113 protein-coding genes (1 of these 113 running past the window's edge) are annotated in these 115343 nt (G+C 52.0%); 51 read left to right on the forward strand and 62 right to left on the reverse strand.

Annotation, left to right across the window (positions count from 1 at the left end; genetic code table 11):
- Positions 1–286 (forward strand): T9SS type A sorting domain-containing protein (locus tag DX909_RS20635; protein WP_164851354.1); only part of this gene is annotated, 286 nt, incomplete at its 5' end.
- A 74-nt stretch (positions 287–360) separates the two neighbouring features.
- On the opposite strand, the gene lhgD is transcribed toward DX909_RS20635, so the two are convergent.
- On the reverse strand, positions 361–1557 hold the full coding sequence (gene lhgD, locus DX909_RS20640; RefSeq protein WP_128547117.1) for an L-2-hydroxyglutarate dehydrogenase: 1197 nt from the start codon (positions 1555–1557) through the stop codon (positions 361–363).
- Between the two features lie 25 nt (positions 1558–1582).
- Positions 1583–2779, reverse strand: a complete 1197-nt coding sequence (locus tag DX909_RS20645; protein WP_128547118.1) for an anhydro-N-acetylmuramic acid kinase — start codon at positions 2777–2779, stop codon at positions 1583–1585.
- Positions 2780–2889: 110 nt separating this feature from the next.
- Between DX909_RS20645 and DX909_RS20650 the strand changes: the two genes are divergently transcribed.
- The 4 genes from DX909_RS20650 (at position 2890) to DX909_RS20665 (ending at position 7116) form a co-directional block, all read left to right on the forward strand.
- Positions 2890–3768, forward strand: a complete 879-nt coding sequence (locus DX909_RS20650; protein ID WP_128547119.1) for a fructosamine kinase family protein — start codon at positions 2890–2892, stop codon at positions 3766–3768.
- 90 nt (positions 3769–3858) lie between these two features.
- Positions 3859–4854 (forward strand): class 1 fructose-bisphosphatase, encoded by a 996-nt coding sequence (gene fbp / locus DX909_RS20655; protein ID WP_128547120.1) that lies wholly within the window; start codon positions 3859–3861, stop codon positions 4852–4854.
- A 34-nt stretch (positions 4855–4888) separates the two neighbouring features.
- Entirely contained in the window at positions 4889–6259 is a 1371-nt protein-coding gene (locus tag DX909_RS20660; protein ID WP_128547121.1) for a DEAD/DEAH box helicase, read from the forward strand.
- A gap of 71 nt (positions 6260–6330) precedes the next feature.
- A complete protein-coding gene (locus tag DX909_RS20665) occupies positions 6331–7116 on the forward strand; it encodes a tetratricopeptide repeat protein (RefSeq protein ID WP_128547122.1) in 786 nt (261 codons plus the stop codon).
- A gap of 96 nt (positions 7117–7212) precedes the next feature.
- On the opposite strand, the gene DX909_RS20670 is transcribed toward DX909_RS20665, so the two are convergent.
- The 6 genes from DX909_RS20670 to DX909_RS20695 form a co-directional block, all read right to left on the reverse strand.
- On the reverse strand, positions 7213–7935 hold the full coding sequence (locus tag DX909_RS20670) for a DUF2306 domain-containing protein (RefSeq protein ID WP_128547123.1): 723 nt from the start codon (positions 7933–7935) through the stop codon (positions 7213–7215).
- 151 nt (positions 7936–8086) lie between these two features.
- Positions 8087–8959, reverse strand: coding sequence for a LytR/AlgR family response regulator transcription factor (locus tag DX909_RS20675; RefSeq protein ID WP_128547124.1), 873 nt, complete (start codon positions 8957–8959; stop codon positions 8087–8089).
- Between the two features lie 6 nt (positions 8960–8965).
- Complete coding sequence (locus DX909_RS20680) at positions 8966–9586, reverse strand: rhomboid family intramembrane serine protease (protein WP_128547125.1); 621 nt, start codon at positions 9584–9586, stop codon at positions 8966–8968.
- Positions 9587–9602: 16 nt separating this feature from the next.
- The gene (locus DX909_RS20685; protein WP_374755869.1) at positions 9603–10586 is read right to left on the reverse strand and encodes a polyprenyl synthetase family protein; all 984 of its coding nucleotides are present in this window, start codon (positions 10584–10586) and stop codon (positions 9603–9605) included.
- A 73-nt stretch (positions 10587–10659) separates the two neighbouring features.
- Positions 10660–11577, reverse strand: coding sequence for a tRNA (adenosine(37)-N6)-dimethylallyltransferase MiaA (gene miaA / locus DX909_RS20690; protein ID WP_128547126.1), 918 nt, complete (start codon positions 11575–11577; stop codon positions 10660–10662).
- 4 nt (positions 11578–11581) lie between these two features.
- Positions 11582–12475, reverse strand: coding sequence for a hypothetical protein (locus DX909_RS20695; RefSeq protein WP_128547127.1), 894 nt, complete (start codon positions 12473–12475; stop codon positions 11582–11584).
- A 120-nt stretch (positions 12476–12595) separates the two neighbouring features.
- On the opposite strand from DX909_RS20695, the gene DX909_RS20700 reads away from it, so the two are divergent.
- From DX909_RS20700 to DX909_RS20715, 4 genes are read left to right on the forward strand one after another with little or no spacing between them, the layout of a single operon-like run.
- The gene (locus DX909_RS20700) at positions 12596–13345 is read left to right on the forward strand and encodes a hypothetical protein (protein WP_128547128.1); all 750 of its coding nucleotides are present in this window, start codon (positions 12596–12598) and stop codon (positions 13343–13345) included.
- A 2-nt stretch (positions 13346–13347) separates the two neighbouring features.
- On the forward strand, positions 13348–16119 hold the full coding sequence (locus tag DX909_RS20705; protein WP_128547129.1) for a TonB-dependent receptor: 2772 nt from the start codon (positions 13348–13350) through the stop codon (positions 16117–16119).
- Positions 16120–16122: 3 nt separating this feature from the next.
- Positions 16123–17298, forward strand: coding sequence for a DUF4249 domain-containing protein (locus DX909_RS20710; protein ID WP_229311131.1), 1176 nt, complete (start codon positions 16123–16125; stop codon positions 17296–17298).
- 17 nt (positions 17299–17315) lie between these two features.
- Positions 17316–19718, forward strand: coding sequence for a hypothetical protein (locus DX909_RS20715; RefSeq protein WP_128547130.1), 2403 nt, complete (start codon positions 17316–17318; stop codon positions 19716–19718).
- Positions 19719–19723: 5 nt separating this feature from the next.
- Here the strand turns inward: DX909_RS20715 and DX909_RS20720 are convergent, their stop codons facing one another.
- The gene (locus DX909_RS20720; protein WP_128547131.1) at positions 19724–20539 is read right to left on the reverse strand and encodes a hypothetical protein; all 816 of its coding nucleotides are present in this window, start codon (positions 20537–20539) and stop codon (positions 19724–19726) included.
- Positions 20539–21099 (reverse strand): hypothetical protein, encoded by a 561-nt coding sequence (locus tag DX909_RS20725; RefSeq protein WP_128547132.1) that lies wholly within the window; start codon positions 21097–21099, stop codon positions 20539–20541. Before DX909_RS20725 ends, DX909_RS20720 begins: the two co-directional genes overlap by 1 nt.
- A gap of 162 nt (positions 21100–21261) precedes the next feature.
- Here DX909_RS20725 and DX909_RS20730 point away from each other — a divergent pair, with 162 nt between their 5' ends.
- Positions 21262–22878: a CehA/McbA family metallohydrolase gene (locus DX909_RS20730; RefSeq protein WP_229311132.1), complete on the forward strand. Its 1617-nt coding sequence runs from the start codon at positions 21262–21264 to the stop codon at positions 22876–22878.
- Between the two features lie 6 nt (positions 22879–22884).
- Here DX909_RS20730 and DX909_RS20735 read toward each other — a convergent pair whose 3' ends face one another.
- From DX909_RS20735 to lipB, 5 genes are all read right to left on the reverse strand, one after another.
- Entirely contained in the window at positions 22885–23319 is a 435-nt protein-coding gene (locus DX909_RS20735; protein ID WP_128547304.1) for a nucleoside deaminase, read from the reverse strand.
- Positions 23320–23419: 100 nt separating this feature from the next.
- Positions 23420–25768 carry a ribonuclease R gene (gene rnr, locus DX909_RS20740; protein WP_128547133.1) on the reverse strand — a complete coding sequence of 783 codons (2349 nt, stop codon included), beginning with the start codon at positions 25766–25768 and terminating at the stop codon, positions 23420–23422.
- A gap of 82 nt (positions 25769–25850) precedes the next feature.
- On the reverse strand, positions 25851–26579 hold the full coding sequence (locus DX909_RS20745) for a ribonuclease H-like domain-containing protein (protein ID WP_128547134.1): 729 nt from the start codon (positions 26577–26579) through the stop codon (positions 25851–25853).
- 2 nt (positions 26580–26581) lie between these two features.
- Positions 26582–26986, reverse strand: coding sequence for a hypothetical protein (locus DX909_RS20750; protein WP_128547135.1), 405 nt, complete (start codon positions 26984–26986; stop codon positions 26582–26584).
- Between the two features lies 1 nt (position 26987).
- Positions 26988–27710 (reverse strand): lipoyl(octanoyl) transferase LipB, encoded by a 723-nt coding sequence (gene lipB / locus DX909_RS20755; protein ID WP_128547136.1) that lies wholly within the window; start codon positions 27708–27710, stop codon positions 26988–26990.
- A 100-nt stretch (positions 27711–27810) separates the two neighbouring features.
- Here lipB and DX909_RS20760 point away from each other — a divergent pair, with 100 nt between their 5' ends.
- Positions 27811–28164 carry a YraN family protein gene (locus tag DX909_RS20760; RefSeq protein WP_128547137.1) on the forward strand — a complete coding sequence of 118 codons (354 nt, stop codon included), beginning with the start codon at positions 27811–27813 and terminating at the stop codon, positions 28162–28164.
- A gap of 22 nt (positions 28165–28186) precedes the next feature.
- On the opposite strand, the gene DX909_RS20765 is transcribed toward DX909_RS20760, so the two are convergent.
- Positions 28187–28663, reverse strand: coding sequence for a hypothetical protein (locus tag DX909_RS20765; protein ID WP_128547138.1), 477 nt, complete (start codon positions 28661–28663; stop codon positions 28187–28189).
- A 112-nt stretch (positions 28664–28775) separates the two neighbouring features.
- Here DX909_RS20765 and DX909_RS20770 point away from each other — a divergent pair, with 112 nt between their 5' ends.
- A complete protein-coding gene (locus tag DX909_RS20770) occupies positions 28776–30305 on the forward strand; it encodes a S41 family peptidase (protein ID WP_128547139.1) in 1530 nt (509 codons plus the stop codon).
- A 79-nt stretch (positions 30306–30384) separates the two neighbouring features.
- Here the strand turns inward: DX909_RS20770 and atpC are convergent, their stop codons facing one another.
- Together atpC and atpD are read right to left on the reverse strand one after the other, a co-directional pair.
- A complete protein-coding gene (gene atpC / locus DX909_RS20775; protein WP_128547140.1) occupies positions 30385–30633 on the reverse strand; it encodes an ATP synthase F1 subunit epsilon in 249 nt (82 codons plus the stop codon).
- 61 nt (positions 30634–30694) lie between these two features.
- Positions 30695–32218: a F0F1 ATP synthase subunit beta gene (atpD, locus tag DX909_RS20780; protein WP_128547141.1), complete on the reverse strand. Its 1524-nt coding sequence runs from the start codon at positions 32216–32218 to the stop codon at positions 30695–30697.
- A gap of 276 nt (positions 32219–32494) precedes the next feature.
- Here atpD and DX909_RS20785 point away from each other — a divergent pair, with 276 nt between their 5' ends.
- The 4 genes from DX909_RS20785 (at position 32495) to DX909_RS20800 (ending at position 37530) form a co-directional block, all read left to right on the forward strand.
- Complete coding sequence (locus DX909_RS20785) at positions 32495–35524, forward strand: tetratricopeptide repeat protein (RefSeq protein WP_128547142.1); 3030 nt, start codon at positions 32495–32497, stop codon at positions 35522–35524.
- 34 nt (positions 35525–35558) lie between these two features.
- Positions 35559–36062 carry a hypothetical protein gene (locus tag DX909_RS20790; protein ID WP_128547143.1) on the forward strand — a complete coding sequence of 168 codons (504 nt, stop codon included), beginning with the start codon at positions 35559–35561 and terminating at the stop codon, positions 36060–36062.
- Positions 36063–36127: 65 nt separating this feature from the next.
- Positions 36128–36856: an ABC transporter ATP-binding protein gene (locus DX909_RS20795; protein WP_128547144.1), complete on the forward strand. Its 729-nt coding sequence runs from the start codon at positions 36128–36130 to the stop codon at positions 36854–36856.
- A 56-nt stretch (positions 36857–36912) separates the two neighbouring features.
- Entirely contained in the window at positions 36913–37530 is a 618-nt protein-coding gene (locus tag DX909_RS20800; RefSeq protein WP_128547145.1) for an SGNH/GDSL hydrolase family protein, read from the forward strand.
- Positions 37531–37536: 6 nt separating this feature from the next.
- Here the strand turns inward: DX909_RS20800 and DX909_RS20805 are convergent, their stop codons facing one another.
- Positions 37537–38469, reverse strand: a complete 933-nt coding sequence (locus DX909_RS20805) for a toxin-antitoxin system YwqK family antitoxin (protein ID WP_229311133.1) — start codon at positions 38467–38469, stop codon at positions 37537–37539.
- Positions 38470–38614: 145 nt separating this feature from the next.
- Positions 38615–39220, reverse strand: coding sequence for a helix-turn-helix domain-containing protein (locus DX909_RS20810; protein WP_164851356.1), 606 nt, complete (start codon positions 39218–39220; stop codon positions 38615–38617).
- 103 nt (positions 39221–39323) lie between these two features.
- On the opposite strand from DX909_RS20810, the gene DX909_RS20815 reads away from it, so the two are divergent.
- The 14 genes from DX909_RS20815 (at position 39324) to DX909_RS20875 (ending at position 49417) form a co-directional block, all read left to right on the forward strand.
- Complete coding sequence (locus tag DX909_RS20815; RefSeq protein WP_128547147.1) at positions 39324–39629, forward strand: hypothetical protein; 306 nt, start codon at positions 39324–39326, stop codon at positions 39627–39629.
- A gap of 150 nt (positions 39630–39779) precedes the next feature.
- Complete coding sequence (locus DX909_RS20820) at positions 39780–40067, forward strand: hypothetical protein (protein WP_128547148.1); 288 nt, start codon at positions 39780–39782, stop codon at positions 40065–40067.
- 42 nt (positions 40068–40109) lie between these two features.
- Entirely contained in the window at positions 40110–40556 is a 447-nt protein-coding gene (locus DX909_RS20825; protein ID WP_128547149.1) for a hypothetical protein, read from the forward strand.
- Positions 40553–40813: a hypothetical protein gene (locus DX909_RS20830; protein WP_128547150.1), complete on the forward strand. Its 261-nt coding sequence runs from the start codon at positions 40553–40555 to the stop codon at positions 40811–40813. Before DX909_RS20825 ends, DX909_RS20830 begins: the two co-directional genes overlap by 4 nt.
- The gene (locus tag DX909_RS20835; protein WP_128547151.1) at positions 40810–41208 is read left to right on the forward strand and encodes a hypothetical protein; all 399 of its coding nucleotides are present in this window, start codon (positions 40810–40812) and stop codon (positions 41206–41208) included. Before DX909_RS20830 ends, DX909_RS20835 begins: the two co-directional genes overlap by 4 nt.
- A gap of 2 nt (positions 41209–41210) precedes the next feature.
- A complete protein-coding gene (locus tag DX909_RS29610; RefSeq protein WP_164851357.1) occupies positions 41211–41357 on the forward strand; it encodes a hypothetical protein in 147 nt (48 codons plus the stop codon).
- Positions 41358–41379: 22 nt separating this feature from the next.
- Positions 41380–41607, forward strand: a complete 228-nt coding sequence (locus DX909_RS20840) for a hypothetical protein (RefSeq protein ID WP_128547152.1) — start codon at positions 41380–41382, stop codon at positions 41605–41607.
- 24 nt (positions 41608–41631) lie between these two features.
- Positions 41632–42528, forward strand: a complete 897-nt coding sequence (locus tag DX909_RS20845; protein ID WP_164851358.1) for a DUF4373 domain-containing protein — start codon at positions 41632–41634, stop codon at positions 42526–42528.
- The gene (locus DX909_RS20850) at positions 42503–43192 is read left to right on the forward strand and encodes a hypothetical protein (RefSeq protein WP_128547154.1); all 690 of its coding nucleotides are present in this window, start codon (positions 42503–42505) and stop codon (positions 43190–43192) included. Before DX909_RS20845 ends, DX909_RS20850 begins: the two co-directional genes overlap by 26 nt.
- Positions 43179–43727: a hypothetical protein gene (locus DX909_RS20855; protein WP_128547155.1), complete on the forward strand. Its 549-nt coding sequence runs from the start codon at positions 43179–43181 to the stop codon at positions 43725–43727. The genes DX909_RS20850 and DX909_RS20855 overlap by 14 nt, the downstream gene beginning before the upstream one ends.
- A gap of 176 nt (positions 43728–43903) precedes the next feature.
- Positions 43904–47368, forward strand: coding sequence for an NACHT domain-containing protein (locus DX909_RS20860; RefSeq protein WP_128547156.1), 3465 nt, complete (start codon positions 43904–43906; stop codon positions 47366–47368).
- 255 nt (positions 47369–47623) lie between these two features.
- Positions 47624–48433, forward strand: a complete 810-nt coding sequence (locus DX909_RS20865; protein ID WP_128547157.1) for a hypothetical protein — start codon at positions 47624–47626, stop codon at positions 48431–48433.
- A gap of 296 nt (positions 48434–48729) precedes the next feature.
- Positions 48730–48915 carry a type II toxin-antitoxin system HicA family toxin gene (locus DX909_RS20870; RefSeq protein WP_128547158.1) on the forward strand — a complete coding sequence of 62 codons (186 nt, stop codon included), beginning with the start codon at positions 48730–48732 and terminating at the stop codon, positions 48913–48915.
- 79 nt (positions 48916–48994) lie between these two features.
- The gene (locus DX909_RS20875) at positions 48995–49417 is read left to right on the forward strand and encodes a hypothetical protein (RefSeq protein WP_128547159.1); all 423 of its coding nucleotides are present in this window, start codon (positions 48995–48997) and stop codon (positions 49415–49417) included.
- A gap of 41 nt (positions 49418–49458) precedes the next feature.
- Here DX909_RS20875 and DX909_RS20880 read toward each other — a convergent pair whose 3' ends face one another.
- The 11 genes from DX909_RS20880 to DX909_RS20930 all read right to left on the reverse strand — a co-directional run bounded on the left by DX909_RS20880 (position 49459) and on the right by DX909_RS20930 (position 63707).
- On the reverse strand, positions 49459–49710 hold the full coding sequence (locus DX909_RS20880; RefSeq protein WP_128547160.1) for a hypothetical protein: 252 nt from the start codon (positions 49708–49710) through the stop codon (positions 49459–49461).
- Between the two features lie 177 nt (positions 49711–49887).
- Positions 49888–50370: a DUF5675 family protein gene (locus DX909_RS20885; protein WP_128547161.1), complete on the reverse strand. Its 483-nt coding sequence runs from the start codon at positions 50368–50370 to the stop codon at positions 49888–49890.
- Positions 50371–50382: 12 nt separating this feature from the next.
- On the reverse strand, positions 50383–50823 hold the full coding sequence (locus DX909_RS20890; protein ID WP_128547162.1) for a hypothetical protein: 441 nt from the start codon (positions 50821–50823) through the stop codon (positions 50383–50385).
- On the reverse strand, positions 50820–51296 hold the full coding sequence (locus DX909_RS20895; RefSeq protein ID WP_128547163.1) for a hypothetical protein: 477 nt from the start codon (positions 51294–51296) through the stop codon (positions 50820–50822). The genes DX909_RS20890 and DX909_RS20895 overlap by 4 nt, the downstream gene beginning before the upstream one ends.
- Positions 51293–51682, reverse strand: a complete 390-nt coding sequence (locus DX909_RS20900) for a hypothetical protein (protein ID WP_128547164.1) — start codon at positions 51680–51682, stop codon at positions 51293–51295. Before DX909_RS20900 ends, DX909_RS20895 begins: the two co-directional genes overlap by 4 nt.
- A gap of 33 nt (positions 51683–51715) precedes the next feature.
- Entirely contained in the window at positions 51716–53791 is a 2076-nt protein-coding gene (locus DX909_RS20905; protein WP_128547165.1) for a hypothetical protein, read from the reverse strand.
- A 1-nt stretch (position 53792) separates the two neighbouring features.
- Complete coding sequence (locus DX909_RS20910) at positions 53793–54122, reverse strand: hypothetical protein (RefSeq protein ID WP_128547166.1); 330 nt, start codon at positions 54120–54122, stop codon at positions 53793–53795.
- Between the two features lie 26 nt (positions 54123–54148).
- Positions 54149–58777: a putative phage tail protein gene (locus DX909_RS20915; RefSeq protein ID WP_128547167.1), complete on the reverse strand. Its 4629-nt coding sequence runs from the start codon at positions 58775–58777 to the stop codon at positions 54149–54151.
- Positions 58778–58779: 2 nt separating this feature from the next.
- The gene (locus DX909_RS20920) at positions 58780–59448 is read right to left on the reverse strand and encodes a hypothetical protein (protein ID WP_128547168.1); all 669 of its coding nucleotides are present in this window, start codon (positions 59446–59448) and stop codon (positions 58780–58782) included.
- A complete protein-coding gene (locus DX909_RS20925) occupies positions 59448–60935 on the reverse strand; it encodes a hypothetical protein (RefSeq protein ID WP_128547169.1) in 1488 nt (495 codons plus the stop codon). The genes DX909_RS20920 and DX909_RS20925 overlap by 1 nt, the downstream gene beginning before the upstream one ends.
- Before the next feature lie 3 nt (positions 60936–60938).
- A complete protein-coding gene (locus DX909_RS20930; RefSeq protein ID WP_128547170.1) occupies positions 60939–63707 on the reverse strand; it encodes a putative Ig domain-containing protein in 2769 nt (922 codons plus the stop codon).
- A 148-nt stretch (positions 63708–63855) separates the two neighbouring features.
- Between DX909_RS20930 and DX909_RS20935 the strand changes: the two genes are divergently transcribed.
- Together DX909_RS20935 and DX909_RS20940 are read left to right on the forward strand one after the other, a co-directional pair.
- Positions 63856–64611 (forward strand): hypothetical protein, encoded by a 756-nt coding sequence (locus tag DX909_RS20935; RefSeq protein ID WP_128547171.1) that lies wholly within the window; start codon positions 63856–63858, stop codon positions 64609–64611.
- A gap of 42 nt (positions 64612–64653) precedes the next feature.
- Positions 64654–65295 carry a hypothetical protein gene (locus tag DX909_RS20940; RefSeq protein WP_128547172.1) on the forward strand — a complete coding sequence of 214 codons (642 nt, stop codon included), beginning with the start codon at positions 64654–64656 and terminating at the stop codon, positions 65293–65295.
- On the opposite strand, the gene DX909_RS20945 is transcribed toward DX909_RS20940, so the two are convergent.
- Positions 65292–67949: a hypothetical protein gene (locus tag DX909_RS20945; RefSeq protein WP_128547173.1), complete on the reverse strand. Its 2658-nt coding sequence runs from the start codon at positions 67947–67949 to the stop codon at positions 65292–65294. The genes DX909_RS20940 and DX909_RS20945 overlap by 4 nt on opposite strands.
- 261 nt (positions 67950–68210) lie before the next feature.
- Between DX909_RS20945 and DX909_RS20950 the strand changes: the two genes are divergently transcribed.
- The 3 genes from DX909_RS20950 (at position 68211) to DX909_RS20960 (ending at position 71520) form a co-directional block, all read left to right on the forward strand.
- Positions 68211–68951, forward strand: a complete 741-nt coding sequence (locus DX909_RS20950; RefSeq protein ID WP_128547174.1) for a hypothetical protein — start codon at positions 68211–68213, stop codon at positions 68949–68951.
- Between the two features lie 497 nt (positions 68952–69448).
- Entirely contained in the window at positions 69449–70384 is a 936-nt protein-coding gene (locus tag DX909_RS20955; protein ID WP_128547175.1) for a HEPN domain-containing protein, read from the forward strand.
- Positions 70385–70770: 386 nt separating this feature from the next.
- Positions 70771–71520 carry a hypothetical protein gene (locus DX909_RS20960; protein WP_128547176.1) on the forward strand — a complete coding sequence of 250 codons (750 nt, stop codon included), beginning with the start codon at positions 70771–70773 and terminating at the stop codon, positions 71518–71520.
- A gap of 118 nt (positions 71521–71638) precedes the next feature.
- On the opposite strand, the gene DX909_RS20965 is transcribed toward DX909_RS20960, so the two are convergent.
- From DX909_RS20965 to DX909_RS20995, 7 genes are all read right to left on the reverse strand, one after another.
- Positions 71639–72028: a hypothetical protein gene (locus DX909_RS20965; RefSeq protein WP_128547177.1), complete on the reverse strand. Its 390-nt coding sequence runs from the start codon at positions 72026–72028 to the stop codon at positions 71639–71641.
- 104 nt (positions 72029–72132) lie between these two features.
- Positions 72133–73302 carry a hypothetical protein gene (locus tag DX909_RS20970; protein ID WP_128547178.1) on the reverse strand — a complete coding sequence of 390 codons (1170 nt, stop codon included), beginning with the start codon at positions 73300–73302 and terminating at the stop codon, positions 72133–72135.
- A complete protein-coding gene (locus DX909_RS30130) occupies positions 73299–73712 on the reverse strand; it encodes a LytR/AlgR family response regulator transcription factor (RefSeq protein WP_374755870.1) in 414 nt (137 codons plus the stop codon). Before DX909_RS30130 ends, DX909_RS20970 begins: the two co-directional genes overlap by 4 nt.
- Entirely contained in the window at positions 73645–74379 is a 735-nt protein-coding gene (locus DX909_RS20980; protein WP_128547180.1) for an antA/AntB antirepressor family protein, read from the reverse strand. Before DX909_RS20980 ends, DX909_RS30130 begins: the two co-directional genes overlap by 68 nt.
- Positions 74376–75821 (reverse strand): phage integrase SAM-like domain-containing protein, encoded by a 1446-nt coding sequence (locus DX909_RS20985; RefSeq protein ID WP_128547181.1) that lies wholly within the window; start codon positions 75819–75821, stop codon positions 74376–74378. Before DX909_RS20985 ends, DX909_RS20980 begins: the two co-directional genes overlap by 4 nt.
- Before the next feature lie 9 nt (positions 75822–75830).
- Positions 75831–76139, reverse strand: a complete 309-nt coding sequence (locus DX909_RS20990) for a hypothetical protein (protein ID WP_128547182.1) — start codon at positions 76137–76139, stop codon at positions 75831–75833.
- Positions 76140–76345: 206 nt separating this feature from the next.
- The gene (locus DX909_RS20995) at positions 76346–76570 is read right to left on the reverse strand and encodes a helix-turn-helix domain-containing protein (protein WP_128547183.1); all 225 of its coding nucleotides are present in this window, start codon (positions 76568–76570) and stop codon (positions 76346–76348) included.
- A 316-nt stretch (positions 76571–76886) separates the two neighbouring features.
- On the opposite strand from DX909_RS20995, the gene DX909_RS21000 reads away from it, so the two are divergent.
- The 6 genes from DX909_RS21000 (at position 76887) to DX909_RS21025 (ending at position 85027) form a co-directional block, all read left to right on the forward strand.
- A complete protein-coding gene (locus DX909_RS21000) occupies positions 76887–79223 on the forward strand; it encodes a sensor histidine kinase (RefSeq protein WP_128547184.1) in 2337 nt (778 codons plus the stop codon).
- Positions 79224–79225: 2 nt separating this feature from the next.
- Positions 79226–79885 carry a DNA-binding transcriptional response regulator gene (locus DX909_RS21005; protein ID WP_128547185.1) on the forward strand — a complete coding sequence of 220 codons (660 nt, stop codon included), beginning with the start codon at positions 79226–79228 and terminating at the stop codon, positions 79883–79885.
- A complete protein-coding gene (locus DX909_RS21010) occupies positions 79882–80499 on the forward strand; it encodes an HNH endonuclease (RefSeq protein ID WP_128547186.1) in 618 nt (205 codons plus the stop codon). Before DX909_RS21005 ends, DX909_RS21010 begins: the two co-directional genes overlap by 4 nt.
- The gene (locus tag DX909_RS21015; RefSeq protein WP_128547187.1) at positions 80496–82109 is read left to right on the forward strand and encodes an N-6 DNA methylase; all 1614 of its coding nucleotides are present in this window, start codon (positions 80496–80498) and stop codon (positions 82107–82109) included. Before DX909_RS21010 ends, DX909_RS21015 begins: the two co-directional genes overlap by 4 nt.
- A 508-nt stretch (positions 82110–82617) precedes the next feature.
- A complete protein-coding gene (locus DX909_RS21020; RefSeq protein WP_128547188.1) occupies positions 82618–83877 on the forward strand; it encodes a hypothetical protein in 1260 nt (419 codons plus the stop codon).
- A 310-nt stretch (positions 83878–84187) separates the two neighbouring features.
- Entirely contained in the window at positions 84188–85027 is an 840-nt protein-coding gene (locus DX909_RS21025; RefSeq protein WP_128547189.1) for a hypothetical protein, read from the forward strand.
- A gap of 259 nt (positions 85028–85286) precedes the next feature.
- Here DX909_RS21025 and DX909_RS21030 read toward each other — a convergent pair whose 3' ends face one another.
- The 7 genes from DX909_RS21030 to DX909_RS21060 form a co-directional block, all read right to left on the reverse strand.
- Positions 85287–88811 (reverse strand): tape measure protein, encoded by a 3525-nt coding sequence (locus tag DX909_RS21030; RefSeq protein WP_128547190.1) that lies wholly within the window; start codon positions 88809–88811, stop codon positions 85287–85289.
- A gap of 122 nt (positions 88812–88933) precedes the next feature.
- Positions 88934–89494 (reverse strand): hypothetical protein, encoded by a 561-nt coding sequence (locus DX909_RS21035; RefSeq protein ID WP_128547191.1) that lies wholly within the window; start codon positions 89492–89494, stop codon positions 88934–88936.
- Between the two features lie 82 nt (positions 89495–89576).
- Entirely contained in the window at positions 89577–90374 is a 798-nt protein-coding gene (locus tag DX909_RS21040) for a hypothetical protein (RefSeq protein ID WP_128547192.1), read from the reverse strand.
- On the reverse strand, positions 90374–90640 hold the full coding sequence (locus tag DX909_RS21045) for a hypothetical protein (protein ID WP_128547193.1): 267 nt from the start codon (positions 90638–90640) through the stop codon (positions 90374–90376). Before DX909_RS21045 ends, DX909_RS21040 begins: the two co-directional genes overlap by 1 nt.
- 83 nt (positions 90641–90723) lie before the next feature.
- Entirely contained in the window at positions 90724–91140 is a 417-nt protein-coding gene (locus tag DX909_RS21050) for a YajG family lipoprotein (protein ID WP_128547194.1), read from the reverse strand.
- Entirely contained in the window at positions 91137–91400 is a 264-nt protein-coding gene (locus DX909_RS21055; protein ID WP_128547195.1) for a hypothetical protein, read from the reverse strand. The genes DX909_RS21050 and DX909_RS21055 overlap by 4 nt, the downstream gene beginning before the upstream one ends.
- On the reverse strand, positions 91394–91933 hold the full coding sequence (locus tag DX909_RS21060) for a hypothetical protein (protein WP_128547196.1): 540 nt from the start codon (positions 91931–91933) through the stop codon (positions 91394–91396). Before DX909_RS21060 ends, DX909_RS21055 begins: the two co-directional genes overlap by 7 nt.
- A gap of 481 nt (positions 91934–92414) precedes the next feature.
- Between DX909_RS21060 and dcm the strand changes: the two genes are divergently transcribed.
- Both dcm and DX909_RS21070 read left to right on the forward strand, forming a co-directional pair.
- Positions 92415–93635, forward strand: a complete 1221-nt coding sequence (gene dcm / locus DX909_RS21065) for a DNA (cytosine-5-)-methyltransferase (protein WP_128547197.1) — start codon at positions 92415–92417, stop codon at positions 93633–93635.
- On the forward strand, positions 93622–94935 hold the full coding sequence (locus DX909_RS21070) for an MvaI/BcnI family restriction endonuclease (protein WP_128547198.1): 1314 nt from the start codon (positions 93622–93624) through the stop codon (positions 94933–94935). Before dcm ends, DX909_RS21070 begins: the two co-directional genes overlap by 14 nt.
- Before the next feature lie 10 nt (positions 94936–94945).
- On the opposite strand, the gene DX909_RS21075 is transcribed toward DX909_RS21070, so the two are convergent.
- The gene (locus DX909_RS21075; RefSeq protein WP_128547199.1) at positions 94946–95398 is read right to left on the reverse strand and encodes a very short patch repair endonuclease; all 453 of its coding nucleotides are present in this window, start codon (positions 95396–95398) and stop codon (positions 94946–94948) included.
- A 277-nt stretch (positions 95399–95675) separates the two neighbouring features.
- Here DX909_RS21075 and DX909_RS21080 point away from each other — a divergent pair, with 277 nt between their 5' ends.
- On the forward strand, positions 95676–95951 hold the full coding sequence (locus tag DX909_RS21080) for a hypothetical protein (protein WP_128547200.1): 276 nt from the start codon (positions 95676–95678) through the stop codon (positions 95949–95951).
- A gap of 309 nt (positions 95952–96260) precedes the next feature.
- On the opposite strand, the gene DX909_RS21085 is transcribed toward DX909_RS21080, so the two are convergent.
- The gene (locus tag DX909_RS21085; RefSeq protein ID WP_128547201.1) at positions 96261–96758 is read right to left on the reverse strand and encodes a hypothetical protein; all 498 of its coding nucleotides are present in this window, start codon (positions 96756–96758) and stop codon (positions 96261–96263) included.
- A gap of 434 nt (positions 96759–97192) precedes the next feature.
- Between DX909_RS21085 and DX909_RS21090 the strand changes: the two genes are divergently transcribed.
- The gene (locus DX909_RS21090; protein WP_128547202.1) at positions 97193–98638 is read left to right on the forward strand and encodes a hypothetical protein; all 1446 of its coding nucleotides are present in this window, start codon (positions 97193–97195) and stop codon (positions 98636–98638) included.
- 2 nt (positions 98639–98640) lie between these two features.
- Here DX909_RS21090 and DX909_RS21095 read toward each other — a convergent pair whose 3' ends face one another.
- Genes DX909_RS21095 through DX909_RS21105 form a run of 4 tightly spaced genes read right to left on the reverse strand, consistent with a single transcriptional unit; the run spans position 98641 to position 101336 of the window.
- Entirely contained in the window at positions 98641–100323 is a 1683-nt protein-coding gene (locus DX909_RS21095; RefSeq protein WP_128547203.1) for a DUF2326 domain-containing protein, read from the reverse strand.
- Positions 100314–100553 carry an ABC-three component system middle component 6 gene (locus DX909_RS30135; protein ID WP_374755871.1) on the reverse strand — a complete coding sequence of 80 codons (240 nt, stop codon included), beginning with the start codon at positions 100551–100553 and terminating at the stop codon, positions 100314–100316. Before DX909_RS30135 ends, DX909_RS21095 begins: the two co-directional genes overlap by 10 nt.
- On the reverse strand, positions 100553–101131 hold the full coding sequence (locus DX909_RS21100) for an ABC-three component system protein (protein WP_128547204.1): 579 nt from the start codon (positions 101129–101131) through the stop codon (positions 100553–100555). The genes DX909_RS30135 and DX909_RS21100 overlap by 1 nt, the downstream gene beginning before the upstream one ends.
- The gene (locus tag DX909_RS21105; protein ID WP_128547205.1) at positions 101112–101336 is read right to left on the reverse strand and encodes a hypothetical protein; all 225 of its coding nucleotides are present in this window, start codon (positions 101334–101336) and stop codon (positions 101112–101114) included. The genes DX909_RS21100 and DX909_RS21105 overlap by 20 nt, the downstream gene beginning before the upstream one ends.
- 144 nt (positions 101337–101480) lie before the next feature.
- On the opposite strand from DX909_RS21105, the gene DX909_RS21110 reads away from it, so the two are divergent.
- From DX909_RS21110 to DX909_RS21135, 6 genes are all read left to right on the forward strand, one after another.
- A complete protein-coding gene (locus tag DX909_RS21110; protein ID WP_128547206.1) occupies positions 101481–101705 on the forward strand; it encodes a helix-turn-helix domain-containing protein in 225 nt (74 codons plus the stop codon).
- Positions 101706–101915: 210 nt separating this feature from the next.
- A complete protein-coding gene (locus DX909_RS21115; RefSeq protein ID WP_128547207.1) occupies positions 101916–102224 on the forward strand; it encodes a hypothetical protein in 309 nt (102 codons plus the stop codon).
- 9 nt (positions 102225–102233) lie between these two features.
- A complete protein-coding gene (locus DX909_RS21120; protein ID WP_128547208.1) occupies positions 102234–103679 on the forward strand; it encodes a phage integrase SAM-like domain-containing protein in 1446 nt (481 codons plus the stop codon).
- Positions 103676–104413, forward strand: a complete 738-nt coding sequence (locus tag DX909_RS21125) for an antA/AntB antirepressor family protein (RefSeq protein WP_128547209.1) — start codon at positions 103676–103678, stop codon at positions 104411–104413. Before DX909_RS21120 ends, DX909_RS21125 begins: the two co-directional genes overlap by 4 nt.
- A complete protein-coding gene (locus DX909_RS21130; RefSeq protein WP_164851360.1) occupies positions 104397–104744 on the forward strand; it encodes a LytTR family DNA-binding domain-containing protein in 348 nt (115 codons plus the stop codon). The genes DX909_RS21125 and DX909_RS21130 overlap by 17 nt, the downstream gene beginning before the upstream one ends.
- 33 nt (positions 104745–104777) lie before the next feature.
- The gene (locus DX909_RS21135) at positions 104778–105863 is read left to right on the forward strand and encodes an RNA-guided endonuclease InsQ/TnpB family protein (RefSeq protein WP_128547211.1); all 1086 of its coding nucleotides are present in this window, start codon (positions 104778–104780) and stop codon (positions 105861–105863) included.
- 122 nt (positions 105864–105985) lie between these two features.
- Here DX909_RS21135 and DX909_RS21140 read toward each other — a convergent pair whose 3' ends face one another.
- From DX909_RS21140 to DX909_RS21180, 10 genes are all read right to left on the reverse strand, one after another.
- The gene (locus DX909_RS21140) at positions 105986–106438 is read right to left on the reverse strand and encodes a hypothetical protein (protein ID WP_128547212.1); all 453 of its coding nucleotides are present in this window, start codon (positions 106436–106438) and stop codon (positions 105986–105988) included.
- Entirely contained in the window at positions 106438–107565 is a 1128-nt protein-coding gene (locus tag DX909_RS21145) for a hypothetical protein (RefSeq protein ID WP_128547213.1), read from the reverse strand. The genes DX909_RS21140 and DX909_RS21145 overlap by 1 nt, the downstream gene beginning before the upstream one ends.
- 75 nt (positions 107566–107640) lie before the next feature.
- Positions 107641–108105, reverse strand: a complete 465-nt coding sequence (locus tag DX909_RS21150; protein WP_128547214.1) for a hypothetical protein — start codon at positions 108103–108105, stop codon at positions 107641–107643.
- A gap of 90 nt (positions 108106–108195) precedes the next feature.
- Positions 108196–109182 carry a hypothetical protein gene (locus DX909_RS21155; RefSeq protein ID WP_128547215.1) on the reverse strand — a complete coding sequence of 329 codons (987 nt, stop codon included), beginning with the start codon at positions 109180–109182 and terminating at the stop codon, positions 108196–108198.
- Between the two features lie 151 nt (positions 109183–109333).
- Positions 109334–110248 (reverse strand): hypothetical protein, encoded by a 915-nt coding sequence (locus DX909_RS21160; RefSeq protein WP_128547216.1) that lies wholly within the window; start codon positions 110246–110248, stop codon positions 109334–109336.
- Positions 110249–110307: 59 nt separating this feature from the next.
- Positions 110308–110796 carry a hypothetical protein gene (locus DX909_RS29615; RefSeq protein WP_164851362.1) on the reverse strand — a complete coding sequence of 163 codons (489 nt, stop codon included), beginning with the start codon at positions 110794–110796 and terminating at the stop codon, positions 110308–110310.
- Positions 110783–112624 (reverse strand): hypothetical protein, encoded by a 1842-nt coding sequence (locus tag DX909_RS21165; RefSeq protein WP_128547217.1) that lies wholly within the window; start codon positions 112622–112624, stop codon positions 110783–110785. The genes DX909_RS29615 and DX909_RS21165 overlap by 14 nt, the downstream gene beginning before the upstream one ends.
- A 174-nt stretch (positions 112625–112798) precedes the next feature.
- Complete coding sequence (locus tag DX909_RS21170) at positions 112799–113422, reverse strand: hypothetical protein (protein ID WP_128547218.1); 624 nt, start codon at positions 113420–113422, stop codon at positions 112799–112801.
- A 141-nt stretch (positions 113423–113563) separates the two neighbouring features.
- Positions 113564–115048 (reverse strand): terminase large subunit, encoded by a 1485-nt coding sequence (locus DX909_RS21175; protein WP_128547219.1) that lies wholly within the window; start codon positions 115046–115048, stop codon positions 113564–113566.
- Positions 114966–115343, reverse strand: the 3' portion of a protein-coding gene (locus tag DX909_RS21180; protein WP_128547220.1) for a terminase small subunit. It continues 282 nt past the right edge of the window; only the last 378 of its 660 coding nucleotides appear in the window; its start codon lies beyond the right edge, outside the window; it ends in the stop codon at positions 114966–114968. Before DX909_RS21180 ends, DX909_RS21175 begins: the two co-directional genes overlap by 83 nt.

Here is a 115343-nt window from a genome sequence, read left to right on the forward strand (position 1 = left end):
GACTTCTTCGACGGCCCGGATAACGGCCGAACCGACCGCACCATCCGCCGAACGGATCACGTACATACTGTATCCGAACCCGACGCCGGAAGGAAAGGTGTATCTGCAACCTGCCTTGCCCTATGACTCCTATCTGCTGATGAATCTGGCCGGTCGCATCGTCCGGAATACGTTCGAAGCCGGGGTGCTGAAGGAACTGGACCTGAGCGGGCTGGCCTCGGGCGTCTACATCCTGATCAGTCAGGGGCCTGAGGGGTGTCGGCAGTTTAAGATCATCAAACAGTGAGCGGCTCTACGGAAACGGCCCCGGCACACCCGGTTTTTGGGTGGCCGGGGCCGTTTCATTGATCAGGACGGCTTTCAGAACCGTGCCAGGGCCTTTTCCGATACGGTGAGGCCGATGGAGAGCGAGGAGGTGGCAGCCGGTGAGGGCGCGTTGCAGACGTTGATGGCCCGTTCGCTTTCCAGAATCGCGAAGTCGTCGAGCAGACCGCCACGGCGGTCGCAGGCCTGGGCCCGGACCCCGGCCCCTCCTTCCACCAGATCCTCTTCCCGCACCTCAGGGATCAGTTCCTGGAGGGCTTTGGTAAAGGCGGCTTTGGAGAACGACCGATACATCTCACCCATGCCGGTCTGCCAGTATTTCCCGGCCACTTTCTGAAAGCCCGGCCAGCTTAGGGTCTCGAACAGTTCTTTCAGGTCGATGTCCGACTTCCGGTAGCCTTCCCGCCGAAAGGCCAGCACGGCGTTCGGCCCGGCTTCGACACCGCCGTGGATCATGCGGGTGAAATGTACGCCCAGGAACGGAAAATTCGGGTCCGGCACCGGATAGATCAGGTTCCGGACCAGATGGTGCTTCTCCGGGCGGATTTTGTAATATTCCCCCCGAAACGGGATGATCCGAAGGTCGATCTCCCCACGCTGGGTCAACTGCGCCATTTTATCGGAATACAGACCGGCGCAGTTGACGACGAGCTTCGTTTCGTAGGTCGCCTTGTCCGTTACCACGACCGACAGCGTGTTGCCGGCCGTAATCTGCGTCACTTTCTCGCCCAACCGGATTTCTCCGCCCAGTTTCCGCACGTTTTCGGCGTATTTCTCACACACCTGAACATAGTCGATGATGCCCGTCTGCGGCACCCACATTCCCTCGACCCCATTGACGTGCGGCTCGATCTCCCGCATCTCGGCTCCGCTCAGCTTCCGAAGGCCGCCCAGGCCGTTCTGCTGCCCCCGTTCGAAGAGGTTGTTCAGCTGCGGCACCTGCTCCGGTTTGGTAGCGACGACGATCTTCCCGCAGAGTTCATACGGAACGCCCTCCTGATCGCAGAAGTCGAGCAGCATCCGGTAGCCGCGGATGCAGTTGACGGCCTTGAGGCTGCCGGGTTTATAATACAGGCCGGAGTGGATCACCCCGCTGTTATGGCCGGTCTGATGAGCTGCCAGCCGGTTTTCTTTCTCCAGTACGGTTACGGACAGGTCGGGGCGCCGGCGTTTGATCTGCAGGGCCGTCGCCAGCCCCACAATGCCACCCCCGATGATGATAATGTCGGTCATATGGTTTGTCTTATAAACTCAAATATCATTCCGGAAACGATACTTTTCCCATCGAAACCGTCGGTACACCCTGGCGGTCGCCGAAGGAAGTGGTGCCGCCGGCGACGGCTTCATTGGCCAGCACGGCAAACAGCACGGCTTCCTTGGCATCGCCCGGGATGCCGAGTTCGTCGGTGGTGCCGAAGGTGCAGCCGGGCAGCAGTTCCCGAATGCCGCCGGTCAGCACCGGGTTATGCATCCCGCCCCCGCTCAGGTACACATGGTATTCCTCTCCCGGTTTCATAGCCGCCCGGATCGCTTCCGCGATGGTTTCGGCGCTGAAGCGGGTCAGGGTAGCCATGAGGTCCTCGGGGGTCAGGGAGGTGGTTTTGCTTCGCTGCTGGGCCAGCCGCACATAATCCAGGCTAAAAAGTTCCGGCCCGGTGGTTTTCGGAACCGGTGCCTGGAAAAACGGATCTTTCTTCAGAATGCGCAGCAGATCCCGGTTTACTTTACCGCCGGCCGCGATCCGCCCCCCGGCGTCGAAGGGCCGGTCGAAGAACCGACGGGTGAAGGCGTCGATCAGCGTATTGCCGGGCCCGGTATCGGTCGTAAACACCGCCCCGGCGTCCAGGTCGCCGGGCAGGTACGTAAAGTTGGCGATACCGCCCATGTTGAGCATCAGGCGGTTCTGGCCGGACTTTGAAAAAATGAAATAGTCGCCGTACACCGCCAGCGGAGCGCCCTCGCCCCCTTTGGCGATGTGCTTCTGCCGGAAATCGCTGAGGGTGATGATGCCGGTCGTGACGGCCACGTGGTCGCCGTCGCCGATCTGCAGGGTCGCGTTTGGAAATTTGTCGAGCCGGTGCTGACTTTTGGGGGCATGAAAAACCGTCTGGCCGTGGCTGGCTACCAGGTCGACCTCGCTGGCAGTCAGCCCCCAGCGTTCCAGACAATCGGTCACCATCCGGCCGTGTATCTGGCCGATCCAGGCATTCAGAAGGCAGAGATGCAGAAAATCGATTTCTTTTTTGGCAAAAACTTTCCTTATTTCCGCCTTCAGGTCGTCCGTATAGGGAACCGTTTCGAAATGGCTCAGGGCCACCTCCGTCCGTCCTCCGCTGCCTTTGATCCGGCAAAGGGCGACATCCAGCCCGTCCATCGAGGTTCCGGACATCAGGCCGATGATGCGACGTTCGGGTCGTTGAGCCAGTTCGTAAAAATGCTGTACCTGTGAATTCATGTCATTAGGTGGATCGTCCGGCCGTAAGCCCGACAAAAATACCAACTGAAAACCGATTCGTATAATTATTTCAGGGATCGGCAACATCGATTAAACCGGATTTACAAGTAATGTGGCTGGGAGAAGAACAGTTCGAGTTTTTTGAGGGAATTCTTTTTCAGACGCTGGGAAGCCCGATTGAAGTGCTGGAGGCTCGCTTCCTGTCCGGTGGCGACATCAACACGGCTGCGCAGGTGTTTTCATCGGAGGGACTCTTTTTCGTCAAGTGGAACTCCGCCGACCGGGAGGGGATGTTCGGGTCGGAGGCCCGGGGGCTCGACCTGCTGCGCTCCGCCGAAGCGATCCATATTCCGGAAGTCATCGGCTACGGGCATTATCAGGACAAGGCCTACCTGATTCTGGAATACATCGACCCCGTTGCCGCCAGAACCGATTACTGGGAGTCGTTCGGCCAGTCGCTGGCGCTGCTCCACTCCCACACGCAGCCGAAATTCGGCCTGAGTTTCGACAACTATATCGGTTCGCTGCCGCAGAGCAATACGCCCACCGACAACGGCATTGCTTTCTTCATCGAACAGCGACTCCATCCCCAGGCCGGTATGGCTTTTTACAAAGGGCTGATTCCCAAAGAACTGTTTGATAAATTTCCTCAGTTGTATCAGCGCCTGCCGGACCTGCTGCCCAACGAACGCCCCGCCCTCCTGCACGGTGACCTGTGGTCGGGCAACGTGATGGTCAACGAGCAGGGCAATGTGGCGCTCATCGATCCGGCGGTTTATTACGGCTTCCGGGAGGCCGAACTGGCCTTTACGACCCTATTCGGCGGCTTCGACGACCGGTTCTACGACGCCTACGATGAGACGTTCCCGCTGGAAGACGGTTTTAAGGAGCGTATCCCCATCTATAATCTCTACCCCCTGCTGGTCCACCTGAATCTGTTCGGAACCGGCTACCTGAGCGGGATCGAACGGGTGCTGGACCGGTTCTGACCCATTGCCTCATTTTTGACTCAGGCTAAGAAATTTTTACCTATCTTACTTACCTGATTATCAGTACATCCCTCCCAACCAGCCTGATTTATGCAATCTACTTCCTCTACCATTGCGCTGCCCGTCGGCGTAACGCTCGACCGCTATATCATGCGGCAGCAGCGGGACTTCCCGTTCGCCACGGGAGAACTGTCCCAACTTCTGCGCGACATCGCCCTCGCCGGAAAAATCATCAACCGCGAGATCAACAAGGCCGGGCTGATCGACGTTACCGGGGCGCTGGGCTCCAATAACGTCCAGGGCGAATGCCAGCAGAAACTCGACGTCATTGCCAACATCCGCTTCATCCGGGCGCTGAAGAACGGCGGGGAGGTCTGCGCGATCATCTCGGAGGAAGATGAGGAGATCATCTACACCGACAACGACCACGCCAAATACGTCGTGGCGATGGACCCCCTCGACGGCTCCTCGAACATCGACGTCAACGTCTCCATCGGGACCATCTTTTCCATCTATCGGCGTGTAACCCCCATCGGTACCCGCGCCACCCTCGACGACTTTCTGCAGGGCGGACGCAAACAGGTAGCCGCCGGCTACATTCTTTACGGCTCCTCGACCATGCTCGTCTATACCACCGGCCACGGCGTCAGCGGCTTTACCTACGACCACTCCCTCGGGGAATTCTTCCTGTCGCAGGCGCAGATCAACAGTCCTGCCGACGGCTCGATTTACTCCTGCAACGACGGGAACTACAACGAATACCCTGAAAATATCCGTCACTATCTGGAAACTTCACGCCGGCAGGGCTACACCGGCCGGTACATCGGTTCGCTCGTCGCCGACTTTCACCGGAATCTGATCAAGGGCGGTATTTATCTGTACCCGCCCATCCCGAAGGCCCCGACCGGCAAGCTGCGGCTGCTGTACGAATGCGCCCCGCTGGCCTTTATCGCCGAACAGGCCGGCGGCCGGGCCACCGACGGCTTCCGCGACATCCTCGACATCGAGCCGTCCGAACTGCACCAGCGCACCCCGCTGTACATCGGCGCAACGAAAATGGTAGAAGCGTTGTTGGAGACGGTATAGCCGGCCACAATCTCCTGCCTGCTATCTTTGTGGCATGGAAATCAATTCTTTTGAAGATTTTAATCTGAACCGTCAGTTGCTGAACGCCGTTGCGGACCTGGGATACGGGCAGCCGACTCCCATCCAGCAGCAGGCCATTCCGCCCGTCCTGGCGGGGCAGGATGTACTGGGCATCGCCCAGACCGGCACCGGAAAGACGGCGGCCTATCTGCTGCCGCTGCTGATGAAGATCAAATACGCCCAGGGGGTACTCCCCCGGGCGATTATTTTAGCCCCTACCCGCGAACTGGTGATGCAGATCGACGCGGCCATCGCGGAACTGGGGAAATATACCGACGTCCGCCACCTGGCGATTTACGGCGGCATCGGCCCGAAAACGCAGATCGAAGCGCTGCAGAAAGGCGTCGATATTCTGGTTTCCACCCCGGGGCGGTTTACGGACTTGTACCTGAAAGGCGTAATCGGGGTGAAGCAGCTGAACACGATGGTGCTCGACGAAGCCGACAAGATGATGGACATGGGTTTTATGCCCCAGATCCGGAAAATTCTGGAGGTAATCCCGGTGAAACGACAGAACCTGCTGTTTTCGGCCACCTTTCCGCCGAAGGTGGAGGAACTCTCGTATGAATTTCTGGAATTCCCGACCCGCGTCGAGGTGACGCCCCAGGCGTCGACGGCCGAGATGGTCAGCCAGAAGCTGTATGAGGTGCCGAATTTCCGGACCAAAATCAACCTGCTCGCGCACCTGCTGGCCGATGAAAACGCCACCAACCGGGTTATCGTCTTCACCCGCTCCAAGGAGTCGGCCGACAATATCTACAAGTTCCTGGCCCGCAAGGTCGTTGCCGACGACCGCATCCGGGTGCTGCACGCCAACAAAGGCCAGAACACGCGCATCAACTCGATGGAAGCCTTCAAAGAGGGCAATATCCGGGTGCTGGTGACGACCGACGTCACGGCCCGCGGCATCGACGTCAACGAGGTCAGCCACGTGATCAACTTCGACGTGCCGCTGATCTATGAGGATTATGTCCACCGGATCGGCCGGACGGGCCGGGCCAACCGCACGGGCGAAGCCGTCACCTTCATGACGATGGCCGAGGAATACCACGTCGCGAAGATCGAGAAGATCATCCGGATGGAAATCCCCCGTGAACCGATTCCGGAAGGGATAGAAATTACCGAGACGCCCTTCGACGAGCGTCAGGACATGCTGCGGGAGATCGACAACCAGCGCCGGAAGGAAGACCCCACCTTCAAGGGCGCTTTCCACGAGAAGAAGCACCAGCCCGCCCCGCGAGGCAAGGCGACGGCCGGCGGCAAATCCGCCAGACGCCCGAAATCTTCCACACCCGCCCGCCCCGGCAAACCGAAAGCCGGCCCGGCCCGTAATCGACGCAAGTAACCGATTTCTGGAATTTTGTACTAACTTAGACGGCCTTAGCGTTCTATAGGAGTTAGTACGTCGAACGTAACATGAACAAGCGAGCAAAGATCATCCGGGTTTTCGGCCTTCTGATGTGTTGTCTGCCTTTCGGGGCGGCTGCCCAGTCAGGTCAATTGGTCAGCTCGGCCCGGAAAATCGATGCGGATAAAAAGGACACGGCGGTAGAGGTTCCCAGAGATAACCGTTCCGTTGCCGAGGTGGCCGTCAACCCGATGGTACTGCCCTTATTCGGTGAAAAGGGAAAGACGCCCGCGCACATCGAATGGGAAATCCGCTTCCTGAACGAGTGCGACCAGAGCTTCGCCAACCGCAGCGAGGCCAGCCAGTTCTTTTCCAGCCGCGGCTGGGAGTATCTGACGGAAGGCCAGCTCGATACGGCTACCCACCGCTTCAACCTCGCCTGGGTCCTCAACGAAAAGAATGTCGATACCTACTGGGGACTGGGCGTCATCGCCTACCAGAAAGGAAAAATACCCGAGTCGATTCACCTGATGAAGCGCGGGCTGGATGTGGCCGACACCAACGCAGTGCTGATGACCGACCTGGCGACCGTTCAGCTCAAGCTTTACAAGGAAAACCAGGACAAAATGCTCCTGGAGGAAGCCGTCGGCCTGCTCAACCGGGCACTCAAATACGACACGACCAACCCGAACACCTACATGCGGCTTTCGTGGGCGAGCTTCTCCCAGGGCCAGTATGAACCGGCCTGGGAATACGTTCATAAAGCCCGGACCCTGGAGCTTTCTTCCGTCGATCTTGCCTACATTCAGGAACTCCTCGCCAAATCCCCGGACCCGAAGGGATTCTTCCGCTGAAGTCGAGGAGTTTGGGGGTTTAGGAGTTTGGGAGTTGTCATCCCTCGTGCCTCGGGATGACAATAGAGTCGGGAGCACAAAAAATACAGGCCGTCCCTACGCCGGGACGGCCTTTTTGCTGGTACGGCTGAGGTTGAATTTGCGGTGGTAGTAGGCAATCCAGCGGCTGATGAGCAGCCCGCCGATGACCCCCGGGAGCGTCCAGGCGGCAATGTCGACCAGGATCGGGTGTTCCGGCAGCATCCGGGTATTGACCGTGGCAAAAGCCGTCAGCGTCGCGATGTAGGAGCCGACCATCCGGTTAATGTGCCCGAAAAACCACTCCATCTTCCCGTACTTTGCCTTCAGCGGATTGTGAAAGCGCACCACGTCATACCGGGCGTTGCTGTAGAGTAATCCCCCAAAAAACAGGTATAACAGGTCGAAAACCGAGCCGTTGCCGCCGGTTGCCAGCTGAAAAGCCGCCCGTCCGCCCAGCCCGAGCATCAGCAGGGAGGCCGCCAGCGCCCCGTAAGCCGCGATGCGGTCGATGCGCTCCGGCCGGTTTTCAGCTTTTTTCAGCCGAAGCAGCCGCCGGCCGGAGAAGCAGAAGTAAAAACTCAGCATGGCGATAAACAGCAGAAACAGTGAGCTGGGTTTGAAGAAAACCAGATAAACGGCGGTCAGGCAGACGACGGCCATACACCAGTAGAAGACCAGACCGGTGGTATTGTGCAGGCGGCTGCCCTTTCGGGCAATCATCGGGATGACACCCACCAGTAAAGCCGTAAAACCGGCGGCAATGTGAATCAGAAGCATTCCTTTTACGAAGACATTCATGGCTGTGCGGTTCGTTTGCGTTCGTTCAATGTGAAGGCAAACCTACGCGGCCTGCTTTTGATCGTCAAATCAAAGGGCTGAGCAGCCGTACTTTGGGGAGTTTGACAAAGGGCGGGACGTTTGACAAAACCGCCGGGAGGTTTGGCAAAGCCTACGGCAGCGTTTTCAGGCGGCTTACCAGCGTTTCGTTATACTTCCGGGCCACCGGAATCTGAAACGTGCCCTGAAGGAGATGGAGTTTATAGCCTTGCGCATTGCCCGTCACCTTCTCGACCTGGTTCAGATTGACCACAAAGGAACGGTGACACCGGACAAGGGCCGCCCGCACCGCCGGATCGCTGCCGAGCTGGGTTTCCAGGCGGCTGAGGCTGCTGCGCAGAAGCGTTTTGGCCGCCTGGTGGTCTTTGAGAAAATAAACGGTGCAGTAGTTGTCGCTCGACTCGATGAACAGTAGGTCGGAGGCTGCGATTCTGAGTACATCCTTCTCATTCTCCGCCGTCAGCGTCAACATAGGCGCACCGGGGCCGGGCGTCGTCGGTTCGTGAAGGGGCAGTTCGGCGGCCGACCGGCTGTACTTTTTCAACTGGACGATGTAGTTCAGTACCACGGAGCCGGCGGTCGGAAACAGGCCGATCAGGAACGTAATCAGCACCATCGGCAGCAGGTCCGGTCCATAGCCGGGCGTATGGATCAGTTCTTTCAGGTACACGTAATTCGCCAGCCCGATCAGCAGCATGTTGATGCTGACCCACCCTATTTCACGCCCGACAGTCCAGCGTTCGTCCCGAAACTGCCCGGGGGCCAGAGCCGGAAGGAGGATGTATAAACCGGCGGTGATACCGAAGGTGATCAGGCCGAAGCCCAGTAGTTTTAGCACCTTATAGGGCGTCTCCCATTCTCCCAGCCCGAACGGCTGAAAAATCAGCAGGAACAGCCCCACGAAGGCCCCGATCCAGAACGCTTTCACCCAGCGCCGACGCGCCGGTTCCTCGACGGGATACGGTTCCTTCAAAAGCCGCCACATGGTGGGTCAGAACAGCCGCCAGTTTGAAATCTGCTCGATGAAGAAAGGAATGACCGGCGGATAGATCAGCACGATCACGAGTACTCCGAAAATCGCTCCGTACAGGTGAGCATCGTGGTTGATAGTGCCGCCCCCGCGCCGGGATTCGTAAAACGAATAGGCCATGTACATCGCCCCGAAAATGAAACCGGGTACGCCGATGGCCCCGTACAGGTAGATTTTCTCGGTCGGCTGGAACAGGATGGCCGCAAACAGCAGGGCCGACACCCCGCCCGAAGCCCCCAGCGAGTTGTAATTGGAGCGGTTCCGCTGCCGGATCAGCGTGGGAAGGTCGGAAACCACGATGGCGACCAGATAGAAAATCAGCAGGTAGAGCGGCCCGCCGGCCCCGAAAAGCATCCCGAACACCTGTTCGATCAGCCGCCCGAAGAAGTAGAGGCTGATCATATTGAAAATCAGGTGTCCGAAGTCGGCATGCACGAAGCCGGAGGTCAGCAGCCGGTACCACTGCCCGCCCCGGAGGACCTTCTGCGGGTTCAGCACCCAGCTGTCGAGAAAGCGCTCGTTGCGCCAGGCATAGAGACTGATGAGCGTCGTTATTAGAATAATGGCAAGTGTCGTCGTCATAGAGGTTTAGGACGGGTCAGCTTTCCCGTCCGATCAGTTGTTCGGCGAAGTCCAGCAGAACCGCCTTACGACCGGGATCGGCCGGAAGGCTTTCAAAATTGGCAAATCCCCGGGTAAAATAATCCGCGATCCGCTGTTCGGTCAGTTGCCGGATACCCAGCCGATCGTAAATGGCCGTAACGGCCTGTACTTTTTCCTGTTTGTCGAAATCCGTCCGGCCCAGCCAGTCCGTCAGTTCCTCCTTCAGCGGACCCGTCGCCTGCTGGAGGGCTTCGATAAGCAGAAACGTCTTCTTGTTGGCAATGATGTCTCCGCCCACCTGTTTGCCGAACTTGGCCGGGTCGCCGTAGACGTCGAGCAGGTCGTCCTTCAGCTGGAATCCGAGCCCGATGTCGATGCCGCCTTCCCGGAGCAGGTCGGTAGCCTCGCAGCCGGCTCCGGCGATGATCCCGCCCAGTTCGAGCGCAAAGCCCAGCAGAACCGAGGTTTTGAGCCGGATCATGGCAATGTACTCTTCTTCCGTAACGTCCCAGCGGGTTTCAAAATTCATATCCAGCTGCTGGCCTTCGCAGACGTCGGCGGCCGTACGGTTGAACCGCATCAGCACCTTTTTCAGATACGGCGTTTCCACATCCACCAGCAGTTCGTAGGCATTGACCAGCATCACGTCCCCGGAGAGGATGGCGATGTTGTGGTTCCACTTCTCATGCACCGTCGGACGGCCCCGGCGCAGCGGTGCCTGGTCCATGATGTCGTCGTGCATGAGCGTAAAATTATGAAAAACTTCCACCGCCACGGCCGGTTTCAGGGCCTTCCGCCAGTCGTCGGTGAAGAGGTAGGCGGCCATGAGGGTCATGAGCGGCCGCATCCGCTTTCCGCCCAGATTCATGATGTAACGTATCGGGTCGTACAGTTCGGCGGGATGCCGGCCGTAGTCGGTCTGTTGAATCTCCTGATGAAGCGCTTCTAAAAAAAGAGACGGTGTTATCGTTTGGGTCATGGCTCAAAAATAAGCAAAACTGCCGGTTGTCGGCTACCCCGGAGCCGGTTTTGGGATAAACGGCGCAAGCGGGTCAACCATAAACACTTACAATTTCATCGGCCAGCCGGGCGGTCGGGGCCAGCCCGTCGAGCCACCGGATCGGCAGGCCGTCACGCTCCATTTTCCGGAAAAACGTCATCTGCCGCTTCGCAAACTGATGAATGGCGGTTTCGAGCCGGGCCGTCATCGTCGGCCGATCCAGTTCACCCTGAAGGTATTGGGTAATGAACTTGTACTCAAGTCCGTAGAAGATCAGCTTTTCAGCCGGGATGCCCCGGTCCAGCAGGCCCTGCACCTCCTCGATCAGGCCGTTCCGCAGCCGGTCGTGCAGGCGCCGGGTGATGCGCTCCCGCCGAACCTCGACGGGCAGATCGATGCCGAAAACGAGGGTTTCAGGCAGCGGAAACACCCGGTCCGGCGCCGTATCGGGATGGCGGGCGAGGTGGCGGGCAATCTCGATGGCCCGGATCAGCCGCTTTCGCGTCGAGGTGTCGGCCAGCGGGGTATAGGCCGAGGGATTCTCCCGAAAAAGCGCCTGTAATTCTTCCGTGGAACGGCTTTCCAGGTCTCTTCGCAGTGTTTCGTCGATCGGAATGGCCGTAAACTGATGCCCTTTCAGCACGGCTTCCAGATACAGCCCGGTGCCCCCGCAGACCACCGGAACCCGGCCGCGCTCCAGAATACCGGGCAGGACGCCGTAAAAATCCTGCTGGTACTGATACAGGTGGTAATCGGCCCCGGCCTCAACCACGTTGATGAGGTGGTACGGGATGGTTTTGTCTTCAATCCGGTATTCGTCCAGGTCCTTGCCCGTGCCGAGGTCCATATCGCGGTACACCTGCCGTGAATCCACGCTGACGACCTCCCCGCCCAACCGGTCGGCCACCTGAACGGCCAGCCGGGTTTTGCCGCTCGCCGTCGGCCCCAGAATGACGATGATTTTCGGCATGGTCTTACAACATCTTTACAAACTTAATGCTCCCCGCATTATAAACCGGAACATAACCCCGGGCCGGAAAGTCGGCTTCGGTCAGACCGTCGGGGAGCCGGTGGGGATAATACCGGGTCCACTCGCCCGGCCGCAGCCAGAAGGTCTGCGGCTCAGTCAGTTCCTGCCGGACGAAGCCCAGTTTTTCGTAGCTCCGCCCGTCGGACCAGTCGCGGTCGGCGTAGGTCATGAGGTCGTCGGGGCGGTGCTCGCGGATGAACGCTTTGAGCAGCTTATCCAGCCCGCCCACCACCGTGCAGCCCCGAAGGCCGGAAAACCGCACCAGCTCGACCGAACGCGAAGGGCGACCGTCGCGCAGGACCGACCGCGGATAGCCGAAAGTGGCGACGGCCACCAGCAGTTCGGCCGGTCCGGGCGTCAGTGGCGGCCGGAAGGCCGGAGACAGCACCCGGAAATACCGCCCGGGCAGAAACAGGCCGTATTTGTATTTCGACTGCGTCACCACCTGGAGATGATTTTCTTCCAGAAACCGCGCTACTGTGGGCCGGTCGATCCGGCGAACCTGCGTCAGTCGGGCCGGGATTCGTTCCGAGAAGCCCGCCAGCGCCCGGAGCCGCGACAACACGACGGCCGGTTTCTGATACCAGACGTCTTCCCAGAGGTGAACGACCCGCAGCCCTTCGGCCGAAAACCGTTCGGAAAGCCGCTGGAAAAACCTGCTGACATCGGCCCGTTGTCGGAAGAAAGAATACGTTTGAAAATCAATGCAATGAATTAAAACGGACGTGCCGGAGAGCCGAAACAGGCGGAATGGACTGAAAGCCCCGGCTTCGAACGGCTCGACGGCCGGGGCGTCCGATAAGGCTGCGAGGAGGTCCTCCGGAAATTTCGTGATCAAAGCGTCCAACGAATTGTCATAAAAAGATGTCTAAGCCCAAAGACAGGACAGCCGATGGTAGAAATCGCCCTGAAAACCATTATACTTGCCTGAATATCCATATCCTGCAACCCTAACCTGATGAACCGGCCACACCTGATGACGTACCGTCCGGCGCTGCTGTTTGTCGTTCTCCTGACGGCGGCCGGCACCGCCTTCGGACAGAATGTTGCCCGGACGACCTTCCGTGAGCAGGCCGTCGAGTACGCCCGCAACCGCTACCTGCGGTCGACCGCCGATCAGGCCCGGCTGTATAACGGGCCTGAATTTATCCCCTATTCGCCGAACATCAAAGGTCACCCCTACCTCGACTCACTCTGGCAAACCGGCTCGGTTCAGTACGACGGGGTGCTTTACCGGAATATTTCCCTGCTGTACGACGTGGTCGGCGACGCGGTGATCGTGCCCCATTCCGACAGTCTGTACCGCATCCGGCTTCAAAGTATGCGGATCGGCGGTTTCGACCTGCCCGGCCATACCTTCATCCGGGTCGATGCCGACAGCGCCCGCAATTCCGGCCTGAAAACCGGCTTTTACGACCGGCTGTACGACGGCCGCAGGGTGGACCTATTGGCGAAACGGGTGAAAACCATCAAAACCGACTTCGTGCATGGTGCCGTAGTGGAGGAGTACCTCAACGGTGATACCTATTACATCGGCAGAAACGGCGTATTTACGCCCGTCCGGTCGAAGCGGGCGGTGCTGGCGATGTTCGCCGACCAGAAAAAACCGCTGCGGAAATACCTGCGCGAGAACCGCATCAAGTTCCGACGGGACCGCGAAGGCGCCATCGTGAAACTCACCCGACGTTATGACGAAACCAGCCAGTGATGATGCCCAATTCCTACCGAGCCCTTCTCCTGCTTTTCTGCCTGACGCTCCCGCTTTCTGCGGCCGTCGGCCAGTCGAACGACGACCGGCCGATTCAGCGTAATTTTTCGGGCCTGAACTTCCGGCAGTTCGTCGGGGAAATCGAATCGCAGAGCGACTACCGGTTCTACTTCAACCCGCGCGACGTCGACAGCCTGCGCGTCGATGTTCAGGGCAATAACCGCCGGCTGCCCGCCCTGCTCTCCGAAATTCTGGGTCCCAAAAATCTCTATTTCGCCATCGACGCCCGGAAGCGGGTGTTCATCACCGCCGAGCGGGGCATCCGGACGGAACTTCCCATCGGCTTTTCGGATCGCGGCAGCGGCCCGGGTGACGCCGACACGAACGTGGTCGACTATCTGGCCGAAAAGGAACAACGACGCATCACGCTCGAAACCCGCCTGTTCGAAATCGGCCGGCGGACGAATCCCATCCGCCCCGGTACGGCCAACCTGGCCGGCCACATCCGCAATGCGGCCTCGGGCGAACCCGTGATCGGCGTGGCGGTGTACATCGAAAAACCACGCATCGGCGTTCTGACCGACCAGTTCGGCTACTACTCGATCACACTGCCCCGCGGGCGGCATGAGCTGAAAATCCGAAGCATCGGTATGAAAGACACCCGGCGCCAGATTCTGCTCTATAACGAAGGCAAGCTCGACATCGAAATGGAGGACGACGTCATTCCCCTCCGGGAGGTGGTGATCGAAGCCGAGAAGGACGTGAACGTCTCCGGGATGCAGATGGGCCTGGAACGGCTCGATATCCGGACGCTGAAGCAGGTGCCGACGGCTTTCGGCGAAGCCGACCTGCTGAGGGTGGTGCTGACGCTGCCGGGCGTCAAATCGGTCGGTGAAAGCAGCGTCGGCCTCAACGTACGGGGCGGCTCCACCGACCAGAACCTGATCCTGTACAACGACGCGACCATCTACAATCCCTCCCACCTGTTCGGGTTCTTCTCGGCCTTCAACCCGGACATGATCAAGAACGTCGAGTTGTATAAAAGCGGTATTCCGTCGCGCTACGGCGGCCGGCTTTCGTCGGTGCTGGAGGTAACCACCCGCGACGGCAACAAGAAAAAGCTGGCCGGCTCGGGCGGCATCGGGCTGCTGACGGGGCGCCTGACGCTCGAAGGGCCGATCATAAAGGAAAAATCCTCTTTTCTGATCGGAGCACGTTCGACCTATTCCGACTGGCTGCTCCGGAATCTGAAAAACCGGGCCTTCCAGAACAGCGCGGCCTCGTTCTATGACCTCAACGCCCACATTACACACGAGTTCAGCGAGAAAAACACGATTTATCTGACCGGTTATCTTAGCCGGGACCGGTTCCGGCTCAACAGCGACACCGCCTATCAGTACCGGAATCAGAACGCATCCCTGAAGTGGAAACACATCTTCAATCCCAAACTGTACAGTGTCTTTACGACCAGTTACAGCGGCTACCGGTACAGTGTGTCGAGCGACCGGAATCCGGTCAACGCCTATCAACTGGACTTCGGCATCGAGCAGTATACCTTCAAAACCGACTTCAACTACTATCCCACCGCCCGGCATACCCTGGACTTCGGCCTGAGTTCGACCCTGTACAAACTCCGGCCGGGTAACTACCAGCCGCTGGGTTCCGAAAGCCTGATCCGGCCGGAGGTGGTCTCGCCCGAGCAGGGGCTGGAAACCGCCCTGTATGCCGGCGACCGCTTCGACATCTCGCCCCGGCTGTCGATCAGCTTCGGCCTGCGGTATTCGCTGTTCAACTACCTCGGCCCGAAAAACCTCTTCGTGTATCCGACCGGCAGCCGGATGACCGAAGCCAACATCCGCGACACGCTCTCCTACGGAGCCGGAAAGAACATCCAGACCTACCACGGCCCCGAATACCGTATTTCGGCCCGGTATGCCTTTACGTCCGATGCCTCCATCAAGCTCAGCTACAACCGGATGCGGCAATACATCCATATGCTGTCGAACACGACGTCGATGGCCCCTACCGACATCTGGAAGCTCAGCGACCCCAACATTCGCCCCCAGGTCGGCGACCAGTATTCCATCGGCCTGTATAAAAACCTGAAAAACAATACCATCGAAACCTCGGTCGAAGCGTACTACAAAACCATGCAGAACATGCTGGACTTCCAGAGCGGGGCCACCCTCATCATGAACCAGCACCCTGAAACGGAGGTCGTCCGGGCGGAGGGGCTGGCCTATGGGGTCGAGTTTCTGGTTAAAAAGCTGACCGGCCGGTTCAACGGCTGGCTCAGTTACACCTACGCCCGCACCTTCCTGCGCGTCGACCGGAGCATTCCGCAGGAGAACATCAACCGGGGTGACTATTACCCGAGCAATTTCGATAAACCGCACGACGTCACCTGGGTCGGAAATTACCGCATCAACCGCCGGTTCAGCATCTCCCTGAATTTTACCTACAGCACCGGTCGGCCGATCACGCTGCCGCTGGCGAAATATGAACTGGGCGGTTCGCAGCGGGTTTACTACTCCGAACGGAACCGGTACCGCATCCCGGATTACTACCGCTCGGACCTGTCGCTGAACGTCGAAGGCAACCACCGCGTCCGGAAGCTGGCCCACAGTTCGTGGACCTTCGCCGTGTATAACCTGACCGGCCGCCGTAACGCCTACTCGGTCTATTTCAGCTCCTTAGGCGGGGTGGTGCGGGGGTATAAACTGTCGATCTTCGGGCAGCCGATTCCAACGGTGACCTATAATTTCAAATTCTGAGCGATGATGCGAATCGGTGAGGAAATCAGCAAAAATAGCCGGGCCGGAATGCACTGGAAGCGGGTTCCGGCTCTGGTCGGGTTGCTGCTGGCAGTGCTCTGGGGCTGCGTGGACCCCTATCGTCCGCCGGCTATTTCGGCCCCCAATACGTACCTGGTCGTCGACGGTTTCCTGAACGGCGCGGGGCCGAGTACCATCCGGCTGTCGCGCACCCAGAACCTGAGCGACAACAAAAGAGTGACGGTGGAAACCAAAGCCGTCGTGCAGGCTGAAGCCCAAACCGGGGGCAGCTTTCCCTTCACCGACAAAGGCGACGGCACTTATACCCGCCCGACCGCCGACTTCCGCTTCGGTCAGAAATACCGCCTTCGCATCAAAACCAACGGCGGGCGCGAATACCTGTCGGACTACGTGACGGTGCTGAAAACGCCGGCCGTCGACAGCCTCAGCTGGCAGGCGCAGGGCGACGGCGTTCAATTTCACGTCAGCACCCACGACCCCGCCAACAACACCCGGTATTACCGCTGGGAGTTTGAGGAAACCTGGGAGTATTACGTGAATTTCTTTTCCCGGATCGAATACCAAAACGGGAAGTTCGACGTCCGGCAGGAAGACATCAGCCACTGCTGGCGGACCGAGAAATCGACCAGCATCTGGCTGGGTTCGTCGTCGCGGCTGTCGCAGGACGTCATCAGCAAGGCACAGCTGCTGAAGGTATCTCCGTCGACCTCCGACCGTCTGCGAATCCGCTACAGCCTGCTGGTCAAACAATACGCCCTCACGGCCGAGTCCTATGAGTTCTGGCAGAACCTGAAAAAGAACACCGAAAGCCTGGGGTCGCTGTTCGATCCGCAACCCTTCCAGGCGATGGGCAACATCCACAGCGTGGCCGATCCCAATGAGCCGGTTATCGGCTACCTGAGCGGCTATTCGGTGGAAGAGAAACGGATCTTCATCGCCCGCACCCAACTGCCCGACTGGCGGGTGCCGACCCTTTATGAAAGCTGTGAACCCGACACGATTCCGGTCAAAGACGCCGTGACCGAAGTCGAACGCGGTCTGGTGCCGATCGACGAAATCCTGAATATGCGCGGTCAGGTGGTCGGCTATTCCATGTCGTCCGAATACTGCGTCGACTGCCGCACCCGGGGTTCCAACGTCAGACCCAGTTACTGGTAACCGAAAAGCCGTAGCCTATGCCCTTTCTCCTGAAATACCGCTGGTGGATCATCGGATTGCTCACGTCGGCGCCGTTTGCGGAAGTCCATGCCCAGACCCGAACCACCCACCCGATCCTCCCGAAACTGGAAGCCTACCGCAGCCGTTCCCTGACCGAAAAGTTGTTCGTCCATACGGACCGTTCCTGGTACGTGACCGGCGAACTGATCTGGTTCCGGATCAATTACGTGGACGGGACGTTCCACCAGCCGCTGTCGCTGAGCAAAGTGGCGTATCTGGAAGTGCTCGACAAGGAGAACCGGCCGGTGCTGCAAAGCAAGGTGGAACTCGACAAGGGCCGGGGCAGCGGTTCGCTTTTCCTGCCCACTACCCTGCTTTCGGGTAACTACCTCATCCGGGCCTATACCGCCTGGATGAAAAATGCTTCGCCCGATTATTTCTTCGAAAAAGCCGTTACCGTCGTCAACCCGTTCCGAAAGCTCGAATTGCCGGTGCTGAAAGACACACTCGCCTACGACGTCCAGTTTTTTCCCGAGGGCGGCAACCTCATCCGCGACCTGCCCGGAACGGTGGCCTTCCGCATGACCGGCACGGACGGAAAAGGCACTGACCTCCAGGGCGTCGTTCTCAGCCAGACCAACGATACGGTCGCCCGGTTCCGGCCGCTTCGGTTCGGCATCGGCCGGTTTTCATTTACGCCGAAGAACGGAACCACCTACCGGGCCGTTCTGACCGACCGGCGGGGCCGGTCGTTTATCTGCCCGCTACCCCCCGTGCGCGGAGAAGGCTATGCGATGCAGGTGGAGGAAGCCGGTGAGCAGTTGAAGATCACGGTTCGGGCCCGGCTTGCGGCACCGCCGGCATCGGTTTATCTCCTGACGCACACGCGCATGGCGGCTGCCGGGGCTTACCAGGAAGTGTTTCGGGACGGCTCGGCTACATTCATCGTGGACAGAAAGTCGCTCGAAGAGGGCGTTTCGCACCTGACGGTTTTCGACGAAGCCCGGCGGCCGGTGAGCGAGCGGCTCTATTTCAAACGACCCGAACGCCGGCTCTCCATCCTCCCGAAAACCGCCGTCGCTACCTTCGATGCCCGCGAAAAAGTCAGCGTGAACATTTCGACGGCGGACGAAACTGGTAACCCCACCCCGGCCGATCTTTCGGTGGCGGTGTATCGGCTCGATTCCCTGCAACCGGCCGAATCCGGCGATATTCTGAGTTACCTGCTGCTGTCTTCCGACCTACGTGGCACCGTCGAATCGCCCGAATATTATCTGTCCGCGGCTGATGGTGACGTCGGCCAGGCTACCGACAACCTGATGCTGACGCATGGCTGGCGACGGTTCCGCTGGGAAGACGTTCTCCAGGACTCGGCCCGGATCGGCGACCTTATTCCGGAGGTGAACGGCCACCTGATCCGGGGCCGCATCGTCCATTCGGAAACGGGCCTCCCGGTCGGCAACACGAGCGCCTACCTGTCGGTGCCCGGCAAGCACGTGCTGCTGTATGCGTCGCGCAGTGACGACAAGGGACGGGTTCAGTTCGAAATGAAGGACTTCTTCGGTCCGAAAGACGTGGTGGCGCAGTTGAATCCCATGGACAGCCTGAAGCGCATCGAACTGGATAATCCTTTTTCCGAACGGTTTTCCACCACGCGCCTGCCGCCCTTCGATTTCCGGAAAGCATCGGAAGATGAACTGTTGGAACGCAGCATCCCGATGCAGGTCCAGAATGCGTATTACCGGGAAAACCTGAGCCGGTATCGCCCGCCCAAAGTGGACAGTGTGGCTTTTTACGGGGTTGCGGACGAAACATTCCGGCTCGATGATTTCACCCGGTTTCCGGTCATGGAGGAGGTATTCCGGGAATATGTCCCCGGCGTGATGGCCCGCAAACGGCGCGACGGCTACCACATTTCGGTGCTGGACGCGCCCCGCAAAGCGTTTCATACCGGCAGTCCGCTGGTGCTGCTCGACGCCGTGCCGATGTTCGATATGAACCGGGTAATGGAGATCGACCCCCGAAAAATGCAGAAGCTGGAGGTGATGACCCGAAAATACGTGCTGGGGCCGATGGTCTTCGACGGGGTGATCAGTTTCACGACCTATAAAGGCGATCTGGCGGGTTACCGGCCCGACGCCCGCGCCCTGCCGGCCGAATACGAAGGACTTCAGTTCCGTCGGGAATTCTACGCGCCCCGTTACGATTCTCCCCAGCGCACGGAGGCACGGATGCCCGACTTCCGCACGCTGCTGCACTGGTCGCCGGCCCTTTCGACGGACGCACAGGGCCGGGCCGCCCTGGATTTTTACACGTCCGACCAGGAAGGCAGCTACCTCGTCATGATCAACGGCCTGACCGCCGACGGGCGTCCGGGCAGCGGGCAGCTGCGGTTCGAGGTCAGGAAAGTAGCGAAGTAGATTACTCAGACGTAAGCGTTCAGCTTCTCCCGCTCCGACCATTCGATCTTCTCCGAGCCGGTATTTTCCAGCAGGTGATTGATGAAGGTCGTGCTCCGGCCGGGCAGGTAGCCGGCCGAGGTGTTGTCGATGAGGGAGATTTTGCGCTTCACGAACCGCCCGACCAGCGATTTGTCGGCCAGTTCGAACAGGAAGTTGGCTTTGGTGATGCTGTTGTTGAAGTAATAGAGATTGCTTCCGGTGATGTAGTTGATTAGAATCAGCCGGGAGGGCGAACTTTTAATGACCGCGTTGACCCGGATTTGCTTTTTGTCGTCCAGATACGCGCCCAGCTCGATTTTTTCCTTTGAAAAGACCAGCTGCATATACTCATTGGCCAGCCGCCGGAAGCGTTCCTTGGTGTCGCGCTCCTCGCGTTCCGTAAACTCGATTTCCGAGGTACTGATCAGGGCCGAAATGAAGTTCGACAGGTCGAAAACCAGCGTCGGAACGGCCACGGGGGAGAGCGTTTTCTTATAGAAATAGGCTTTCTGGCTGGGGCCTTTCACCTCCCGGACGTCGAAGGCGTTCACAAAGTGCTGGACGATTTTCCGGTAGTTGTCGTCTTCGATATTGAACACGTTGTCGTACAGGCCATTATCGATCCAGCCGCCGTCGGAAACGACGTATTCCCCGTCCTGAACCGTCAGGAAGACCGAGATGAATTTTCGGGAGGTGGTAGCGTAGGGCGTAATGATTTCCAGCGACTTACCCCGTTCCTTGAAGGTCCAGAGCTGGCCGAAGGCATTCTTTATATCGTTGTATATCTCTTCGAATACCATTACAGAAACAGAACGGTTGAATTGGGGTCTTTCTGCGTGACGTGGAGCGGCAGGGCATCCGGCAGAATACTGATCTCCGGAAATTCGTCGTCCCGGAGGTTCAGCTTCGCTTCATGGCAGAAGTGGATGATGCCGAGGTTGATGTCCTCCAGGGCCTTCCGCTCGTTTTCCTGTTCGAGCTGCTCCGTCTTGTAGGCCATATTCACACCCACGGGGTTGTACCGATGAAAGTGGGGCGTCGTCACCCGCTGCTCCGCAAGGGGAATGGACTCGTCCATATTCCGGTGCGTGCAGCCGTCGCTGTGAAATTCGAAAAACGGCAGGTCGCCCAGTTCTTCGCAGCGCAGTTCAAACCGAAAGAAGTTGTGATCGTTAGCTTTGACGCAGACCTTCAGCGAAATAGACGTATCCAGATCGATATGGGAAACATAGGCCCGGCCTACCAGATAAGTCGGGTCCTGACTGGTCTTTACGACTTCGACCCTGTCTCTGAAAACGTACTTATGCTCCCGCAGCAGTTTTCGGTAAAACCCGTATTTGTTTCGAATAGCCGGTACCATCGACTCACCTGATTGCGTTACGGTTGCAGATTGGGAAAAAGCGGAAGTGTAAGTAAGCAAAAGAAAACAAAAAATGGAGAGTAATTCCGGAAAATTTATGCATTTACAGGCCGTAAAGTTATCAAGCTGATCCTGGGTAATCGAATGATAAAACCGTTGTTGTTGGGTTCTGCACCCCCCTTTTGGAGCCGGTTGGCGGTATGGGCCGGTATTCTTCTCGCGCTGTCCGGTCTGCTTTCGGCGGTTGCCCGGAACCGGCCGCCCGGGCGGCTGGAAGTGCGGGTGACGGCCGGGACCGGAACGACTCCCACGCCCGTTCGGGTGCGGCTGACGCAGGGCGGGCGGGTGGTGAAGACGCTGCCGAAGGAAGCCGTCGGCGTCATGTACGGCCTCTGGGACCACGAAGACGGCTTCGGTTTCCAGCCCGACAGTTCGTTTTACGTCGCCGGAACCTTCACCCTCACGCTGCCGCCGGGAACGTACCGGCTCTCGCTCTCCAAAGGCATCGAGTTTGTCGATCAGCAGCATTCGCTGGTCATCCAACCGGGCAAACCGCTGAAAAAAACCTTCCGGCTGGCGCGCTGGATCGACATGGCCGCCCGACGCTGGTACTCGACCGACGGCCACGTGCATATCCGGCGGTCTCCGCGCGAAGACCCGCTGCTGGCAACCTGGACGCAGGCCGAGGATGTGCGGGTGGGCGTGCTGCTCCGCATGGGCGATTTCTGGGAAACCTATTACCCGCAGTATGCCTACGGCGAATCGGGTGTCTTTCGGCAGAACGACTACCTGCTCGTATCGGGTCAGGAAGATCCGCGAACTCCGGAACTGGGCCATGCGCTGGGCTACGGCGCATCCAACCGGGTCCGCTACCGCGACGAGTATTATTTCTACGATAAAGTATTCGATCAACTGCACGCACTGGGTGGGCTGGCCGGCTATGCGCACCACGCCGAACTGTTTCACGGCTACCGGGGGCTGACGCTGGACGGCCTGCGCGGCAAGGTGGACGTGCTCGAAATCCTCCAGTACTGCGTAGCCGAGGACCCGCTTCGAACCGATCACTACTACCATCTGCTGGACCTCGGCTTTCCGGTGACGGCCACGGCCGGCTCCGACTTCCCCTGGTGCGGGCAGGACCACGGCCACGGCCCGGTGGAGCGGTCGGCCCGGATCGGCAACGCCCGGTTTTATACGTACGTCGACGGGCCGTTGACGCATGCCTCCTGGAAACAGGCGCTGGCAGCCGGCCGTACCTTCACCACCAGCGGCCCGATGCTCGATTTTCGGGTTAACAACGCCCGGCCCGGCGACCGGCTGGACATTCGGCCGGGAACCCGGCTTTCCATTTCGGCCGAGGCTTTCGGCCATCCGGGGCAGGTGCCGCTGACGGCGCTGGAAATTGTCGGGCATGGCCGGGTGCTGGCCCGCGTCACCCCTGCCGAAGCCGGGCAGTCGGTCGGGAAGCTGTCGGTGAAACTGGACCTGGACACACTGAAGCGGGGCATGTGGCTGGCGGCCCGGTGTTTGGCCGGAACGCAGCAGGCCGCCCACACGACCCCGGTGTACGTGACGGTCGACGGGGGCGGTTTTCACAACCCGGCCACGGCCGGGCGGTATCTGACCCTGAGCGAACAGTATCTGCGGGAGATCGAGCAGGAGCTGGAAAAACACCAGGACAATCCCGAATACCGGGCCTGGTACTACAAAAAGGGACTGAAAACCCGAATCGAAGAAACCCGGGAAGTCATTGAAGGCTTGCGGAAAAAGTTGAAATAGAAGGGCTTACAACTCGCCGATGTCTTCGTTCCAGACCTCGGGCTTTTGGGCAATAAACTGGTTCATCATGTCGACGCACTCGGGCAGGTCGAGGTTGATCACCTCCACGCCGTGCTGCTCCATGAACTCCCGCGCCCCCGCAAAGGTCCTGGACTCACCCACGATTACCTTCGGAATCTTGAACTGGACGATGGTTCCGGCGCACATGTAACAGGGCATCAGCGTCGAGTAGATGACGGTATTGCGGAAGGAGCCGACCCGGCCGGCGTTGTTGAGGCAGTCCATCTCGCCGTGCAGGATCGGGTTGTTCTCCTGTACGCGCTTATTATGGCCGGAAGCCACCAGCTTCCCGTCCTTCACCAGGGCCGAGCCGATGGGAATACCGCCTTCCGAAAGGCTCTTGCGGGCCTGCGCCATGGCCTCCTGCATGAATTCGTCGATCATAACGTTGTCATAGTTTTAAAATGGAAAACCAAGCGTTTCTTTAATTAACAGAAAAATAGCCGCAGGATTGCGGCTATTTTTCTGTTAACGTTTAAGCTTACCGCCGTCGGCGCTCTTTGCCGTTGTTGGACTCCCGCCGGCGGCCGCCGGATGCGGAGGAGCCGGAGCTTCGGCGGCTTTCGGTGCGCGAACTGCGTTCTTCGGTCCGGCGGGACTGGCGGTTTTTGCCGGGAGCCCGCATCACGTCCTTGCCCTCGACGAGCCACAGGTCCAGACTCCGGCGGGCCAGGTTGGCCTCTTTCACCTTCACCGTGACGGCATCTCCGAAAGCGTAGATCTTCTTGTTGCGCTTGCCGATCAGCCGGTAATTGTCCTTGTCGAACTCGTAGAAGTCGTCGCCCAGATCGACCATCCGGATCAGCCCTTCGGCGCTCGTTTCAGTGATCTCGACAAACAAGCCGAAATCGGTGACGCCCGTGATCAGCCCGCTGAACTCCTGGTCGCGGTCCATGTTTTTCATGAACTCGACCTGCTTGTATTTGATCGAGGCCCGTTCGGCTTCGACGGCCACCCGCTCCCGGTCGGACGAATGCTTGCTGCGTTCCTCGTATTCGGTCCGGTCGACGGATTTGCCTCCGTTCAGATAGTGCTGCAAAAGCCGGTGCGCCATCATGTCCGGGTAGCGACGGATCGGCGACGTAAAGTGCGAATACCGCCGGAACGCCAGCCCGAAGTGGCCGATGTCTTCCGTGCTGTAACGGGCTTTAGCCATGGTCCGGATCGCCAGCTGCTGAAGGGCGTTCTGCTCCGGTTTGCCTTCCAGGTTGTCCATCATCGTGTTGAACGATTTCGAAAGTCCTTTCTCGTCTTCGACCTTGAGCTTATAGCCCAGCCGGCCGGCAAAGGCGGCAAAGGTTTTCAGTTTCTCAAAATCCGGCGACTCGTGCACGCGGTACACCATCACGTTCGGGTGGTCTCCGCGCGAGAGGCCGTGGACGAACTCGGCCACGCGCTTGTTGGCTAGCAGCATGAATTCCTCGATCAGCTTGTGGGCGTCTTTCCGGATTTTGGGATGAACCGACAGCGGCACCCCATTTTCGTCCAGTTTGAAGCGCACCTCCACGGTTTCGAAGTTGATGGCCCCCCGGCGGAACCGCTCATCGCGCAGCTTGAAGGCCAGTTCGTTCAGCAGGCGCAGTTCTTCCACATAATCGCCCACCCCGCTGTCGATGACGTCCTGTGCTTCTTCATAGGCAAACCGCCGGTCGGAGTGGATCACCGTCCGCCCGAACCATTCCTTCACGATTTTGGCGTCCGGCGTCATCTCGAACACCGTTGAAAAAGTCAATTTGTCTTCGTGCGGCCGCAGGGAACACAGGTTGTTCGACAGTTTTTCGGGAAGCATCGGTACCGTCCGGTCGACCAGGTAGACGGACGTTCCGCGCCGGTAGGCTTCCTCTTCCAGCGCCGTGCCGGGCTGGATGTAGTGCGTCACATCGGCAATGTGTACCCCAATCTCGTAGTTGCCGTTCTCCAGCATCCGAATCGAGAGGGCATCGTCGAAGTCCTTGGCGTCTTCCGGGTCGATGGTGAAGGTGGTGGTGTCGCGCATGTCGCGCCGGTTGCCGATTTCCTTCTTCGTAATCTTCTCGGAAATCTTCTTCGACTCCTGCTCGACGGCCTCCGGGAAGTGAACCGGCAGCCCGAATTCGGCCAGAATGGCATGCATCTCGGTATCGTTGTGTCCAGCCTTCCCCAGCACGGTAACCACCTCGCCCTCAGGCCGATGGCGGCCGTCGGGGAAGCGGGTCAGCCGAACGATGACCTTATCGTCGTCGGTGGCGCCGTTCAGCTTGTCTTTCGGGATATGGATTTCCTCGTAGAGCTTTTTGCTGTCGGGAATTACCTGCCCGTAATTCGGCCAGGTTTCGATGCGTCCGACCAGCTCGGACCGGCCCCGGCTAATGATCTCGACCACCTTGCCTTCGATGCGCCGGCCGCGATTCGAGGAGTCGCTGAAGCGCTGCACCTTCACGGTATCGCCGTCGATGGCGCCGTTCAGATCCTCGGTATTGACGTAAATATCGGTTTCGCGGTCGCCGTCGGCCGTGACGACAAAGGCAAACCGCGGATTGACGTGATCGACGACACCTTCCGTGGTCCGGTCACTTTCGTTAAACTGGAATCGGCCGTCCGGATGGCGGGTCAGCACACCGTCGTCGGTCAGTTCACCGATCAGGCCGTGAACGATCAGTTTCATTTTCCGGTCCGTGACGTCGAAGTTCTCCAGCACGTCAGGCTGTGAAAACGAATCTTCGCTGTTGGTCTCGAAAAAGGACAGGATGTCGTCTTTCAGTTCGTCCAGAAACGAATGTGCCGACTGAACCGTCTGCTGCGGTCGTCTCCGGTTATGTTGTTCTCTTGGTTTATTTCGGTTATTTCTCATGTTGTTTATTTCATGGCGGGATATCTTTTTCACACAAATGGCGGAAAAGACCGGCCTTCCGGCTGTGTTTTATCCAGAACAATCACTCCAGCCGGGTAATGTTTTGTTCTTTTACCAAAGGAGCCCCCAGCAGCCGCAGATATACCTGCACGAGTGCCACGACGGCTTCGCGGGCCGACTCCCGGACCCGGTTCAGTCCCTGCTTCTGATAATAGACTAAACTGGCCTGGTCGTCCAACGGTTCGGACTTCGGGGTGGGCAGGTTCAGAATGGTCGCCAGGAGGTCGAGCGGAACATAATGGCGGGTATCGCCGAACCGCCACATTTCCAGCGTGTCCTGATGCGGGATTTCCCAGGGTTTTCGTCCCGACAGGCGGAGCGTCGACGGCAGGGGCAGCCCGTGCACCAGCATCCGGCGGCACAAAAACGGATAATCGAATTCTTTGCCGTTATGGGCACAGAGGATCAGTTCGTTGGCCGGGTATTTCTCGATCAGCTGAATGAACTCGGTCAGCAGGGCGGCTTCGTCGTGGCCGGACAGGGTTTTCACCTTCAGATAGGCGGCCTCGCCCTCATCCCAGTACAACCCTCCGATGCCGATGCAGACGATTTTACCGTATTCGGCATAGTTGGCGGCCCGGTTGTCGTACCATCGGGCCGTCGACCATTCCTCTTCGTTCTGGAAGTAGCTGATTTTCTGCTCCCACTGTCGCTGAAGCCGTTCGTCGAGGTCGCTGAAGGAAGGCGCCCCGGCCACGGTTTTCACATCGATGAACAGCAGGTTTTTAAGCTTTTTCTTCCAGGAGGGCATAGTTATTCGTGCAGGATTCCTTCCAGCCCCAGTTCCTGGATCGGAATCAGGTTCTGTTCGGTGATGCTATCCGGCACGAAGATAAACTTTTTGTCAAAAATCTGGTCACCAATAAAATAGCTTACCCAATATTCATTATTCAGGTGAAATACATCGGGCATGATGGTTTCAACGACCTGATGTTCACCGGGCTGAAGCTCGGCGAAATAGTGCCGCAGCGTCGAGGTTTTCTGCTGCACTTCTTCCTGAAAGCCGTACCCCTTCGAGGTGACGAAAACGTTCCGGATGGGCGCGTCGTTCTGATTGATCAGAAACACCTGCCAGTCATATTGATTTATCTCATTCAGTTTACGGGCAATTACGACCTGAACGCCCTCCACCGGTAAAAAAGCGATGTCTTTCTTCATTTCAATGCTCTACCAACTCCATATCGAATAGCTCGGCCAGATGGCCCCGAAGGCGTCCGGACACTTCGGCGAGCGGCACCGCCCGGCCCAGTTCCAGGTGCATGGAGGTCACGGCCTTGTCCGCAATGCCGCAGGGAACGATATGATTAAAATAACTCAAATCCGTGTTGACGTTCAAGGCAAAACCGTGCATTGTTACCCAGCGGCTGGCTTTGACGCCCATGGCGCAGATTTTGCGCGGGTGCCGCTGCTCCCGGTGATCCAGCCAGACACCGGTCAGGCCTTCGATGCGACCGGCGTCCAGGCCGTAGCCGGCCAGCGTGCGGATGACGGCCTCCTCCAGCAGCCGCATATAGCGGTGAATGTCCGTGAAAAAGTTGTCCAGATCCAGAATCGGGTAGCCGACCAGCTGGCCGGGACCGTGGTAAGTGATATCCCCACCGCGGTTGATCTTGTAATACGTCGCCCCGATGGCGTCCAGAAAGGCTCCGTCGGCCAGCAGGTTCTCCTCTTTTCCGCTTTTCCCGAGCGTATATACAGGCGGATGTTCGCAGAACAGAAGGTAATTGGTGGTCAGTTGCTGCTCGGTGGCCGGCAGGTTGCGGTTGGCGATTTTGGTAGCGACAATGTCGGCCAGCAGTCGTTCCTGATACTCCCAGCCCTGCCGGTAATCGATCAGCCCCAACTCCTGAATCTGTACCTGTTTGTTACAGCGGGTATTCATTTTTCACGTAGGTCCGTAAAGAAAAAACACCAAAACCGCCCGCTTTCGTTCGCTTCCCGTACCTATCCCGGTATTTCTCCGTCTAAAAGCGAAAAAGCCGATGGCGCAGCATAATGAAACGGGAAAGGAAGGCGAAGCGATCGCCGGGCGTTTCCTAGAGAACAAAGGGTATCGAATTCTGGAACGTAATTTCCGGTACGGACATACCGAAATCGATCTGATCGCCCAGAAAGAAAAGCTCCTGCTTTTCGTAGAAGTAAAAACCCGAAGCGGCAACCGCTTCGGGCATCCGGAAGAATTCGTTTCCTCCGCCAAGGTCCGGCTGGTCATGAGAGCCGCCGAACACTATATTTTCGCCAAAGACTGGCCTCACGACGTCCGGTTCGACATCGTGGCCGTTTTGACTACACCGAATGGTATAGAGGTCAGTCACATTGAAGATGCCTTCTACTGACCCAATCGGTTTGACCTCCGGATCAATAAACCGGTTCCGGCTTTTCGGAAACGGCCTGAAGTTCCGGAAGGCGGATCCGGCCAAGAAGTTCCTCTTCCAGCAGGACGGCCCACTCGTTCAGGTAGGCCACCACATCGTCGCGGAGATTATGTTTCAGGAAGCGCTTTTCCAGCGGGAAGCGGGCCAAAACCCTGCGGTCGGACAACTTTTCGAGGTTTTTCAAATCCTCCAGCGACAGGCCGGCGTGCAGCATTTCGCTGATCAGCATATCCATCGGCATCCGGCTGGTTGGGCAGTAATCAGCCACCTGTTCGTTCCAGTCGCCGTAACGCTCCATGGCATAGGCATGAATCTGGTCTTTGGTCAGGCGGGTTAGTTCCTGGGCGAGGTTGCCGCAATTGCAGCCGCCCATGTGGCCCCATTGGTAAGGAGCTCCGTTTTTAAGTTTTCTGGCCGTCCTGCGCAGGGCTTCGATCAATTCAGGGGTCGGTCGTGCCATATTTGTACAAAGTTTACGCTAATCTACTTAACGGCTTGTAAATCACTTTTGTTTCCGGCAAAAAAACGGTAGTTTCGAGTATAGTAAGTTATTAATTTTTCTGAAACGAAGTATGCGTGTCCTCTGGCTGCTGATGGTACTGACCGTCAGCACGGTTTATTCGTTTCCAGCCAACCGGAGCAATACCTCCTACCGCCCCCGGATGTTCACGGTCGAGCAGTTGCAGCGGGACTTTTCCGTGCTGCGCAAAACGCTTGAAGAACGCCATCCGAGCCTCTACCGCTATACCTCCCGTGAAGAGATGAACCGCCGGTTTGAGGAAACCTACCGGCAGATCAATCATCCGATGACGGAAACCGATTTCCGGGAGCTGCTTCGCCCGCTCGTCGTTCTCATCCGCTGCGGCCATACCGACGTCCAGGAGTCCCGGTATTTGAGCCGGCAGGTTAAAAAGCCCCAGCCCGAATGGCTGCCCTTCGATATCATCATACAAAACGACCGACTGTTTATCGGACGAAACCGAAGTACCGACTCGTCCCTGATCTGCGGCACGGAGGTTCTGAAATTAGGGAATTACCCGGTTAAGGAAATTATTCAGGCCGCGCGCGACCGCTGGCCGTCGGACGGCTATAACCAGACGTTCAAGAACTACTTTCTGGAGTTATATTATCTGGAGGAAACCTACTGGCGGCATTTCGAAGGCCGCTCGCCCTGGACGATCACCGTCCGCGATACCTCAGCCGCGTTCGAGCGGATCACGACCGTCCGGCGCCGGCCGCCCGGTGCCATTACCGAGGTTTCAGTGACGCCGACGCCCAGCCAGGCCCGGAAAGCCAGACGGGGCCGTCAGAAGGCCGAAGCCTTTTTTGAGGACGACCCGAAACTTCAGCTGGTTCGCTCCCTGCACTTCCTGAACGGTGATTCCTCCGCGGCCGCGCTGATCATCAACAGCTTCGGCTACGAACGCTACGAATCCTTCCACCGGGAAGTCTTCGAAACCCTGGAGCGTCTGAAGGTGAAGGATCTGGTGATCGACCTGCGCCAGAATACCGGCGGCAATGCCGAGATCGGCTCGGATCTGATGTCGTATCTGATGGATTCCGACTTCCGGCAGGTCGACCGGGCGGAGTGCCGCGTGCGCCGACCCAACGCCTGCGCCTATTTCGACCGGAAGGAAAAGCGGATGCTGCGGCAGAATTTCCGGTTTATGAAGTCGGACGGCGGGCGCTACCAGTTCGGCAAGTCGAATGTGGGCTGGAACAAACCGGCCTCCCAGCATCGCTTCAACGGCCGTGTTTATATCCTGACCAGCGGCCGGACCTTCTCGGCGGCCTCCATCTTCACGGCCAGCCTGAAGGCACAGCGGCCCGTCACAATCATCGGGCAGGAAACCGGGGGCGGTGAGGCCGGCTGCAACGGCGGTATCATCCAGACGCTGACGCTGCCCGAAACCCGCATCCGGGTGCGGTTCCCGGTTTTCTGGATCGCCACGGCCAGCCGGAACCCCGACCGGGGCCGGGGCGTCATGCCGGATTACACCATCGAATACAGCATCACCGACCGCATCAAGCAGCGAGACCGGGACATGGAAAAAGCGTTGCTGTTAATTCAGGAAGGCAAACAGAAGATGACGGCGCGCTAAGCCATCCGAAAACAAAAACACAAAAAAAGGCAAGCCCGGATGGGTTTGCCTTTTCATTTGCCTGATGGATGGACGGATGTCAGGCGGCAATAACGGCCTCGGCCAATACCAGCACCCGGTTGTTCAGCACTTCAACGACGCCCCCGTCGACGGTAAACGTCTCGGTGCCGGAGCCGGTGGCGATCGTAACCGGTCCGCGGGCCAGCGTGCTGACCAGCGGGGCGTGATCGTTCAGAACCTGAAACTGGCCCTCGCTGCCCGGAAACGTAACCGACGTAGCCTCTCCGGTAAAGACCTTCCGGTCAGGAGTAATGATTTCGAGATGCATATTTATATAGAGTTGGGGAGCTTTGGAAAGAGATATTCAAATACCTCTTTCCAAACTCTTCTTATCTTCCGGCTTCCTTCATCAGACGTTCGCCTTTGGCAGCGGCATCGTCGATGGTTCCGACCAGGTTGAAGGCGGCTTCGGGCAGGTGGTCCCAGTTGCCGTCGATGATTTCGTTGAAGCCCCGGATGGTTTCTTCAATCGGAACCAGTACGCCTTTGAGACCGGTGAACTGCTCGGCCACGAAGAAGGGCTGCGACAGGAACCGCTGTACGCGACGGGCGCGGTGTACGGTCAGTTTGTCTTCTTCCGAAAGTTCTTCCATACCCAGGATGGCGATGATATCCTGCAATTCCTTATAGCGCTGCAGAATGGCCTTCACCCGCTGGGCAGTGTTGTAGTGGGCGTCGCCGAGGATTTCGGCGGTCAGAATCCGGGAGGTCGAGTCGAGCGGGTCAACGGCCGGGTAGATGCCCAGCTCGGAGATTTTCCGGCTCAATACCGTCGTGGCGTCAAGGTGGGCGAAGGTCGTTGCCGGCGCGGGGTCGGTCAAGTCATCGGCCGGCACGTAAACGGCCTGAACCGAGGTGATCGAACCGCGTTTGGTCGACGTAATACGCTCCTGCATGGAACCCATCTCGGTAGCCAGCGTCGGCTGGTATCCTACGGCCGAGGGCATCCGGCCCAGCAGAGCGGATACCTCGGAACCGGCCTGGGTGAACCGGAAGATGTTATCGATAAAGAACAGAATGTCACGACCCTGGCCCGTACCGTCACCGTCGCGGAAGTGCTCGGCAATGGTCAGACCCGACAGGGCCACGCGGGCGCGGGCACCGGGAGGTTCGTTCATCTGACCGAAGATGAAGGTTGCCTGACTTTCCTTCAGGACATCCGGATCGACTTTCGACAAATCCCAGCCTCCTTCTTCCATGGAGTGCTTGAATTCGTCGCCATATTTAATAATTCCGGCTTCAATCATTTCACGCAGCAGGTCGTTCCCTTCGCGGGTCCGCTCGCCTACGCCGGCAAATACCGACAGACCGGAATATGCTTTGGCAATGTTGTTGATCAATTCCTGGATCAATACCGTTTTTCCTACTCCGGCGCCACCGAACAGGCCGATTTTACCACCTTTGGCATACGGTTCGAGCAGGTCGATTACCTTGATACCGGTAAACAGAACCTCGGTCGACGTCGCCAGGTCTTCGAATTTCGGAGCCGCCCGGTGAATGGGCAGACCACCCGTGCTCTTCGGCTGGGGAATCCCGTCGATGGCCTCGCCGACGACGTTGAACAGCCGGCCGCGGATCTCGTCACCCGTCGGCATGGTGATCTGGTTACCCAGGTGAACAACGGTCATTCCGCGCTCCAGACCTTCGCTGGAATCCATGGCGATGGTACGGACGCGGTCTTCACCGAGGTGTTGCTGGCATTCCAAAATTACTTTTTGGCCATTGGCTTTGGTGACTTCCAGAGCGTCCAGAATCGCCGGCAGCCGCGACCCTTCGCCCTCAAAGCTCACGTCAACAACCGGGCCGATTACCTGCGTAACCTTGCCCGTATTCGTTGCTGTTGCAGTTGTCATGCTATGAAGTTGGAAAAATTGGATAAGCGTAGAGAATGAGCCGCAAAATTACGGTATAATTTGCTTAAACCCAAGTTGCCTTTTAAGCTATTTTTAACTTTTCCGCTCCGGAACCGTTTTTGTTCCAACAGGTTTTGTATCAGGCTTCCGGCTCCCGGCGAGACCAAGAATTGCACAAAACGCAGAAGGAAGGCTCACTTCGCACTATAATCCCGTTTGGAACGTTGGTATCTTGTTATCGCGGACCGGTCATTCGGTCCGGCCGTTTTCTTCCTTATGCTTTTTTTCTGGAAAAACTGGAATACCGCCCACCGGACCGTCTACTGGACGGGTCTGGTGCTGTTTTTAGCCGCCGTCACCGGTATGATCCGGGCATGGAGCCTCGGGCTGCGGAACGTCGTTCGCTGGGACGTTCTGAGTGAGCTGATCGACCTGCCCGCATCCATCGATACCTTTACCGACGGCCTGTTTGATTTTCCGGTCACGGGCAAAGCGTACGTGATCACCGAACAGTTCGTAGCCTCGGCGATGCAGACCAATCTGCCGGCGGCCAAACTGGTCACGATGGGCGTCTGCCTCGGGCTGGTGTTCATCCTGTCGGCCGTGACCCGGTTTCCGCGGGTGCCTTACCTGATCGCCATGACAGTGCTGATCGTGCTGTCGGCCACTTTCCGGCTTGAAATTCTTCAGTTTCCGGGCTGGTTCGGCTCCGCCTTCGGCGGCCGGCTGCCCTTCCTGTCGGTGGTGCTGGTGTTTGGGATCGTGAGTTATTACTTTCATGCCTTCAAACCGGAACTTTCCCTGCCGGTCCGGCTGCTCGTCCATCTCACCCTGGCGCTGGGTTTCTGGCTGCTTTTCAGCCGGCTGGCCGGGCAGCCGCTGCCGGCGCTGGCTTTTGTCGGTTACGCCATGCCCGGCCTGCTGCTGATTTCGGTGGGTTTCATCTTCTGGATTTCCACTGAAATCATTGCCGCCCTGGTATACATCACGTCGGTGGCCCGCCCAGGCCGCACCGACAGCCAGGCCCGGCCGCTGGGCTTAGGCAACTTTTTATTCATCAGCGGCTTATACCTGGCGAACCTGGTTTTGATCTGGCTGAGCAATACCAGAACCATCGATTGGAATCCGATCATCGTCAGCCCGTTTATCCTGTTTCTGATTTCCCTCGTGCTGGGCATCTGGGGCTTCGGGCAGCAGCTGCGTCAGAACGAAGGCTCCCCATCCTTTCGGGATTCCGGGGCGATTCTTTACTTGGGCCTCGCGCTGATTACGCTGCTGACGCTCACCTACGCCTTTGCTTCGGCCAATGATCCGCTGGTCGAAGCGCTGGAAGACACCATCGTGTACACCCACCTGGGCGTCGGGCTGATGTTCGTCGTGTATGTGATTGCCAATTTCCTGCCCCTATACCGACAGGGATTGCCGGTTTACCGGGTCCTGTATAAGCCGCTGAGATTCTCGCTGCTGCAAACCCGCCTTCTGGCGGTTATGGCCGTCGGCGTACTGCTTTCGACTCAGAATTTCTTTCCCTTCGATCAGGCGGTGGCCGGTTACTTCAACAACCTGGGCGACCTGCATGCGGCTACGGGCGAGAACCGTGTCGCCGAGCAATATTACCGGCTGGCCCTCAAAAGCGAGTTTCAAAACCATAAGTCCAACTACGCACTGGCTTCGCTGGCGCTGACGCAGGGCGACAAGGTAACGGCTACCTACTATTTTCAGCGGGCTTTGCTCAAGCAGCCCTCTCCGCAGGCCTACGCCGGGCTGACGTCGGTGCTGCTGGAAGACAACCTGTTCTTCGAGGCCGTCAAGATGCTTCAGCAGGGCATCCGGGCCTTCCCGAAAAGCGGAGAGCTGCAAAACAACCTCGGGTATCTGTACGCCAAAACCAGTGTCGCCGACTCGGCCTACTATTATTTAGCCGCATCGACGGGCAACACGGCCCGCGAAGAAGTCCCGCAGACCAACCTGCTGGCCTTCTGGGTTCGCAACCCACGCCTTCTCTCGCTCGACTCCCTGTCCAGAGCGACGGAAGCCGGTGACTATGAGCCGTTCGAAGCCAACCGCACGGCGCTGGCGATGCTCCGGAACGAACCCGACAGCGCCCTAACCGACTACCGGCCCGACTGGCTCGGCGAGCCGCTGACCGACGAAGGCCTGAGCGTCGGGAGGTTTGCGCATCTGTATAACTACGCCGTCCGGAACCGGACCTCCGATACCACCCTGCTGAGCCTGCTGCTGCGGATGGAACAGAACCCCGCCAATCAGGACTTCACCGACGATCTGACCTTTGCGCGGGCCGCCGGACAGTATTATACCGGCCATAAACGGACGGCCTTCGAACTCACCGACCAGCTGGGCCGCGATAACGAGCGCACCGGGGCGTTTTACAACAGCGTTACCGGCTTCTGGATGATGGATCAGGGCCTTTATCGGAAAGCCGCCGAAATTTTCGGCCGGAATACCGACACTCTCTCGACCTATTATCAGGCACTGGCGCTGACCAAGGCCGGCGATCCGCTGCTGGCACAGTCCCTCTGGGAGGTGGCCGGTCATAACGATCCCGCCCTCCAGACGCTCGTTCGGGTGCTGTATGGGGAAAAAGAACCTGCGACTGATCTGGAAAGGGCCTTTTCGCTCTGCTACGACGGCTCGCTCCCCGAGTCCCGGCAGGTGGCGCTGTTTCAGGGCATCCGCGACGACAACCTGAAGACGATAGCGGCCTGCACGCTGGCAAGACGTAATCTGTCCGAAAAACAAACCGCTGCCGCCAAAAGCTGGTATGAAAGAACCCCGCAGGAAGCCCGGCTGACGCCTTATGCCCAATCCCTGCTGACGGTGACCTACCTGCGTCTGCGCAATGCCCAGGGAGAATTCGACCGGACGATTGCGGACGCCCGGCAGGCGGTCATTCCCCGGTTTCAGGCCGAGAAGGATTTTATCGTCGCGCAGGCCTATCAGGCCGGACGGCAGGCGGCCGCGGCTCGGCAGCATTACGCCCGGGCCCTCGGCCGGGCGCCGTTCAACGCCGAGGTGGTGGTGGCCGCAGCGGAGTTTGAACGGCAGTCCCGCCAGACGGAAAAGGCTTATAACCTGGTGCTGAATGCCTTACCGCTGAATGATACGGACCCCGCACTGCTGAAGGCCTACACGCTGCTTTGTCTGGAGATGAGCCTGACCGATTACGCTCAGGACGGCCTGGCACGGCTTCGGGTTCTCACCTCGCCCACCGATTATCAGGCATTTCTGGTGAGCTATCAGGCCAAACGATCGCTGATTGAAAAACAGCGGGAGGCTTTTCAATAAATTAATTAAGTTTAGGGAGTTGTTCTTTACAGATATGGAAAAGCAACTTCATTGGGTTAAGGAAGTATTCAGCCGGGATGTGGTCATCATGGACGGCACCCGGGTGGTGGGCGGAATGCACCGCGACCTGCTGTCGTGGGACATGGATGCCTACCTGAACGAAGCCCGCATTCGATTCGATGTAAAAGGGTTTCTGGTCCATTCGGTCAACATTCACGATAAAAATGCCGGCGATGCCACCATCGGACGGATCGAGTTCAACTGGTTCAGAAGTGCGGTCGTTTCGCTGGGACCGGGCGAAATCTACACCTGGAAACGGGAAAATTTCATGATGAACGAATGGAGCCTGCTGGCGGAGAACGCCGATCCGGAAGCCGGGAATGAAATCGTTCATTATAACCGGATCCGGACGTTTTTTCCCGATGAGGGCGACATCGAACTGGTTCGGGACACGCCCAATGCCGAAATTCTGATTCTTACCGGATTGTTCGTCCGCAATTATTTCCTGCGCAAACGAAAAATTGCGGCCGCGAGTTAACCCTACACAACGGTGTTCCGGCCGAAATCCGGTTCCGGAATGACCGTACCGTCGACCAGATACTTATGAACATTATCGAAACCCGTGATATTTCGAAACGTTATGTGATGGGAAGTGAGGTCATCGAAGCCCTGAAATCGGTGACCATTTCCGTTCGGAAAGGAGAATACGTGGCCTTCATGGGACCTTCCGGTTCCGGCAAATCCACGCTCATGAACATCGTCGGCTGTCTGGATACGCCGACTTCCGGAACTTATATCCTGAACGGGCAGGACGTCAGCAACATGAGCGAGAACGCCCTGGCCGAAGTACGGAATAAGGAGATCGGCTTCGTTTTCCAGACGTTCAACCTTCTGCCCCGGCAGACCTCCCTCGAAAATGTGGCTCTGCCGCTGATTTATGCCGGTTTCAGTAAAGCCGACCGGATCGAAAAGGCCATGATCGCCCTGAAAAACGTGGGCCTGGAGAATCGGGCCGGCCACAAGCCCAACGAATTGTCCGGCGGTCAGCGGCAACGGGTGGCGGTGGCCCGGGCGCTGGTCAACGACCCGAGCATTCTGCTGGCCGACGAACCGACCGGGAACCTCGATACCAAGACCTCCTACGAAATCATGGACCTGTTCGACCAGATCCACAGCAAGGGGAATACGGTTATCATGGTGACGCACGAAGAGGACATTGCCGAATACGCCCACCGCATCGTCCGGCTCCGCGACGGTCTGGTCGAGACGGACCGGGTCAATGCCAACATCCGGAAAGCCAGAACATTCATGCAAACGGCGGAAGAACATTGAGGTTCTGGGTCTTCCTCTTTCTGTTCGCCTGTACGGATTCAGGGAAAAACCCTTCCATGACGCCATCCCAGCCCTTTACCAATACCTACCTCGCTCTCGGGGATTCCTATACCATCGGGGAGAGCGTCGCGGCCTCCGACCGCTGGAGCGTTCAGATGGCCGGACTGCTTCGCCGGGAAGGCGTCAGCGTGGCCGACCCGGAAATCATCGCCCGTACGGGCTGGACGACCGACGAGCTGCAGGCCGGCATCCGCCAAAGCGGGGTGCGCGGCCCCTTCGGTGTCGTCTCGCTCCTGATCGGCGTCAACAATCAGTTCCGGGGCCAGTCGCCGGAAAAATACCGCACCGAGTTCAGGGAACTGCTTCAGACCGCCACGCAGTTCGCGGACGAAAAACCGGGCCGGGTTTTTGTGCTTTCCATTCCCGATTGGGGCGTCAGCCCCTACGCCAGGACCTTTGATCGCGGGAAGATTGCCCGGGAAATCGATACGTTCAACGCCGTCGCCAAAGAGGAATGCGGCAAAGCCGGGGTGGCTTTCATCGATATTACCCCGCTTTCCCGCCAGGCCGCCGGCGACCCGTCCCAGATTGCCGAAGACGGGCTGCACTTTTCGGGGAAACAATACCGCCTGTGGGCCGAAAAGGCCCTGCCGGTCGTGAAGAAAATGTTTTAACGGAGATTACTGCTCCTCCTCGGCCACTTCCTTGTCTTTGGGCCGCTCGTAAATGAGCTTACCCTTGTCGTCCCACTCGCTGATCACATACGGTTCGAACTCCTCTTCCCAGCGGTCGCGGGCATACTGGGTGATCTTCTTACGCTGCCGCCGGAACTGGTAATATTCTGTCCAGCGACCCACCTTGACCCCGTGGTCATATTTTCCTTCGGCGGCCAGCTGGCCGCCATCGTAAAATGCCATGTACTGCCCGTGCAGCCGGCCGAATTCTCTCGGGAGGACTTCCTTGATCTTTGTATGGGCCGAATCGTAATAGGTGATCAGGGCCTCGGCCGGGAAGCCCCGGTCCCATTTCTGCTTATCGAGCAGCATGTAGTGGGCGTCGTATTTCTCCCAGCGGCCGTCCTTCGCGCCCATATAATAAAAACCTTCCTCCAGCAGAATGCCGTTCTGGTAGCGTTTATAGGGGCCGTGCAGGATCAGGGCTTTCTCCTTGTCCTTGATTAGGGAAGATTTCACGCGCTGCTCTTTCGGATCGAACCAGTAGGTCTCTCGAACATATTGGCTGGGCTGCCGGTATTCCTTCAGCACGTGGAATTTTTCGATGATGGTCCGGTCTCCACTCCCGAATTTGGTGTAGGCTTCCGCAATGGAGAGGCCTTCATATTCGGTATGGGATAGTTTTTCTTTCTTTCGTCGCTCGGACCGATCTTTCTGTTCTTTCTTGAATTGCTTAATTTTCAACCCCAGATCAGGCAGGGTTTCTGTGACCAGGTGATCGACGTTGGAGGGAACCAACGAGGGCCCGGATTTGTCTGATTTAACAGTAACGGGCGCCTTCGTGGTGGTAAATGAATCATTGGCCGGCGTGGTCGCAGACTGCGCCAGAACCACCTGCCAGCCACTCAGCACTAACCCTATCAGTGAAATTCGTTTCATACCGCAATAAAAGAGCGCGCATAGCTTATTATTGGCAACGCTTCCCAACCCGTTTTATTTTGTCAAAAAGAATGCCAATGCGCGCTCTCCTCATTCAATCAGCCACTTAGCTGTTTAAAACAGCCTTTGGTAAGCAGATCGGTAATTAACCTTTCCTTCTTACATTCCTGACTCCGGTCCGATTAGGGGTCGGAACAAAGCCTCTGAAGCGAAGATGGAGCTGGCGACCACCGGTGGTATATCTGCTTACCGTCTTAAAATTTGATGGTTTGGTTTCGACTTCACTCCTGGACGCCTGACCTCCCGATGCCGCCGGGGCGAAACGAAAAAGCAACTCAATCGTTGCATCCCTCTGCTGGAGGGTCTTCTTTAAGATTTCATTTTCTCTCCTCAGCAGATCAAGATCCTTCTCCAGCATAACGGCTTTAAGGTCCTGCTCACCATGTAGTTCGTGCTGAGCCTCTTTCAGCCTTCCCAGCAGGTGGGAATCCACTGCGTCACTACGCCGGCCAGTCATCACGTAGTCCAGGTCAAAATCTGGATAGGCCCGACTTAACTTCATCAAAGTGTCAAAGCTGAAACTGTTGCTGGTTCCGTTCTTGACCATGTAAATGGACGCCGAACTGATCCCGATGCGTTGAGCTACATCTTGGACGCCCTTCTCGGTAATGAATTCCATCGCTCTGGCAATAGCGGCTTCTACCTCCGGGTCGACCTCCTTGGGTTTTCGCGGCTTTTTTTCTTTGCTCATGTTGCTTATATAAATAAACTTATTAAATTTGTAAGAGTATTTACAAAAAGCCCATTTTCTGGGCTTCTCCATTAGACTGCTTTCAAATATAATAAATTTACTTATGGAGACACAAAAAAAATCGCAGCGTGAACGACTTCTTGAGTTAACGGCCGAAATGGGAATTACGGCCAACGAAGCGTATTCTATCCTAATTCCCAGGCTGAATGAAAGCGGAATGAAGCCGAAACGGGCACGGGAGTATTCCTATTCCGTTTTACATAACGTCTATTCGGGTTTAACCGAAGATGACAATGTTCTAATTATGCTTGAAGTCGTTCATAACGAAATGAAGGGTGGAAAGGATCCTAGACTCACCCAAGTAGCCCATCACCTCCAGCAGGCTCGTCGCGCATACGCCGGAGAATAAATCTAGCCGATATTTTTTTGCTCTTTTTTATAAGTATGCTTGACAATTAGTTTTAAATTTATTTAAATTTGTAAACATACTTACAAACACAAACCCCGACGAATAGCCGGGGCTGTGGAGCGAAAAAAAATACTTAAAGCGATCAAAGCTATGAAAAACTTCACTCTCCAACAACTGGCTGATCTGGGAGAAGCCGGGGAAAACGAAAAAGCCGCCGACCTGCTGAATCCGGTGCTGGAACGCGTCAAACAGGCCACCGGCGCTGTGGACATCGAGCAGTTCGACGACGTGACGTTCCACTGCTTTCTGAAAGTCGGTGACCCGCTGAATCACCCGCCCGTCAAGGTCCGCTTCCAGCCGGACAACACGCTCGAAGCCGTCGAAGTCTGGCTGATCGAAGAGTGCAACTACGCTTTCAACCGCGAATACGCCTACTGATCCTCCAACCCGGCCCCGCAAGGGGCCTAACCTCTACCCCTGATGAACAAGATTGTCTTTACGGCCAAACGTGCCGATCTGTCCCTAATCATTTCCGAACTGCTCGACGAAGACTTCCGCGATAAACGCTTTGAGGAGCAGCGAATTTACTTTTATGCGGAGGCTCCGGGCGGAGTTCTGGGAATTGATGCTTCGGCAAAGCTTTGTGAAGTATTGAATGGGCCAGTGGAGGCCTGGAATCACACCCTGGAGCAAGATTGTCCGGTCCAGATTCCCGTCGTCAAAATCGAAATCTATGCCGACGAAAAGTACTACAGCCCCCTGCGCTCCTTCCCTATCCCGGTTTACCTGCTTCGTAAATACGTCGATCCGACTGAAGGCCTGACCGGTAGCGCCATCCTCCGGATGATTGATACCTACTTCGGGGGTTTCTCCGGAACGGTTGACTCGAAACCGATCGTCGCACCTCAAACCCTTCAGGCCGCATGATCCCGTTCCTCGTCTCCGTCGTGGCGATGCTCTTCATCGTCTGTCTGGCAGGCATGTTCTGCTCGTACATGAACTTCTTTCACCCCGGCTGGCAAGGTCGCCTTCGCCGGTGGTGGAAATCCCCCCGGGTCGCCGAATTCCGGTATCGGCTAAGCCTCTTTCTGACGCTGCTGTTGTTCTGGGCCGGCTTTCTGGCGCTGATCTACTTCACCGATGCCCTGGGCTACTGGAACAATCATTCCTACGCACGGCCATGAACCCAGCGACCCCGCACGAATCACCCAGCTGGGCGGCCAACCTGATCTTCTACGAGGTACGGGACAAACTACCCGGCGCGGAAACGATGGACGAGCTTACGGCCGAATCGTGGGTGACATATCTGACCAGCCGAAACTTCGCTTTCAGCCTCCAGTGCCGCTATAAACCGCTTCATGGCTTTGATCTGGTCCGATTGGCCTGGAAGTACGCCCAGACCTTTTGTGACAGTCACCTGCCCACGGCCAACGCGGAAACCCGGCTGCTGTTCTACAGCGCCATCACCCGCAACCTGCTCTTGATGGTCAACGCCTCGACGGGCGTCAAAGATGCCAACTATTGCTGGTTTCTGGCCTTTGAATACGGCTTCCTAAGAATCTCCTATTGCCTCAACTGATGATGAAAGACTCGAACCGTCGAACGGATTACACCAATCGCTATCCCGGCGACGAAGACCCGAATACGGGCGAATACAAAGATCCGTGGTGGTTCTGGCCCCTGTGCCTGTTCTGGACCGCCGTGCTGATCTATGCCTGCTGTGCTTAATCCAACAAAACCCCACTGTATCATGAAAACCTTATTGATTCTCCTGACGCTGGGCGTGATCGGCTGGTGTGCCGACCTCCGCACGAATCACTTTCACCCCGCCTATGTTGAAGCGCGCTTCGAGGGACTAAAAACGGCGGCTACCGTGGACACCCAGAACTGGCCGGAAGCGGCCATCATCCTGATGCTGCTGGTACTGGCCTGCTTTATCATGGCGCCCTTCTTCTTTCAGGACAACCAAAAGCGGTAATCAGGCGCATTCATGAGGTACTTTTTGCACGATACCGACGCATTCCAGGACGAGAAGATCACCGAACTCTTCATGGCTTTCGGCTATGAGGGTCTGGGCTTGTTCTATACGATTCTGGAACGGCTCGCGGCCCGGGAAAAACCGATCCGGACGGAAGTGCTGAAACGGCAGTTGGGGGTAGGCAAAAAGCTGGAGAAAATCTGGAAGTTTCTGGAAGAAATCGAACTGATTTCATCGGAAAACGGCGAAACTTTTAACAAAAGACTGGCAAACTTTCTCGAAACTTTCGACAAAAAACGAGAAAATACCAAAAAACGCGTCGCGCAATTCCGTGAAAATCAAGACTCTACTGAAAATGTAACGCGTTACAACCGCGTTCGTAACACTTCTAATAGTAATAGTATAGAAGTAAATAAGGAAGATAATACAGAAGATAAATCTTCTGTTAATCCTCTCCTTTCAGTCGAGGATATACCGACCCCATCGGAAAAGCCGATGACTGAGGTACCCCAGAAACCTCCGGAGGCTCCCTCCCCCAGTTCCGGCTCCCCCCCTCCCAAAAAATCGAAATCGGTGGGCAATCACCTGTTCCGGACCTCGCCCTTCTACGACGAAGAGACGTTCGTCAAGGCGCTGGCCGGGACCGAATACGAAATCTACGATCTGCGCTTCTACCACCGCACGGTGAAAAACTGGGCGGATTCGAAAAACGCCATGCGGGCCGACTGGATGGCCACAGCCCGAAACTTCATGCTATCTGACGCCCGGGAGGGCAAAGCCAAACTTCGATCTGATCTGAGTCCCTATGGAAGCCAGCAACAATCCCAACCCTACCACGGCCGTCGCTACGACGACCGGAACGGCGACGCCCAGTTTGGAGCAGCAATTGATGCACTTGCTGACGCTAAATACGGTAAGTGAGCTGCTGACGACGGTTCGCAACGAGCCGGCCCGGATGGCCCTGGCCGAGGTTCGCCAGAACACGTCGATGGAGAAGGCCCACCTCAAACCGAAGCTGTTCCAGCTAAAGGCCCGGGCCGATTTCGGACCCAAAACCCTGCACAAGCTGCTCTGCTTCATCCTAAAGACCTTCCAGGATAGTTTGAAGATCACCAACCCGAAAAACGAAATGTCCACTTCGGAAATCTTCAGCGCAGCCGGCATGCTGATGGAGAAGTACACCCACGAGAGCATCCACGACTTTCTGATGGCCCTGAAGCTGTATGAGGAATCCGGCAAAGAGGTATATAACCATTTCAGCAAGAAGGTGCTGCTGAGTATCATGAACGCCTACCTGAACACGAAGTCGGACTGGCTCGAACAGCTCTGGGACGCGGACAATTTCGGCAACTCAGGCGAAGATCTGGGCCGCTACCTCTCCGATGGACAACTGAAAGCGGATTATGACGCCCTGAAGCGCGGGGAGCCTACCGAGGCCATGATGCTCCGTCAGCAAACGGAGGACATCGGCAAAATGAAGGCGCTCAAGGAACATGATTTCCAGCTTTTCAAGATGAAATACTACCTCCAGCGGCAGAAGGCGCAGGAAACGACCTACACGGAAACCAACGATGAATCGAACTGAAATGGGCTACCAGCTTCCCATTGCCCGGCAGACTCCGCTGATTGCGGGCATCGATCCCGACATCGATAAATCCGGTTTGGCCATCTGGTCCCGTAAAGATCGGAAGTACACGGTTCTGAAGGTATTGCCCTTCGCCGAGTTGCAGGAAACCCTGTGCAGTTACGATCCGGCTGAGCTGTCGGTGGTGGTGGAAGCCGCCTGGCTGAACGGCGATATCATGTACCGTCACCACGAGAAAAACCTGCCGAAGGATTTCAATAAATGGACCATCGAGGGTCGCTATGCCTACATGTTCAAACGCGGTACGGACGTCGGCCGAAACTTCGCCGTCGGTCAGACACTGGTCCATTACCTGAAGGCCAACGGCTACGATGTGGAAGAAAGAAAGCCGGAGTCCAAAAAATGGGATTCGGCAACCTTCCAGAGCCTGACCAAGCTAAAAATCAGGACCAATCAGGAAGTCCGAGACGCTGCAAAACTAGTATTCCAAAGAGATCAATCTTTACATTTAAAATTATACTATAAATATATGTAAATAAAATAATTTTATTTTTTGATAAAATTGAAACCAGAAATGAAGGTAGAGTAATTTGCCTTTTAATAAAATATTGTTAAGCTTATACCAAATGATTTACTACCTTTTGTAGTCTTTAATTATAAAAAATCACCTAAAGCGCCACTACATATTAATTCCAAAATCTTTATAAATCAATGAAAAAAATAGCCATATTCTTGATGTTAGCAAACTTTTCTATCTCATGTAATCATTATCCAACTACAAATGAAAGTAATTTTAATATTATTAAAAACTGGCAATTTAATGGCTTGTTATTAGCATTAAAAGATACTAATGTCGATGTAAATGAAATAGCAATTGAATCCCTTGATGAAAGATGGCTTTCTGATTCGACAAAAAGAATTGACCTTCAATTTCTAGATTCGTTACAAAAAAATAAACTATTGGTTGGAATTGAATATGATGCATTGGTTCAAGACAAGCTTGAACCTGTAACTATAAAATCCCTTATCGATAAACTCATTTCTACAAATGATTTAAGCTTGCAAAATAGGGGCTTTTTCGCATTAAGTCGGCAGAAACTTGAGCCTTCAGCTATCAAAATATTGATCGATAAACTCAATCAGAGTACAGAAAATTCTCTACGAGAGAATGTGGCTTATGTATTAGGTCGGCAAAAACTTGAGCCATCAGCAATTAATACACTTATCGATAAGCTCAATTTGAACACTGGAACAGCCCTGCTAGACAATCTGGCAAATATATTAGGCCAGCAGGAACTTGAAACCTGGGCCATAAATGCCCTTATCCAAAAAATCAATTTGAATGCTGGATCATACATGCAATTAAATATAATTAATGTATTAGGTCGGCAAAAACTTGAACCCTCGGCAATTAATATACTTATTGATAAGCTCAATTTGTATGCTGGATCAGCTCAAATAAACAATATAGCTAATGCATTAAAACAGCAAAAACTTGAGTCCTCAGCTATCAATGAACTAATTGATAAATTCAATTCTGTGATTAACAGTAAAGTTGAAAGTAGCATAGCAGCGATATTAGGAGAGCAAGAGCTAGAACCCTCAGTCATCAATGAATTAGTCAATAAGTTAAATTATACTACTAATGTAGATGTTGAAACAAGCATAGCAGTGGCATTAGGCAAGCAGAAACTTAGTTTTTCAGCCATTAATGCATTAGTCAATAAGTTAAATTCTACGACTGATCTAGATGTTGTAAGAATTGTAGCCAAGGCATTAGGTAAGCAGGAGCTTGAATCCTCAGCCATCAATGCATTAGTCAGTAAGCTTTATCAATTCCCATACGAGGAAATTTTTAGCGCAGATTTGACAACACTTAGACCAGACAGAGAATTAGCGATTGCATTAGGCAATCAAAAACTTGAATCTACGACCATCAATGCTTTAATAGATAAACTTAATGTAAATACGGAAGGAATTTTGCAATACAGAGTGGCTGAGGTATTAAGTCAGCAAGAACTTGAGCCCTTTGCTATTAACGAGTTAATTAATAAACTCAATTCTACCACTAATCTAAATCTTGAAAAAAATGTGTCACGGGCTTTAGGAGGGCAGGACCTTGAGCCCTCAGCCATCAACGCTTTAATTGATAAGCTCACTTCAAAGACTGACCATGCGGCAGCAGAATCTGTTGTTTTAGCACTAAAGAATCAGAAACTCGAGCCAGAGATTATAAATAAAGTAATTAATGAGACGAACAATATAGCTCAATTTAATAAAATTACTCAATTTGATTTCTTAGAATCACAAAGCCCTGATGTAAAATGGTCAAACTATATGTTAGCAATATTACTGAATGAGAGATTAAATGCATTTATCCAAGAAGGCCAAGATTATGAAGATCAAGATAGGTTTAAAATATTTTATCAAAGTGGCAGAACGACCAAATCTGACACGCCAGTTCGATGGCTATTTGGTATACCTACTGAAAGTATAATGAAAAAAATTTCTGCAGATGAATTAGAAAGTGAGTTATTTATTCTTACAGAATTTTGGCCGTCTTGCCAGAATTTTCCAATCGTTAAAGAAGAGTTTGCGAAGCAGGTGACGGAATTAGCAACATATTTGGAAAATTCAAATAGTGATCATGTTTTAGATCTGTTAAAATTAAATGAAAAAAATTTTTCCGATGAAAATTTTAAGTCAAGAGCAAATAGTCTTAATAAAGTAATAAATGTAATTGAGAATAAAAAAAGCTGGATAAATAAGTTGATTTCCTTAATTCCTTGGGCAATTTCATTACATCTTCTCTTTTGGATAGCCTTACTATTTGCTTATCCAAATTCCCCAACAGTTCAAAGTATGTTTTTCTGGAATCCAGAAGTGTTAAAGTGGGGTGGACTTTTTTATGTAAAGGCAGCATTAATTCATATTCCATTTTTAAGAAAGCGTATTTTATATCCCTTCCGAAATAGGCTGCTTGAGGATGCCCGTCTTGAAAGTTTCCGGGAAGATGCTTATTTCTCTGAATCAATAGTAAGGGTTGAGGCGAATGGCCAACATGAAACATTAATTGAACGCATTGCAAAGGAAGATAGAAAAATACTTTTAATTGGCGAATCTGGTTTGGGGAAAACCATGTATTTAAGAAAATTAGCCCAAACGTATTTAAATGATACAAATCGTTTAGCTGTTTACTTGAGGGCATCAGAATGTAATAACGGGGTAGTGGAAGCAATCCAAGAAAAAGTTAAAGGGATCGCTCAGGATACAGATTTCTTAAAGCCTTTGATTTTTATCGGGGCAATGGATGTCTTCATAGATGGACTTAATGAGGTAAGCCCTGATACACGGTCATATATTAGGAAGTTTCTTGGAGATTATGGCAAAGGCAAATGCATTGTAACATCCCAGCCCATTCCCGACTTACCAAATGATATGAAGCAATTTACTTTATTGCCTTTAAACCAACAGCAATTAACTAATTTTCTTTTAAAACGAAATCAGCTAGAAGAAAGGCCTATCTCCGAAGCTTCTATTCATGCCTATTTAAGTAAAATGCTAAATCCAATATTACCAATGCAAGAATTAAAAGACAATGAGCGAATTTTATCTAATCCGCTCGATTTATCTATAGTCGGGCAACTGCTTGCTTCAGGCATTACTCAACCGAACTTAAATCAATTACAGGAGAAGCTTTATCAGCAAATGGCAGAGGCATACCATTCAGAACATACAAGGGAAGAAGGCAACTTTCCATTAAAAAACTTTTCTGAGAGGACTTACGAACATAGGCTAAATACTGACGACAACTCTTTAGATGCAACAAACTATATGGATGAGATTGAATGTATGGCGAAGTTTAAGATGGTTTATAAAAGGGAAAACAAAGAGAGGATTGAATGGTTCTTCCGACACGATAAAATCCAGGACTTCTTCCTACTTCAAGCGTTTACAAATAAATCAGAGCGTCAGATTCTACATCTTGGCGATCCGAAATTTAGAGGTGTGTATTTCCTTTTGGCATTAAAATTACCATTTGATGATGCTCAACTACTTCGGGAACAAATTATCCAATACGGTGCAGACCATAATGATAATACAGTTAGTAATGAGTTCATAAAATTACTTCGGTCAAGGGCTGAAAAAATGAAGAATACACCAACGGGTTTATGAAGTTGCATGTCGAAATAGGCAGTCTGCCGATATGCAAGATTAATACCTGGCCGAAAGTGCAGCCGATCGTTACTTAAGGTCCATCACTGTTCGCCAGTCTAGTTATGAAGCTTACGGCTTGCGTTTTTAATTTATTTTACTAATTCTTCGGCTATATTAGGGGTTGGAAAAAGTATTTTTCTTATTAATCGCCGACGTACTTAATTTAACAAGTTATTAGAAAAGTAGATTTTAAACTTAAATATTTATTTTTTCATGGAATACCTCATACTTATTTTAGGCTTTTTGGGAGCAGCAATTGGTATTTTTGGCAAGAGCTGGGATAAAGATCGTAAGAACTTAACAGCTATTGGCTGGCTATCATTTATTGTTGCTTTTGCAGCACTTGTCTTTACGTTTATTAATACAATTAATAGAAATAGGGCACTAGATGATCGCAAAGCGATGGTCAAAAATATAACTAATGAAAAAATAATTAACGGTTTGAATTATATAACTGAACATTTAACCAATCAAGAAAATTTAAATGACTCAATTTTAAAGCTTCTCACAGAAGATACTTTATATTTAGCTAGGCACATTGGTGTCATCCCTTTAATTAATAGTCCATTGATCACAATTGAAAATACTAACGACGTTGAAGGTAGATTTGACTACCCTTACCAGAAAATTTCTTCAAATATTAAAGAAGGCAAAAAACAACTACAAGATTTACTTGACAATAATCTTAATGATCTTGAAATTGATAAATCAAACTTAATAAATAGTATCTTGAATGATAAATACTTTAAGGATACATATAGCCTATTAGGATTGCATCAATCTTTAATATTATCAAGTATCAGTAATGTTGAGGAGAGACCAAGTAAATATATGGATTACAACTCCTATCCTGCATGGAGTTATTTGGGAACACATTACTTTAGTTTGGCACCATATATCAGGAATGATACAATTCCTCCATATGATTTAAACATGGGGCCTGGTAATTTCAAAGATTTTCAGGTTTTTGTTGGTAAAATAAGAACACTTTTTAACAAATGTAACAACGAGCTAAAAGGTTAAAATTAGCTCTAACTTATATTAGGTAGAGGATTCCTTGCTTTGATTCGGCAGATTTATCGAGCAACCCCGTATTGGGGCGAAAAATTCAAATACGGTTTATACGATATGGATAAACTGTTTCAGGGGCTTAAGATATATTATTTGAAATAGGTACAGGCCCGGAGAGCATGATCCGGGCTTTGTCTTTTCCGGTCAGCTAAAAAAAGTAAGTAAAAACTTACTCGAACCCTTGACAAGTAGGTAAGTTTTTGCTTACCTTTGATGTGTAATTAGTTCTTTTACATATTGAATTGCCTATGAAAGCAAGCGACCTAATTCAAATGCTTTTAGATGCTGGCTGGCAGGAGGTTCGGCAGAAAGGTAGTCACCGGATTTTTAAACATCCTGACTTTCCAAGGACGATCAGTATTCCTGATCATGGAAAAAGTGACCTCAAAATTGGAACTCTGAACGCCATTCTAAAGCAAGCCGGGTTGAAATGACAACCCGGCTCCCCTTCTGGGGATAAAATTGGGAAGGCTGCTATGTAGTCTTACTTTAACCATATTTTTAGCAGATTGTATGAAAGCAAGGATGAGCAAAGCATTAACTGTTATCTTAGAAAGAGATGACGGCGAATTTTGGGGACGCATTGAGGCTCCCGACTTTCTACATGTAACCCAGGGGGCTACGGTAGCAATTGTAACTAAGAATCTGCGCGACCTGGTCGCCGATTCGCTGGAACACGAACTGAAAGACAAACCCGAATGGCAGGGAGTTACTGCCGACACGATTCAGTTCGATTATGTTTACGATCTTCAATCTTTTTTCGAACGATTCAAAGAATTAAAAATGACAGCCATCGCCGAGCGTGCAGGATTGAACAAGAATCTTTTGCACCAATACGTGGCGGGCCATAAACATCCGAGTGAACAGCAGGCAAAGAAGATTGAAAATGCTGTTCACGCTCTGGCTGAGGAACTTAGAAAAGTCATCCTGGCGTAACACTTTCAATGGAAGCCCGGTCTTAGTTGACCGGGCTTTTTTTATGGCATCCGTCCCAAGGTCGAAAAGTAGAACAAAATTGCCGTCTTCAGGTCGGCGTCGGCATACCCTGATTCGCTATTATACAGGTCCAGTTCGCCGTCTTCCGTCATCGTAAAGCTGACAAAGGAAACCCCCAGCGTGGCCATGCACAACTGAACCGAATCCCGCAAAACGTAAAAACGACCGGTTTCGAAGCCGAGCCGTACGGCCAGCTGCTGCGCCTGTTCGTCGGTAATCCTGATTAAAGCCATCCTGCAAAAAAACGGTCTGTTACCTTTATAACAAAAATGCCGGCCGTCAGCTGACGATCGGCATTCCTACCTAACACTGTACTCACTGAAAAGGATCGTTTTTCCAGTCACCCGATATTATATACGCCAGAACGGCGCCGATCGCCAGACCCGCAGCCATCTGCAGGACGGCCGCTATCATGCGACCTGTTGAAGCTGACCCGCTAAGAATGCACTATATGCTTCCTGATTGCGTTCTACTGTAACAAAGACCTTACCGGTTTTGATAGCGGACCGGATCCGGAAGAACCAGCGGTCGAAGGCCGACCGCGAATCCGTGACCATGTTCCTGGCAAACCCAAGGCCCGGAAGTTGACAGCCTTCCGTATCGTCAGCATAGTTGCCCGGATGCCAGCGGACCCCTTCGAAGCCCGGTACATTCATCAGCAGCGGCAGGTATTTCTGAAACCGGTTGCTGAAGGTGACGGCCATCTCGTAGCGGCCCGTCGGAATGGCCGTCTTTCCATACACTTTTGCCTGTTGGATGGCAAAAAGGGGCATGCGGGAGTACAGCCCCCGGTCCCGATCTTCCAGCATATGCCCGCAGAACTGGCCGTCGATCATCACGTCAGAGATCGTGGCCGACTCGCTGAATATCTTTCTGGTTATGGTGATTTCCATAGCTCGGTGCAATTAACGGGTGCTGATAACCACTACGACGCCGATCACGGCTAGCAGGGTGATCAGTTGATTACCGGTCGCATAAACCCGGTTCCAGACCCGATCCGCGGCCATGCGTTTATTATTAGCCTCCAGTAGCCGGTTATCCCCTTCCAGACGGGCGGACCGGGCTTGACTTTCCTGCAGCTGTGCATGGTAGGCGGAAATCCGTCGGCTGGCCTCCTTCGCCAAGCTGTCGAGCCTCGCTTCCTTTAGCATCAGCAGCGTATCAGTTACGGCCAGCACGTATTCGACCTGGCCCACCCGAGCCTTCAGAGTGCGGTTTTCCTCCCTCAGCTGAGCTACTTCTCCCGTCAGGCCTTCGATCTGTTTGGCGGGCGGGATCACCAGGTTCAGTGTCTGGGCCGCGGCCGGTCGGGTCAGCAGGACCAGCAGAATCAGGATCCGGTTCATTGAGTTTTCAGCAGGCGCCGGGCGCTGTCGAGTTTGGCCTCCAGCACCTTCTCCCGGTCGGTCGGTTCACTCCCCGCCAGCGAGGTCGGGACCGTCTGGGTCATGGGCTGGAGATACTTTTTCGTCGATTCGCGCTCAAACAGCAGCAGAATCAGGATCAGGGCGAAGGCCGGCACGAACCACCACAGCAGACGCCGGTTCAGGTCGGCCCGTTTCTCCTTCGGCATCGGCTGCCAGTACGTATACCACAACCAGCTGAAGGCCGTCACGGCCGCGAAGCTGCTGACCAGAAAGGTCGTCAGGTTCAGCAGGCCCGGCACGAAGCGCCACGCCAGCCAGGTGAAGAAAAAGGATCCGGCGACGCCGATCATCGGCACGGATACCCGCTTGGGCAAGCCCTGCGTGGTGGCACAGATCAGGTAGGCCCCGATGGCCGCGCTGATCAGAGAGACTTGAATGAGAATGTCGATCATGGTTTGACAGGAGTTTCCAGTTTGGTAAGCACTTGTTTGAGGAGGGTGACGAAGATTTGCCGAAGGGCCAGCATCGGATTCCGGCTCAACTCATCCCCTACACGATCCACGGCCACCTGAATGAGACTCCCCAGGTAGGCCAGCAGAAACCAAAGCCAGAACAGCATTTTCCAGTACACTTCGTAGCCGAACAGCAGCACGGCCGTACACATCACTATCCCGACACCCACACCGCCAAAACAGAAGCCGGTGAAGAACGCCTTCAGGGCGTGGACCAGGTGCATCGCTTCCCGGTTGATGGCCCGTACGGCTGAGCCCAGAAACAGGCACAACAGCACGATAACCAGATCAGGGACGGCTTCCAGATTTTTGAGCAGTTCGTTCATTCGTTACGGTGGGTGTTACGGCCCAGATTGGGTTTAATCGGTAATCGGGCGCATCGATCCGGAATACTGGGTGTAGTCCGAACCGTACAGGGTAAAATCGTTGTAGAGAAACGAGATCGGCCCGCCATTGATAGGGGCATACGGCCGGGCGAGTTTCGTCGATCCGGTCACCATCTGCGTTTTGGTGTAGGCGATTTCGCCCGGCGATCGGGTGTACCGATCAATATAGGAGGTCGTATTGTCGGCCGACCGGCGAGCAATCAGAATCACATCGTCATAGCTGGGCGTCGATCCAAAAGCCATACCCGGCAGGTAGTTGGCGTCCTGATCGTAGCCGATACGGGGGCCGGCCACATCCGGGAAGATCTCCGTCATCCACATGGCCGGCAGCGTCTGACTGGAGGCCCTGACGATTGTTGAACCACTGTTTTGGCTCCAGCTTTCTCCGGCCGTGCCGGTGGTAGCTCCGGTACCGGCCGTGGCGGTGGTAAAGTTGACCCCGGCTACCTCCACACCCGAGCCGTTCAGGATCCGCACCGACTTGACCAGCAGGTTCAGCGCCAGCGAGGGGTTGGTTGAGTTGTTGGGTACCGTCAGGCTGTTGGTATTGGCAATCGGGGCGGCCGTGGCGCCGAGGCTGTAGCCCGAGGGGGTCAGTTCCTTCCAGGTGGCTCCGCCATCGGTCGAATAGATCGGGTACACGACTGAGTTGCCTCCGACGTTGGTGCGGAAGCGGAAGCCCAGGCCGACCTCATCGGTCCATGCTCCGGGGACATATTCGGTCGTGGTGATCTGGCGCTGGGTACCGCCGGTGATGGCATAGCTGAAGACGAACCGCCGGTCGGAGGTTAAGGCCGCAAACCAGCCGTTGGTGGCCGTCGATCGGCGCCGGATGAAATCCACCGTTTGGGTGGGTTTCTGTAGGTACCGGCAGACGACCTGGGCGTCGAAATCATTCAGGTTCAATGCGGCCGAGGAAGCTGTGCCGGTGTACCCGTTTCCCGTGCTGGTCAGCACGCCGTCGAAAGTGATCGTCGAGGAGGGAATGTAGCGGGTGACCTTGTACTGGGCGGCATTGTAAGTGCCGCCGGTGACATCCCAATCCGCATAGGCAATGGCCGGTGGCAGCGGCCCCGAGCGAACGTAGAAAAGCCGCCGGGAATAGCCCGTGGCCACCGTCGAGAGGGGCGTCAGATCGGTATCGAGAATAGCGCTTCCGGAATAAATGTTGCCTGTCAGAGCCGGGGTGACGATCGAAGAAACCGCCCCGGTTTTGACGTCGATCTCCAGATAGTGCAGATCGTGGGCGGAAGCCGCCGGGTTGTAGCTGAAGGCCATGCGGATCACCTGATTGCCCGAGGTGTTGAAGGCATCGGCCGTGATGATGTAGCTCTGCCGGGTACTGCCGTTAAGAATATCCCGGTAAGCCCTCGTCCAGGTCAGCGCCCCGGTGGCCTGATTGACGCTGAAGGTGGCAATGCCCCAGAAGGTATTGTTCTTTCGCGTAAACAGGATAAACGTGTCCTGCAGGGAGTCCGAATCCGCCTTGAGCCGATGAATCTGGGTGTAGGACGAAAGCGACCCCAGATTCAGCTGAATTTCCGGACCCCACTTCGTCACATCGCCTGATAAACTGCCGACCTTAAACCGGACCAGGTTGTCGTTGTTGTGATTCGTCCAGGCGATGATCGGACGGTGGTCATCCATCGCCCACAGCGCCGGGCTACAGTGATCATCGACCACCGCCGAGCCAACTTTGAACCGTTTGACTTTGCCCGTCGAATGGGCTATTTCATTAACGACAATGTCGCCGTTGGCCGCGATACCACCCGAAACTACCCTTTCGTAAGGCTTCCGTAGGTAGGTCGCCACCGGATGTTGCCACCACTCCAGTACGGCATCGGAAAATGGCGTTTTTCGGCTGGCCTCAATCGCCTGTTTGACCCGGAGGGCCGACATGGCTTTGGAGTTGTCGGAAAGCTGCTCGGCCTCGGTCTGGCTGGCGATGGTGACCGAACCTCCGCCACCGCCTGACGACCCACCGAGGCCAGGACGCTGACCAAGGGCCATTAGCGGGGCCAGCAGTAGGAAAAGAAGGGCTTTTTTCATCTTAATAGTATTCGGAACGGAGGGCTAAACGAACAATAGGAGTTCCAGAGGTCGCCTTGAACCGGAAGTTTTTGACATCTTCCGCTGATTCGAGTTTGAAGGGTGGGCTTTTACGGTCCATCTCGCCTTCAATGACTGCTCCCCCGACGGTATTGTAAATAATGGACGCGTTGGTGTTCTGGTCAGTCGAATCACTGATTCCGACCGAAACGTAAGCCCCATTATAGTAGGCATTCGGAAAATCGTTCAGGTTGAAGCCCAACCAACTGCTGGTCGCATTGACTTCGGCATTATGAACGGTCTTTGGCTTGCCCGGGTGCGTGTGTGCCATGCTCGTTTAGTGGTTTGTTTGGAGAATTATTGGGTTCGATACTTGACGTTGAAGGAGAGGTAGTATTCGGTGGCGCTGGCAAAACTGCCGCCGTAGGTGCCCGCCTGATGGCCGAAAACCAGATTCGGCGTAGTGTCCAGCAAACCCGTATAGACGGCCGTGTCGTTATGGGACGAGAAGGTGAAATACATATCCACCGAATCCACAAATCCCGGAATGCCCGTAATCGCCGGCTTGCCCGTCGCGGCCAGCGTCGCGTAGGCCACGCCCGTCAGCTCGAAAGTGCCGTCAATCTTGTTGATCATCACCCGACTGAGGTTGTAAGACGTCAGGGCCGAGCCGTTCTCCCGGGTCATCGCCAGCACCCCGTTATCGGCCCTTAGCATCTGTACCTCCGAGTTGGCCCAATTGATGGCCGCCCCCGAATAACCCCCCGCTTTGGTGATCACTGTCAGGGCTCTGAGCGAAACGCCTGAGCCGGCGATGGCCACGTTCTCCCGGACGACCAGACGCTGAATCTGGTGGTTGGTTGCATCGTACTGCACGACCGGCGGATTGGCGTCGGCCGAACCCAGGGTGTTGAAGTAGAACGTGTTGTTCTTGACGGTGATGGCCGCCGTGTTGGTGCCATCAATGTAGACGCCGTAGTTGCGGGAAAAATCGGTGTTGTTATTGATGAAGTGGATATAACCTGTCGGTGCCGCCCCTACGCCCAGAAAGGCATTGGGATACTTCGTGTAGTCCATCGTGATCCCGCCAGGCTGCGTATCGTCGGTGATCAGGGATTTATAGCTGTTGCCCCGATAGGTATGATTCAGGCCGGCCGAGGAGGTGAACGGCAGCGTGCAGCGGCCTGAAATGCGGTTGTTTTCGACGGTGATGTCCTTCCCTCGCAGTTGAAAACCTTCGTAGCAGTCGACGACATCGTTATCGTAGAAAGCGATGTTTTCCGCGGCCTCGTGGCAGGCAAAGCCCTGGGATGTCCCGCCCGTGGTGGCGGAGTTGAACCAGTCCGTTCCCGAGGTGTTCAGACCCGTATTGCCGGTGACCGTATTGCCGTACACCCGGCCCAGACGGCTGGGACCTGCCGAGCCGCTGCCCGAAAAGTCCACCGCCTTGCGGTTTCCGAAAAATTTGTTGTCGTGGATGTTGTAGATCAGCCCACCCAGCGGGTCGATGCCGTACCCTTCCCCGGTTTCGTTGGCCCCCGAAATCGTGCAGCCGGCTACCTCGAAGTCGTACATGGCCTTCGGCTCGATGCCCGTATACTGGAAGCCCTTCACAACAGAGTTCGTCACCTTGCTTTTCTGCAGGTATTGCAGCGCCAGACCCGTCACCGGGTTGTTGCCCGTATCGTTGCACTGAATCTCGACATTATCGATTTCGACGGTGGCCGCGTTGTAGTTGGAAATCGTCACCGTCTCCGAGGACAGATACGAATCCATCAGCGGGTGCCGCAGGGTTACAGTCGTTCCCGAAATGCCTTCGATGATATTCTGCTCGGCCTTTTTGACGCCTGAGCCGATGGGCCAGTTGGTGGCGCTGGCGATGTTGATCAGGTCACCGACGGCAAAGTTGGTCACACTGGTAAAGGTGACCGTGCGCGAGCCGATGGCGGCATTAGCCGAGAGCGTCGTACTGCCTGATTTGGCCGAGGCCCGCAGGATCAGCGGGTAGAGCGCCGTGTCGGGCAGCTTAAAGATGGCTTTTCTAGCCCCCTGCCGGGAGCGGATTTTGATCGTGCCGGCAAAACCGAAGTCGATGGCTGTGCCCAGGTAGTAGGTTTTGGCCGGGTCCACCGTCAGCGTGCGGCCCGAATTGGCGGCCATATAGGTCAGGGCGGACAGGATTTTGGCGGCATCGTTGGTAGAGCCGTTTCCGGCCGGATTCCAGATCTCAATAGGCACATCTTCGCCGGGCAGTAGCCTCCAGCGGCCCGTTGACTGTCCTGTCACCTGATGCACAGTCGCTCCGTCGTCGGCCGTCGTCGACAGCGAATCCCAATAGAACTGCACGGCCGGCATATCGCCCTGTGTCGTGTAGCCTGAGAGTGTCACCACGTGCCCGTTCAGAGGTGGAACTTTTGCTTTCATAGCCGCAACGGTCGGATATTCGGTCCGGCTATTCACCAGCGCCAGCTGAGCGTCGTTAATGAACCGGTTATTGGTGTTGGTGGCGACTTTCCCAGGCGATAGGAGCGGGATATCGTCTTCAATCAGGGCCCGGAAGCCCGGTGCCACCGAAGCCCCTGACACCGGACCGGCAAACACCTGATTGGCCGTCTGTGCCGGCAGCGACAGGCTCCCCGCCGACAGTGATCCGGCGATACCGACGCCGGTAGGGCTGACTGTCACCATGGTCGTTCCCTTCGTGACGCCGGCGGACGCGCCGGTGCGGATCTGTAGGTTGGCGTCGGTCCCCAGGATTGAATAACCCGCCGATCCGGACGTGAAGAACTGTACGCTGGATTCGGTCGGCGTGCCCACGTTGGGCATCAGGTTGATGCCGTTGGCGCCACTGCTTGCCTGCAGGTTCAGCAGCGTTGTCGTCGAGGCCGTGTTCACGCTCAGGCTGCCCGACCGCAGGTTGCCGCCCACCCGGCCAGTGCCGCTCAGGTAGAAGCTGGCACTCTGGGCCCGGGCCGTCTGGTTCTCCAGAAAATTGACGCCAGCCCCGTCCGAGCCGGGCGATCCATAGGACAGCCGTAGCGACGAGTCGCCGGCCGCAATCCACAGGTGCGAGTTGCCCAGCCGCAGGTGGCCGTTATTCCAGCCCCCGCCCACAATGCGGAAAGAGTTGGCCGCCGAGGTGCCGTTGAGGGTAACTGCGATCGTGTTGTTGGTGCCGTCCGAAGAAGGCGAGATGTTGCCCGTCGAGAATCCGCCGGAATAGAATTCCATGATCGGGTTGGAAGCCGCCCGCTGCTTGAAATTGAAGTAGTTTCCCGCATCGCCGGTGCCGGCCGCATTCCGGAAGGAGGAGGTGACGATGGCCTGCTCGTCAAATTTGGCGATATGAGCCGCCCCTTTGTTCCAGTAGTCGACTCCCGTGTGATTTTTGACGGTGTTGCCCAGAAACGAATTCGCGCCATCGTAGGTGATGCCGATGGTCTGGTTGGCGCTCAGGTTCCCGATGCCGCCCGTGTACGCCCGGCCGTCGACCACGTTGCCGACGACGGAGACGTTGGCCGATTTTTCCAGCACCAACCCGATCTGGGCCGTGGCATTGCCGAAGCCGGCGAACAGCACCTGGTTATTATTGAAGACTACCCCATCGACCCCGCGCAGCTCGGCGCCCGATCCGTAGGACTGGTCAAACCGGTTGTGCGAAATGATCGTGTTGTAGGTACCGAACAGCTGCTGACCGTTGAAGAGAAAGTTCGTTTCCCGCCCCACCGAGAAGGTCAGCGTGCCGGATCCGGCCGTCGTCAGGTTAACAAATGTCCCAGCTACCGCATTTTCGTAGGTGGTAGCGACCTTGAAGCTGTTGGCATTGACGGCTTTGATCCAGTACGTCTGGTTGTCGACCAGCGGGCTGGGCAGGGTGCCGGACGTAGTGAAGATCATCACCGGCGTATAGTCGGGCAGTCCGTAAGCCGTCGCCGTCAGCGCATCGGTGGCCGCATCGGCGGTAAAGGTCCAGTTAAATTCGGGCCGTGCCACATTCGCGCTGGAATTGTAGCACATGTTATCGGTAATGATGTTGTTGAAACACCGGTACCCCGTTAGCCAGAAGGGGGTGCGGGCGATCGTCCCGTTCGAAACGCCGAAGCCACTGAATGCATTCGAGTAAAACCGGCTATCGCGCACGGACTCCCCGTAGAAAGCCCCCTTGGCCGTGTTGTGGTGGAAATGCAGGGTGTTGACTTCTTTGGTGTGTACCGCAAACAGCTTCGTGCCCGTGAAAGCGCAGTGATCCACCTCGACCCCCCAGACGCCGTACATCCGCAGCCTTTGTAAATATTTATTGTCCCGATCGCCCCCGGTAAAGTCGAGGTTGGCGATCCGGCCGCCCTGGTAGCGGGCGCTGTCGCCATTCGCCAGCTGGCTGTAGACGGCCGGACCACCGTTCGTGTTCGCCGATACTTCCAGAATCGGTCCGGACAGGGTGCTGGCCGCTACCAGCCGGGCCATAGGGTTGGAAGCGGCCTGCTCGGTGACCGACACTTCCCCAATCAGCGAGACGTTGTACTTCAGGGTGATCGTCGTATCGACGGCGTAATCGGCCACCGGCAGAAACACCGTTCCTCCGCCGGCAGCATAGGCGTAGTTGATGGCCTTGCGGATGCCCGCATCGGAAAGGCTGAAGGCCCGCACATCCAGATACAGCCCTTTTGACCGCTCGTAGTAGTAGCCGGTCGGCCCGCGAAACACGATAGCCCCGTAGCCGGGTGTCGCCCCGGTCACCGTACCCACCTTCCGGATATAAATTGAGCCGTCGGGATGCTGCACGGCCGGTGCGTTGACGGTGGTAAATTGGCTGACAGAGGTCAGCACGGTCGGCTTGACGCTCACCGAGTCGTATTTGCTCTTCTGCTGAGTGGTCAGCAGCGATCTGCCCTGGCTGTTGAAGTACTGATCCAGGGCCGCCGGGTCGGTCTGGGCCCAGCAAAGGGAGGTGAGCAGCAAAAAGAAGAGGACAAGCAGCTTTTTCATCGTTACGAAGCGGGCATGGTGACGCTTTCCAGCAGGGTGGAAAAGCCAGGGATGTAGAGGTATTTTTTATGGTTGGTGATGTCGACGAACTCTTTGGCCAGCGGACCCGTCGCCACCGCCTGGGCGGCACTCAGCGACGCCACTGGAATCGGCCGGGCCGTGGCCAGGCCCTGTTCCACATCATAAATGCGGCTCTGCAGGGCGGCAGCAATCTCCGTGGTGATGGTTTCGCCCCCTTCGGAGGTCAGCTTCGAGACGAACACCTCAGCCATCGACGGCCCCGGCTCATTGGCCGTCTTCGGCAGCCGCTTGTAGACGGTGATGTCCGTGTATCGGAAGGTTACCTGACCGTCCGCCGTCTGACGATACCAGCGCAGTTCGTAGGCCGCCGTAATGTTGGCCACCGACAGGCTCAGGCCCGCAACGGTTGGCGTAGCGGCCTTCAGCCGGATGATGTGGTTCTGGGGCCGTGACAGCATCGGACTGTCGTTGGCGATGATCACGTTGTGGCTTTCCTGCTGCGGGTTGGTGATCTGAATGCCGATTACCCAGGCCGATACGTCGCGCGGGCTGTTGTCTTCGTTCAGGAACTGAAGCTCGATCATGAAGGCGTCCGTGGCCAGGCGGGCGCCGGCGGATTCGGGAATATACGGAGCGGACTGGTCAGCCATTAGAGCGTATCGTTATAGACCATCAATTCGTGACCTTCCACCTGCTGCTGGATCGTTTTACCCGAGCTGTGCTGCATCTCCAGAATCCAAGGCTTACCCGGATGGCAGGCCTGATTCGTCGCCATGAAGGTGATGTTGCCGTCCTTCACCCGCGTTTCGGCCACGACGGCCATCGCCCGGTTGAGGTTGGTCGGATCGTCGGAGGAAAGCGCCCGGGCGGCCATGTAAAGCACGTCGGAGCCGTTGGGTTTAGGATCGGTCCAGGGCGACCAGTCGGCATCGCCCTCTCGCTTGATGCGGAATTTGCAGTAGGCTTTCGTGCCGCCGTGGGTGGCCACCGAATCGGCGTAGAAATGGTTCGAGACGGTCAGCTCGTCGTAGGCCGACAGGCGTTTAGCCGGGAACTGATGGCCTGACCGGCCTGGGAAGTTGCCGGTGCTGCCGCCACCGCCGTCCGGGTAGAATTCGGTATGGGTATTGATGCTCTGGACGTTGACATCCCGGCCGAATTTCGGTTCACCGTTCCAGTCGATGCGCTTGCCCGTTTCCCAGAGCGCCAGAAAGCCCATGGCAATGTTCTGGGTCGTCGGCGTCTGGATGTAGCCCACCTGGCGAATTTCTCCACTCGGGTTGGTCGTGCGGATCGACCGCTTATGGCTGAACTGGCCGACCGCCAGCGTTCCCGTATGCTCGCGCATGGGCCAGTAGAAGCCGCAGCCCTTCGTGTGGCTCAGGCCCAGGTCGGAGCAGGCGTACTTCATGATCTCGAAGCGGTGCTTGACGTTGTAGAAGTCGAGCATGGACGCCTTATTCGCCGAGGTCGGATACCAGCTGACGTTCCAGCCGATGATGTTCTTCAGCCGCGAGAAATAGCCGATTTTGTCACGGGCGGCCGCCGGCGAGTTGTACCGGTTCAGGAAATAAGGGTGCAGCGGGTTTTGCTCGCTGGTATCGGGCGCCGTGAAGTTGTCGTACTTCTGATAGGTGGCAAATGAGCCGTAGTTGCCGTATATCAGAAACGGCTTCCCGTACAGCACGTGGCTGGGAGGCAGGTTTTGGTACCGCTCGGCAGTGAACTGGTTGGCCTTGTAATACAGGTCCGTGTACCATTCGATGATCGTCCCATCGTCGTCAGGCTCCCCAAACTGGTTGCCGTTCCACTGCACGAGCGGGTAACGGTTGACCGCCTGGCGGATCAGGTTGTCGTCGTTGACCACCGGATTGTGTCCCCGGATGCCTACGGCGGAGAACTGATTGGTACCGTAAACCGAAAACGCCCGGTGATAGTTGGACGTGATGGCATTGTCCCATGAGTTGTGGTCGAGGTGGGTCCGCTGCTTGAGGTACTCCGCCAGGGGCAGATCACCGTCCTTGCAATAGCCGCCGATCCAGACGTCGGACGGCAGGCTGACCGGCGGGGCGACCCGGATCGCGTTCTCGAAGTTGGAAAGAGTGTACCAGCTGGGAATTTTAGATCGTTTCGCCATGGGTTAAGTCGGTAAGGTATCGGCAGAGCCGGTCCAAATGTCGTCCTGGAACCAGCGGGTGATGTAGCGTTGGTTGGCGTTGGTATACGAGCCTACATCCTTGCCCTTGGAATGCACGACGGTAATCGTCAGGTAGTAGTTCTCGCTGACCTCGTAGTTGGTCATGGCCGGCCCGAAGGGTAGTTCGACGTTGTTGACGGTCGTAAACCAGCCGTAGCCGTTTTCAGCCGGGGATTTCGGTACGAACGTCAGGTAAACCTTGCCGTTCGAGTACGAATAGGTGATCGTACCGACATTGACGTTACAGACCGACTCCTTGTAGATTGTATCACCCCCGCCCATGCCTTCGGACACCAGATCAGGCAGGTTCGAGCCCGTCAGATCGTAGGTGCCGGCCGGCTCGATGAACTCGAAGCTGAGCTGTTTGGTATCATCAGCCAGTTTGCCCGAAATCCGGTAGCGTTCGTTCTCGGTCAGGGCCCCGAAGTTGTAGCGCCACCGCCGTTCAGTACGGCCGTCGCCCAGCGTCCGGGTCGTGGAGGTCGAAATCGCATCCTTCCAACCGATGATGGTGTTCGCTGCACCGGGTGAAATGCCTTCCAACTGCAGTTTTGGCGCGGAACCCGTGGTCCACACGAAGGCTTCCGAAGTTCCCGGCAGGCCGCTGTCCGAGCCGTTGGTGATCCGCAGGTTAGTCAGGGTCGTTTCCAGCACCGGTCCGGTGTCGGACTTGATGTAGTAGTCGCCGTCGGTGTTGGCCTGCGGCAGCGTCTGCACCGTCGTATACTCCTCCGAGGTGTTGTTCTTGTTGCGCAGCCAGATTTTGATCTGCTTGCCCTTGAACAGACCGACGCTGGAGCCGCTGTTCGACAGAAACAGCTTATCGAGCGTATACTGCTGGAAGGTCTGCGCCGTCAGGTCGTAGTAATTCGAGGAGGTAAAGTTCGACCCGCCCGTAATCGCGCTTCCGTCGGGATTGGTCAACCGTACTTCCATCTGCTGGCTACCCGATACCCGCGCCCGCACGTGATACCCCTTCGAAACGGCATCATAGGAAAAGCCCAGCCGCTCCAGCCAGGTCGGCGCCCCGGATGTACTACCCGGGTAGTTGACCGTAAAGGTGAACTGGGAGAAGGTCTGACCGCCCCGTGGATCAGTAACCGCCACCCCTGATGAATACGTGCCAGCCACCGTCGGCGTGCCGGACAATTCGCGCGTGACAGGGTTGAATGAAAAGCCCTCCGGCAGCTGAAAGGCCCACTCGTAGGTGAGCGGCTGGCCTTCCGGATCCCGGAACGTGTTCAGCGGTACGATCCAGCTGAAGGGCTGGCCGACGATGGCCGTCATAGCTGGCAGGGGGTTGTCGACGACGGGAATCTGGTTGGGCGCTTCGGTTGGATTCGAGATGGTGATTTTCAACGTCGTCGATACCTTGGCGCCGTAGTTGTCGGTGGCCGTCACCGTGGCCGTCGCGACACCCCCCGCCGACGGAGATCCCGAGACAGTCCGGGTGGCGGCCGTATAGGACAGACCACCCGACAGGCCCGTTACTTCGATGGAGATAATCTGGCCGTCCGGATCAGAAAATGTATTGGCCGGGATGAGGTAGCTAAAATTCTGACCGACCGTCGCCGTCTGGTCCGGAATGACGTTGGCGACGACGGGTCCCTGGTTGGTGGAGGTCTGATCGAGCAGCGTCTTCAGCTGAGCGATGGTCATACCCGCCGGCTCCTTGCCGTTGGGGGTATCGATCCACACCCCGATGACGTTGAGCGAATTAACCGTCGGTAAATTGCCCACCCGGATGGTTTTGACCTCCGGCGTTTCGTCCTTCGCTTTCGGGTCTTTCTGAAGCGTTTCTTTGAAGGAGGGCATGGTCAGAATTTTGGCTTGCTCGAAAGACAGTCGGGTAATCTTGCGGCCCTGGCCGCCCGCTTCGATGGCCGCAAATGCCTCGGGATTGACCGAGTCGGAGGGCAATTCGATCCGAAGGCCGGAATCGTCGGTAGCGAGACGGAAGGGGTATTGGTCGGGAAGAGCGGAGTCGAAAACGACAGTTCCCGGAGGACTTTCCATGAAGTCAGGCGACTTCTCAATGTCGGCCTGGAGGCCGTAGACCTTCACCGAATACGCCACAAAATCGCGGTTTAGCCGCACGTACACGGCGACAGTACCAGCCGCTTCGGCCAGACAGACGAGATCGCAACCCAGCGCGTCGGGCAACATGGCTTCGCGCGTCCACCAGTAGGCAAAGCCTCCCCGGTTGGCGCAGAACAGGCGGATGACGCCTTTCTGGTAGCCGCCCCAGCCTCCGCCGGTCAGCTCCACGAAAACGTGATCGTAGGTGCCCGCCCCGGAGAGGGGCAGCGTGGCGACCCGGCGGTAGATGACCTGATTCGATCCGCTGGGACGCGAGTAGGAGATGCCCTCGGCATCCTCGTTTTTCTGGAGCAGTTCGATGACGTCGGCGGCCGACAGGACGCGGTCCTGCGCTTCCAGATGGCTGGGGTCTTCCGGATCGGCGAGCTTGATGAGGCCCGGCGTCAGGTAGTTGGCCAGTCCGGGCAGGACGGCATTGGCAATCTGGGCAAAGGAAGGGAACGCCGTGGCCAGGTTGATGTCGGTGACCTCTCCGCCCTGACGGGTGATCGTCAGAATACCATTGGCGGGGTTGAAGCTGTAAGACGCAGGAATCTGGGCGATCGCGGCATTTACCTTGTCGCGGCCTTCGTTTACAAAATCACCTTCCTGGATGGATTCAAGGACTGCCATAAGACGCTACGGGGGTAAACTATGGTAGCGCTTCGCAGTCCGGTAGTGAAGCAGGTGCTAAGTTAAAGAATTTGGGAAGATTTCCAAAAAATGATAATTTGATACCTGACGATCAACCATCTACACTTTTCTACCCTATCTTTTCATCATGGCGTCAGGTAATGGAAGCCAAGAGGCACAGAGTGGAGGCTCCGTTGAGTCTTCCAAAGCCGGGATATTCATAAATATTCCGGTTCAGGAGTCTTCTAAGGAAGCGAAACCAGCTTCTTGGCTAGAAAGTACCGAACAAGTCCTTAAGCTGTTAGGATTGATTGCTGGACTGTTTACTTGGCCGCTTGTTATTCTGGTTACCTTACTGATGTTTTATTCTCCTTTGAAGGAGGTTGTAGAAAAGCTGCCCAGAAAAATAGACTCCTCTCAAGAAGTAAGCTTTGGCTCTTTTTTATCCTTTAAAATAGATAAGCAGGCCCGAGCAGAGGGTAATGCAGAATTAGCTGCCATCATTAAGGGGCTTAGTCAGCCCGCCATCCAACTCTTACTTGGTGTTGGCAATGCTTCTCACCAAATTTTAAGTTCAGCCGAAAATGACACGGAAACCCTTAAGGACAGTGACTTCGAATCCTACAAAGAGCTTTTTAAGAATGAATTGATTGAACCTACCAACTACTCTGATGACATGGATCTGAAAGGATTCTTTGACAAGGTTGAAGGGCTGAATATCAAAGAGGAAAACCGTCTAGACTTAACTGAGCTTCCCTCTAGCGAACGTGAAGTAATTTCAAATTATACCGTTCAATTATCTGCTTCAGGAAGGCGGGCGTATGATATTATTATTTCGGTCATCTCAGAATCTATCTCCGGAGATATTCCTACAAAACAAGATTCTACTGATTCAAAGAATTAATTTCAAACCACATTAAATAAAAAAATAAAGAAGAGCTTTGTAATGGAACGTTTACAATATTTTTTAAAAACTTGGTTTTCACCAAGCTACATTGCCAATATTGTCGCCATTCTCGCTTTAATCGTTTCCGTGAGAAGTTGTCGACTCTCTCAAGCCTCTTTTGACCTTGCAAATGACGAGTACAAAACAAGTAGAATGCCGGTGTACACCGGCATTCTACAAGACTCCATTAAAGTGTTTAAACTTCATAGTACAGACCCATCGATTAAGTTGCAGATGGCAAAAGTTTATTACCCTCCTCAAATACGAAAAGATGTTTGGGATGTTTACCCTCCAGAGTATGAATTACATATGACAGGCATCCTGTTTGAATTACAAAGCTTTATTGAAAGTAAGGTAAAAAAGAAGAAAGATCATGTTTCTTTTGCACTTGACTGGAACATTCCATTCATTATAGAATCGCTATACGTAGCAAAAGGACGTTCTTACATTGACCGATCGCTATACTTGTTACGATTTGAGTTTTCTATTCCTGATGGAGCATATGAAAAGCCAGATATAAAATTTACAGCTATATCTTTTCTTGAACATTTGAAATCATCCGAAGATTCTCATAATCTGTTGAGTAGACTTTGGCAATCAGGTGGTATTACTATGCATCAAGACAAGTTCTTAAGTGATTAATTGAAGTCCAAAAAGCGGCAGAAGCGGTAAAAGTTCGGATCGGCGCTCGGATCCGTCTCAAAACGCAGGAATTGCCAGTTCGCATACAGATCACAGTCGTACGTCGGCGCCGTCTGGTACCGCTTCAGCATCTTGATCTCCACAACTTCCGAGCAGGGGTTGTATTTGATGCTGCCTCCCATGCGCAGCCAGCCCGTAACGTATTCGCCGTCCGGATTTTTCACGCTGATGTAGCCCCGGTGGATGACCTCGGGGACGTCGTCGCTGCTTGTCATGGCCGCCAGCAGGAGTTTCAGGTCGTCGCGGTCCACCCGGGCGGTCACATACACCCACTCGGGACTGAAAAACCGCCCTTCGACCTTTTCGATCTCACCCAGGGCAATGGGCCCCGACTCCCGGATCGTCTGTTTGTAGAAGTCGCCGGGCAGGCTCGGCGATTCGGCCCGCACCCGCGAGGTCATCGCCCCATTTTGCGAGAAAAACGTGCATTTCATCTCCTCAAACAGGGGCTTGTAGCGCAGGCCGTTCAAGAGAAACGGCGCATGCCGCCGGATGATGCGGGCGGGTGAGAGTTCGGCATTGACGACGGTGGCCGGGTCCGAAAGGCCGGTGATCTCCAGCCGCTCGTTGGTGCGGATCATCACCGGTTCCGTGCCGGACCGGAAGGTAATGGGGGTATAGGCCGACACGTTGGGAACCGTCTCGTTGGTGATGAATTCAACGCGGGTGCCGGTCAGCAGGCTCCGGCTAATTACATTGGTGATGATCAGAATGGCACCGGCGCCCGGGCCGGTCAGGATCGTGATGGCGACCCCGGTCCGCACGGCCGTTGTAGGCAGGAAGAACGTGGCGATCCGGCGCTGGTAGGGGATGCCCGGAAAGGTCTCTGCCGCCAGCGTCTGGAACTTGACCAGATTGGCGTGAACGGCCGTCTGCACATGCAGGATGAAGCCGTCGTCGTCGTAGGCGTGGGAATCCGTCGGCTGCTCGGCAAACTGCACGGTGCGGACCTGTTCGATAGCGGTACCGGCCCCGATCAGCGGGCATTTGATCTCCAGCGTCTGGCCGTAATTACGGATCGGAGTTTGATACGTCCGAATCGTATTAAATTCCTCCCGGACGCCCGGGCCGTCTTCCGGGTATTTCTCGTAGCCGACTTCGACCTGGTTATAGAGGTGATCGGTGGCGACCTCCTCGCGGTAGCTGAATACCTCGTCGATCTCCAGCATCTGCGAGTTCTGGTAGAAGTAAGCCCCTTCCTCGATCTGGACTTTATCCCCTTTGTATTGAATGCCGGCCGCGTGAAGCGAGGATAGGACCCCGATCAGCTGCTTCAGCGTGAATATCGGCGCCTTGGGCACCCCGCGGAGGCTGGCCCCGTTGGTGACCACGTATTCGGAGGCCGGGCCGGGGAAAGGGCCTTCGCTGCTCAGCAGGCTGCTGAGGATCGGATCCTCGCCGGCCGGCTGGTCGATGATGCAGCGCAGCACGTGTCGGATGGCATCGGAGAGAAACCACACCCGGGCCAGCGACGGTTCGGCCCGCGTCAGCGTCCGCAGCTTGATATGGACCAGCAGGGCGGTGACTGAGCAATTGATCTGGCGAGGCATCTTGTCCGCAGCTACATACAGGGCCGTATAAATGAAAACCGAATCCCCCTTATCCAGCGTCAGCGTTTGATTGATATGCACCTCCACGGTTTTTCGGCCTAAGTGGGTTTTCTCTCCTTGACCTCCCTGACGCGGGGCTACCTCCGTCTCCGTGCGTTCCCCAGTTTCTTTGACGACTACCATCAATGGGCGAAGGGTCCATGTTTTAAACCGGATCGCGCCAATATCAAAAGCACGCTTGGTAAAACTGACCTCCACCGTAAAAACCCAATCGAATTGGATTTCATAGGTTCCGTCTGCATCGGCTTTCAGGAAAGGAAACGAGCCGCCCTTCTCCGGGTCGACCTTTTCAGGGGTAATGCCCGCCAAAACACCGCCCGGATGCCGTTTCAGGGCGGTAATCGTCTCCGTATTGGTTTTGGCAGGCTCTCCTGGAACCGGAGGCACTTCGTCGGTATTGGGCAGGATAAAGTAGATCAGGGCCGGAACGCCGACCTGGGCCGGGGTATCGAAGTCTTCCCGCTGGATGCGGTTCGATTCGAGCGTTTGACGGATCGCTTGGCCCGGAAGACGTAATTCAATGTAGCTGGGAGGGACAATCGCCTTGCCATCCAGGGTAAGATTGGCATCCATCGACACCTTCGAGTCCCAACGGGCGTCAATCACCGAATGGATGGATTTCTGTTGAATAGAAGCCTCTACGCGGCCCGGTGAAACCACAATGCTTTCGCCCAGAATCACCCCCTCAAAGTCAATTTCTTCCGTACCGTCTTTGTGATGAAAGACTATCTGAAACCGCACGTCAAGGTCCGAGCCGTACTGGTAGTATTGTTGAGAAATCAGGTTGTGAGCGGGTTCACAGGTGAAGGTGAGTTTGATTTCATCCTCCCCATAGCCGTAAAGGAAGCCGTGTAATTTGGGGTCGGACTCCCCGACCAGCCGCAGGTCAGAGAATTTGATTGGTTCCCGGATAGTAGGAGAGACGACCGTGGGTTCATCGACGCCAACGGTTTTGATTACCGTAACTAAGCGAAAGGAATGCATAGGACTGCGAGTTGATGGGTGTATGGGCCGCAGTCCGGTAGCGGTTCAGTAAAGATATTGTTTTTCTTTAAGTGAGCATGATAAATTATGATCACACTAGGTTAACCACTGAAGTAGTGTGTAAAAACTTGACTTGATTAGAGGTTTTTGTAATTTACAAGTTAAGAAAGGGGCAAAAAAGTAATTTTTAAAATAAGCATATATAAATAATAAATTTATATCATATATATATACTTAGCCACCAAAACACTATAAAAGAAAATGGGAAAAAGAAATGAAAACAAAAGCTGGATCTTTTCGATTGAAGTCATTGCGGCAATTATTGGATTTATGGGCGTTATAGTTGGGGTAATGTTCTCGCCATTTGTAAATAAACTAGCTGAAAAGACTTTTGCGCCAAAAATCTTATTAAATTCTGGATTCGATAGATATTATTTTGGAATGCCTTATAATATTGTAATAGATAACTTGCCGGAGAAAATTAGATCAAATTTTCAAAACATCTCTTGGGACAACTTGCCAACGGCCCCAGAGTTTATTGACTCACTTTATGGTGAAAATATGCAATGCAGTAATGTACTTCCTTTAAAAGAAAGCGTAAGATATATTTATATTTCGTTAAAAGATGCCGACATTAAAGCTCTGCCTCCATCAATAAAAAGCGAAGAATATTTCAAATCTAGCTTTTTATTTTTTTATTTCCACCAAAAAAGACTTTTCAGGATAACGATAAGGTTTATGGGTCTTGAAGAAAAGGACCGTAAAAAAGCTCAAAATTCAGTTGAAAAGATTGATACTAAAAAAGTTTTGGAGAAATGCGTTAATTTCTTTGAAATTGATACTGATGAAATTAAAACAGCAAAAAATTCAAATAAAGGTTTTGTTGTTCTCTACAAAAGTGAATATTCAATATTAGTAGGTGAAGCAGCTACAGATAGCAGTGGATGCCACATTTCATTTATAAAGCCTTGCTCTCCAAGAGCATATGGCGAATTATATTAGCTGAGGTGAAGTCCTCATCTGTTAAATATTTACTAACCGGAAAGAAACCCGAAATTTGTAGCATTGGATGGGTTATTGAATCGTCAAACTGAAGACGGTCGGTTTCTCGACGCCGACGGTGATGATGGAGGTGACAAGCCTAAAGGAGTGCATAGGACTGCGAGAGAAGCAATTATATGTTCTGCAGTCCGGTAGCAGAAAGATGGCTAAATTTAAGTTATATTTCGAAAAACTCAATTATTCTTTAAATCCTGATAAATTATAAAGGATAACATATGGGAAGTTGATGTTACGGTAGGAAAACAATTTGATCCAGAATTTAAAATCCCTTTTTCATCATCTCGATTGCTAGCGCTGATCCGACTTTTAAACTAGCCGAACCTTTATAACATCATTCTTTAATGAAGTTAAGGTAAGACTATCTATAATCTTTCATTTATAAATGTTCACATATATCTCCTAATATGAAGGTTAACTTTATTTGCAGTACAATTTTAATGGAAATAGACCTTTCTGGTCAAAATTTCTTCGGAGTTTCCAACTATGTCCTTAATCAAGACTTAAATCTGATTGCCAAAGAGTTCAACGCTGACTATTTGGTCGAAGCCATAGGAAATATAGAATTTGATTTCTATATGAAGAACCCATTTTTTTATTCAAGAGCAGAATTCGAAAATAGGGAGCCTATATTTAGATGGACAGAAATTGACACCAATCTTTTGCAATATTTCATGTTTTGTTTATGGTTTGTTAAGGACAATAGTTCAAATATTTTACTTTTAACGGCGGTTTCTGACGATAATTATATATTAACTAATAGAAAGGAGACGTCTGTTAGTAATTCAGCGGGTGACCATACTTTAACTAAATTTACATATAAAGAGTTAGAAGAAGCATACGAGTTTTTATTAATTATTGATAAGATATCTTCTGTAAAAAGTATTGAAGATGCTCTTCAAGTTAAAAAGAGAGGTTTAATATTAAACCCAGATTATCATAGCGAAAAATATAATGCGAGAAATAGGATAGAAAGAGCGCTTCTGTTTCTTCAAATAGCAAGAAGTCAGTCATTTTTGCCTCCGAAAATATCATTCTATGTACTTGCAATTGAGTGTTTGTTTTCAGCAAATGATTTAGGAGAGATTCAACATAAAATTGCAGAGAGGGTTGCAATGTATATTGGAAGAAGTTCTACTGAAAAACAAATCATTTTTGAAAAGATAAAAAATGGTTACAAAATTAGGTCTAAGTACCTGCATGGCCAAACTTTATCTAAATCTCAAGACAAACTTGATGTTTTAATTGAAATTTCAAACGAACTCGATGATTTAGTAAGACAAATTTTAAAAAAAGTATTGCGTGAAGACTCAGCCAAATTTCTGCTGAAAGAGGAAGAGTTAACCTTGTGGTTTAATAGTCTTTTATTTGGTTGAATAGCTGTTTCTGCTTTAAGAGTGCTTCTCTTGGCTAAAAATTATGCCGGAGGGAATTTACAACCACTCATTAAGTCATTTCCCGACTTGAAAATTCGTCCACTTGGACTTGTGGGAACTTAGTTCAGGACTTTCAGTAACAGTTACTTAAGTGCCGCGCCTATTTGCACAGAATTCGCCGGAAAGTCAATCTCTATCACAGCCCGGCAGAAGCTTTTCCCTCCAACGCCTGTTTGTTAGGCCACTTTTTAGCGTAAATCAAAATAAGCTCAGCCACGGAATTCCCCGTTAAATAAATGACTGTCAGCCTTCTCCTGATAATTCATTAGGTTGAATTCTATTCTTGAGGACATTTATATCCTATCCACGACTAAAATCTTACTCTTATGGAAAAGCAAGAAGAACAAGAGAAGGAGATGCTCGAAAAAGACTATGCCGGGTTAATGGAGAAGTTGAAAAACGTCCGCCTTTTCGACTCTGATGATGAATTTGACATTTACAATCCCAGTAGATTTTTTTCTTTCCAGCAGCGGTTATTAGACGACCGGGACTTCTTTGCCAGGATACAGGGAGATATTCCTCAGCTTGGTGAATTTCGTCCTTTAAGAATGCACTCAAGGGAAATCGATATGTTTACTGTCCATCGTCCTTTTAGTGATGATTGGAGGTTTGTCAACTTTCAGTTTCCTTCTTACGTTCACACCGAGCCCTGGGGGCACGTTACAACCGGTAGTGTCTCGTTTGATTCGCCTTCTTTAAGTAGTATTGAAACTCCTCCCGGCGTTAGGCTGACTTATTACTTTACCCCCAGTTCAGGAGTGGTTTATTACCATGTCACCTTTGAGGTGGCTGTGTATGAGCCTGATTTTCGTGTTCTGGATACGACCGCCCGGTTTAGGATTATGGCTTTAGATGGTCCGTCTTTAGATTCGGATACGATCGTTTCTAGGACTCAGGTTATTTCGAATCTCGGAAGTACCACAGCACAGATTAGTTTAGGTATACCGGCCGGTTCAGCCAGTAGACAAGTTTTGACGATTTGGCTTTACTTGGAGTCTTGGCAAACCTCTTCCTTGACCTGGTCATTTCATAATGTTAAAGTTTCAGAGACCAGATTGATTTTCACTCCCAGATAAGCTTCAAATCTAACTAAGGGCAGATCAGCAGATGCTGATGATTTCTTTCATCTTCCGATAACTAAAAGAAGCCAGATCCCTGGCTTCTTTTAGTTTAACCATTTTAAGTTTTATTCTTTTATCGTCTTCCTAAATAACGATTCTGATTCTTTAGAATTCGCCGGGATGTGCCTTCCACGATTGTCCGGGTGAAGCCCCGCTCGTCGAAATCGACCTTGTCGAAGGGCAGTTTCTGCAGGTGGTTGGCCACGGATTGCCCTACGGCGTCGTAGTTGATGGCCATTCCCCGGCCGACCAGACCGGACTGATACGCCATGCGGTCGCGCCCTAGTTTCTGGTAGGCCATTTCGCCCTGCGCGATGCGGGAAAGCATCCCGGAGGCCGCAAACGCCCGGTCGTCCGACAGCAGCCGTTCGGTCAGATGGTTGGGCAGGATGATGTCGTCGCGGCCGACGTTGATCAGCGACGGGCCGTCGACCAGCTCCACGCCCGACCGGCTGAACCACAACTCCCGGCCGGCCTCCCCGGCGATGGCCGGTCCTTCGAAACGGTCGAGATTGTCCAGCCCTTTCCCGTCCTTGTACTGGGGGATCGGACGATATAATTTTGACTTCAGGAGTTAAAATCACTGACTAAGAGGTTTCTTCTTTTTTTATAGTAATGTTGGTTATAGTGCTTTCGACAGTAATACAGACTTTTTTTTGTTGGACTATCACACAACATGCAAACCCTAATGGGTTTATGTTGTAACTGAGGTGGCTTTCTGGGTCTTAAAATTCGGTTCGCGTATGCGTCAAGCCTCGCCTTTTTTCTTTGTAGATAGATTGTCGCGCCGTGATACATGTAATTGTATAACCTCAAAACCTGCTGCCTGCCACCAACTAAAATTGTAATAATTTTTAAATAGCCGTCCGGGTGGGAAATTCGCCTTTGAAAATATACATCACATTTAGCCATTAAAAACTCCCTTAGTGGATCAATAAAGTCCATATGCCCAATAAATCCAGCAGTACACCTGAATGTGGTTCTGCTCTTATCATTGCTGCGAAGAAGTACAGTTTCAGGATTAGTTATCCACCCATCGCCATCAAAGAAGCCTCTAACAAAGTGATGTATAAGGGACGGGTCAATAAAGTCAGGAAAAGAAATATTATAAGTCTTTCGTGCGTTTATCCCCCACCTTTCTAAAGCGCCGGACATACGCTGGTTCTTAATCTGGATTTTGCAGTACCTGTGTACATGACCCTTTTTCTTAGGGCGCTCTTCTCCGTAAACAAGCGGCTTGTCGGGATATACCAACCTGTTGAGCCTTTCCATCAATTCCGCATCTCCTTGTTGTAGCATCAGCACAATCAGGTTTTTCTCTGGCAAGTGATATCCATCGGCGTAAAGCATCCCGAGAAAATACGCTTTTTCCTCTGTGTCTATGCGATCAAAAAAGTCCTCATTGATTGCATAGCGCCTGTTTCTAAGGGATCGGTCTCGAATTGGTACATTGCGCCTCTTTAATGTATTGAATATGGTCATAGGAGAAAGGCCGAATAGCTTAGCGACTTTCCCCAACGGCTTGCCTGAAAGGTACTCTTTGGCAATTTCCTCCGCGATACCATCGGTTTTCGATATTGATCTGATGGAAACTTCATTTTTTTTCAGGACATAGGTCACCGCCTTCCGGCTTGCGCCCATTCGTTCAGCGACTTCCCTCTGATTGAGTCCAGACAGATACAAATCAATTATTTGGGCATCCATCCCTTTTAGTTTCCCTGATTGCTTATTGCTCATCTTTTGATTGACTTTTTGAATGCTACAGATAATCGACGCGATATAGGTATCCTTTCATTGTTACCAAGCTTCGCAAACACCTCTCCTTGACCATTTTGGCGTATCTCGGATATAAGCGACTCGTTCACTAGATGCGACCGATGTATCCTTATAAAGCCGGGCAGTTCCCTCGACAGTCGCGCGAGGTGAATGGCGATCAGGTGCTTCCGCCCATTCTTTAAAATAAGCCAGCTATAGCTTCCGGCCGCTTCAAAGCGCACGATCTGGCTGAGGTAGACCCAGTCCGTATTCGCCCCGATGCGAAGCGTGAAGACGGCAATTTTAACGGGCTTAGCGGGCCGGTCACGGAGTGTAGTCATGGTAGAAGAGTTCAGACATAATGATGCCGTACAGCTTTTCCAGATGCCCATGCCGCTCGGCGACCTCCAGCAGCGAGACGCCCGGTTGTCGCCGGTAGCCCCGGATGTTGACCCGGTAGAGCTGGTAGAGCCGGTCATAGAGCCAGTTCCAGGCTTCATGCTGGGGAATATCCCGCTCCCCGCAGTAGTCGTTGATGAGCTTGTTGATTTCCTCCCGGCTGGAGGGTTGGGGCGGGGCGACCGGAGCCGGTTGAGAATACCGACCGCCCGTGATCAGGTGCGTGACCAGCGTTTCCAGCTTCGCCAGACGGCCACTTTGCTCGGTGAGTTGCTGGGCGTGGTTGACCAAGAGGGCTGCTTGCTGGAGCATCAGTTCCGCCGAACCGCCCGCCACCGCTTCGGGGGCGGGAACGGTCTGCTGCAACTGCTTTTCGCATTCGATGAAGTAGCGCCGGGCCTGTTTGCCCTTCTCGTTACCCTCCACCATCGCCAGTTCCTTGGCCGCTTCCAGCGTCAGGGCGTAGTCCAGTTCGGGCCGACCTTTTTCTAAAATTTTAGAAATAACCACAAAGTCCTGCCCCTCAATCAAGTCATACTTCTCAATCCGGTTTTTCATCCAATCGGCAAACTTGGAGCGGATTTGAAGGAAGCCGTGCAGGGTCCGGGCGGAAACGACCGCCCGGCCTTCTTTCTGTTCAATGGGAATCAAGGCGTTCATTGGAGAGATAGTGTTTGCGGGTGGTAAGGGTTGGTCTGGGCCATCTGGCTAAGCAGTAGCTGCTCTCCGGCATCGACGTACTTCGTCAGCATTTCGGACGAGGTATGCCCCGCGTTCGCTTGCAGGACCAGCGTAGGCGTTTTCAGCATCGCCCGGTGCGTCAGACCCGTATCGCGGCCCATGCCGAAGGTCAGCCGGATCGGCTTTCCTTTGCTGTCCCGAAGGCCCGCCAACAGGCTGATCTGCGTCAGCCGGGCATGGTACAGACTGTAACCGGCGTACTTTAGCCCCTTCACCCCGCCCCACTTCGCCAGAAGCCTCTCGGCGCGGGGCGTCACATCGACGTACATGTGAATGTCGGCCCGGCGCTGTTTGACGCGTGGGTGAATGAAGTACCTGCGGCCGCTGACCGGATCGGTCTTAAAGTGCATCGTGGGCAGTTCCATGAAATCGGCATGATGCAGGCAGAGTTCCGCCGCCACCAGCCAGCTTTCGAGGTAGTGTTGCAGGTCGTGGGGTAAGTCCAAGCGTTCAAGGAAGTCCATTTGCTCGAAGGTCAGCGGTTTGGGGCTGGCTTTCGACTTACCCCCGTTGCGAACCGCATGCAGGGGGTTGTATTTCAGATAGCCTTTCAGCACCGCATAATCCAGCAGTTGACGAAGGAAGGTCACCGTGTAGGCGATGGTGGAGTGTTTGACCGGCCGGCCGTAGCGGGACACCTGTCGCTGCAAAAATTCTTTCAGGTTGACTGCATCAGCGGCCGTTACCTCCAGCAGGGATCGGTCGACAAGGTTGGCCTCCCTGAGGAAGGTTTCGATCAGCTTCCAGCGGTAGCCATACGACTGGTAAGTGGCGGTGCTGATTTGCTCTCCGTCCCGCGTAAACCGGTTGTCGTTGATGAGTCTGCCCCGCACGGCGATAAACTCCCCGTAGAGGCTTTCCAGCGTGACGACCTTCCGGCGAATGCCTCTGAGCAGATCGGTGGCTTCCTTGCGAAAGGTATGCTGCACTTCCGCGTCCGGGTGAAAGGCTTCGGTCTGAGGGTCGAAACCCGTGCGCTGGTGGCGTTTCTGCATCCACACGGCCAATAGGTAGAGGTTCCGTGGGGTCGGCCCAATCTTCTCCTGCATCAAGAGCAGGTGAGCCAGTTCCAGCCTCCGGCGAAAGCCTTCGATCTTGGTGTTGAGGTCAATGGAGTCGGGCCGGTTGGGAAAGCGGTAGCGGTTCTCCCAGACGGGCCGGGTGGTTTCGATCTTTGTTGACCGGGGGGCGGAAGCTTCTTCGCCCAAGAAAATCAGCACCTGAACCCTTCCCGCCGGGCTGGTTTGCAGGGTACGGCGGTTCTTTCGAAACTCGAAGCGGCAGCGCAGGGGCTTCTGGGAGAGCGTGGTGTAGAGGGCGGGCCCGAAGAAGGGGCCCGCCTGAGCGTTATATGCATTCATGGGAAAGAATCAGTTTTGGGAGAAGCGGTAGGGAAAGGTGTCGGCCGTAGCGGGCTTAGGCTGGGGCAGCTGGTTTTTCAGCAGGGCCAGCAAGCGGTCAATAAGCCGCTTTTGGGAATCAATCACCTGATCGCGGTGGTCGATATGGCGATTCAGCAGCTTTTCGCGCCGGGCCAACTCCTGAAAGTAGAGATCAGCGGGGTAGAAAACGCCGGTTTCGCCGGGGAAGATGCGGGGCCGCAGGTCCGGGGAGGTGGGGCCAGGTTGGGGCGCACTTGCGCCAAAGGAGGCATTGTCGTAGTTTTGCTCCGTACTCATGACATGAACGTGTTTTGGGTGTCACAAGCCCCTTCGCTGACGTCGCCAAACTGATAGCGTTGGGGTTTTTTGTTAGGGGTTGGCTTCCTTCATACGGTCCAGCGGGCAACCGGGTTGGTGCTATTCCGCCTTTTCTGATTTGAGCCGTTTCCGTATTACAAAGGTAAGCAATCCTTGCATATATGCAAGGGAAATAAGCAAAAAAATTACTGCGTTTTGATATTTATCTCTAACTCAGCATTCAATGCTTTGGCAATTGTTTTCAAGGTGGCAACTGTAAAATTATTCTTTCCAACCTCGTACCCAGCAACGGTGGACTCAGAGACACCGAGTTTTTGAGCAAAGGTAGCTTGAGTATACCCCTGCTTCTTCCTTAAATCCTGAATCAGCTTACCCAATTCTTTTGATGTGATTGGCATTACAGAGATCATTTTGAGCTAAAGTGGAAGAAAGAAATTCATCAAAACAAAGATCAAGCATTTAATTATTAAAGTTGGAATTTGCCTTAACAAAAGGCAATAAAAAAATTAATGAAGCACAGATAAAAAATATCAATGAAAGATTAACTTTGAAACCTAAAAAAATGCAAAAAATAATTATACAAAAACTTCAAAAAGTGAAATGAAAAAAGAACCAAACTTGTACAATCAAACAGGAAAATGCTCTTAAATACCTAACACCAAAATTATCAATTAATTAAAATTGATAAAATGTTTTATTATTTGTTAAAAATAAAGAAAGAGATTTATGGACAAAAGTGAAAAAGAAACAATAGATGAATTGTTAAAAAAATTAAAATCAGAAGACCTGGATTATAGAGAAATAATTCGTCTATCGAATCAATTATCCAAATATGACACAAAATACCAAAGATTTGTTATAGATGCAAAGACACTAATCCATTTAGGGAGAGATAGCATAAAGGACCACACAACAGCATTACTTGAACTAGTAAAGAATAGTTACGACGCAGACGCAAAAAATGTAATTGTTGAAATATATTCAAAAGGTGAAGAGAAGTATATAAGAGTAGCAGACAATGGTTTTGGAATGAAAAAAGAGGAGCTGTTAAATAATTGGTTAAGAATCGGATTTTCTAATAAAAGACAGTCAAAGTTAAGTAATTTAGGCAGGAGGAGGACAGGCGAAAAAGGCATTGGAAGAATTTCAACTGATAGATTAGGTTCAAAATTAGTATTAAAAACAAAAAGTAGTGATGATAAAATAGTTGGCTTAAAAGTAGATTGGGATGATTTTGATACAGAAGGGAAAGACGTATTTGATATAAATGTAGAAATATTCGAGCCTATTGAAATTGATATCCCTAAAAATGAAATTAACAATTCATTAACTGGAACAGAAATAATAATAACAAACTTAAGACAAAATTGGACTGAAAAAAATGTAGAAAATTTATACAATGAACTTTCCTCATTAACCCCGCCATTTGAAGATATAAAAGATTTTTCAATAGAATTAAAAAATGATATATTATCATCATTATCAAAAAAAGTAAGTACTGAATTTCTTAAGGCTGCAGAAATAGAATTAACACTTATATATGATGGAAAAGGAAAAGGCCTACTTTACACTATCAAAGATAAGCATCAAAAAGAAGAAATAGTTAAGGAAATATCTTGGCAAAATTTAATACAAAAAACATTTTCAAGTAACGAGCAAAACCAAATAAGTGAAGATCTGAGCTGTGGACCGGTAACAATAAAACTATTATTCTTTTTAAGGTCTGCTACAGCCGTAGCAGATTTAGATTTTAAATTGGCAGACCTAAGAGAATTTTTAAATGTAAATGCTGGCCTTAAAATATATAGAGATAATGTTGCCGTAAAGCCTTATGGATTTCCAAGTTCACAAAATGGATTTGATTGGCTTAGCTTAGCAGAAAGAAAAGCAAAAGATCCTGGTGGTATTGGGCGAGAAGACGGAGGTTTGGTTTTACCATACCAAATTGTTGGCGCAATATATATAACAAGGGATAACAACATTGCACTTACTGATAGTGCAGCTAGAGAAGGACTAGTAGAGTCAGAAGCCTTCAATGATTTAAAAAATTTGGTAATGGGTTCTATAGTGTTATTAGAAACTCACAGAGCCGATTTATATCAAATGCTAGATAAGGAGAAAGAGACAAAAACACTAACTTCATCAAAAGAAAAAGAGTACATTAGAGATAAATTTTTAGTTGTAAAAGCAGGGTTAAATACGCTAAAAGAGGCAATTCAAGAGCAAGGTGACACAAAAATTAAAGATGAAAGCTTACAAATAGTAGAAAGTGCATCAGAGACGGTTTCTAAAGTTGAAATAATAGTTGAGAAAACTATAACTGAATTACTAGCATGGAACAGGGTTTTAAGTGGTTTGGCAACTTTAGGAATATCATCTGCAGTATTTGGTCATGAAACGGAAAATTCAATTTCACAAGTTTTAAACTCTACCCATACAGCAAAGTTAATTTTAAATCAAATAACGCCTAATATTGAAGATGCAGTACAAGAAATAGATAAAGCCTTAGCGCATTCAACAAAAGTATCTGCTTGGGGTGCATATGCACTAACAAGAGTGCAAAAAGAAAAGCGAAGTAAAAAAGCATCAAATATTACGAGAATAATTGAAGCAGTAGTAAAAGAATTAAAGCCTGCATTTATGGCGGCTTCAATAGAAATAAAAGTAATAGGCGAAATGATTGTTAGTAAAACCTATGTAATGGATATTGAATCAATACTAATAAATTTACTAACAAATTCGTACACAGCAGCGACACAAAAACCAGGTGATAGAAAAGTTAAAGTTGAAGTAGCAAGAGAAGACAAGAATGGACAAATCGGGTATTATTTTGCGGTATCAGACTCTGGCCCAGGAGTAGCAAAAGAGTTTAGAAAGAGGATTTTCGATCCACTTTTTTCAACAAAGAATAGTAGTACAAATGCAAGTAAAAGTGTAGGTACTGGTTTAGGGCTTACAATTGTTTCCTCCATAGTAGCTGAGTTAAAAGGAACAATTGAGGTTGATATAGATCCAATACTTAAAGGCGCAAGATTTAAAGTTTGGTTACCAAAGGAGAAATAGCCATGGCAGGAAAAATTGCAATAATTGACGATAACAAAGACCAAAGAGAAACCTTACAGAAGGCATTAAAAATTTTGCTTTCGGCAAATGGAAGTGATCTTGATGTTATAACAGTCTTTCCATTTGAAAACCTTGAATTATATTCAAAATGGATTTTAGATGAAGAAATATGTGTTTTAATATTTGATGAAAAAATGCATGATGGGAGGGAAGATGGACAAGGCCCTGTACATTATAAAGGCAGCGACTTAGTTGATACAATCAGACAGGTTTTTAAAGATATTCCTATATTTACAGTCACTGCTTATGCAAATGATGAAGAATTGCGTGCCAAATTTGGGCATTTTGAACAAATTATAAATCGAAAAGATTTTATTTGGTTTGGAGATAGGTATGTAAATATAATAATAAGGGCCAGTCAAAGATATCTAGATCAAAATCAAAAAGAAATGGCAGAATATAATTCTTTGACTAAACTCGCTGCCCTTGGAGATATAGATCAAAAGGACTCTGAAAGACTTGAGGCGCTTCAAATAAAGTTAAGCCTTCCTGTTATAAATACACTAAAAGATAGAGGAGAATGGATTAGGAAATATGAAAGCCAAATAGATGCACTTAATCAATTATTACAGACAGTTCAAGCGAAAGTCAAAAAGTTATGAATTGGAAACTTATACTAAAAAAAGCTGAAAATCAGCCTAAAACTGGAACTTATTCAGATTGGAAGGAACAAATTGCTGAGGAGTGCTTTCATCGATGCGTATACTGTTCAATCCCCGAATCTCAATTTGGCGGGATTAATAATTACCATATAGATCATTACCGGCCTAAATCGCTACCAGAATTTATTCATTTGGAAAATGACATTTTGAATTTATTTTATGCCTGCCCTATTTGTAATAGGTTTAAAAGTAACGATTGGCCGAATGATTCTGATGATCTTGAACTTGTATGTTATCCAGATCCATCTAAAATAGATTATTCGCATTTATTTAAAATGGATGATAATTTCTTATTACATGGCAATGTAGTTGCCGCAAGATATTTAGTTGAAAGGTTATTTTTGAACCGTGCTCAGTTGGTTTATGAACGAAAAGAGTTAACACTTATAAAAAAAGCAGCTCTTTTAATTGATGAAATAATGAAAATAATTGGCAGAATTGAAGATAAAGAGTTACTTTTGGAAGCATTTGTATTAATTGGGGAATTACATAATACTTTAGCTGAGAAAGCTGAAGTTAGACCTTACGAACTTTTTGAAATTAGGCGCCCTTGAACATTAAAGAAATTGGATCATATTATACTCCCGACTTTTTGGCAAAGTTTATTATTAACTTTGTTAAAGAAAGCTTAAACACTTCTGGGAGTTTATCCATCCTTGAACCAAGTGTTGGGGATGGTGCATTCCTTAAAGCTTTTTTAGAAAATAATTTTGGTAACTCCTCCGATATAAAGTTCACTTCAATTGAGTTAAATGATCCTGAGTTAACTAAGGCAAAGAATATTTTTAATTTTTACTCTCAAGGTAAAAACCTTTCTAATTTTCAATTCTTTAATCAGGATTTCCTTGATTGGCAAAAAGATTGTAATGATAGATTTAATTTAATTATTGGTAATCCTCCATATATTAAATCAAATTTGTTAACATCAGAACAAATTTCTAACTCTCACTTGATTTTTACTTCAGCAGGATTAAATGAAAAATTTTTTAAAAATATATGGTCTTCTTTTTTGATTCGATGTACTCAACTTTTAACTGAAAATGGCATTTTAGCATTTGTTTTACCAGCAGAATTCTTACAAGTTAATTTTTCAAAACAAATTAGAAAGTTTCTAAAATCTCAGTTTGATAGAATTGAGGTTTTTACTTTTAATCAATTAATGTTTGAATCTACTGGCCAAGATACTATAATTTTATTTGGCTATCGGGAATCTCAAAAGCAAAAGGGAATTTATTTCTCTAACGTTTCTGATATCTCTCAATTGGAGGAACAAAGTTTTTTTTTGAATGAAAACGTAGCCTTATCTAATTCTGAAACTAAATGGACTCACCATATTCTATCTTCAGATGAAATCAGTTTTCTTTATAATTTATATAATTCGGTAAACAAGATTAAAGATTTTTGTAGTTCCAAACCTGGCGTTGTTACTGCAGCTAACGACTTTTTTATTGTATCTGAAAAGGTAGAAAATTTTTATAATCTTAATCATTTTACTGAACCAATTATCCAAAAAGGCGCTTTTGTCAACGGTAGCGTTATTTTCTCAGGGGAAGATTATGCAACTTTGGTAAAATCTGGGAAGCCTTCAAAATTCCTTCGGTTAAGTGAGGATTCTATCTCTTCTTTTCCGCCTAGCGTTATTGAATATTTATCTTTAGGCTTAAATAAAAAAATTCATACAAGACATAAATGTGGAAAACGAAAGGTCTGGTTTATTGTCCCAAATATTGTACCTCCTGGTCATGGTCTTTTCTTTAAAAGATGCCATAGTTATCCTAAACTTCTTGTTAATGAGGCAAATATTCTTGTTACTGATGCCGCTTATAATGTTTACATGAAAGATAATTTCAATATTGAATCATTGGTATTTTCTTTTTACAATTCTCTTACACTTACATTTGCCGAGTTATTTGGACGATATTATGGAGGAGGGGTTCTTGAACTTACTCCTAATGAGTTTAGGGATTTGCCACTTCCTTATAATTCAATATCATTATCTGCTTTTAAGCAATTTAGCGATGATTTTAAACTTAAACACTCGATTTTCGATGTAACTTCTTTAAATGATTTCTCTATATTTAAAAATTCATTAAAAATAGATTCTGAAACAATTTTGAAAATCAACGAAATTAAATCAAAACTTATTTTAAAAAGACTCCGTTAAATTGTATTTTTACCTTTGATTCTCTATAAAAATTCTTGTAATCTTGGGTGCAGTTAATTAATATTTTTATATTTTATATTATTTTAAATTTTTCTGGTTTCCTCTTTCATGTAATTGTTTGCTTGTATATATTCTTTGGTCTTTTTATTTTATTCAGCCCTCTCTCTTACCTACCTCGATTTAAGGTTTTGGCGTCGATTTACTTTGGCTGGCTCTTAAACTATTTGTTTCAGCTTTTATTTTCCTGACTTCCGCTTTTCTGATTGTTATCATGTTTTTTTGCCTAAGGGCTTACTAATACTCTCAGGTTTTACTCTGAGCCGGTGAATTTATCCCTATTCCGTTCTTGAAAGAGGACTTTTCCTTTATGGGTATTGGTCTAAGTGAGCAAAAAGGGCAAATTTCCCCTGATATACGGGAATTTTACCCTTGACGGTCGATCCTGCCTGAGCCAACTTTATCACCTCATTCTATAATGGTCGTTTGTTCATCTAATCCAGATGAGGTTATGAAGCTACTTCTACTCTTCCTGCCTGCGTGGCTTGTTTTTGCGGCCACCTACGTGCAACCCGAGATTAAATTTACCAAAGTGAATTCTTCTTTCATGCGTAAGCCCGGTGTGGTCACACAGGCCGTTGGGCTTACGGCAAAGAAGGTGACTACCGCTCAAAATGTCACCATCAAACGGCTTTCAGGTCCGGGCAGTGGCGTAAGTCTTCACACTGACCCTACCGTTCATTCGTTTTCAACGCCAGGTGAATCCAGTTGGTCCGTTATTTTGGATGTCTCGGATGATACGACTAAAAAAGACACCGAATACCACACCTTAGAGCTAACCTATACTTATCTGGACGCGGCCAATAATTCAGTCACCAAGACAGAAACCCATGTGGTGGCCTTGACCGCTTTCCGGGAGGACCCACCGGCGCCGGTGCTGATCCGGGATGATGTGCTGCTGTTTACCGGCTCGAATATCGATCCGGCTAATGATGGGGCCGCTCTGACCAGCTTTTCCTTTGAAACCATCTTTAAACTCGATTTAGGGAAAGGCTTCCATATGCGGCTGGGGGGCTATTCTAACCGAAACTTCTCTACAGACTCCGCGACGGCTTTGCCTCAGACCCGGTATATTACAACCACTCCCGGCATCCCGGCAGAGGTTGGTAAGACCCAGCTAGTAGTGCAGCGGTTCGTTCAGGATGTGCGGACCACCACCCGCAGCGCCGGGTTATATGCGGATCTGTTTTATACCTTAGCGGGTAAGAAATCGAAAGACTTCCGGCTGTCAGTCACCAGTCATTTTGAGTATGTCCGGCGTAAGATCATTCCCACCGTGGCCTTTGTCAACGTAGGAGACACCGATACAATAACCTATACGCAAGCGCTGGCTGATCGAAGAATTGTGATTCAGAGTAGCCTGACGACCAGTGAAAACGCTTTTGTCCCAAGACGAAACCTGGATCAGTATTTTATCACCGCAGGGATCGCCATTGAGAAGGCTACCCGGTTATTTGACATATTCTTTCAACCTTTAGGAGGGGTAGTGGTTAACAACTTGAAGTATTCACACCGGCCCAACCAGCTATTTGTCAGCAGTTATTTTACACTAGGCGTTAGAGCGCAGGCCACCATCAAGCTGCTGGATGTGACGCTGGCGATTGACTTAAAAGACATCAATACCTCCAGTCCGTTTACGAATGTCTCCATCGGCATCCCGGTTTCCGGTAAAAAACTGACCGAACGGGTAAAAGAATTGTCAGGAGGCTGAACCAAACCAAGAATAGAAGCCCCGAAGGTTGTCCTTCGGGGCTTTTGCCTCTTGAGCAATGAATATTGAGCAAAAACACACCGGAAGGCTTCCGGTGTGTTTTACTTTTAAGAAGATAAATTCTATATGATAGATAAGAATAATTACCTTAGAGTCAAGCTGAAAACATATCTAATAGGATGATACCCATTTATTTAACGAGGTATGTAAATATTTTATAGGGTATCTTATATTAATTAAACAATGGAAATTGTCCTTAAAAAATTAATATATGATAGATATATCCGCTGAGTATATACTTTATTTCAGCATGATCGCAGCCATTGCTTTTGGTGTTGGAGTCTACCATAACTTAATCGAATCAGGTTACATCCCGCCTGAGGGCCTACTTGAAACGTTTAGATTGATGAGATTTTCAGAAGAAAATTTAGAAAAGATTGATTCTGTACATACTCTTCCTAAGTTTTCCATAACAGAAGATGATATAGAAAACGCAGATGAAAGACTAAAAAGATTTCATGAAAAATATCTAGATTTTGAATCAAACAAACTACTTACTTATAAAAGCCTAGATTTACGTTTAGCAAGAAATGAAAATAATGTTGTCGTAATGTTATTTTTATCAATAATTATGTCGGGTCTATTGATCTTTACAGTTCCCTGGTCTGGTATTTTATCTTCACGTGATGAGGTCAGGGAGAAAGTAAAGGGCAAATCAATTACGCTTCTGATTCATCCTCTTGAGCGGTATAATACCATGATGCAAATAATTGGCTCGATAGCTTCATTGATAATAATATGCTCAGTCCTTGATTTAATTCTTCCTAGGTCCTGGGGCGTAATTATTACCATTATTGGATCAATTGAAATAATTATTTTCCTGTACTATTGCATAAAACTAACCATTAAACAAATTGAATGGAAAAATGGCTGGAAGGAAATTCTAGATTATATTATGCAAAAGTCCACCCTTGAAAAAGATCATGATTTGCATAATAGGGCACTTTTACTTAAACAAAACGTTTCAATGTATCCAGATATTCCAATTTCCCAACTCCAAAAGGCAGGTGTAGTCATATTTGCTCTATTGCAATTTCTTGTTCCAAGAATTATAACTTTTTTTAGCTTAAAAGATTTTACAGTTTTTTAAGAGTAGCTTTTCAACGTGTTAATCTGAAAATTTATAGTTAATTGTATAACAAATCTAGAATTTCAGTATGTCTTTCAAATTTGGATTAATAAGTTAAAACCATAAAAATTAAGAGAGATTTATCTTAACTTACCTCTCTGCTACCAGACTGCGACCATACTCCCATCACCTCGCAGTCCTATGCACTCCTTTCGCTTATTAAGCCTACGCAATAAAGAAGCCCTAAAGGTTGACCAACAGGGCTTCTCTATTGCGTAGGCTATCTTTTGCCTAAATACCGTGATTGATTGAGCAAAATCCGCCTTGATGTTCCCTCTACGATCGTCCGGGTAAACCCGTTCTCATCAATATTTAGCTGCAAGCGGGGTCGTTTTTCCAACTCATCAGCTAAGGCAGCCGCAATTTCTCTGGCACTGGGACCGGACCTGCCGCCAGCCTGAGCCATAGCCGTACGATAAACCATCCGGTCCCTTCCTAATTTTTGGTAAGAAGCCTCCTGTTGGGCAATTTGAGACAATAGACTGCTGGCGGAAAACGCCCGATCATCTGAAAGGAGCTTTTCCGTTAACCGGTTCGGCAGAATCACATCGTCTTTGCCAACCTGAATCAGTGAAGGCTTGTCGACCAGTTGAACGCCGGAGTCATTGAACCAGAGTTCTCTGCCTGCCTCTCCTGCAATCGCCGGTCCTTCGTAGCGATCTAAATTGTCTAACCCCTTACCCTCTTTAAACTGAGGGATGGGCCGGGCTAAAACCGCAGCCGTTTGAATGGCCGCAATCACGCCCAACGCTACGTTGAGGGGTGCGGCTAAGACCGGCGTAAGCGTGGCATTGTTCTTCATGATGCCTTTGGCTAATTCTAAGCCAATGGAAAAAACGGCCTGCGCTTTTTCAGCAATCGCCTGTCTGCGCTTGATTTGAGCCGACTGCGCATCATACTTTTGCTCAATCATGGCAATAGTAGCCCGTTTGGATTCTTCGGACATCCGGGCAAAACCGTCACTTTGCTCAATTTTTTCGATTTCGGCCTCCTTCTTCTTTTCTACATCATCTAAATCTTTATTTCGGAAATCATTGAGGAGGCTAAAGTAACTGTTCATCGCTTCCTCAGACGCCTGAAAGTACAATCCTTCCAATTGCTCCTTGGCCTCCGTTGCCTTTCGTGCCGCTTCAACTTCGGCTTCGGCGGTCTCTTCCGCGGTTTTTACCTTCGCGTCGGCCAGTGCCTTATTCCTTTTGGCTTCCTCATCCTCCAGTTTCTTTAATTTTTCCTGTTTGAGCCTTTGTATTTCCATTTCAGCATCAGCTCTTTGCTTGGCGGTAAGATTCCCTTTTTTGAGGAGGTCTTCCAGGACGTCTATCTCCGCGTTATAAGCCTCCTCAATGGTTACGGCCTGCTGGGCGTAGCTTTCCGTAACCGCATTGGTCAAATCCTCCAGATACTTTAGGCGGAGGTTATGCAACTCCTCGTCGCGCTGCTCCTCGGTGATCTTCCGTTTCGCGTAGGCGACGCTTATTTTGCGTTCTTCCTCGGCATAGTACAAATCCAGATTCGCCAACCGTTTGGTTAGGCCGTTCTGTTCGGCATCGCCGATCTGTTTGAGGGCCTCCTTCGCTTCCGACAGGGCTTCCTTCCATTTTTCGCCCTCCAGCTTGTTTTTGGCCTTCAGGTAGTCGGCGTCGGCGTCCAGAATGTCGCGGGTGGCCTCCTTGAACTCCTCAGATTCGGCCTTATGGTATTGGTGCAGGATCTTCTGACGGGCGATCGCGCCGGCCACGGTAAGATCATGCCGCTTTTTGATGTAGTCGGCTTCCAGTATCTCTCCGTTTTCAAACGCCCGTTCCAGTGCCTTGAGTTGTTCGGCCGTGGCGGATTCGGCGGCTTTCAGGGCGGCTTTCATCCGTTTTTCGGCTTCCTGCTCGGCTTTTTTCGGGTCGGTCTTTGGCCCGGCTGGTTTGGGCGGTCGGGCGGCTGCCGGAATGGCACCGGGATTGGTCGCCGGCTTCTGATCCGGCTTAGCCTGGGCCGTCCACAGGTCGGTCATGGCCTCTTTGGCGCTTTTCAGATCGTCGATCAACTTGTCGACCGAAATGCGCTGGTCGATCTCGAATTCGGCTCCGAAAAAGTTGGCGACCTCCTTGCCTTTCTTGATCAGCAGGTTGTAGGCGTCGACAACCAGCAGGACGCTGGTCGCTACCAGAATCAGCGAGGTACCTACCAGCCGCATGACCAGATTCAGACTGTCGGTGACGATCGTAGAGGCTTTCGCCTTCGACTCGTAGCCGAAGAACTGCTTGATCATCGTTCCGATGGAGGCCCCCACTTCGTAGAAAATGCCGAGAATCTTCGTAAAACTCTCCCGAACTGGGGCCGTACCCTTCCAGATGTCGATCAGTGCGTCGATGAGCTGGTTGGCCAGGCTGATGATGCCCGCAAATGAGGTTTTCATGTCCCCGCCCAGTGTCGTTTTCAGCCGGTCGAAGTTATCGCCCAAGTTCGACAGCTGACCTTCGAGGGTTCCGGAGATTTTGGCCGTCATGCCCATCACGCCCGGCATTTCCCCGAAGGCGGTGATGGCTTCCATGACGCCCTGCTCGGTGCGGGCGACCTCCTTGGTGACTCCTTTAAAGGTCAGCGATACTTTATCGCCGTTGGTTTTGGCCTTGATGCCGAATTCGTTCCAGCGTTCGGTGTTGTTGATGTCGTTGATGGCCTCGACCAGATCCTTCATCGGCTTGCCGGTGGCGTTCGACACGTCAGCCAGCTTCATCAGTTCCTCCTGACCCGGGCGCAGACCGCGGTTGGCCATCTTGATGTAGGCATCGGTCAGTTCGTCGACGCCAAAGTTGGTCTGGGCAGCAAACTTCTGAATCATCTGGAACGCGGCCGCCCCAGCTTCCGTGCTTCCTAACGTGGTCGCTAAAATCGCGTTGTATTTCTCAAACTTGGCGGTTAGGTCTAATACGTCTTTTCCGAAGTCAATGACCATCTGGCCGACTTCTTTTACCGCTTCGAGGGCAAATAGCTGTTTGGCGACCGATCCAATGCCTCCCGCAAAGCCACCGAGCGATTTGGGATAGTTACCGACATTGCGCCCGAAACTGCCCATGGTCGCGTCCATCTTTTTGAGGGCCGCGTCCGCTTTGGCAATGTCTTTACTGAGTTGGACGGCTTCATGGTTGAACTGATTCAGCTCCCCTGTATTCTTGTCGAAAGCTGAATCAAGGCCGCGCAGCCGCGCCTTCATCTCGCCCAGATGCTTCGACAGGGCATCGTAAGAGCCGGCGGCCGCGTTGTTGGTCTGGGTAGCCTTCTGGGTTGCCTTGATCAGGGCGTCGTAGGAGCGGGTCGACTGGGCAACCTGCTGTTCGATCTCCTTCTTCCGCTTCAGGTCGGACTTCTGGGTCAGGTCGAGTTTGGTGTACTCGTCCCTGAGCGCCTTCATCTGCTTTTCCAGATGGCCCACCATCTCGGCGTTGCCGGCCACGACCTGCTCGTTGAAGCGCAGGGCTTCCGAGTTGGCTTTATAGGCTTTCGTGGACTCCATGACGAAGTCCTTCAGGCCCATCAGATCTTCCTTGGCACCTTTCTGGGAGGTATTCAGCGAGACGACCTGATCCTTATAGGAGGCAATTTCGGCCTTCAGCCGGGATACCGAGTCGGCGATGATCCGGTTGATGTTGACGGACGACTTGCCGTAATCCTCGTTGGCGGCTTTCAGGCGTTCGATCTGGAGGAGGATGTCTTTGACATCAGCCAGATCATCGAAACGAATGGGTTCCATGGACTGCGTAGCGATGGGATGGAAATGGGCCGCAGTCCGGTAGCGGGAAGTATGTAAAAGTACCTTTAAATTCTAAATTCAGGGCCAATTCAACCACAAGTTAATGGCGCCCCTCCGTGATGTTAGTCGGTCGAGTCAAACGGAGGACGCTTCTTCCGGAAAACTCTCTGTATGAGTGGCGGCTTCTTTGATTCGAAAGAGGGCACGAAAGCAGAGCCAGATCCATTTTTAGCGCCTCTACTCATCGCAATATAACGCTGGTATTTCAAATCAAGCTCTCCGTACAAATCCTGATATTCCTCAAGTAAGTTCTGAATTTTCTGATCATCCAGGGACGTGTTGAAACGTGTCCTATTTGCACGTTCACGTAAACTAAGATACCCGGACGCTCCGGTATAAAGATCAAGAACTTCTACATCTTTAAGCCCTGAGTTCACTAATAACGATATCAAGCCGGAAATAACTGAGAAACCGGCTGCAATCAGCTTCATTGCTGGATCAGGAGTATAATCCGCAAGGACAGAAGTAACCGTAGCCGCAGATAACAAAGACAATACCCCTGCTGTAATATTGAGCCTTTTACGACGATAAGTCTGTCTGCTGGCAACTTCAAGAAGCATGTCACGCTTTTGGGCAGCATTCCTTGCCAGTCGCCTAAATTCATATTCCAAATCTTCTTCCATCCGTTCGAGGGAGGGTTTTGTTGAATACAATTTAGCAGTTAATTGATTACAACTGAAGATATTAAATAAAAAGGTAAGGCCTTCAGCAACGATTTACTTCACTGAATTCGGTCTGATACATTTCAAACGAGCCCTCAGATAGTCTACGATGCCCATTTCCTGACGAATAGCCCGACTTAAGACTATAGGGGCGGCCATTGATTAGAATATCCTTGTGCCTTAGCATGGTCATAAACCCTTCATGCCCGAACGCATCCGTGAGCGGGGTGCGGAAGGGAACGACCAGATCCTGATTGATCTGCACAGCTACATGGCGGCCCGTGGTCACTTCCTGATAATCCTCAATCTGCGTATCCGCCTGGGGAACGCCTGTATAGCACTTCAGCCGCAACACCTGCCGGAAGCCGTTCAGCTCGGGTTTGTCGTAAGGGATGCTGGCCAGCGCCCGCCGGTTCCGGAACGAAAACAGCGCCGATCCGTTGTCATTCCCCGACGGGCAGTACCAGACGCGGTTCGAAATCCAGTTCACCCCGCCGGTCTCCGACTGGATGATCAGCCGGTAGTACCCTTCCGGAAGTCCGGACGGTATGGTGATCTGAGCTATGTAGTTGAACACGCTCGGCCGGATCTCGACCGGCGTCAGGTTGCCGATGCCCGCGGCCATGGGCTTCAGGTCGTTGCTGCGCAGGTGAATCGGGAAATCCCCAACGGGCATCCCGTCGGGCGCGTTGATGAAAAACGAATAGGTTTCGCCTGGTACCAGCAGCACCGAGGCGGCCATCTTACCCAAAAAGCCGGATTCCGGAAGGCTGTGGAGGTCTTCAGGTTCCGGAGCGGTCTTTGACCAGACCAGAAAGTTAAAGCGGTTCTGCAGGGCCATCAGCGTACAGGTTTGTATTTCTCCTGGAGAGCTTCGTAAAAGCTCCAGTAATCGTAAGTCGTTGTTTCATCAGTTACCGGCAGCCCTTCCAGCTGCATGGCGACCCGGTTTTTCCGGTATTGCTTCCGCAGGCTGTCGACCGCATTGTCCGGATGCTTGTAGTCCAGCACCGGTGGGGTATGCTGATCGGTGATTCGTTTCAGCAGGTCGGCCTGCCGCATCGCCAGGTGCGGATCGTCCGGAATCAGCTGGCTGTCGATTTCCACCAGCAGCCATTCCTGCAGCAGTTCGGCCTGAGCCTGCTCGGGATCCGGAAACCGGTCCGGAAACGTCTCGCCGAGGTCGGCGTTCAGTTTTTTTTTACGGCCGGCAGCGTTTCCGCTACCATCTCATCAGTCAGACCCTCGTCGGAGAGTCGTTTCACCAGCCGTTCCAGCCCCTCTTCGGTCCAGTCCTCCCACGGCTGGCCGTCGACGGTCGCCACCAGACAGGCCAGCGAAAGCGACCGGGCCGACAGCTGCTTATGCAGCAGGTTGAAAAACAGATACCGGAGGTTGTTGATGGCGGTCATAAACTCGTCCTTCCGGTCGGCATTAGCCAGTGCCAGCAGCCCGTCGAAATGCCGGTCGACATCGTCGATCGATGATCCGACGCCCGACTCGATCAGCTGGTAACAGTCGGCCTCCACGCGCCGGCTTTCGGGCAGCTTTCGGGCCGAATCGTAGAATTCGACGACACATCCGGACGGTAAGGTCAGTGAGGTCATTTCAGGGTCAGGCGGTTTAGGATGGCTTGGATGGGAATGGCGGCAAAAGGGACTAGCAGGTAAACGCTGTTCGGAATCAGCGTCAGCAGAACGAAGACCCCGTAACCGATCCAGAACGCCCGGCAGAGGCTGCACGGATTCGATGGCCAGTACTTCGACCAGAACCGGTGCGTATTCATATAGTCGTCGACCTTCCACTTCTCCAGCAGGATGACGCCGGTCGAGCCGCACAGGATGGTCAACAGCAGGTGAATCAGCATGCGACGTAGTAGTTGACGGCGATTTCAATTCGGAACGCCCGGTAGGGATACGCGTTGAAGCGGTCCTGAAGGCCGGCCAGCGAGAATCCCGGGTAGACGTTCTGCGGATGGTCGAACGCCCGGCTGACGGCCGACACGCAGGACAGTTCGCGAAGCCGGTTGATGACGGCGTGCTTCAGGCTCTCGATCGAAGGATTGGCCTGTTCCAGCGCCTTCAGGTTGACCCAGACGATCACCGAGAGGGTGCGTTCGCCCAGGTGGCCGAAGCCCGTCAGCCGCTCGTCATCGTGGGTAAGCAGGGCGCTGAACGTATCCAGCTCGTCGTTGGGGTAGGCTTCGTAGTACTCCCCCTCGGCCCGGAACACCCACGGCCGCTGACCGCCCTGCTCATCCCGCTGCGGGTAGATGCGGCCCAGCGATCGGCCCGACAGCCAGGCCAGTTGGCCCAGATCGGACTGAAGAACCTTGCAAACGTGATCGACGCCTGTATCGGACAGTTGCGGAAGGGTAGGGGGTATCAGTGCCTGGCTCATGACGCGAATTGGGCCAGTAGAGTTTGAGACAGGCGTTTACTCCGCATAGCATCGTAGACTGCACTGTGGATTTCTTGTTTAACCTGCCGAAAGGAAAGTCTCATCCATAGAAGGATCACCTTGTCGTCGGCAAAATCGTTAAAACGAAAGGAAAACATAGGACTGCGTTCGGTTAAAGAGAGTATGGGGCCGCAGTCCGGTAGCGGTGAGAATGGATAAAGATAATAAAATGTAATTATATATCTATAGATACTGACGAGGCGGAAATATGAAAAAAGGTCAGAACTTTTTAACCTCATCAGTCCCTTTGGTTTGCTTCGGTGTCTCACCCGGCTAAATTTGCAGTAGCCGGTGACCCATGACTAACGATGCCCATAGTTTAACAGAAGGCTGTAGATAGTTGTCTTTTGACAAAAATCTACAGCCTTTTTGTATGAATTGACTATACTTGTAGAAAAGCTATTATATACTACATCAGAATATGAACGTAGCGTCACCAGCCATCTTAACATATACTGCTATCCGCAAGGCACTTGGTATTGACAATCCCAAGAATAAATTCAAACCCGGTCTCGACAGTCTCACGCACTACATACAAAATCTGGGTACACCAGCCGCTGATTATTTTCGGGAGGCGGCTTTACAGTATCTCGATGCGAACCGCCTGACCGACCTGTCGGAAGCAGTATTTGAGGGCGAAGTTTTCTTTGATGTGCCATTTCCCCCGACTGAGCGGCCAAAGTTTACGTTCATTGACCTGTTCGCCGGAATCGGTGGCATCCGAATGGCCTACCAAAGTTTGGGCGGTAAGTGCGTCTTTACGTCCGAGTGGAGTCCAATGGCGCAACGTACTTATGAAGCCAATTATGGTGAGGTGCCGTTTGGTGACATTACCAAAGTCCACACCGACCAGATACCCGACCACGACGTGTTGCTTGCTGGCTTTCCCTGCCAGCCGTTCTCCATCGCCGGTGTATCGAAGAAAAACAGCCTCGGCCGGCAGCATGGGTTCAAGGATGAAACGCAGGGTACACTATTCTTTGACATTGTGCGGATACTGGAAGCCAAGAAGCCCTCGGCGTTCATGCTTGAGAATGTTAAAAACCTTGTCTCCCATGATAAGGGGAATACATTCCGCGTGATTAAGGGTGCCTTACACGAACTGGGATACACGGTATATCACAAGGTTCTGGATGGTAAGCATTTTGTTCCGCAGCACCGCGAACGTATTATTATTGTCGGTTTCCGCGAGGACAGGTTCGGTTTTCTCAACTTCTTTGACTTTCCGGATCTGCCGACGCCTACCGCCGTTATGGAAGACATTCTTGAGCCGGACGCCCACGACCGGTACACACTTACACCCAATTTGTGGGAGTACTTACAGAATTATGCCGTTAAGCATAAGGAGAAAGGCAATGGCTTTGGTTTCGGTCTGATCCGGCCGGATGGTATATCCCGGACATTGAGCGCCCGGTATTACAAGGATGGCTCTGAGGTTCTGATACCGCAGGAAGGCGGAAAGAACCCGCGACGGCTGACCCCGCGCGAGTGTGCCCGGCTCCAAGGCTTTCCGGATAATTTTATTATTCCTGTTTCTGACACGCAGGCCTATAAACAGTTCGGCAATTCTGTTGTAATGCCTCTCATGCGGGCCGTGGGTGCCAAGGTTGTCGATGTGATTACCCGTTATGAATCTCAATAACTTACAGCGGGTATTTGCCGCCAATGGCTGCCAGAAGATTTACGTTAAAACCTTAGCCGAGAATGACAACTCGAAGAACCAGGTTTACCTCGGCGGCAGTTTCGAGATCCTGAACGTCTTTCCCGCGTCCGACATCCAGTCGGAATCGCCCGGCGGCTGGAAGCGGGAGCGCTTCAAAGCCTCTGTACGGTTTGCATGGATAACAGAAATCGGTTCGCTGGCTATTGCTCCGAACGCCCAACTGATCCTGTACCCGAAGTACCCGGAGGTCCGATTCTCCGGCTTCCTGCTGGGATGTCCCGAAGCTCCTTCCGGGCTGATGAAGGCTTCGGCGAGGATCGCTGGCCGGCTACTCTTTCTTGGCGTGGCAGAAAACAGCCAGATTCTGGGATATGTGACCGCGCCAGACTCTGGGCTTGCTACCGAGTTCAACGGTCTAACCACCGACAATTACGGTGTGTTCAGGGTGTTACGGCTGGCCAAGGACGACAATCGTGGCAGACTACTGAGCGAACTGAAGCGCATCCATGAACTTGACTGGATTCCGTCTAAACGACTCGACCGCGCAGGCGGGACCATGGCATGTGAAGCTCCGAACTGTGGAGGCTATACGCTGGAAGCAGAATTGGGTATTACTCCTAACGGCTATTCCGAACCCGACTTTCTGGGATGGGAAGTCAAACAGTTCGGTGTACGGAATTTCGAGCGGATAGGAAGTGAAGTCATTACACTGATGACGCCCGAGCCAACAGGCGGGGCCTACGTTGTGCAGGGCCTTGATTACTTCATGCGGCGCTACGGTTACGCCGACAGAATGGGACGGGCCGACCGTATCAATTTCGGCGGTATTCATATCGCCGGTGCCCGGCACCCGACTACACAACTTCGGATGGAACTGATTGGCTTCGATACCGCGACTGGCAAGATCCGGAGCGCCGACGGCCGCATCGCGTTGGTGGACCCTGACGGCAATGAAGCAGCAACCTGGTCATTTGCATCCATGCTCAAACACTGGAACCGAAAACACAATCAGGCCTGCTACGTTCCGAGTCAGTCTGAAACCGATCCAGTTAGGCAGTACCGGTACGGTTCCCTTATTATTCTCGGTGTGGGCACCGACTTTCAGTTGTTTCTTCAGCAAATGGCTTCAGGAAACATTTACTATGATCCGGGCATCAAAATGGAAAACGCTTCCTCAGCAAAGCCCACGACCAAACGACGCAGCCAGTTTCGCACAAAGTCGCTTTACCTGAGAAATTTGTACCGCATTAACGAGATCGCCGACCTTGACAAAATATGAAAGCTTGGTTTTACTCATTAACCTCAAAGTCTGAGGAATCAGCAGACGGTGCTTTAAGATACAGCACAATATTGTTCAAGGTCTTTTTCCTAAGCGGTTGGCGCAATTCACATTCGAAGATGCTGACAACGTTCCAGCCAGCGTCACGAAGCTTTTGAAAATGCTCAGCATCCTTATTCCGCGTGGTGAAAATTTTATCAGTCCACCACTCGCTACGGGTTTTAGGGATGGTAAAATACCGGCATCCTTCGTGACCATGCCAGAAACAGCCATGCACGAAAATGACAGTATGGTACTTTGGCAAAACGATATCCGGCTTACCGGGAAGCTCTTTGGCATGTAGCCTGAAACGAAATCCGTTAGCATGCAGGAACCGACGAACCAGCATTTCGGGCTTAGTGTCCTTGCCTTTAATTCGGCTCATATTGTAACTCCTGACCTCCTTTGAATGTACATCAGCCATACTTATATTACGCAGGTATTGCCGTAACGGTTCCGCAGACACAGTATCGTAAGTCGTTTTCTGTCTTGCTGTTAAATACAGAAGCAGTACGTTAACTGCCTGCTAATAAACATCACATGATATGATCCTGACCAACAAAGAGAGCCAGCAGAAAAATCTCTTAAAGGATATCAACCCGGAATGCATGTCGGGAGTAAGTTATGACCTGCGAATTAAAGACATTATTTAACTGCAGGACTACGATATAGTTGATAAGACTACGCTTCCTCCTCAGGGAATGGCAGTAGCTATTTTCCACGAAGAATCCCAAATCGCCGAACAGGAGGCTTCTTACCAGAAATTAGGTCGCGACCGGATGCACTATCATACGGCAATGGCTCAGGCAGGCGGCAAGTCTGGCCCCAGTGCCAGAGAAATTGCAGCTGCTTTAGCTGATGAGCTGGAGAAGCGACCCCGCTTACAGTTGAATAATGATGAGAACGGCTTTACCCGGACGATCATTGAGAAGACGACAAAGCGGGTTGAGCTGAATAAGCGAAGGTATTTGAGCTAGCAGACATTTTAAAATCAATTACCTCAGAAAACTCCATTTGAAGCTTCTCCAAGCTGTTCCCGACAGGTTTCAGTGCGCCGTTCCAGAATCCTAACCTAGATTTTTTCCATCATAGTTCTCAAATAGCTTGGAATGCTGAATGATTGCTAAAGCAGCTCAAGGATTTAAGTAGGAAGGCTGTTCCTCTCAGTAGAAAACGAAAATAATGGCAAGATCTATTATAGGCACATTTTTAGAAACAAAGAGCCGAGTGAAGTATATACTTCACTCGGCTCTTTGTTTTCGTTAAGGCCCTGTCTTGTTAATGACTTATTCTTGAGAAGCCTTCTTTTCTTCGTCTTTTCTTTGTTTTGACCAGTATAACCAGCATCGTCTGGCATGTATACCAAAAAAGGCAGCTTGATGTGTCTTATTGGTCTTATCCAGAGTCAATCCATCACAGAACTCCGGATAATCCATTAAGTCGAAAAATCCTTTCCCTGTGATATAGCCGTCCGATTCACCACAAAGTATTACTCCAAGTAAAGGCCTTCCTGCCCGGTACTCATCATCATTAATCTCCCAACAGATTTGACCAATTAGCCTACGGTGATAATTGTAGGTCACATACAGAGGAATATTCAATGCTGAATAAAGCTCCCTGAAAGTACACTTGTGGCCTTTCTTTGCCAAGCCCTTGAGATAGTTAGAAATAGCCTCTTTCAAAGACTGAGGAGAAGAGTAGTCGCCAAGAAGGTGATCGGGATAAGTTTCCTTAGGGCGCGAAAGAGCAGGATGCCCATGTGAGCGGGATGATAACTCATTCATCTTAATATGAATTGACGGTTATTACTTGTGCTTAGCTTTTACAAAGCCCTCACACTATCATTGCAAAATTAGGTAAGCGGTAAATTCTTACCAAGAAAATCCTCATTATTTTATGGTTTCATCAAAAAGGGTCTTTTAATTTTGAATTCTGCTATTAACGGTCCCAGCCTAGCCAAAGATCAAAAGCGGCCGAAGCGGATTGAGTTGAATAAGCAGAGGTCTCTAAGAAAAGGTTGAACTCTCAAGCTAGAAGGACTAAGATCAAATAGTTGAAAACATAAGGACAAAAAAAGCGTTCGCAGAGGAGGGTTGCGGACAAACAAGTTAAAAACAAGAAGCAAATTCTACCATTAAAGGACTGATCTTTAGCAGGTTGCGAAAATTTTATTTCTTGCCTATTTTAAAGTTTATATATATATTATAAATAGCGCCTTGTGACATGGATTGAAGAAACTATTCTAAAAAGAGGGCCTTTATTGTCTGGGACCTTAATAAGTGAAATGCAATCACAGGGCATTTCCAATGAAGCTATCCGAAAACGAATATCAAGAGTAGAGCCACCGCTATATAAACTAAGTAAATATTTCAAAAATAGGCAGTCCCTCATATATCACATAGATCATATAAATGGAAGAGAATATTACAATGGCCTTATATCAGCTTTTGAAACTGCAGGCAAAAGTTATTTCGCCGCTATTAAAGCATTAGAATATCATCAAGGCTATTTAAGGAAAGACGAATTAGCAAATTATTTAATTAGTCCAGTTGGAAATTTAAAGAAGCATAAAAAAGCAGAAGTCATAATAAAGGACTTAATAAAGCTAAAGGTAATTCAAGAGAACGAAGATTATTATTCGTTAAATCCACTATATAGCCGCAGTGGTGATTTTAAGCATTTTAAGGGGATAAATATAGCTAAAGAGGTTACAATAAAACAATTATATAACTGGGCGAGGAGTATAAATTTAGTTTCTTATGATAAGGGAACGTTTAACTCAGAATATTCAGGTTTCCAATGGGCTTTTGTTGGTCCATCATATATCTCTACAGTACTCCAATTTAAAGAAGAAAAACTTAATCCTGGGTTCATTGTTTCTGATATTTTAATCATTGATATGGTTGAAAAAAGCCATATTGAGTTCTTTATTGCAAAATTAGAAATAATAAAAAGGTTAAATGTCCCTAAAGTTATTCCTCTCCTTTTAGTTAACAAGGTATCAAATGAAGCACTGCAGTTATTAAAAGAGAAAGGGATAATAGTAGGGTTTATTGAGAAAATATTTGGCCCTGGCTATTCTCAACTGTTAAGTTCGCTTATAAAAGTTATAGAAGAAGCCGGAAAATTATTAAAATCAGACCCTGATAAGTTTATAAAGTTACTAGATCAAATAAATAAATTTGTTGATGGCGGAGTAAATAATTTACGGGGAGACTTATTCGAACTTGCTGTTGGTTATTTTTATAGCAGTCAATGTCAAGTACTTGAGATAGGTAAGAAAATTTCGCATGAAGGGCAAATCACTGATATTGATGTACTTGTAATAAAGCAAGACAGATTAATACTTGCTGAATGTAAGGGTTATAAATCAAACATCTCAAAGCAAGTAATTGAAGATTGGATCACAAATAAAATTCCATTGTTTTATAAATGGGTAAATAGCCAATCTTTGCTAAGAGGGAAAAAGATAACTTTTGAGTTTTGGTCTGCCTCTGAATATACTGAAGACGCAAGGAAAATATTTACCGAAAGGTCTGATGTTTTAAGAAAATACGAAGTGAAAATCTATGATCGACAAGAAATAATCAAAATGGCAAAAGATTTTAGGATTACCAAATTTATTGAAATTATGAACAACTACTTCATTAAAGTACCTGCTTAAATTTAAAATTTAAAAAATTTCTCATGCTCAGATAGTAACAAACAAGTATTTTCATTTATAAACGAAATGTCAAACGATGTGAGTTTATCTCGCAAAATTGAAACAACATATTGACCAGGAAGGCTATTAGCTAATTCAAAGGCAGTAGAAAGTTGATTAATATGTACATCCTCTGTGCTATCGTGAAGTACAAACCTTGGCAATTTTGATTTCATTTCATCTAAAAAAGAAATATATGCAAAATCAAAAGCAGTAATTTGGCCTTTCTTTTTGCCTGTTCCAACATTTCCTGAAAGAGTATCCAACTTAAATTCAATCTTTTCCCCCTTCTTATCGTAAGAAAGAAAATATTGTTCATCGTATAACTTTTTTGAATAGTCAGCAAAATAAGTATTGAAAATTGCTAACTTATTATCAAAATCAAACAAATATTCATTCAATTTCATTGTAAACAACTCCACTGCCTTTCGACTTTTTTCACAATTCGTTTCTTCGCTTTCAATGAGAGATATGAGTTTACTTTCTTGTCCTCTTCTTTCATAAAGTAAATTGAGTTCATTCTGCAGTTTATTTAGTTCGGACAAAGAACCTGTATCTGTAATTACCTTTAAAAGCTTACTCTCCTCAGTCAAGTAAAAGTTAAGATCCTTATAAGATTCCTCAATTTGAGTAATAGTCTCAGTTAAGTTTCTTTTAATAAAATCTATTTTTTTATCAATCATTTTATTGTGAAAACCAAGAACTTCTTCGAAAGTTTTTTGAAGGCTTGGGACTAAAACTTTTGCCTCTTTATATAACTCTTTTATAGCTAAAGGATCAATTTTTGACCGATTACTCTCAAGTTCTTCTAAGCTTTCTTGATTTAACTGATGCTTAATTTTTAGGTTCGCAATCCGATTTGTAATTATTCCAATTTGGGTTTTAATTTCATTTAAACGATTAACCTCTCTTTCATAAGATGCATTAAGCTTAAAACCTTTTAACTGCTCATTTGTAACGTCAATATTATGGTCTATTATTTTTAGTATTTGTTTACTTGATTGAATTGACCTATTTCCTGACTTCAAAGCTTTCAACCTTTTTTCGGTCTTTTGCAATTCTTTTATTGCATACAACCTATCTACTAATAAATTATGATCAGTGAAACCAAACAAAAAAAGGAATAATACCTCATATTCATCCTTTGTCGTTGTAGAATAAAGGAATTTTAACGCATTAGTCATTGAAGTCATATCTTTTCGAATAAACTTATGCATTAATTGCCTTATTGACGGTTTTGAATTTTTAATGCTGAAAATCTCAAGCTCAAGCTTTTCTCTATATTGTTTTAAAGATGGAAAGGATTCATTATTAATTTTTAATAATGAACTATCATTAAATCCTCTTTCTAATATGTAAGACTTATTATTACTTGTTAATGATAAAGAAACCACTATTCCATTCTTAAATAGGTATTCATAAACGGGCTGATTTATAGTCCTAAACTCTGGATCAGTATAGATATCTTTGCCATCCGAACCAAAACAAAAATCGATTACTCGAAGTAATGTAGTTTTACCTACATTATTTCCAGATTCAGTATTCTTCTTCGTTGTCTCATCTATTACCAAGTTTAAACCAAGCTTAAAATCTACCTTTCGGATTTCGATTTTATCTAACTTTACTATTAATTGATTTAATAGCATCTTTCAATTCCAGATTTAGAGTTAATACTTATAAGACCTAAAATAAATAGCCAATCTAAGGCATATAAAAAGTAACTAAACGAAATCTTTTCTGGAAAATTCTTCGCCAGCTTCTCATACAAAATTTGAATGTCAATAATTCCCATACTTTCAGAATTTAGGGTCTCTAAAATTTTTGACCCAATTACATACAAACTTTTTTCTGGTTTAATATCAATTGGTAATATCATCAGCCTTTGTTTGGGTTCTCTAATATCTTACAGTCGATAAAAGCTTTACAAACAATAATTACTAAACAAGCTTGAAGGTCTTCCTCCATGATTTGTTCAAAGTTAGATGATCTTTTATAATCAATACTTAATGAATCTATTATGTTTGTTATAATTATATCTGCATATTTACAAATTAAACTGTGTTTATCCTGATTCGGATTTTGTGCAACTAAGTCACTTACTTGCCTAATATACTTATTATTTATGCTTTTTAAAAATCTGCTTTTAGAATTAGGCTTTTCATTATCTAGCGTTTCATAAATTTTATCTACTATTGCACCATAGTTTCCATAGTTTTCAATTACTTCTTTGTAAACCTTTATTTTATTGAATTCGATTTTTTCATTTATTTCATATAATTGTAGTGTGGTCAGACCTTGCGGTGTATCATCAAGCACTTTTTCAAGTCGGCTGATTACAATAGATAAATAAGATGGAAGTCTTTCTTGTAAATATTTGTAATCGTTAATAATTAGGGTACCGGCCGATTGGTATACTGTCCCTTTTGCTTTAAAATTAGTTAATGCTCCCTTCATTTTTCCCTTTATTTATAGTCATATCTCCAGAAGTTTGGAAATTTTCTTTACCTTTTGCTTTAAATTGGATGTCACCTTTGTGACTTTTATTTGTTTTTATAGTTTTAGATATTTTGTTCGCTTTCCTTAATGCCATAATGCTTACAATCATTGAAATGATCGAAGAGGCTCCTACAATTATGTTAAATATATCTATTGCTTTCATATTAATGATAAGAGTTAGGATTGTATTTTCAAATGTATTAAAAAACTTGTTTGTTTTTCTCCGCTCGTTAAGTCAATCTCGAACTTGCGATTTTGGTGCCATAGGTTTGTGTGAACCTCGTTCAACATCTAACTTTAGCACAAAATGATCGCCGTAATGCCGGAAACCCCTGAAGAGATAGGCCAGCTTATCAAAGAACTGAGAAAAAAGCGAGGTATGACTCAAACCGAATTGGGTGAAAAATTCGGCGCGAACAAGTCAACAATTGCGCTTTATGAAAAAGGGCGTAACGGCTTCTCGGTTGCGACATTAAAGCGATTTGCGGAGGCTTTGAATGCGGAGCTCAAAATCGATATCATATTGAAGTAGATATTTTTTTGCCCCAAAAGTTTGCAATATTGCAAACTTTATCTATCTTTGTAATAAGGAAACGGCAGAAATCAGAAAAGGCGATACAGTACCCATAAGGTTGCCCGCTGGACCGTATGAAGAAAGCCCAAACCCCATAAAAAACCCCAACGCTACGAATCTTGGCGGATGAAGCGAAGGGGCATGTGACACCCAAAACACGTTCATGTTATGAGCACGGAGCAAAACTACGACAATGCCTCCTTTGGCGCAAGTGCGCCCCAACCTGGCCCCGCATCTTCCGACCTGCGGCCCCGCATCTTCCCCGGCGAAACCGGCGTTTTCTATCCCGCCGACCTTTACTTTCAGGAACTGGCCCGGCGTGAAAAGCTGCTGGCGCGTCACATCGATCACCGCGATCAGGTGATCGATTCTCAGAAACGACTCATCGACCGCTTGCTGACGCTGCTAAAGAACCAGCTGCCTCAGCCTAAACCCGCTACGGCCGACACCTTTCCCTACCGCTTCTCCCAAAACTGATTCTTTCCCATGAATGCCTCTAGCTTTCAGGCTGGCCCCTTCTCCGGGCCCGCCCTCTACACCACGCTCTCGCACAAGCCCCTGCGCTGCCGCTTCGAGTTCAGAAAGAACCGGCGGACCCTGCAAGCCAGCCCGGCCGGAATAATTCAGGTGCTGATCTTTCTGGGTGAGGAAGCCTCCGCCCCGCTTTCCACGAAGATCGAAACCACCCGGCCCGTCTGGGAGAACCGCTACCGCTTTCCCAACCGGCCCGACTCCATTGACCTCAACACCAAGATCGAAGGCTTTCGCCGGAGGCTGGAACTGGCTCACCTGCTGCTGATACAGGAGAAGATTGGGCCGACCCCGCGAAACCTCTACCAACTGGCCGTGTGGATGCAGAAACGCCACCAGCGCACGGGCTTCGACCCCCAGACGGAAGCCTTTCACCCGGACGCGGAAGTCCAGCACACCTTTCGCAAGGAAGCCACCGAAATGCTGAAAGGAATTCGTCGGAAGGTCGTCACGCTGGAAAGCCTCTACGGAGAGTTTATCGCCGTGCGGGGCAGACTCATCAACGACAACCGGTTCACTCGGGACGGAGAGCAGATCAGCACCGCTACCTACCAGTCGTATGGCTATCGGTGGAAGCTGATCGAAACCTTTCTCAGGGAAAATAACCTCGCCGAACGGTCTCTGTTGGAGGTAACGGCTGCCGATGCGGTGAACCTGAAAGAGTTTTTGCAGGGACAGTCCTCGCGCTACGGCCGGCCGGTCAAACACTCCACCATCGCCTATACGGTCACGTTTCTTCGGCAACTGCTGGATTATGCCGTGCTGAAAGGCTACCTGAAATACAACCCCCTGCACGCCGTGCGCAACGGGGGCAAGTCAAAAGCCAGCCCTAAGCCTCTGACCTTCGAGCAAATGGACTTCCTCGAACGGATGGACTTACCCCACGACCTGCAACACTACCTCGAAAGCTGGCTGGTGGCGGCTGAACTCTGCCTGCACCACGCCGATTTCATGGAACTGCCCACGATGCACTTTAAGACCGATGCGGTCAGCGGGAGACGCTACTTCATTCACCCGCGGGTTAAACAGCGCCGGGCCGACATTCACATGTACGTCGATGTGACGCCCCGCGCCGAACGCCTGCTGGCGAAGTGGGGTGGGGTGAAGGGGCTAAAGTACGCCGGTTACAGTCTGTACCATGCCCGGCTGATGCAGATCAGCCTGTTGGCAGGTCTGCGGGACAACAAGGGTAAGCCGATCAAACTAACCTTCGGCATGGGCCGGGATACGGGCCTGACGCACCGGGCGATGCTGAAAACGCCCACGCTGGTCCTGCAGGCGAACGCGGGGCATACCTCCTCCGAAATGCTGACGAAGTACGTCGATGCCGGAGAGCAGCTACTCCTCAGCCAGATGGCCCAAACCAATCCCTATCCTCTTCAAACGCTATCCCTCCGATGAACGCGCTGATTCCCATTCAACAGCAATCCGGGCGCACGGTGGTGTCTGCTCGTGACCTGCACACCTTTCTGGAGGATAAACAAAAGTTTGCCGACTGGATTAAAAAACGGATTCAAAAGTACGAGTTGGTGGAGGGCGAAGATTATCTCACGTTTTCATTAAATTCTGAAAACGGAGGGCGCTCGATTGAATACGCTCTGACGGTGGAAGCGGCCAAGGAACTGGCGATGGTTCAGGGCAACGAGAAGGGCAAACAGGCCCGGCGCTACTTCATCGAATGCGAAAAGCGGTTACAGCAGACCGTTCCCGCCCCCGAAGCAGTGGCGGGCGGTTCGGCGGAACTGATGCTGCAACAAGCGGCCCTGTTGGTCAACCACGCCCAGCAACTCACCGAGCAAAGCGGCCGGTTGGCGAAGCTGGAAACGCTGGTCACGCACCTGATTTCGGGCGGTCGCTACAGCCAGGCCGCCCCGGTCGCCCCGCCCCCACCTTCGACCAGCCGGGAGGAAATCAACAAGCTCATCAACGACTACTGCGGAGAGCGGGACATTCCCCAGCACGAAGCCTGGAACTGGCTGTATGACCGGCTCTATCAGCTTTACCGGGTCAACATCCGGGGGTATCGCCGTCAGCCGGGCGTCTCGCTGCTGGAAGTGGCCGAGCGGCACGGTCATCTGGAAAAGCTGTACGGCATCATTATGTCCGAACTCTTCTACCATGACTACACTCCGTGACCGGCCTGCCCAGCCCATTAAAGTCGCCGTCTTCACGCTTCGCATTGGGGCGAATACGGATTGGGTGTACCTCAGCCAGATCGTGCGCTTTGAAGCGGCCGGAAGCTATAGCTGGCTTATTTTGAAAGACGGACGAAAATACCTGATTGCAATTCATCTGGCCCGTTTGGCCCGCCAGCTGCCCGGTTTTGTGCGGGTTCACCGTTCGCATCTGGTCAACCGGGAGTGGATTCTGGCCGACATAGATATAACCTTGCCTGAAGCGGTGATTCAATTAAAAACCGGGGAGCGTATCCCTGTTTCCCGACGAAAAGGCAAAGCATTACGATAACCGCTCACTGATGCCCTCTTTAATAACCGAAGCATGAAAGTCAGGTATACCTTTCGCTGCTATCCTACGGACACACAGGCTCAGGCGTTAAGCCGGGTATTCGGACACACCCGCTTTGTGTGGAACTGGGCTTTGCGACTGCGTACGGATGCTTGGGGCCATGGTGAGCGCATTAATTACAACCAGACTAGTGCGGCCCTGACTGCTCTCAAAAAGACCGCTGAATACCAATGGCTCAATGAGGTCAGTTGCGTTCCGCTTCAACAAAGTTTGAGAAACCTGCAAAAGGCGTTTTTGAACTTCTTTGCCGGTCGGACAAGGCGCCCCCGATTCAAGAAAAAGCGGCACAAACAAGCAGCTGAATACACAGCATCGGCTTTCAAGTATCAGGATGGCGAACTGAGTCTGGCAAAGATCGGCAAGTTAAAAGTTCGCTGGTCGCGCCCGTTTCAGTCCCAGCCTACTACCGTTACCGTCATACAGACGCCAACGGGTCGGTATTATGTCACCCTAGTACTTGATGAAATGCCTCAGCCTTACAATAAAACAGGAGAGTTGATTGGCATTGATTTAGGTATCAATCGACTGGCAACGCTCAGTAATGGCGAACACATTCCCAACTTGAAATTTACAAAAAAGCACGAACGTCAGTTGGCGAAAGCCCAAAAGTCCTTGAGCCGGAAAACCAAAGGTTCAGGACGTTGGATTCGTCAACGAATGAAGGTGGCCCGTGTGCATGAAAGATTGACCAATGCCCGTATTGACCACATCCATAAGATTACCACCGACCTGGTGCGTAGGTTTGATGTGATTGCAGTGGAGGATTTGAATGTTCGGGGCATGCTAAGAAATAAAAAACTGGCAAAGCAGATTAGCGATGCAAGTTTTGGCCGATTCGTTTCCATGCTTCAATACAAGTGCGTTTGGCGTGGTAAAGAACTGGTGAAGATTGACCGTTACTTCCCTAGCAGTAAACGCTGCTCATGCTGCGGCTACATTGCTCAGACGCTACCCCTTTCGGTGCGTAGCTGGCAGTGTCCCGAGTGTCAGTCAATACATGACAGAGACGAAAATGCGTCTCGTAATATTCTGAATTTTGCGGTGGGACACCCCGTTTGAGCGCGTGGATTCGATGTAAGACCTTCCGGGCTTTGCCTGTAGGGCGGTTGAAGAGGAAGCGTGAACTGTCTCAGGCTATATATTAGTTTGAGAATCCCTAACATAGTATGGGATAGAAGATGTCAAGACGCGAGGTAGGCCCGGATTCGGGCCAGATATTTCGGTTTCAGGTAGTCGGCCAGTTCGGCCTTATCGTCTTCGGAGAGGCCCAGAATGCCGTCTCCGTACTTCTTTTTCAAACCTTCCGCCTTCGGGTCGGAATCGTCGACCGAAAACGTCCGGTCGAACACCTTCGTGAAGATTTTGTCGTAGAAACCGCCCTTGTCGCGCAGGGTGACCCGGTCGGTCGGTTGGTTTTTTCGCCGTTTGATGGCTATGGTCAGGGGTTTGTAGGCCGGTTCGATCGGCGATCCGTCGACGTTTTCGCCCCGGTAAAGCCGCTCCTGATTCAGCCGGCGGATGTAATCGCTGTTTTCCTCGATCACCTCGCCCAGCAGCTGGTACAGCACCGCCGGGGTGAGCGTCAGGAACGGTTCGACGAAGCAGGTAAACAGCGATTTGCGGGCGGAAGCCATCAGTATTCGGCGTCAAAGAGGCTACCGATGCGGATTTTCTTCCGGGATTCCTCCTGAAGGCAGGCAGGCCGCATCTTTTCCAGTTGGGCCTTCAGGTCCTTGATCAGGCGGTCGCGCCTGGCGGCCAGCCCGTTGTCAGAGGTGCTGCTGCCCTGTCCGTACAGCGCGACATAGGCTTCATTCTTCAGCTGCTGTTTGACTGAGTTGACCCGGTCGCTTGTCGACAGCTCCTCCAGCACGTCGCAGGCCAGCAGATGGAGCAGCGCCCCGGTCAGCATATCCTTATTGGTCAGCAGGGTGTTGGTGATGTCGCAGCGCACCTCGATGACCGCGTTCAGGCCCCATGTCTGAAGGCTGACGGCCTTCTCTTCCGCCCAGCTGAGGGTGCGGCCCGTGCCGACCGACTCGACGTACACCGGCTCAATGTTCAGGTACGGCGAGCGGGTCCGGATGAATTCGGCTTCGATGCCTCCGCAGGTGTTGCAGTCGGCCACGTTCCAGCCCCGCTCGGCGCCGATCGCCCGCACGTCGGTCGGCAGGTCGCTTTCGAAGTAGCCGACCAGATAATACCCGCCCTGACGGCTGTACAGCCAGCAGTCGGCCGTGTTCCAGGCGGTACGGCCCGACAGCGTGGTGGTCAGGTTGACGGTCTTGATCGGGGTGGCCGCATCCGAATGGAACACGTACAGGGGCAGGTTGGTAACGGGCCCTGACAGCTGAAGACCCAGCTTGACCAGGTTGACAGCCGTATCCCGACGGGGCAGGCGGATGCGCAGGCCCAAAAAGCGGCCTGTTTTGTTGAAGGCGCCCTGAATATTGCCCTCCTTCGGATGCAGGGGCGTTGCTTCCAGCAGCGGCCGGGCGGGTGGGTTGCCCGCGACCAGCAGGCCCAGTTTGTTGATGGCGCCCTTTTCGATCTGGGTGTACCATTCCATCAGGTCACCCCCGGCCGAAAGGTTGGGGCCCAGGGCGGTCAGTACATCCGAGCGAAGGAGCTTATGGGCGTCCTGCAGGTAGACGGTCGGGGCGTTGTGGGCATCGTCGCTGTAGTCGGTATCGGGCCGGGAGCCGGGATACAGGCCGACCGTGCCGACGAGCAGGGAATGAAGTTGGGTCAGGTCCAGCATGGGCGATAGTTGTTTTTTACATAAAGCCCGGTGACCGCATTGGCAGCCACCGGGACCCGAATTATTCCTAAACCCTTAACCTTTTTCTTCACCGGGGCTGTGGCCCCACAATTTTCGACGGCCGCCCGGCCCTTTGAACCGCAGCAACAGAAGCGAGAGCAGCGAGAAGGCGCCGAACATGTCGGTGCGAAGCTGCTTGATCGTCAGCGAGTCGCGTAGCGTTCCGGCTGCGTTGTTGATCCCGGTTTTTTTCAGCCGGTTGATGTTTCCCTTCCAGACGACCTCGCCAGTCCGCCCGTCTCGGATTTCGACCAGCCCCTTATACCCGTTGTGGTTGAAGGTGACCGGTTTGGGGACCAGGTAGGTCTTTTTGTAGTTCGGCGAGTTGTAAACGGCCGTGGAGTCGTAAAACTCGATCGTCGTCGAGCCGGTGGAGGCTATGACGGTATTGGCAAACGAAGCCTTGCCCGTGGTCTGTGCCTCGGAGAAACCGGCGATCAGCAGCAGGACGGACCCAAAAAAAAGTTGAAACCCTTTCATGATTTCCGAGTTGTTTAAAAAAGGTGTTGGTTAATTCCGTACCCAGAGAAAAGTCAGGCCCCATAATCGAGGCCTGACTTTTTGCTTTTATCAAGCCGGCGTGATCTCGAACCGCTTGATAGGCGATTCGCCACTCGTCGAGGTGAAGCCAGAAGAGATGATGAAGTCGCAGGACAGCTTCACATCCATCTGCCGGGCCTCATTCGCGCAGGTGATCTTCTGCAGAACCCCCCACTCCCAGCCTTCGAACAGATCGTCCGTCGTGCGGGCCCAGCTGGTCAGGTCCGACTTGTTGTCGAACCCGTTCCAGGCGTCCAGATACTCCGGAGAGCCCAGCGCCGGTGCAGTGCGGTAGTCGTAGTCGATCGCGTTGACGATCCCCACCGAACCGGTCGGCATCACGAAGTACACCGTGCGGTTCGAGCCGCGGGCGATGCGGTTGGTCCACTCGAAGTTTTCGATACCGGCCCCCTGCATGATCGCTTTGGTGTTGTAGATCGACCCGCCACCCGGGTTCATCAGCTTGTTGCGGTCGGCCAGCGCGTAGGTCGAGGCCACCACTGAATACGGGCCTTCGAAGTCCAGCTCGGCCATGATCGCCGGCAGGTTGTTGTAGAAGTCTTCCGGCTTCGAGGAAGGCAGCTGGTAGGCACCGGAGACGGCATCGTACAGCGGGTAGCTGCCCGGCGTCATCGTCGTGTCCTTGTTGGTGTCCAGGTGAGCCGCGCAGAGCGTATCCAGATACTCAAGCACCGCCCGGCGGGCGTTCTTGTACTGGTGGGCCAGCACGTCTTCGGCCGTCACGTAGTTGTCCTCCAGCGTTGCCGGGACAATCGACATGTCGATGGCTACGTGAATGCGGCTCAGCGTCTTCAGCGTCGGCGAGATGTCCGGGCCGGAGATCGAGCAACTGCGCACGGTCAGGACCGTGTGGGCGTACTTGTTGAGGATGGGAATCTTGACCGTCCGGGTGAACGGCAGTTTCCGGATTTTTTCAAGCAGAGCCTTGCTGAACAGCTCATTGGACTGCGCGTAATAGGAGTTCAGGGCCCCGTAGTGGCTCAGACGTCCTTCCAATGCTCCGAACTTGCCAGGCGAGATGCTTGCAATTACCTCGGGTAACAACAATGCGGTAAGCGCCATGATTGAAAAAGTGGTTTAAAAGTGAAACATGGCTCACGATTGGCAGTCCGGTAGCGCTTCGTAAGTATTAATTGAGAAAAATGCGTTAAACGATGCCGGCGAGCTTCTTCTGCTCGGCGACAAACTTCTTCCAGTCTGGGGTCCCGAAAGCCAGCCCTTGACCGGCAGCCTCCTTGTAGATGTCCGTCAGCGTTTTGGCCCCACCGGTTCCGCCGTTTCCGGGTTTGTGGGTGCCACCGCCGGCCTGCTGATGCCCTTCTGAAGCCAGCAGCAGCTTATGGTTCTGTTTGATGATCTCCAGCGGGGACAGATACCGGGCCTCATTAGCGTTCACCAGCGGGTCCTTCGATCCTTTCTTAGTGAAATACACCTCCCCTTCCTCATCGGAATGGGATTCGTACTTCGCTTCGAAAAAGTCCTTCAGATCGCTGATGGCCTCGGCTTTCGCCTTGTTTTTGGCCGCTTCCTCCTTGATCGTGGGATCGATCGGGACATTGGCTGCCCGCAGATCCGCTTTGATGACGGCCGAAACCTGCTTCTGGAAGGCTTTTTTCTCGCCCTCCTCTTTTTCCTGCTGAAACTTTTCGAGCTGCTTCTGCAAACCGTCGATGACCGCATCGCCTTTGGGGGAACCTCCCCCTTTCAGGGCGGCTTTCAGCTTCTCGATCTGGGCGTCGGAGAAGGGCAGCAGGCCATCTTCCTCCAGCTTGGCGACCCATTCCCGCGTCCGCATCTTGTCGGGCTTTGTCTGTCCGGTGGCCAAAGCCAGCATGCCGTCGACGGACCGGTAAAATTTGGCGCCTTCCTGATCGATGGCTTCCTGATTCTTTTTGGTCACCTCTGCCGCCAGTTCGGCATCGTATTCGGCCTTCGTTTTGACCAGGTGACCTTTGCCCGTCAGGAATTTGGAGGCATCGGCGGTGCGCTTTTCAAGCAGCTGGGTGAACAGATCCGGGGTTTCGGTCAGTTCGGTTTCGAGTTGTTCCAGTGTAAGGGCCATAATCGGTCCGGTGGAGTTATGGTTTGTAAAGAATGTACGGTTTTAGCACTCTGTTTCAGTTACTTCCCGGGCTGATGCAGCACCGTAAAGGCCAGACCCAGGGCGTCATACGCCGAAAGGCCGGTGGCCTGCTGGGGCTTGGAGAAGGCCTCGAAGTCCAGCGGGTCGATGAACTGAATCTCCCGAAGCTTCTTATCCTCGTGTTCGTCGCCGGAAGGCAGCTTAACGAAGGTTTGCTTCAGGATGATCACCTTGTTGTCCGGCAGCTGGGGCAACGGGATGATGTCCCGAATGTTGAACTGCTTTTTTTTGTCCTGATTGCCATACAGCGGCTTTGACAGGTCCACTTCCTGCGTTTCAGTGGTTGACGCGGCAATTTCCGCAGCCTTGGCAGCCTCGGCGGCCTGCTGCTCTTTCCGGCGTTCTTCGGCAAACTGGGCTTTGAACTCCTCCATTTGCCGGCTGAACTCCTTTGAAAGCTCGCCTTGATGCGCCGAAACGGCATCGGCTACGGCTTTCTTAAATTCTTCGGTTTCATGCAGCGGCACCTGGGGCTGGTTTCCCTCTCCCTGGGGCTCCGGCTGGTTTGCCGTTTCCGGGCTGCTGGCCGGCGGGGTTGGCTGGCTGGGGGTTGAGGCCGACGTCTGGTCGGGACTTGAGTTGCTCTTCGACATAGTCGTATAGTTTTTGAGAAATGGAAGCGATGCGTTTGGGGTAGTCGGTCGCCAGACCGAAGCGCTCGATCGGCATATTGTTTTCCCGCTCGAACCGGCGGATCAGGCCCGACAGGCCCGTAGCGACCCCGAACCCGATCGGATCGGTCACGTTGACCTGGGCGGTGGTCAGCTCCTCCATCGTCCGGAACGGGTAAGGGTTCAGGTCGTTGATCATCCGGTAGCGCAGGCGCCGGGAAGCGTCCGAGCGGGCGTAGAAGTCCTGCAGCATGCTGTCGATCTCCTCCAGCAGCCAGTCCGACATACCGCCTTCCTTAGCCAGCTTGTAGAGCGTGGCCAGCGTTTCGCTGGAAAGCACTGAAAACCGGCGGCCGTAGTCGACCGTGCAGCCCAGATAGTTGTCACCGTAGCGGAGCCGGCCGATGGTGTTGATCAGGTTGCGGTGCAGGTTCTCGAAATGCACGGCCAGGTACTGACACACCTGCCGGGCCCGTTCCAGAATGGCCATCACCTGATCCTCGTTGACAGCGGCCTTTTTCATGGGACTTCCTTCGTAGCCGGTGGCCGTCTTCAGAATCTCGCTGCGGATCGAGGCCAGCCAGTCCCGGTGAAAGGTCAGCGCGTTGTTGTCGACGCCGATATAGCCTGCCGGCGGCCGCATGTCGGCATCCGTATTGGTCTGAGGAGCCGGAATGGGGATGCGCGAGCCGAGGCCGAACTTGTTCTTGTTCAGACAGCGGGGGCAGGAGCGGCCCGTACCCACTTTATGTCCCTGATCGTTGTAGGCCATCAGGGTTCCGTGCTCGCAGTAGAAACCTTCCAGCGACTTGTAATCGCAGTTTTCTGACTCCAGATGCCAGAACAGCGGGATAGCGGAGGTCAGCCGGAACAAGCGGAAGGCTCCCTCCTCGAACACCAGACCGTCCAGCTTACCCAGCAGGGGGCGAAGGACCGTATTCGATAGCAGGGGATTCGTGCCGGAGACGTCCGACCAGGCCTTGAACACCGGAGCGACGCCCAGCGGGTGGGGGGATGCCGTTTCCAGCGTCCAGTCTCCGCCTTTGGGCTTGATGTAGATGCTGTAGGCTTCGCTGTCGTACAGCGCACGGCGCAGCACATCGGGCGTTTCAGGCAGGGGTGGCAGGTCAAAGAAGGCAAACACCAGCTGACCGGCCTGCTGATGAAACTTATGGGCCTCGATGGCCTGCACCTGATCCAGTGTCAGCAGGTAGACGTACGGTTCGGGGAAGTCGGTGGTCTGCTCTCGGGGCAAATCGACGACGACCAGCGCGTTGGGCGACTCAAACAGGGCGTTGTGGCAGTCGCCGGAGATGAAACCTGACAGGTTGATCTGCTCCAGATAATCGTCGAAGTCGCGCTGGAGCTTCTCATCCCGCATATCCACAGAAATGTTGCGGTCCTGGGCGTGGTGGACGGCTGAACAGGCGTCGGAGATCTCGTCGACGACTTCGACGGTACAGAGGGGCCAGTAAATCTGACGGATGAGCTGGTCTAAGGTACCTTTGCCGTTGACGGAAGGGCGAATGACGGTATCGACGAAGCGGGGCCAATAAGGCGAAGCCGAGGCTGCGTCGGTGGCAGCCTCGGCATGGAGCCGGTGACGGTCATCATCAGCCTTGGCGGCCTGAAGTGCCCTTCGATTGGCTTTTTTTACCCTCGGATCGTTGGGTGTCAGCGGCATTCGTCTCTGTTTCCGTTGGCGGGATGTCGGCATGTACGGTGGGCACGACTTCCCAGCATTGTACCCCGATGCGCTGTTCGAGATCGAGCAGGCGGGCTGCGTGATCATCGTCCAGCTCAATCTCCCGGCCGAAGTAGGGCATGTCCGGCTGGTGTATTTCCCGCAGCCTGACCATTAATTCTTGATCAGGGAGTGGTTGAAGCCGAGGTCGAGGACTTTGGCGTCTCTCCACCAGCCTTTCGGAAGTTCCAGTTCAAAGTTGAACAGCGTCAGGCTGTGCAGCTGGCCGCCGGCCGGATCCGATACGAAGGCGTTCAGGATGTCGATGCCGCCACCGCCTTCGAGGAACACGATCTGACGATCACCGAGCAGCATGTACATCCACAGCTGAGGCAGGTCGGCCGAGGAGTTGGCCCAGGCGAACAGATTCTCCATTTCCTTGTACTGAGTCGGTGACAGGCCCATGTATTGACCGCGGAGCATCGGCACGGACTGACCGACGACGTAGCTGCGGCCGTCAGGCGTCGAGTTGTCGTTGGAGCCGACTTTCACGGCTTCGGTGGCCGTCAGCTCCGGGGCAAAGATCTTTCCGGTCGGCGCGACGATCTTCGTGTCGTCGGAAGCGGCCAGGGCCGTCGTCCAATTGGAGAGCGTGAGGATGGTCGTGTTGGTGAAGGTGGCCGTCCCCTGCTTCTTTTGCAGGACGACTCGTCGGACCTGTTGCAGGATAGTCGCGCAGTTCGCTTCGCTTACGGCGGTAAGAACGCCCGTCAGGGCGGCACAGCTTTTGAATTGCATGGATGTTTGTCGGAAACGCTCGGTGAGCGAGCGAGGTGAAACAACGGTTGTTTCCGACAGTCCGGTAGCCGGATAGAGTGAGAGCAAAGATAATTATTATCTGAAACTTGTCAAGCATATTTACTTGCCCTCATAAGCATGCTAACTGTTGTCGGCGCCCCTTAGAGTTCTGGGCGGCCGGAAGTATTTAGTGAACACCGCCCCGCGCACGGCGTCGATGCCATGGTTAAAGGCGTCGATCGGCGTGTTGGTAGCCACCCCACCCATCATGATCCACTGGTAGTTGTTGCGTTCGCGGAGCAGGTTGCGGCTCCGGCGGGTCACATACACCTCGAACTCCTTCAGCTTATTGATGCCGGCGCTGATCGAGTCGGGGCCTTTCGTCGTGGGCAGGACCATCAGGCCCGGCAGTCGGGTGCCGCCGGGAAGAATCGTGCCCCTTCTGAGCTCTTCGATGGATTTCGGTTCGGCGCTGTCGGCGTAGGTCTCCTGATGACGGGGGATTCTGAGGGCTTCAAACCGCTGGGCGATATCCGGGTTGGTCAGGCCCGTTTCGTATAGCAGCTCGTCCAGGTACAGCCGGCGGCCCATCTTGCCGATCCGGATCAGGGCCGTCGGGTCGTTGGTGTAGCCGAAATCCATGCCGTTGAAAATGACCTCGCAGTCGGCCGGAAACTCGTCGCATTCCTTCCAGTCGCCGAACACCAGCGCTTCCAGCGACGGTTTGGGGTCCTGCTGGTAGAGGCTGTTGAAGGTGACGGGGTTCTCGTCGCGGATCTTCTCGATCTTCGCCTGGCTGTGGCGCTCGGGCCAGAGGGCCTGACCCAGAGGACGGGGGTCGAAATCGTTAATATCCTCAGTCCGAAGGGCCGGAAACGACACGACGCGCCAGCCGGTGGGGTTTTCCGGGCTCAGAATGCCGTCGCGGGCCAGCAGGCGGCCGCCCAGGTCGTCTTCGTGCCAGCGCGTCTGGATCAGCACCTGCGCGGAGTGGTTGTGCAGGCGCGTTTCAAACACATCCGTGTACCAGTTCCAGAGGTTTTCCCGGATCGTCAGCGACTGGGCGTCCTGCCGGTCCTTGATCGGATCGTCGATAATGCCGTCGTCGACAGGGGTACCCGTCAGCGAGCCTCCGACCCCCACGGTTTTGACGAAGCCGCGGCGGCCGACGACCTCGAAAATCTCACTGTTACGCAGGGCCACGCCTTTGGCCACGGTCACCACGTTGGTGGCGTTCAGGCGGGTGGCCGGAAACAGGCGGTAATAGGGTTCGTCGTCCATTCGGCGCTGGATATCCCGGTTGAAGGAGCTGGCCAGCGTGGCCGAGTAGGAGGCTACGACGATTTTCCGGTCGGGATCTTTGCCCAGCACCCAGGCGGGGTAGGAGCGGGTGGAAATCTCCGATTTGCCGTGCTGGGGAGGCACGAACAGCATCAGGCGGGTGATCTCCCGTTGGTAGACGCGCTGCAGCTCGTCGGCGATGAGGGCGTGAAACCACTGCATCTGGTAGCCGTCCCGGATGTAAGGCAAAAAATCCCGGAAGTTATTCCTCGCCAGAATCCTCTGATACAGTTCCAGCTCTAATCGTTGCTCTAAGAGCCGCAATTCGTGTGCGGAGTTCTTCATCAGTCAGTTTGGTTACGTCGTCGATCGGGATGGGGGCACCACCGGGGCCGGAGTGCTCGATTTTGCGGACGATTTTGCCCCGCACTTCGAGGATGTTGCGCACGGCCGTCATGGGGTCGTTGAGCTTAATCTTGGTTTTGACCGTCTCCGTGCTGCCCGTTTCGGAATAGTGGGTGGTTTTGACCTGCTCGACCTCTTTCAGAAGGCCGATGTTCTCCCGGGCCAGGGGCGTGTCGAGGCTGACTTCTCCGGTGTAAAGGAAGGGGTGAAGCGTGCCGCGTCCCCAGGTCGTCAG

Origin of the sequence: Larkinella soli, assembly GCF_003703975.1 — a bacterium.
Taxonomy (GTDB): domain Bacteria; phylum Bacteroidota; class Bacteroidia; order Cytophagales; family Spirosomataceae; genus Larkinella; species Larkinella soli.

What these genes read in the sequence shown, in the direction of transcription:
- lhgD (WP_128547117.1), bottom strand. Translation starts at nt 1,557, where the DNA reads ATGACCGACATTATCATCATCGGGGGTGGCATTGTGGGGCTGGCGACG.
- DX909_RS20645 (WP_128547118.1), bottom strand. Translation starts at nt 2,779, where the DNA reads ATGAATTCACAGGTACAGCATTTTTACGAACTGGCTCAACGACCCGAA.
- DX909_RS20650 (WP_128547119.1), top strand. Translation starts at nt 2,890, where the DNA reads ATGTGGCTGGGAGAAGAACAGTTCGAGTTTTTTGAGGGAATTCTTTTT.
- fbp (WP_128547120.1), top strand. Translation starts at nt 3,859, where the DNA reads ATGCAATCTACTTCCTCTACCATTGCGCTGCCCGTCGGCGTAACGCTC.
- DX909_RS20660 (WP_128547121.1), top strand. Translation starts at nt 4,889, where the DNA reads ATGGAAATCAATTCTTTTGAAGATTTTAATCTGAACCGTCAGTTGCTG.
- DX909_RS20665 (WP_128547122.1), top strand. Translation starts at nt 6,331, where the DNA reads ATGAACAAGCGAGCAAAGATCATCCGGGTTTTCGGCCTTCTGATGTGT.
- DX909_RS20670 (WP_128547123.1), bottom strand. Translation starts at nt 7,935, where the DNA reads ATGAATGTCTTCGTAAAAGGAATGCTTCTGATTCACATTGCCGCCGGT.
- DX909_RS20675 (WP_128547124.1), bottom strand. Translation starts at nt 8,959, where the DNA reads ATGTGGCGGCTTTTGAAGGAACCGTATCCCGTCGAGGAACCGGCGCGT.
- DX909_RS20680 (WP_128547125.1), bottom strand. Translation starts at nt 9,586, where the DNA reads ATGACGACGACACTTGCCATTATTCTAATAACGACGCTCATCAGTCTC.
- DX909_RS20685 (WP_374755869.1), bottom strand. Translation starts at nt 10,586, where the DNA reads ATGACCCAAACGATAACACCGTCTCTTTTTTTAGAAGCGCTTCATCAG.
- miaA (WP_128547126.1), bottom strand. Translation starts at nt 11,577, where the DNA reads ATGCCGAAAATCATCGTCATTCTGGGGCCGACGGCGAGCGGCAAAACC.
- DX909_RS20700 (WP_128547128.1), top strand. Translation starts at nt 12,596, where the DNA reads ATGAACCGGCCACACCTGATGACGTACCGTCCGGCGCTGCTGTTTGTC.
- DX909_RS20705 (WP_128547129.1), top strand. Translation starts at nt 13,348, where the DNA reads ATGCCCAATTCCTACCGAGCCCTTCTCCTGCTTTTCTGCCTGACGCTC.
- DX909_RS20710 (WP_229311131.1), top strand. Translation starts at nt 16,123, where the DNA reads ATGATGCGAATCGGTGAGGAAATCAGCAAAAATAGCCGGGCCGGAATG.
- DX909_RS20715 (WP_128547130.1), top strand. Translation starts at nt 17,316, where the DNA reads ATGCCCTTTCTCCTGAAATACCGCTGGTGGATCATCGGATTGCTCACG.
- DX909_RS20720 (WP_128547131.1), bottom strand. Translation starts at nt 20,539, where the DNA reads ATGGTATTCGAAGAGATATACAACGATATAAAGAATGCCTTCGGCCAG.
- DX909_RS20725 (WP_128547132.1), bottom strand. Translation starts at nt 21,099, where the DNA reads ATGGTACCGGCTATTCGAAACAAATACGGGTTTTACCGAAAACTGCTG.
- rnr (WP_128547133.1), bottom strand. Translation starts at nt 25,768, where the DNA reads ATGAGAAATAACCGAAATAAACCAAGAGAACAACATAACCGGAGACGA.
- DX909_RS20745 (WP_128547134.1), bottom strand. Translation starts at nt 26,579, where the DNA reads ATGCCCTCCTGGAAGAAAAAGCTTAAAAACCTGCTGTTCATCGATGTG.
- DX909_RS20750 (WP_128547135.1), bottom strand. Translation starts at nt 26,986, where the DNA reads ATGAAGAAAGACATCGCTTTTTTACCGGTGGAGGGCGTTCAGGTCGTA.
- lipB (WP_128547136.1), bottom strand. Translation starts at nt 27,710, where the DNA reads ATGAATACCCGCTGTAACAAACAGGTACAGATTCAGGAGTTGGGGCTG.
- DX909_RS20760 (WP_128547137.1), top strand. Translation starts at nt 27,811, where the DNA reads ATGGCGCAGCATAATGAAACGGGAAAGGAAGGCGAAGCGATCGCCGGG.
- DX909_RS20765 (WP_128547138.1), bottom strand. Translation starts at nt 28,663, where the DNA reads ATGGCACGACCGACCCCTGAATTGATCGAAGCCCTGCGCAGGACGGCC.
- DX909_RS20770 (WP_128547139.1), top strand. Translation starts at nt 28,776, where the DNA reads ATGCGTGTCCTCTGGCTGCTGATGGTACTGACCGTCAGCACGGTTTAT.
- atpC (WP_128547140.1), bottom strand. Translation starts at nt 30,633, where the DNA reads ATGCATCTCGAAATCATTACTCCTGACCGGAAGGTCTTTACCGGAGAG.
- atpD (WP_128547141.1), bottom strand. Translation starts at nt 32,218, where the DNA reads ATGACAACTGCAACAGCAACGAATACGGGCAAGGTTACGCAGGTAATC.
- DX909_RS20785 (WP_128547142.1), top strand. Translation starts at nt 32,495, where the DNA reads ATGCTTTTTTTCTGGAAAAACTGGAATACCGCCCACCGGACCGTCTAC.
- DX909_RS20790 (WP_128547143.1), top strand. Translation starts at nt 35,559, where the DNA reads ATGGAAAAGCAACTTCATTGGGTTAAGGAAGTATTCAGCCGGGATGTG.
- DX909_RS20795 (WP_128547144.1), top strand. Translation starts at nt 36,128, where the DNA reads ATGAACATTATCGAAACCCGTGATATTTCGAAACGTTATGTGATGGGA.
- DX909_RS20800 (WP_128547145.1), top strand. Translation starts at nt 36,913, where the DNA reads ATGACGCCATCCCAGCCCTTTACCAATACCTACCTCGCTCTCGGGGAT.
- DX909_RS20805 (WP_229311133.1), bottom strand. Translation starts at nt 38,469, where the DNA reads ATGAAACGAATTTCACTGATAGGGTTAGTGCTGAGTGGCTGGCAGGTG.
- DX909_RS20810 (WP_164851356.1), bottom strand. Translation starts at nt 39,220, where the DNA reads ATGAGCAAAGAAAAAAAGCCGCGAAAACCCAAGGAGGTCGACCCGGAG.
- DX909_RS20815 (WP_128547147.1), top strand. Translation starts at nt 39,324, where the DNA reads ATGGAGACACAAAAAAAATCGCAGCGTGAACGACTTCTTGAGTTAACG.
- DX909_RS20820 (WP_128547148.1), top strand. Translation starts at nt 39,780, where the DNA reads ATGAAAAACTTCACTCTCCAACAACTGGCTGATCTGGGAGAAGCCGGG.
- DX909_RS20825 (WP_128547149.1), top strand. Translation starts at nt 40,110, where the DNA reads ATGAACAAGATTGTCTTTACGGCCAAACGTGCCGATCTGTCCCTAATC.
- DX909_RS20830 (WP_128547150.1), top strand. Translation starts at nt 40,553, where the DNA reads ATGATCCCGTTCCTCGTCTCCGTCGTGGCGATGCTCTTCATCGTCTGT.
- DX909_RS20835 (WP_128547151.1), top strand. Translation starts at nt 40,810, where the DNA reads ATGAACCCAGCGACCCCGCACGAATCACCCAGCTGGGCGGCCAACCTG.
- DX909_RS29610 (WP_164851357.1), top strand. Translation starts at nt 41,211, where the DNA reads ATGAAAGACTCGAACCGTCGAACGGATTACACCAATCGCTATCCCGGC.
- DX909_RS20840 (WP_128547152.1), top strand. Translation starts at nt 41,380, where the DNA reads ATGAAAACCTTATTGATTCTCCTGACGCTGGGCGTGATCGGCTGGTGT.
- DX909_RS20855 (WP_128547155.1), top strand. Translation starts at nt 43,179, where the DNA reads ATGAATCGAACTGAAATGGGCTACCAGCTTCCCATTGCCCGGCAGACT.
- DX909_RS20860 (WP_128547156.1), top strand. Translation starts at nt 43,904, where the DNA reads ATGAAAAAAATAGCCATATTCTTGATGTTAGCAAACTTTTCTATCTCA.
- DX909_RS20865 (WP_128547157.1), top strand. Translation starts at nt 47,624, where the DNA reads ATGGAATACCTCATACTTATTTTAGGCTTTTTGGGAGCAGCAATTGGT.
- DX909_RS20870 (WP_128547158.1), top strand. Translation starts at nt 48,730, where the DNA reads ATGAAAGCAAGCGACCTAATTCAAATGCTTTTAGATGCTGGCTGGCAG.
- DX909_RS20875 (WP_128547159.1), top strand. Translation starts at nt 48,995, where the DNA reads ATGAAAGCAAGGATGAGCAAAGCATTAACTGTTATCTTAGAAAGAGAT.
- DX909_RS20880 (WP_128547160.1), bottom strand. Translation starts at nt 49,710, where the DNA reads ATGGCTTTAATCAGGATTACCGACGAACAGGCGCAGCAGCTGGCCGTA.
- DX909_RS20885 (WP_128547161.1), bottom strand. Translation starts at nt 50,370, where the DNA reads ATGGAAATCACCATAACCAGAAAGATATTCAGCGAGTCGGCCACGATC.
- DX909_RS20890 (WP_128547162.1), bottom strand. Translation starts at nt 50,823, where the DNA reads ATGAACCGGATCCTGATTCTGCTGGTCCTGCTGACCCGACCGGCCGCG.
- DX909_RS20895 (WP_128547163.1), bottom strand. Translation starts at nt 51,296, where the DNA reads ATGATCGACATTCTCATTCAAGTCTCTCTGATCAGCGCGGCCATCGGG.
- DX909_RS20900 (WP_128547164.1), bottom strand. Translation starts at nt 51,682, where the DNA reads ATGAACGAACTGCTCAAAAATCTGGAAGCCGTCCCTGATCTGGTTATC.
- DX909_RS20905 (WP_128547165.1), bottom strand. Translation starts at nt 53,791, where the DNA reads ATGAAAAAAGCCCTTCTTTTCCTACTGCTGGCCCCGCTAATGGCCCTT.
- DX909_RS20910 (WP_128547166.1), bottom strand. Translation starts at nt 54,122, where the DNA reads ATGGCACACACGCACCCGGGCAAGCCAAAGACCGTTCATAATGCCGAA.
- DX909_RS20915 (WP_128547167.1), bottom strand. Translation starts at nt 58,777, where the DNA reads ATGAAAAAGCTGCTTGTCCTCTTCTTTTTGCTGCTCACCTCCCTTTGC.
- DX909_RS20920 (WP_128547168.1), bottom strand. Translation starts at nt 59,448, where the DNA reads ATGGCTGACCAGTCCGCTCCGTATATTCCCGAATCCGCCGGCGCCCGC.
- DX909_RS20925 (WP_128547169.1), bottom strand. Translation starts at nt 60,935, where the DNA reads ATGGCGAAACGATCTAAAATTCCCAGCTGGTACACTCTTTCCAACTTC.
- DX909_RS20930 (WP_128547170.1), bottom strand. Translation starts at nt 63,707, where the DNA reads ATGGCAGTCCTTGAATCCATCCAGGAAGGTGATTTTGTAAACGAAGGC.
- DX909_RS20935 (WP_128547171.1), top strand. Translation starts at nt 63,856, where the DNA reads ATGGCGTCAGGTAATGGAAGCCAAGAGGCACAGAGTGGAGGCTCCGTT.
- DX909_RS20940 (WP_128547172.1), top strand. Translation starts at nt 64,654, where the DNA reads ATGGAACGTTTACAATATTTTTTAAAAACTTGGTTTTCACCAAGCTAC.
- DX909_RS20945 (WP_128547173.1), bottom strand. Translation starts at nt 67,949, where the DNA reads ATGCATTCCTTTCGCTTAGTTACGGTAATCAAAACCGTTGGCGTCGAT.
- DX909_RS20950 (WP_128547174.1), top strand. Translation starts at nt 68,211, where the DNA reads ATGGGAAAAAGAAATGAAAACAAAAGCTGGATCTTTTCGATTGAAGTC.
- DX909_RS20955 (WP_128547175.1), top strand. Translation starts at nt 69,449, where the DNA reads ATGGAAATAGACCTTTCTGGTCAAAATTTCTTCGGAGTTTCCAACTAT.
- DX909_RS20960 (WP_128547176.1), top strand. Translation starts at nt 70,771, where the DNA reads ATGGAAAAGCAAGAAGAACAAGAGAAGGAGATGCTCGAAAAAGACTAT.
- DX909_RS20970 (WP_128547178.1), bottom strand. Translation starts at nt 73,302, where the DNA reads ATGAGCAATAAGCAATCAGGGAAACTAAAAGGGATGGATGCCCAAATA.
- DX909_RS30130 (WP_374755870.1), bottom strand. Translation starts at nt 73,712, where the DNA reads ATGGGCATCTGGAAAAGCTGTACGGCATCATTATGTCTGAACTCTTCT.
- DX909_RS20980 (WP_128547180.1), bottom strand. Translation starts at nt 74,379, where the DNA reads ATGAACGCCTTGATTCCCATTGAACAGAAAGAAGGCCGGGCGGTCGTT.
- DX909_RS20985 (WP_128547181.1), bottom strand. Translation starts at nt 75,821, where the DNA reads ATGAATGCATATAACGCTCAGGCGGGCCCCTTCTTCGGGCCCGCCCTC.
- DX909_RS20990 (WP_128547182.1), bottom strand. Translation starts at nt 76,139, where the DNA reads ATGAGTACGGAGCAAAACTACGACAATGCCTCCTTTGGCGCAAGTGCG.
- DX909_RS20995 (WP_128547183.1), bottom strand. Translation starts at nt 76,570, where the DNA reads ATGATCTCTGTAATGCCAATCACATCAAAAGAATTGGGTAAGCTGATT.
- DX909_RS21000 (WP_128547184.1), top strand. Translation starts at nt 76,887, where the DNA reads ATGGACAAAAGTGAAAAAGAAACAATAGATGAATTGTTAAAAAAATTA.
- DX909_RS21005 (WP_128547185.1), top strand. Translation starts at nt 79,226, where the DNA reads ATGGCAGGAAAAATTGCAATAATTGACGATAACAAAGACCAAAGAGAA.
- DX909_RS21010 (WP_128547186.1), top strand. Translation starts at nt 79,882, where the DNA reads ATGAATTGGAAACTTATACTAAAAAAAGCTGAAAATCAGCCTAAAACT.
- DX909_RS21020 (WP_128547188.1), top strand. Translation starts at nt 82,618, where the DNA reads ATGAAGCTACTTCTACTCTTCCTGCCTGCGTGGCTTGTTTTTGCGGCC.
- DX909_RS21025 (WP_128547189.1), top strand. Translation starts at nt 84,188, where the DNA reads ATGATCGCAGCCATTGCTTTTGGTGTTGGAGTCTACCATAACTTAATC.
- DX909_RS21030 (WP_128547190.1), bottom strand. Translation starts at nt 88,811, where the DNA reads ATGGAACCCATTCGTTTCGATGATCTGGCTGATGTCAAAGACATCCTC.
- DX909_RS21035 (WP_128547191.1), bottom strand. Translation starts at nt 89,494, where the DNA reads ATGGAAGAAGATTTGGAATATGAATTTAGGCGACTGGCAAGGAATGCT.
- DX909_RS21040 (WP_128547192.1), bottom strand. Translation starts at nt 90,374, where the DNA reads ATGGCCCTGCAGAACCGCTTTAACTTTCTGGTCTGGTCAAAGACCGCT.
- DX909_RS21050 (WP_128547194.1), bottom strand. Translation starts at nt 91,140, where the DNA reads ATGACCTCACTGACCTTACCGTCCGGATGTGTCGTCGAATTCTACGAT.
- DX909_RS21055 (WP_128547195.1), bottom strand. Translation starts at nt 91,400, where the DNA reads ATGCTGATTCACCTGCTGTTGACCATCCTGTGCGGCTCGACCGGCGTC.
- DX909_RS21060 (WP_128547196.1), bottom strand. Translation starts at nt 91,933, where the DNA reads ATGAGCCAGGCACTGATACCCCCTACCCTTCCGCAACTGTCCGATACA.
- dcm (WP_128547197.1), top strand. Translation starts at nt 92,415, where the DNA reads ATGAACGTAGCGTCACCAGCCATCTTAACATATACTGCTATCCGCAAG.
- DX909_RS21070 (WP_128547198.1), top strand. Translation starts at nt 93,622, where the DNA reads ATGAATCTCAATAACTTACAGCGGGTATTTGCCGCCAATGGCTGCCAG.
- DX909_RS21075 (WP_128547199.1), bottom strand. Translation starts at nt 95,398, where the DNA reads ATGGCTGATGTACATTCAAAGGAGGTCAGGAGTTACAATATGAGCCGA.
- DX909_RS21080 (WP_128547200.1), top strand. Translation starts at nt 95,676, where the DNA reads ATGGCAGTAGCTATTTTCCACGAAGAATCCCAAATCGCCGAACAGGAG.
- DX909_RS21085 (WP_128547201.1), bottom strand. Translation starts at nt 96,758, where the DNA reads ATGAATGAGTTATCATCCCGCTCACATGGGCATCCTGCTCTTTCGCGC.
- DX909_RS21095 (WP_128547203.1), bottom strand. Translation starts at nt 100,323, where the DNA reads ATGCTATTAAATCAATTAATAGTAAAGTTAGATAAAATCGAAATCCGA.
- DX909_RS30135 (WP_374755871.1), bottom strand. Translation starts at nt 100,553, where the DNA reads ATGATATTACCAATTGATATTAAACCAGAAAAAAGTTTGTATGTAATT.
- DX909_RS21100 (WP_128547204.1), bottom strand. Translation starts at nt 101,131, where the DNA reads ATGAAGGGAGCATTAACTAATTTTAAAGCAAAAGGGACAGTATACCAA.
- DX909_RS21105 (WP_128547205.1), bottom strand. Translation starts at nt 101,336, where the DNA reads ATGAAAGCAATAGATATATTTAACATAATTGTAGGAGCCTCTTCGATC.
- DX909_RS21110 (WP_128547206.1), top strand. Translation starts at nt 101,481, where the DNA reads ATGATCGCCGTAATGCCGGAAACCCCTGAAGAGATAGGCCAGCTTATC.
- DX909_RS21115 (WP_128547207.1), top strand. Translation starts at nt 101,916, where the DNA reads ATGAGCACGGAGCAAAACTACGACAATGCCTCCTTTGGCGCAAGTGCG.
- DX909_RS21120 (WP_128547208.1), top strand. Translation starts at nt 102,234, where the DNA reads ATGAATGCCTCTAGCTTTCAGGCTGGCCCCTTCTCCGGGCCCGCCCTC.
- DX909_RS21125 (WP_128547209.1), top strand. Translation starts at nt 103,676, where the DNA reads ATGAACGCGCTGATTCCCATTCAACAGCAATCCGGGCGCACGGTGGTG.
- DX909_RS21130 (WP_164851360.1), top strand. Translation starts at nt 104,397, where the DNA reads ATGACTACACTCCGTGACCGGCCTGCCCAGCCCATTAAAGTCGCCGTC.
- DX909_RS21135 (WP_128547211.1), top strand. Translation starts at nt 104,778, where the DNA reads ATGAAAGTCAGGTATACCTTTCGCTGCTATCCTACGGACACACAGGCT.
- DX909_RS21140 (WP_128547212.1), bottom strand. Translation starts at nt 106,438, where the DNA reads ATGGCTTCCGCCCGCAAATCGCTGTTTACCTGCTTCGTCGAACCGTTC.
- DX909_RS21145 (WP_128547213.1), bottom strand. Translation starts at nt 107,565, where the DNA reads ATGCTGGACCTGACCCAACTTCATTCCCTGCTCGTCGGCACGGTCGGC.
- DX909_RS21150 (WP_128547214.1), bottom strand. Translation starts at nt 108,105, where the DNA reads ATGAAAGGGTTTCAACTTTTTTTTGGGTCCGTCCTGCTGCTGATCGCC.
- DX909_RS21160 (WP_128547216.1), bottom strand. Translation starts at nt 110,248, where the DNA reads ATGGCCCTTACACTGGAACAACTCGAAACCGAACTGACCGAAACCCCG.
- DX909_RS21165 (WP_128547217.1), bottom strand. Translation starts at nt 112,624, where the DNA reads ATGCCGCTGACACCCAACGATCCGAGGGTAAAAAAAGCCAATCGAAGG.
- DX909_RS21170 (WP_128547218.1), bottom strand. Translation starts at nt 113,422, where the DNA reads ATGCAATTCAAAAGCTGTGCCGCCCTGACGGGCGTTCTTACCGCCGTA.
- DX909_RS21175 (WP_128547219.1), bottom strand. Translation starts at nt 115,048, where the DNA reads ATGAAGAACTCCGCACACGAATTGCGGCTCTTAGAGCAACGATTAGAG.